Below are 111579 nucleotides of genomic sequence, written 5' to 3'. Positions count from 1 at the left end.
CTTCGCCGATATGAAGAAGCGCTATCTCCACCATATCGAAGAGGAAGAGGAGGAGATGTTCCCCGATGCGGCGAAGGAATTGAGCGCGGAGGAAGAGGAGAAGCTGGCGTCCCTGTTCGCCCGGCGCAAACCGGCGGAAATCCAGAGAGCGGAGGGGGCTGATTAACGCCGCCGCACCCGCTGCCCGCTCTATCGGAACATGGCGCAACGGGGCTCACAACAACCCCAGCCGCGACAATTTCCCCAGCAATTCAGGCGACATCGCGTCCAGATCATTGGCCTCGCCCGAGTCCAGATCGGGCGGCGCATCCTTGTCTTCCAGATAGCGCCAGCCCTGATGCGCGCGCTTGGGCAGTGCGCGGACCGGGATCAGGCGCGGCTCCAGCCTGATCCAGTAACGGCCCTGCCCCGTTTCCTCAAAGCCCCATATCGGGCTGCGTCCGACCAGTTGATGGCCGTGAATCCAGAAGAGCGAACCGCCCGCCAGTTCCTCCAGCCGCTTGGGCAGATAGCGGGTGGTGAGGCGCGCCTCCTCCGCATGGCTTTCCAGCCAGGCGCGGAGCGTGGCGGGGCTTTCGCTTCGGAAAGCGATCTTGGTGAGGTGGAGCGGCATGGTTTGAAGATGGGCCGTGACCGGCGGAGGTCAAGACCCGCTACAGGCCCCAGACCGTGGCCAGGCCCAGGAAGGAGAAGAAACCCATCACGTCCGTCATCGTCGTCACGAACACGGCGGAGGACACGGCCGGATCGACATTCATCCGGTCCAGCGTCACCGGCACCAATATGCCCGCCAGCCCCGCCACCAGATTGTTGATCAGCATGGCGAGCGCGATGACGATGCCAAGGTCGTGATTGCCGTAGATCAGCCCGACAGCGACGCCAATCAATATGCCCAGCGCCGTACCGTTGGCGCTGGCGATGCGGAATTCGCGGACGATCTGGCGGATGGTGTTGGAACTGGTGAGCTGGTTGGTGGCAAGGGCGCGCACGGCGACCGCCATGGTCTGCGTCCCCGCATTGCCGCCCATGCCCGACACGATCGGCATCAGGACGGCAAGCACCACATATTTGGAGATGGTCGCCTGGAACAGCCCGACCACCGACGCCGCCAGGATCGCCGTGCCCAGATTGACCACCAGCCACTGGAGGCGCGTGCGCACCGTTTCCAGGATCGGCTGGTTGATGTCGCCCTCGCCCGCGCCGGACAGGCGGAGTATGTCCTCGCCCGCTTCCTCGGAGATGATGTGGACGATGTCGTCGACCGTGATCATGCCGACCAGCCGTCCGCTGGCGTCCACCACGGCGGCGGAGATCAGCGCATATTTCTGGAAGCGCAATGCGACCTCTTCCTGATCCATGTCGACCGGGATCAGCGTCTGTTCGCGCTTCATCAGGTCCGCCATGGCGACGCTGCGCGGGCAGGTCAGCACCCAGCTTAGCTGGCAGGTGCCGATCGGCTTGTGCGCTTCGTCGACGACGAAGATTTCCCAGAAATCCGTCGTCAGGTCGGACATGTCGCGCAGATAGTCGATCACCTGCCCGACCGTCATATGTTCCGGCACCGCGACCAGATCGCGCTGCATCAGGCGGCCGGCGGATTCCTCCGGGTAGGAGAGCGCGCTTTGGATGGCGGCGCGGTCTTCCGGCTCCATCGCGTCGAGGACGGCCTGCTGGTCGGCCTCCTCCATATCCTCGATGATGGCGACGGCGTCGTCGGTGTCGAGTTCGGCGGCGAATTCGGCCACCTGTTCGGGCAGCAGCGCGTCGAGCAGGTCGTCGCGGACATAGTCGTTGAGTTCGGACAGAACCTCCGCGCCGACCAGGTCGCCCAGCGCGGCCGCCACCTCGCCGCGCCGTTCGGACGGGGTGAGTTCCAGAAGATCGGCAATGTCGGCGGGGTGCAGCGGCGAGACCAGTTCGCGCGCCCGGTCGCGGTCGTCCGCCTCCACCGCGTCCAGCACGGCGGAGACGAATTCGCCCTTCAGCCGGTCATCCTCGTCATGGCGGGATTCGGCCTGTTCAGCGGCGATATCGCCCAGTTCGTCCGGCCGGGGTTCGGCCGTATCGGCTCGTTCGCTCATCGCGTCCCCTACTGTCCGGTTCCTGTAACATCTGCCCGCTTTTGCCGATGCCCGTCATAATTGCAATGCCCCAAGGCGCTTCCATCCCGGCCTTAACGCTTTATATGGTCGATCATTCCCATTTTCCCCCAAGAGAGGATTTTTCATGGCCGACGACACCCTGACCCTTACCCTCGACAGCGGCGGCGACGTCGTCATCAAGCTGCGCGCGGACCTGGCCCCCGGCCATGTCGAGCGGATCACCGCACTGGCCAAGGACGGCTTCTATGACGGCGTCGTGTTCCACCGCGTCATCCCCGGCTTCATGGCCCAGGGCGGCGACCCGACCGGCACCGGCATGGGCGGATCGAAGCTGCCCGACCTGAAGGCCGAATTCAGCCGCGAACCGCATGTCCGGGGCGTCTGCTCCATGGCCCGCGCGATGAACCCCAACAGCGCGAACAGCCAGTTCTTCATCTGCTTCGACGACGCCACCTTCCTGGACGGCCAGTACACCGTCTGGGGCGAAGTCACGTCCGGCATGGAGCATGTCGACGCCCTGCCCAAGGGCGAGCCGCCCAAGACCCCCGGCAAGATCGTCAAGGCGACTATTTCTTAAGAAGCCCGTCGGTGGCTGAGATGGCGTTGCCCGTCTCCGCCGCTTCGTCCGCCGGCGGTTCATAGGGACCGATGCTTTCGATATGCCAGCGGCGATCCGCCTCGCCGGAGCCGGGCACGTCGTTGACCCGGCGCAGCGTCACCTGGCGCAACCGGTACCAGGGTTTGCCGTTCGCGGCGAGCCGGCCATAGACCTGCACCGGCACGGTCACGAACAGCGACCCCGCCGCGCCCTCCAGCTCCCCCGGCGCGCCGACATGGGCGTGCACTTCGCTGAAATTGCGGAAGCGGGCGGCGAAACGGACATCGTCCTCCGCGCCGATGGCGCTGTTGTCGTTCCACAGATCCTGCGCATCGCCATAGCGCTTCTCCTCCAGCAGGCCGTAATAGCCCTGCACCACCTGGGCGGCGCCCTGCGCGCCCTTGGGATCGATGGAATCCTCCTCCCCCACCGGATCGGGATCGACCGGCAGGCCGCCGGGCGTGCCGGGCGCGGGCGGGTCGAGCGGCTCCATCACCGCCATCGCTTCCGCCCGGACATTATTTTCGACCTGCGCGGCATTCGCGCCATTGGCCAGATTGTCGATCGCGCTCTCCTCCCGGCCGTCGCAGGCCGCGAGCAGGAGCAGGGCAAAAACTGCGCTATGCCGAACCCGCATCAGTCGCGCCGGCCACGCCAGCCGTCGCGCCGGGACCGGTTGCCGCCGTCGGACCGCGCGCCGTTTTCGGAACGCGCAGCACCATCTGAACGGACTCTGGGTGCATTGCCCCAATTTCGTTCAGCCCGTGATGTGGTCATATCCCCTTGCCCTCTTCCTGGTTGCGGCGCCTGCGCGCTTGCGGCGGGATTGCCCTGACGGGCGTTCCGCCAATTTCCGTTCCACCGATTGCCATCGCCGCCGGACCGTTCCCGCCAGCTTTGGCGCGGCGCGCCATTGTTCCAGTCGCCGCGCCTGCCGTCGTCCCGGCGGGCTTCGCGGCGGCCCTCCCAATAGCGGCGCTGGCCTTCGTTCCAGCGTTGGCGGTGGCCGCTGCGATTATAGACATAATAGCCGCTGCCGGGATAATAATAGCCGTTATACCAACCGCTATAATAGCCCGGCCGGTAATAGCCGGAGTTCCAATAATCGTCATAATAGCCGCCGCCATAATAGCCGGTGCCGACGCTGACGCCGCCATAATAGCCGTCGTCATAGCCGCACCCGCCCAGGGCCAGCACGCCGGCAAGACCGATCGCGGCGAGGAAACTCTGTCCGGTCCAGGCCATCGCCCTTCTCCTTCATCCTGCATATCCACCATGCATAGGGCGGGCTGTTTGAATTGGTGGTGAATGGCGGGATTTGGAGAGAGAAGCGGGCTGTTCATGGGCATTTTTGGCCGAAGTTCACAGTGTATGCGCGCGCGTGCCTGGGCGCGCGTATGCGAGAGGGTGTTGCAGGGGCCGTTTCGAAGAGGGATGCGGGATAGGGCGGTGGGCGCGGAATAGGACAGGAGGAAATAAGCGGCTGTAGGGGAAATAGGATGGTTTTTTAGGGGGTGTGGCCGTTGGGTTACGGTGTCCGCCGTGTGAACTGGGTTTGGGAACAGGGAGCGTTTAAGGGCTGAGGATGGCCAATCCAGGACATTCCTTCTCCCTTGAGGGAGAAGGATACGAAGCCTTGGCGACGAAGGAGCCTAGGCGCAGTTGGATGAGGGGGAGCGGGCCTGCGGCCCGCGCGATCCTGTGGATCGAGCGAACAGGTAAGGGCTGCCCCGCAGCCCTTAGATCATGCCGGGGGCATAATCGACCTGTTCGCTCCCCTCACCCAGCTACGACTAAGGCAGCAAGCTGCCAAGTCTTCGCAGCCCTCTCCCTCAAGGGAGAGGGATTTGGACTGTCCGCTCTCCAACCTCAGCCGCTATTCCTCAGGGCCGTGGCGATGGCGTTGATGGAGAGTTCTATGCCTTCCTTGATGCGCGGGTCGTCCTCTCCGCCGCGGTGGCGCTTCATCAGTTCGACCTGGAGCAGGTTCAACGGCTCGATATAGGGCAAGCGCAGGCGGATCGAGCTGTCCAGCTTCGGATTCTTCTCCAGCAGGCGCGACTGGCCGGTGGCGGCGAGCAGGCCGTCATGCGTCTTGTCCCAGCCGTCCCGGATGCGGTCGAAAATCCCGGCCCCCTGCGCCTGATCCTCCACCAGCGGCAGATAATGGGCGGCGATGCCAAGGTCGGACTTGGCCAGCACCATCTCCAGATTGGCCAGCGCGGATTGCAGGAAGGACCAGTGCTGCGCCATGTCCGCCAGCAGCGCCTTGTCCTCGAACGCGCTCAACGCATGGCCGACGCCGTACCAGCCGGGCAGCATCACCCGCGCCTGCGCCCAACTGAACACCCAGGGGATGGCGCGCAGATCCTCTATCCGGGTGCTCTTCGTGCGGCTGGCCGGGCGGGAACCGATCTTGAGGCCCGATATCTCCTGGATCGGGGTTAGTTGGCGGAAGAATTCCTTGAACCCTTCGGTGCCGTAGACAAGGTCGCGATAGGCGGCGAAGGCGGTCTTCGACAGTTGGTCCATAGCGGCGGCGAAGCGGGCGGCGTCGCGGTCCGAAATGGCTTCGGGTTCGAGCGAGGCGAGCAGGGTCGCGCTGGTCATCGCCTCCAAATTGGTCATGGCGACGTCGCGGGTGCCGAATTTGGCGGCGATCACCTCACCCTGTTCGGTGATGCGGATGCGGCCCTGCACCGTGCCCTTGGGCTGGGCCTGGATCGCCGCGAAGGAGGAGCCGCCGCCGCGCCCGACCGCGCCGCCGCGACCGTGGAATAGCTGCATCGCCGTGTTGGCGTCGGCGAAGACGGGGGCCAGCGCCTTGCTCGCCTGGAACAGCCCCCAGGTGGAGGTGAGGTAGCCGCCATCCTTGTTGCTGTCGGAGTAGCCGATCATCACTTCCTGATGGCCGCGTCCCCGCGCCACGCCCGCTATTTCGGACAGGCCGAAATAAGCGGTCATGATCGAAGGCGCGGCCTCCAGGTCGGCGATGGTTTCGAACAGCGGCACGGCCATGATCGCGGCCTGCGGGGCGCCGTCTTCGCCGATGCGCCAGAGGCCCGCTTCCTTGAGGATGATGTTGACTTCGAGCAGGTCGGAAACGCTCTCCGCCTTCGAGATGATATAATGGGTGATGCATTGCGGGCCGTAGACGCGGTGCGCCTCCGCAGCGGCGTGGATGATAGCGAGTTCGGACGCGGTCTGCTCCGAATATTCGGAGAAGCGCGTGCCGAGCGGCCGGTTGTTCGCCAGTTCGCGGCGCAGCAGGGCGATGCGCGCATATTCGTCGAGCGCGACATAATCCGCCTCCACCCCCGCGACCTTCAGCAGTTCGGCGACGACGCTCTGGTGGACGTCGCTATTCTGCCGCATGTCGAGCGTGGCGAGGTGGAAGCCGAACGTCTCGACCGCCCGGATCAGGCGGCCCAGCGCGCCTCCGGATGCCAGCGCGCCGCCGCCTTCGCTGGCGAGGCCCTGCGCCACCGTCACCAGATCGCGGCGCAGGTCCGACGGGCTGGCATAGGCTTCGCCCTTGAGGGTGGAGGGGCGCGACGGATTCTTGCCGATCAGCGCCTGATAGGTGGCGGCCAGCCGGGCGTAGATGCCGGAAATGGCGCGGCGATAGGGTTCGTCCTGACGGCTGGGCGAAACGTCGCCGCTGGCGTCGGCCAGGTCCAGCACCGATTGGGGCACATGGGCGAGTTCGGTGGAGAGGGAGAGTTCCGCGCCCAGGGCGTGGAGCGCCTCCATATAGAAGGTCAGCGCCGCCTCGCACCCCTTGGCGAGGGCGAGGCGAAGCTGCGGCGCCTGGACGAAGGGGTTGCCGTCGCGGTCGCCGCCGATCCAGTTGCCGACGCGCAGGAAGCTGTGCGGGCGCGCGCCCAGGACGCGCTCCCAACGGGCGTAGAGGGCAGGCAGCACCGGCAGGAAAACGTCGCGGAAATAAGCGAGGACATTTTCGATCTCGTCCGCGACGAACAGCTTTTCGCGGCGCAGGGGGCGGGTCTGCCACAGCAGCGCGATCTGGCGGAAGATCGCCTCGTCGAGATTTTCGCCATCGTCGGTTTCCGTCCGGCCGCCGTCCTTGAGCAGCATCAGGTCGGCGATGCGGTTCTTGTGGTCGATCATGCTCTTGCGCCGCACCTCGGTCGGGTGGGCGGTGAGGACCGGGACGATCAGGGCGTGGGAGAGGAGGTCAAGCACCGCCTGACGGTCGATGCCGTGGGAATCGAGCTTTTCCACGGCGGAGGCGACGTCGGCGCCCGGCTCCGCGGCGACGCCCTGCCGGTCCTCGGCCAGGTTGGCGAGCATGGAGAAGAGCATGAAGCCGCGCACGAAGGACAGCGTGTCGTCCAGGCTGAGCGCGTCGAGGCCGGTGTCGACAACATCCGCGCCGTGCAGGCCACGTGCCCGATCAACCGAGGCGGAGCGGATATATTCGGTCTGCTTGTATATCTTCTCCCCGCCATAGGCGCGAATGACGTCGCCCAGCAACCGGCCAAGGTAACGGATATCGGGGTTCTGCGTGATCGCAGGCGCGGATGAGGGTGCAGGATTCGCCATGATGGATCTATGCTGCATTGCAACAATCGAATGGTCAAGGGAATCCGGTTCCTGCCCCGAATGACAGCAGGGTTGCGCGAGGGGCCTGCCCTGGGCCAAAGGAAAGCCGTGACCGCCAGCATCAGCATAGGAAATGACAGCAACGGCAATGCCGTTCTGGTCGACGTGGAGGAATTGCTCGCCACCCGGCTGCTCGTCCAGGGCAATTCGGGATCGGGCAAATCGCATCTGCTGCGCCGCCTGCTGGAGGAAAGCGCCGCATTGGTCCAGCAGGTGGTGATCGATCCCGAGGGCGATTTCGTCACGCTGGCCGATGAATATGGCCATGTGGTGATCGACGCGGGCGACTATAATGAGCGCGAGATCGTCAAGATGGCGGCGCGGATTCGCGAACACCGCGCTTCGGTGGTGCTGAGCCTGGAATCGCTGGAACTGGAGGCGCAGATGAAATGCGCCGCGACGTTCCTGTCGACGCTGTTCGATGCGCCGCGGGACCATTGGTATCCGGCGCTGGTGGTGGTCGATGAGGCGCAGATGTTCGCCCCGGTGGCGGCGGGCGACGTGTCGGACGAGGCGCGGCGGCTGTCTCTGGCGGCCATGACGAACCTGATGTGCCGGGGGCGCAAGCGCGGGCTGGCGGGGGTGATCGCGACGCAGCGGCTGGCGAAGCTGGCGAAGAATGTCGCGGCGGAGGCTTCGAACTTCCTGATGGGGCGGACCTTCCTGGACATCGACATGGCGCGGGCGGCGGACCTGCTGGGCATGGAGCGGCGGCAGGCGGAGCAGATCCGCGATCTGGAGCGGGGGCGGTTTCTGGCGTTGGGGCCTGCCATCTGCCGGCGGCCGGTGGCGGTGAAGATCGGGCCGGTGAAGACCAGCACGCGGGGCGGCACGCACAAGCTGATGCCGCCGCCCGTGACCGCGACCGGGGATTTGCAGGAGTTGCTGTTTGCCGGTGCGGGCGAGGAAGAGGCCTTGCCCCCTCCTCCGGCGCGCGCGGAGTCGCCGCCTTTGCCTGCCGAGGAATTGATGCGGGCGCTGGCCGCCGCGCCTTCGGCCAAAGCTGCCGCGCCGGAACTGGACTTCGGGCAGAATGAGCCGGTGGTGATCGCCGTGCTGGAGGAAATCGTCGCCGATCTGGGCGATGCGCAGCCGAGCGTTTCGACGCTCTATCAGGATTTCGGGGTGCGGTGCCGGATGAAGGGGGTGAAGACCCCGCCGCTCGACCTGCCCGCCTTCCGCAAGCGTTTCGCCATGGCGCAGGCGGGGATGTTCGATGCCGCCGATCCGCGCTGGGCCGATGCGATGAAGGCGGCGGAGCCGGTGCCGGAGGATATGCTGGCCCCCTTCCTGCTGATCGCGCGGGCGGCGATGCAGGGATTGCCCTGCCCTGACGATGCGGCTTTGGCGCGGGCCTATGGCACCAGTTCGCCGGGGCGCGTGCGGCGGCTGATCGACTATATGGAAAAGCTGGGCGTGGTCGTGGCGCGGACCGATTTCGGCGGGCGGCGGTCGATCGGCGTGCCGCAACTGGGCCTCAGCACGGCGGCGGCGGAGGGATGAGCGCTTCGGTCCTGTTCGTGTGCCTGGGAAATATCTGCCGGTCGCCGCTGGCGGAAGCGGCGCTGCGGGCGGAGGCGGAGCGGGTGGGGCTGGAGATCGTCGTGGATTCGGCCGGGACCGGGGATTGGCATGTCGGATCGCCGCCGGACCGGCGCGCGCAGGCGGTGGCGCTGCGGCACGGGATCGACATTTCGGGCTATCGCGGGCGGCAGGTGACGGCGGCGGATTTCCGGCGCTTTACGCATGTCTTCGCGCTGGATGCGGAAAATTTGGGGAATTTGCGCCGGGTGCGCCCGTCGGATGGGACGGCGGAACTGCGTCTGCTGATGGACATGGTGCCGGGGCGCGAGGGGAGCGGCGTGACCGATCCCTATTTCGGCGATGACGCCGGGTTCGATGTTACCTGGGCCGATGTGACGCGGGCCGCGGAGGCGATATTGGAACGGTTGCGGGAATAGCCCCCTCCGTTCGGGCGAGAGGGGTTGGATGGGCCGGGCGTCATCCAACATCCGCTGCAGGTGGAGGTGACCTGCCCGGCAATCGCCGAGCAAGATCACCCCCGGAAGTCAGCCAGCTTTTCAATCATGCTCCCGGTCGCCGGCGCCCATATAAAGCTCGCTGCCGGTCTGCCGGAAGATTTCGCTCATCTCCGCCATGCCCTTTTCGGCATCTTCCGCCGCGATGAAGCTATTGGCGGGCTGGTTCTGTTTCGCCGCGAAATCGCGCACCTCCTGCGTGATCTTCATCGAGCAGAATTTCGGCCCGCACATGGAACAGAAATGCGCGCTCTTGGCGCCCTCCGCCGGGAGGGTCTGGTCGTGATATTTCTCCGCCGTGTCGGGGTCGAGCGACAGGTTGAACTGGTCGCGCCAGCGGAATTCGAACCTTGCGCGGCTGAGCGCGTCGTCGCGGACCTTGGCGGCGGGGTGCCCCTTGGCCAGGTCGGCGGCGTGGGCGGCGAGCTTGTAGGTCACCACGCCCACCTTCACGTCGTCGCGGTCGGGCAGGCCCAGATGCTCCTTGGGCGTGACGTAGCAGAGCATCGCCGTGCCGTACCAGCCGATCATCGCCGCGCCGATGCCGCTGGTGATATGGTCGTAACCCGGCGCGATGTCGGTGGTGAGCGGCCCCAGCGTGTAGAAGGGCGCCTCTCCGCAGGCCTCAAGCTGCTTGTCCATATTCTGCTTGATCTTGTGCATCGGCACATGGCCGGGGCCTTCGATCATCACCTGCACATCCTGTTCCCAGGCGCGCTTGGTCAGTTCGCCCAGCGTGTAGAGTTCGGCGAACTGCGCCTCGTCATTGGCGTCCGCGATCGATCCGGGGCGCAGGCCGTCGCCCAGCGAATAGGCGATGTCATAGGCCTTCATGATTTCCGTGATCTCATCGAAATGTTCGTAAAGGAACGATTCCTTGTGATGGGCGAGGCACCATTTCGCCATGATCGATCCACCCCGGCTGACGATGCCGGTGACCCGCTTCGCCGTCATCGGGATATAGGGCAGCCGCACGCCCGCATGGATGGTGAAATAGTCGACGCCCTGCTCGGCCTGTTCGATCAGCGTGTCGCGGAAGATTTCCCAGGTCAGTTCCTCGGCAATGCCGCCGACCTTCTCCAGCGCCTGGTAGATGGGCACGGTGCCGATCGGGACCGGCGAGTTGCGCATGATCCATTCGCGGGTGTCGTGGATGTTGCGGCCGGTCGACAGGTCCATCACCGTGTCCGCGCCCCAGCGGATCGACCAGACCAGCTTGTCGACTTCGCTCGCCACGTCGGAGGCGACGGCGCTGTTGCCGATATTGGCGTTGATCTTCACCAGGAAGTTGCGGCCGATGGCCATCGGTTCGGATTCGGGGTGGTTGATGTTGTTGGGGATGATGGCGCGACCACGGGCGACCTCGTCACGGACGAATTCCGGCGTCACATAGTCGGGGATTTCCGCGCCCCAGTCATGGCCGTCGCGCACATATTCGGCCAGCCGGGCGCGGCCGAGATTCTCGCGTTCGGCCACATATTCCATCTCCGGCGTGATGATGCCGCGGCGGGCATAGTGCATCTGGCTGACATTGGCCCCGGCCCTGGCGCGCAGGGGCCGCTTGATGGTGTTGGGAAAGGGCTGGACGCCGCCGCTGCGGTCGGGGCCTTTCAGGCCGTTATCCTCCGGCTGGATGGCGCGGGCGTCATATTCCTCGACATCGCCGCGACCGACGATCCAGTCCCGGCGCAGCGCGGGAAGCCCGGCCATGATGTCGATGCGGGCGTTGGGATCGGTATAGGGGCCGGACGTGTCATAGACGCGAACGGGCTGCTCGCCGCTGCCGGGTTCCAGGTCGATCTCTCGCATGGCGACCTTCAAGGGGCCGACATGGATTTTGCGCGAGCCGCGAATAGGCCCGGTGGTGACGCGCATTTCGGTGCGGGCGGGGACGTCGGCCATGGATTTTCCTTTCAGGCGATGACGGTGGCGCGGCCAGTCAGGCCGGCGAGGAAGAGGAGGATGCCGAGGACGATGCTGACGATCGCCCAGGCGCGGGTGAAGTTGAGGGACTTGGCGCCGATCCTGATGAGTGGACCGGGAACGGCGAGCAGCAGCGCGCCTTCGATCAGCGCCACATATCCGATCAGGCTGACGATGATGGACAGCGGGTCGCGCCAGATGCTGTGGATCAGCACCAGCGCCGCCCCGACCGCGAAGACCGTAAAACCCAGCGCCATGACGAGGCCGGGCGAGCGTTCCAGATCGTCCATCATCTGCCGCCAGCGTTGGGGCGCGGTGAGGCCGCCTATGCCGACCACGATCATGTAGAGGCCGATGGCTTCGGCCAGGCGCAGGGTCAGAACGGAAATGGTGTCCATGGGCGTGCCGTCCTCCTCTTGCGCTCTGGGGCGAAGGGCGGGCGCGGGCTGCTTTTGCGAACAAGCCGTTCCCTCCCTACGCCGGTCTTATCCGGATCAGGTTCAGCGGGTCGCGGCCACGTCAGCCGCCTCTCAACCGTCTGTGGACGGTCCCCCGGGGATGGCTTGCGTGTAGCCGATACGGGACGCCAACGGAAGCCCTGTTGTGGCGCTGGACAGCCAAGGGGCTTTTCCGCTTTAGTTGCCCGCGATGAGGCATCCCGATCTGTCCACGAAGGAAGGGCGCAAGGCGCACCGGCATGAGATGCGCATGGTGGCGGTGAGGCCGCGCCGTTGGGGGTTGTGGCTGTTGACGGCGGGATTCCTGCTGGTGCTGACGCCTTCCGCGCTGAATGTGCACAGCCTGTTCGGGCTTTGGCCGCCGATGCTGGGGGCGGCGTGCATCATCGTGGGCGTGCCGCTGCTGGTGACGAGCGTGGTGCTGAAGCGGCGCTATCTGCGGCAGCGGGTGGCGGGGCAGGCCATGGTGGGGCGGATCAAGGGGTGAGCGGCCGCAAATGGCCATGAGCGGAAATTAGAAACCCGTTCGGGCTGAGCCCTTCGTCTGCCTGCCAGGGCAGGCGCTCAGGATAAACTTGCCTCCGGCAAGTCGAAGCCCTTAGCCGAGCGAAGCGAGGCTCCTTTTGCTTCGCCTTCGCTCAGCAAGACCCTTCGACAGGCTCAGGGCGAACGGAAATTGAATGTCTGCCTTCCGCCCCTTCACCCCACCGCCTCGAACATCAGTTTCATTCCCGTCCTTGGCCGGATCGTCAGGCGGCTGATCGGTTCCGGCTTGAACCCTTCCGGCACCGACAGGCGATAGCGGCGCACCACGCTTGCGATCACGGTCATCACCTCCTGCTGGGCGAAGCCTGCACCCACGCAGACGCGGGGACCGCGGCCGAAGGGGAACCAGGCCTGCTTCACCATTTCCGCATTGGCGGGGTCTTCGAAGCGGGCGGGGTCGAAGCTGTGGGGGCAGGCCCAATTATCCTTGTTCCGCTGGGTGAGCCAGGGGGCGACCACCAGCATCGCGCCTTCCTCCAACTGCTTGTCGCGCATCGGCATCGGGCAGGTGACTTCGCGGGGGAAGAAGGCGACCGGCGGATAGAGGCGCAGCGTTTCGCGGAAGATGTTGCGGATGGCGCTCATATCCTTGAGCATTGGGGCCGTGAGCGGGGCGTTTCCTGCGAATTGCGCCACCTCGGCGCGGGCGGCGGTCTGGATATGGGCGCATTCCGCCAGCATGTAGAGCGCCCAGGTCATGGTGCTGGCCGAAGTTTCATGCCCGGCGAGGAACACCGTCGAAACCTGATCCATCACCTGTTGCAGGGTGAAGGGTTCGCCGCTCTCCGGATGTTTCGCCTCGATCAGCGACTGGAGGATGTCGCGATGGGGCGCTTCGCCGCGTCGATGGAAAGCTTCGTAGCGGGCTTCGACGATTGGGCGGAAGACGTCGTGGATCGCCCCGGCGGGTTTGAGCGACCGCTGCTCGAACCAGCGCGCCGGGAAGCCGTAGAGGCGCAGCATCGAGGCGCTGTGGGCGAGGCGCTGGAAACGCCCGAAGGCGGTGTGGATGATGTTGGAGCGCCGCTCGTCCAGCGCTTCGGAAAAGAGCGTGCGGAAGATGATGTCGGCGGCGACATGGGTCATCATCGGGTCGATGTCGACCGGTCTGGCTTTGTCCGCCGCGTCCAGGCGGGCGAGCAGATCGTCGGCGGCCGCGACCATCAGCGGCATGGAGCGATGGAGCGCCGTGTGCGCGAAGGCCGGGTTCACCATGGCGCGCTGGCTTTCCCAATCCTCGCCATTGGCGGAGAAGACCGAATTGCCGATCAGCGGGGAGAGGTTGCGCACCAGTTCGCGATGCTTCGGGTAGGCCGTGCCGCCGCGCAGGATCCGGTCCACCAGCGGCAGTTCATTGGCGATGTACATGGTCTGGCCGGGCATGCGGATTTCGCCCAGCTTCATCGTGTAGCTTTTTTCGAACAGCACGTGGATCCAGCTATGCCAGCCGCGCAGGAAGCGCTTCATCAGGCCGCGCTTGGTGCGGGGCGGTTCGGGATAGGGAGGGGTGAAGAGGTCGGTCACTGGAGCGTCCTGAACTGCGCTATCGCTTCGTCGATGGTGCGGCGGCCAGCGGTCAGGCTAACGTAATCGACCGGCGAGAGACGGTCGCCCACGCGCAGATAGTCGAAATGCGCCTCATATTTGTTCGACCAGCCGCTATGGTAATTTTCCGGGTCGTAGAAGAGGTGGAAGCGCGGCGAAAGCAGGTCCACGCGGGCGGCGCATCGGTCCGAGACGAGGCGGATCGGGTGCACGTCATAATAGGCCGCGCCGTCCGGCGGGGCGGAGAAGTCGACCAGGCGGAAATGCTTGTCGTCCAGCGCCTTCAGGTCGGCATGATACCAGCGCGCGTCCTTGCGCAGCGCGATGACGGGCACGACCTGCCCCAGGGTGAGGACCGTGAAATTGTCGGGCAGCGGCCTGTCCCCGCGCAGTTCCAGGATGCGGCGCAGGACGCTCATCGCATAGATGGTGCCGTTGCTGTGGGAGGCGAAGACGACCTCGTCATAAGGGCCGTCCATTTCCTCCACGATGCGCGCGGCGAACTGGTCGAGGCGGGCTTCCATCTCCGCGCCGGGGCCTTCGGCGGCGACCGAGTGGTTGTAATACATGAAGCGCAGCAGCCAGGGCACGATCAGCTTGTTGAGCAGGCGGCCCGACAGCGCCGCGCTGATGCCGATGCCGATGAGCGCGGCGGCCCAGAAGGGCAACAGCAACGTCAGCAGCAGGGCGGGAACCAGCGCGAGGGCGAGCGGGACCAGCACGGCCAGCAGCGGCGGGTAGAGGATGGTGACGACCGGTCCCGGACGCAATTTCCGCATGCGCAGGAACTGCATGTGGCGGGCATGGGCGCTGTAGGTGGCGATGGAGCGCCACGCCAGCAGCAGCGGATTGCGAATCCAGACCTTGCCGACCAGATCCTCCCAGCGGAGGAATTCATAGTCGGTCTCGACCCCGGCGCTGTGGTTGGTGACGGTCCAGCGGGCGGAGGAGGCCGGGCCGGAGCGGCGGGCGCTGACCTCCACCCGTTCGCCCGACAGACGGGTGTAAGTTTCCGCCTGCTCGCGATACATCTGGTGGTAGAAACGCACCCCGCGCGGATCGAAACCGCCAAGGTAGAAGAGTTTACGCTTGAACTTTTCCATGGCCCCTGTTCCACATCGGGCCATGACGACACCCGAACGCGACTACTGCTATTTCATAGACCACCGCAAATACAACCGAAACATCGGCTGTCGGCGCCATGACAATGCCTATGGCATCAACGGCGGCGGCAGCGAGCGGGACCGGTGGCGGGCGGACTTCGCCTTTTACCGGCATATGAAGGGGGAAGGCGATCCGATGGCGCTGCCGTCGCTGCTGGCCTGTCTGGTCTTCGGCTGGTTCTGCTGGAATTATCACCCCGGCAAAGGGTTGTGGCGGGGGCAGCTCTTGCGCCATTTCGTGAAAGCGCCGAAGTGAGCGGCATGACAAGACATGTTTCCATCGGACCGGTGACGGTCGGCAACGACCTGCCCTTCGTCCTGATTTCCGGCCCCTGCCAGATCGAAAGCCGCGATCATGCGATGATGATGGCGGAAAGGCTGTCGGGCGTGGCGGCGAAGGCGGGGGTGCCGTTCGTCTTCAAATCCTCCTTCGACAAGGCGAACCGGACTTCGGTGGCGGGGCAGCGGGGCGTGGGCATCGACGCGGGGCTGGCGATCCTGGCCGAGGTGAAGGCGAATTTCGGCTGCCCGGTGCTGACCGACGTGCATGAGGCCGGACAGGTCGGGGCAGCGGCAGAGGTTGTGGATATTCTCCAGATTCCGGCCTTTTTGTGCCGTCAGACCGATCTGCTGCTGGCGGCGGGGCGCACGGGCGCGGTCGTCAATGTGAAGAAGGGGCAGTTCCTGGCCCCCTGGGACATGGCGGCTGTGGCTCAGAAGGTCGCTTCGACCGGCAATGAGCGGATATTGCTGACCGAGCGCGGGGCCAGCTTCGGCTACAACACGCTGGTCAGCGACATGCGATCGCTGCCGGTGATGGCGCAGACGGGCTATCCGGTGGTGTTCGACGCCACCCATTCGGTGCAGCAGCCGGGCGGGCTGGGTTCAGCCTCGGGCGGGCAGCGGGAATTTGCGCCGGTGCTGGCGCGCAGTGCCGTGGCGGCGGGGGTAGCGGCGGTCTTTGCGGAGGCGCATGACGATCCTGACCGTGCGCCGTCCGATGGGCCGGTGATGCTGCCGGTGGAGTGGGTCGGGCCGATGCTGGAGACGCTGAAGGCGATCGATGGGGCGGTGAAGGCTCCCCGTTCGGGCTGAGCGAAGCCGAAGCCCTTGCCTGAGCGCAGCGAAGGCTTCGACTTCGCTCAGCCTTGCCCTTCAACAAGCTCAGGGCAAACGGGGAGGGGGTAGTCCGGTTAAGGCCGCGCCTGGCCCGTTCCGCGCACCAGCCATTTATAGGTGGTGAGGCCTTCCAGAGCCACCGGTCCCCGCGCATGAAGGCGGCCGGTCGAGATGCCGATCTCCGCGCCCAGCCCGAACTCGCCGCCGTCCGCGAACTGGGTGGAGGCGTTCCACATCACGATCGCGCTGTCGACCGCGTTCAGGAAACGCTCGGCCTTCTCGGCGTCCTCGGTGATGATGGCGTCGGTATGGTGGCTGGCATGGGCGGCGATATGGGCGAGCGCCTCGTCCAGCCCGTCCACGATCCGGACCGAGACGATGGCGTCGAGATATTCCGTATCCCAATCCTCGTCCGACGCGGCGACCACGCGGCTGTCCAGCGCCTGCACGGCTTCGTCGCCGCGCACTTCGCATTTGGCCTCGAGCAGCGCCTTCACGATGGCGAGCGCCTGGGGATAGGCCTTGTCGATCAGCACCGTTTCGGTCGCGCCGCAAATGCCGGTGCGGCGCATCTTGGCGTTCACCACCAGCTTTTGCGCCATATCGGGGTCGGCGGCGCCGTCGACATAGCTATGGTTGATGCCGTCCAGATGCGCGAGCACGGGCACCCGCGCCTCTTCCTGCACGCGGGCGACCAGGCTCTTGCCGCCGCGGGGGACGATCAGGTCGATGAACTCCGCCGCTTTCAGCAGCGCGCCCACGGCGGCGCGGTCGGTGGTGGGGACAAGCTGCACCGCGTCGGCGGGCAGGCCGGCGGCGGCAATCCCCTCAACCATGGCGGCGTGGATGGCGCGGTTGCTTTCCTTCGCCTCGCTGCCGCCGCGCAGGATCACGGCGTTGCCCGCCCGCAGGCAGAGCGCGGCCGCGTCGGCGGTCACATTGGGGCGGCTTTCATAGATGATGCCGATCACGCCCAGCGGCACGCGGACGCGGCTCAACTCCATGCCGTTGGGGCGGACCAGCCTGTCGATCACACTGCCCAGCGGATTGTCGAGGGTCGCCACCTGATCCACGCCCGCCGCCGTCGCGAGAACGCGGTCCTCATCCAGTTTCAGCCGGTCGAGCAGCGCGGGCGAAAGGCCATTGGCGGCGGCATTTTCCATGTCGCGGGCATTGGCGGCGATGATCTGCGGCACCTGATCCCGCAGCGCCTGCGCGGCGCGGCGCAGCGCGTCGATCTTCTGCGCGTCGCTGGCGGTGGAAAGCTGCGCCGCCGCTGCGCGCGCGCGCGCGCCCATGGTCGCGATCAGCATTTCGGGGGTCTGGGTCAGGTCGTTCATCAACTATCTCGCCGTGTTTCGCGCCGGGGCTTATCATGAAGCGCGCCAAAGCGAAACCGTCGTTGCCGATGCGGCGGGACCGAAGCCGACAACCGGGCCATGGGTCGCAATATGGCCCGGCTGCCGGCAGGCAGAGGGAACTGCCTGTTCGGCACGCCTAACGATCCGGTCAGGCCAACGCATACCCTGAATTGGGTATAGGCCTATGGAAAAGCCGAAAAATCCGCTCAAAATGCAGCGAATTCAATGGCAAGGCGAAACGATCACGCCGCTTGGGCCAGGATTTGCCGCTTCATCGCGACGAACATCCGGCAGGGCGGGATGTTGCGCCATTCGACCCGTTCCCGAATCTCCTCGAACAGGGGAGAGAGAAGGCGGCGCATATAGCCGGAATATTGATAGACCAGGAAAGCCCCGCCATCCTTCAGAACCGACTGGGTTTCGGCGCAGATCGCCTCCCCCACGCCGTCGGGCAGGGTCGAGAAGGGAATGCCGGACAGGACATGATCCGCCTGGGCATAACCGGATTCCTTGATGAAGCGGCGGACATCGGCGGCGGAGCCATGGACGATGCGCAGCCGGGGATCGTCGATCTCCGCCTCCAGATAGGCGACGAAATCGAGGTTGAGGTCGATGGCGAGCAGGGTCGCGTCCGGGTGCAGCCTGTCGAGGATGGGCCGCGTGAACGTACCGACGCCCGGTCCATATTCCACGAACAGCCGGGTCCGCTGCCAGTCCACGCCCTCCAGCATGCTGTCGACCAGCATTTGGGAGGAAGGAATGACCGACCCGATCATGCCCGGATGCTTGATGAACTGCCGGAGGAACATGCTCCATTGACCCAGGAAGGTGGAGGATCGTTTTCCGGGCTGGACCCGGTTTTTCTTCTTCAAAGGAATGGAGGCCATTCATTCTCGCCTGTCTGCCTTGCCCGTCGACTCGCAAAAATCGCACGGGCATGCAAGCGCCTTCGCGGTGGAGGGGTGAAATCCATAGGAGTTAAGCACCATATGTTCCCGCGAAGGCAGGAACATGGTGTGGTGGGGGAGCCGTCAGGTCATTCCTTGCCGCGCCCCCGCAGCATGCCGGGCGCGACGAAGCCGATGGGATCGACCTGCATCACACTCTGCTTGAGCGTCGCCTGGATCTGCTCATATTCGCGCTCCATTTCCGGCGTGACGGAGGCGCGGGTATCCTCCAGCGCCGCTTCGAAATGGGCCTGCGTCACCTTGTCGACCGAGAGCGACTGGCGCAGCGCGACCAGCCCCGCCCGGCGGACCAGATCCTCCAGATCGGCGCCGGTGAAGCGTTCGGTGCGCTCGGCCAGCATGTCCAGATCGACGTCGTCGGCCAGCGGCATCTTGCCCGTATGGATGGACAATATGCGCTTGCGCCCGGCCTGGTCCGGCACGGGGACATAGATCAACTCATCGAACCGCCCCGGTCGCAGCAGCGCCGGATCAATCAGCGTCGGCCGGTTGGTGGCGCCTATGACCACAACCGATTGCAGTTCCTCCAGCCCGTCCATCTCGGCCAGGATGGTGTTCACCACCCGCTCCGTCACCTGCGGTTCGCCCAGGCCGCCGCCGCGAGCGGGGACGAGACTGTCCAGTTCGTCGATGAAGATGACCGTCGGCGCGACCTGCCTGGCGCGGGCGAAGAGGCGGGCGATCTGCTGTTCGCTTTCCCCATACCATTTGCTGAGCAGGTCGGAGGATTTGGTGGCGATGAAATTGGCCTGCGCCTCCCGCGCCACGGCCTTCGCCAGCAGCGTCTTGCCGGTGCCGGGCGGGCCGTAGAGCAGGAAGCCCTTGGCCGGGCGGATGCCGATGCGGCGGAAGGCGTCCGGATCCTTGAGCGGCAGTTCCACCCCTTCCTTGAGGCGCATCTGGGCATCGTCCAGCCCGCCGATGTCGGCCCAGCCGATGTTCGGCGCCTGCACCATCACCTCCCGCATGGCGGAGGGTTGGACGCGCTTGATCGCGGCCATGAAATCCTCCCGCGTGACGGAGAGTTCCTCCAGCACGTCGGGCGGGATCGTCCCTTCCTCCAGATTGAGGCGCGGCATGAACCGGCGGACCGTCTCGATCGCCGCCTCGCGGGTCAGCGCGGCCAGATCCGCGCCGACGAAGCCATAGGTCATGCGGGCGAGTTCGCTGAGGTCGACCTTGTCGCCCAGCGGCATGCCGCGGGTGTGGATGCCCAGAATTTCCCGCCGCCCGCGCTCGTCCGGGACGCCGACGATGATCTCGCGGTCAAACCGGCCGGGACGGCGCAGCGCCTCGTCTATCGCTTCCGGCCGGTTGGTCGCGGCGATGACGACCAGGTTGGTGCGCGGCTCCAGCCCGTCCATCAGCGTCAGCAATTGCGCGACCAGGCGCTTTTCCGTCTCGCCGGTCACGCTGCCGCGCTTGGGCGCGATCGAATCGATCTCATCGATGAAGAGGATCGACGGGACGGACTTGGCGGCGGCCTCGAAAATCTCGCGAAGCTGCTTTTCCGACTCGCCATAGGCCGAACCCATGATCTCCGGCCCGTTGATCAGGAAGAATTCGGCTTCCGATTCATTGGCGACGGCGCGGGCCAGCCGCGTCTTGCCGGTGCCCGGCGGGCCATGGAGCAGCACGCCCTTGGGCGGATCGACGCCCAGCCGTTCGAACAGTTCGGGATAGCGCAGCGGCAGCTCCACCATCTCGCGCAACTGGTCGATGGCATCGGCCATGCCGCCGACATCGTCATAGGTGACGTCGGCGCGGCGGGATTCGCGCGGCTCCTCATATTCGGCGCGCAGTTCGACTTCGGTTTCGGCGTCGATATGGACGACGCCCTTGGGCACGGTGGACACCACCACCAGCCGGATTTCCTGCAGGGCATAGGCTGGGGCGGCCAGCATCTGCCGCAATTGGGGCGGCATGTCGCCGGGCGGCACCTGCTGCTGTCCCGCCGTGGCGACGACGTCGCCGGCGGCGAGCGGGCGCTGGAAGAAAACACGCTTCAGCGCTTCGGGATTGCCCTGCAACCGCAAATTATTTTGTGCAGGTGCGAAGACGACACGCTGGGCGGGGCGCGGCTCGACCTTGCCGATCACGACGAAGTCGCCCGATCCCACCCCGGCATTGGCCCGCTGAAGCCCGTCGAGGCGCAGGACGTCCAGCCCCTCATCCTCCTTATAGGGCCGCACCACCCGGGCAGGGGTGGAGCGCTTGCCCACTATCTCGATCACGTCGCCTTCGGCCAGATGGAGTTCCGCCATCACCGCCAATGGAAGGCGAGCGAGGCCGCGCCCCGCATCTTCCGGCCGGGCGTTGGCCACCTGTATCCTGCGTCCTGCGATTTCCTCTTCGGCCACGTCGGCTTCCCCGTTCCTGTCGCTGCGTAACGAGATAGGGAACGTCGCGACCGAACGGAAGGGGCCATGGGGAGCCCCGGACCGAATAAAAAAAGGGCCGGCCCGAAGGCCAGCCCGGAAAGTTTATAGGAGAGGATGCCTGAAAGGCCTTTTCCATGTGCAGTGCGGCATGTATTTTCGCAAGTGCGAAAAGAATCGAGGAGTTGCAATTTTTGCATCTTGCCAACTACCCCTTTTTCCTGCTCAGTGGAGCAAGGATGCTTGAGAGCCGGTTTGGGCGCCGTTTGAGAAGAAGCAATGATGCGTCGCAACGGATCGGCCAAATGAACATGACGGTTTATGCGTAGATTGCCGCCCCTTACGGCCCTGGAGGCCTTTGTGCAGGTCGCCCGCCTTGGATCGGTCAAGGCGGCGGCGGAGGAGCTTGCGCTCTCGACTCCGGCGCTCAGCCGCCGGGTGCAGGCGCTGGAGCGGTTCATCGGCCGCCCCCTGTTCGACCGCAAGCACCAGGCGCTGGAAATCAATGCCGACGGCCAGCGATTGCTGGACGACATCGCACCCGCGCTGGATTCGCTGAGCCAGGCGCTGGAGAATATCCAGAGCGGCGGCAACCAGTTGCGCCTGCGGCTGGCGGTCATGCCGCTGTTCGCGACGCAGCGGCTGTTCCCGCATCTGGGCGCGCTGCGGCAGCGGCATCCACAGCTTCACATCGATATCGAGACCACCCCCTATGCCGTCGCCCGGCTGGGCGAAGGGCTGGACGCCGCCATCGTTCTGGCGAAGGACATCGATCCGGCGCTCTACGCCCATGAACTGGACCGTGACGAGGTCTATCTGATCGGGCGCAAGGCGTTGCTGGAGTCGCCGAACGCGCTGACGTCGCCGCAGGAACTGGCCAATCACACCATCCTGCTCCATCGCGACATGGCGCTCGCTTTCGAGGCGTGGAAGGAGGCGGCGGGCCTGCCCGACCTGCAACCGCTGGCCATCGACAATTATGATTCGGGGCAATTGATGCTGGAGGCGGCGGCCCAGGGGCTGGGCGTCGCCATATTGCACGCCAGCCATTATAATGAGGCGCAGGATTCGCGTCTGGTCCGGCTGTTTCCGGAAAGCCGGGTCGAAAGCCCCTATCGCTATTATTTCGTTTGCCGCCCGCGCGCGCTGCAGACCCGTTCGGTGCGCATCTTCCGCGACTGGCTGATCGGCGCGGACATATAATAGTGGCCGATCAAGGCCTTGGCGGTTTTCCCCCGGCGCGCTCTTAACCTTGTTTCGCATCCGTCGTTATAGCGGACATGACTGGGGCATCATCTTCCGCAAACGCGCAACATGGTCTGACCGACCGCCTGGCCCGCTGGGCTCGCGGCTTTTCGGGCAAGGCCGACGACATGGACATGGACGGGCCGGAGGCGCCGCAACGCGCCCGGCCGGGCAGCGCCGCCAGCCGGGAAGCCACCCGGCGGCGCAAGCTGTACGAGGATATTGGCGATTTCCTGTTCGCCCATGATCTGGACCTGACGCCGCTCAATTTCGGCGTGGCCCACGATTATCTGACCGGATCGCATATCGGCGTGGAAAAGGCCGTGAAGGCGGTGCTGGCGGAGCGGGGCAAGATCACCAATGGCTGGGTCGAAAATGTCGTCGCCGACCAGCGCAATGACGAGGTGACGCCAGACGCGTTGGCTTCCATGCTCGACAAGGTCGAGGAGAATCTGTCGCAATTCACCGGCCTGATGACCGAATCGCGCAATTCCGCCAAGGATTATGGCGCGGCGTTGCAGGAAGAGGTGAAAGGCCTGTCCGCCAGCGCGGAAAATCAGCCGGTGCTGGCGCGCCTGGTGGCGCTGACCCGATCGATGGTGGAAAAGACCCGGCAGGTCGAAGGCCAGCTACGCGACAACCAGAAACAGACGCAGCTTCTGAAATCGAATCTGGAAAGCGCGCGCCGCGCAGCCGAGCATGACCATCTGACCGGCCTGCCCAACCGCCGCGCCTTCGAAGGCACGCTGCGCGAGGAACTGGCGCAGGCGCAGAAGGAAGGGCAGCCGCTGGCCGTCGCCTTTTGCGACATCGATCATTTCAAGCTGATCAACGATACCCATGGCCATGACACCGGCGACCGGGTGCTGAAATTCGTGGCGGGATTGCTGTCCAAGGCGAGCAACGATCAATGCCATGTCGCGCGCCATGGCGGGGAGGAATTCGTCATGCTGTTCCGCGGCAAGACGGCGGCGGAGGCCTGCGAGGCGGTGGACAGCGTGCGGCAGGATCTGTCCACCCGCAGCCTGGTCAACCGGGCGAACGGCGAACGGATGGAGCGGGTGAGCTTTTCCGCCGGGGTCGCCAACGTGCTGGCCTATGAAGACCCCCGCGCCGCGTTGAAGGCGGCGGACCGGGCGCTCTATCTGGCCAAGGAACATGGCCGCAACCGGGTGTATCTGGCGGCGGAGCTGGATTGAACCCCTCCCCCTGGGGAGGAGGATCGGTCCTTAAAAATCCGGCTTTTCATAATGGGGCGGCGGGGTGATCACCTCCATCCGCTCGGACAGCAGCGGGCGGAAGGACGGGCGCGACTTGAAGCCCGCATACCAGCGCTTCACCGTCTCATGCCCGGCCCAGTCGATGCCGCCCAGATAATCCGCGACGGACAGATGCGCGGCGGCGGCGATGTCCGCCAGGCTGAGCGTCGGACCCGCCATCCAGCTACGGTGATCGAGCAGATAGTCCATATAATCCATATGGACATTGGCCCGCTTCATCGCCTCCCGCAGCACGCGGGCGTCGGGCGGCGCGCGCTCGATCAGCCGCTTCTTCATCCGCTCGTGCAGCAGCGGGCCGACGACGTCGCCATAGAAATTCTGGTCGAAGAAGGCGGTCAGCCGCCGCACCTCCGCCCGGCCCGCCGCCGTGCCGGAGATCAGCGGGAATTTCTCGACCGTTTCCTCGAAATATTCGCAGATCGCCTGACTGTCGATCAGGGTCATGCCCTTTTCCTCATCCACCATCACCGGCGTCGTGCCGGCGGGGTTGAGGTCCAGAAATTCGTCCCGCGCCTCCCACGGCGATTCGCGCATCAAGTCGTAGCCCACGCCCTTTTCGCCGAGCAGCAGGCGAACCTTGCGCGAAAATGGACAGAGCGGAAATTGGAAAAGTTGCCACATATTGCTTCCCTGTTAGGCCCAGCAAGCCCATGCGAAAAGCGGCAAATGGCATCGTCCCGCTTAATTCCGGACCGATAATGGCGGAAAGCGTGAGGGAGCAGGAACGATCCCGTCTTCCGGTCGCCGCCCCTTGGTTCTAGGACAGCGGGCAGGCGAGGATTTCGCAAAGGAAAGGATGCCGCATGTCTGACGATTTTTTCCCGGTTCCCGCAGAATGGGCGGCATCCGCCCTGTTCGACCGGGGTGGGCGCGCAGCGGACTATGCGCGGTCGATCCAGGATGCCGACGCCTATTGGCTGGAACAGGCGAAGCGGCTCGACTGGGTGAATTTTCCGAGCCTGACCAATGAAAGCAGCTTCCACGAAGCCGATTTCGGGGTGAAATGGTTTGCCGACGGCGTGCTGAACGTCAGCGCCAACTGCATCGACCGGCATCTGGCGGCCAGGGGCGACCAGACCGCCATCATCTGGGAACCCGATGCGCCGGAGGAAGAACCGCGCCGCTATAGCTATGCTGAGGTGCATGAGCGGGTCTGCCGCTTCGCCAATGTGCTGAAGGGCGCGGGCGCGAAGAAGGGCGACCGCATCACCATCTATATGCCGATGATCCCGGAGGCGGCCTTCGCCCTGCTCGCCTGCGCCCGGATCGGGGCGATCCACAGCGTCGTGTTCGGCGGCTTTTCGCCCGAAGCGCTGGCGGGGCGGATCACCGATTGTGATTCGACGCTGGTGATCACCGCCGATGAGGGCCGCCGGGCGGGGAAGAAGGTGCCGCTGAAGGCCAATGTCGACGCCGCGCTGAAATTATGCTCGAGCGTCCGCAAGGTCATCGTCGTGCAAGCGACCGGCGGCGCCATCCCGATGGAAGAGGGCCGCGACCTCTGGCTGCATGAGGAAGCGGCCAGGGTTTCCGCCGACTGCCCGGCTGAGCCGATGCAGGCGGAAGATCCGCTTTTCATCCTCTACACATCAGGTTCTACGGGAAAGCCCAAGGGCGTGCTGCACACGACCGGCGGCTATCTGCTCTGGGCCAGCCTGACGCATGAGCTGTGCTTCGACTATCGCCCGGACGACATTTATTGGTGCGCCGCCGACATCGGCTGGGTCACGGGGCACAGCTATATCGTCTATGGCCCGCTGGCGAACGGGGCGACGACGCTGATGTATGAAGGCGTGCCCAATTACCCGACGCCCAGCCGTATCTGGGAAGTGGTCGACCGGCATCAGGTGCGGACCATCTTCACCGCCCCCACGGCGCTGCGCGCGCTGATGAAGGAAGGCGACGATTTCGTGACCCGCACCAGCCGCCAGTCACTGCGCCTGCTGGGCACGGTGGGCGAGCCGATCAATCCGGAGGCCTGGCGCTGGTACCATCATGTCGTGGGCGAGGATCGCTGCCCGATCATCGACACCTGGTGGCAGACCGAGACCGGCGCGGCGATGATCGCGCCCATGCCGGGCGCGACCGACCTCAAGCCCGGCTCCGCCACCCTGCCGATGCCCGGCGTGGTGCCGCAGATCGTGGACGCGGAGGGCAAGGTGCTGGAAGGGGCGGCGGAAGGAAACCTCGTCATCGCGCAGAGCTGGCCGGGGCAGATGCGCACCGTCTGGGGCGATCATGAGCGTTTCTTCCAGACCTATTTCACTACCTTTCCCGGCAAATATACGACTGGCGACGGGGCGCGGCGCGACAAGGACGGCTATTACTGGATCACCGGGCGCGTCGATGACGTGATCAACGTGTCGGGCCACCGCATGGGCACGGCGGAGGTCGAAAGCGCGCTGGTGCTGCATGAGGCGGTGGCGGAGGCGGCGGTGGTCGGCTTCCCCCACGACATCAAGGGACAGGGCATCTACGCCTATGTGACGCTGAACAGCGGCGAGGAGGCGACCGACGATCTGCGCAAGGCGCTGGTCGCCTGGGTGCGGGGCGAGATCGGGCCGATCGCCACGCCCGACGTGATCCAGTTCGCGCCGGGCCTGCCCAAGACGCGATCAGGCAAGATCATGCGCCGCATCCTGCGCAAGATCGCGGAGGGCGAGGTGTCGGCCCAGGCGCTGGGGGACATTAGTACACTTGCCGATCCGTCGGTTGTGGATAATCTGGTCGCCAATCGTCAGGGGTAGAAAATCAAGCAGGAGTATTTGATGGATCGCTACAGTTCCATTGCCCGCGCGCTGCACTGGATCCTGGCGATCCTCATTATCTTCAACCTCTTCCTGGGCTTTGCGCATGATGCGCTGCCCAGGGAGTGGAAGGTGATGCCCATCCACAAGTCAATCGGGCTGAGCGTGCTGGCTCTGACGGTCGCGCGCATCCTGTGGCGCTTCACCCGCGAGACGCCGCCCCTGCCCGCCGCGATGCCGGTCTGGGAAAAGAGAGCCGCGCATGTCACGCATTTCACCTTTTACGCGTTCATGCTGGTCATGCCGCTAACCGGATGGATCATGTCCTCCGCCGGGGATCGGCCCTTGAACTGGTTCTTCCTGTTCGACGTGCCCAAATTCGCCGTGTCGAAGGGCGATGCGATCGTCGGGATTTCAGGCGAGAGTCATGAGATCATGGGCTTTGCCTGGGCGGTGTTGATCATCGTGCATGTGCTGGCGGCGCTGCGACATCATTTCATCCTGAAGGACGGCGTGCTGCGGCGGATGATTTGATCTGGGAATGCCGCTCGCCAATTCGTCATCCCAGCGAAAGCCGGGATGACGATTGTTGATGACGGCAATAGCCGAAACCCTTCCTAAATCATCTCGCCGGTCAGCAGCCGGGGAAGCGCGCCGGATTGTCCCCGCGCTTCGGCCATGAAGCGGTTCTTGAGCAGGGACGTGCGCTGCACCGCCGCCAGCCCGGCGCGGCGAACGAGCGAGGGAAGCCGCCCCGGCACATCGAACAGCCGGACCAGCCCGTCCATCGCCACGCTGGTCATCATCGCGTCCAGCCCGCGCCAGCGCTGATAGCGCGCCAGCAATTGCGCATCGCCCGGATCGAGGCCGAGCCGCATGCCCTCCACAAGCACCTCCACCAGCGCGGCGACATCGCGGAAGCCCAGGTTCAGGCCCTGCCCCGCAATCGGGTGGATCGCATGGGCGCTGTCCCCAACCAGCGCGAGCCGCGTGTCGGTGATCCGCGCCGCATGGTGGAAGCCGAGCGGATAGCTGGAACGCGGCCCGGCCAGCGCGATCTCGCCCAGGAAGCCGCCCATGCGCTTCTGCGCCTCCGCCAGCCAGGCGCGTTCGGACAGTTTGAGCATCGCCGGGGCCTGATCCGTGGGCACCGTCCAGACGATGGCGGAGCGGGTGCCCGGCAGCATCGGCAGCAGCGCGAAGGGGCCGCCGGGGTAGAATATCTCATAGGCCGTGTTGGCGTGCGGCACTTCATGGTCGATGGCGGTCACCATCGCGACATGCTTGTAATTCCAGCGCGTGGTGCGGATGCCCGCGGCTTCGCGGGTCGGGCTGTTGCGGCCCTCCGCCGCGATCAGCAGCGCGCCGTGGATCGTCTCGCCGCTGGCGAGGGTGAGCGTCACGCCGTCGGCATCGCGGTTCACATGCAGCGCCCGGTCGGGCTGGAAGCGGGTGAGGTTTTCCGCCCTTTCCGCCGTCCGCGCCAAAGCGACGCGCAGGTCGCGATTGGGGAACATGATCCCCATCACCCCGTCATCCTCATCCGGCGCGAAGTCGAGCGCGCCCGGTTCCAGCCCGTCGCTGACCCAGATGCGGTCGATCGGGCAACCCTTGCCCTCAAGATATTCGGCCACGCCGATGGCCGACAGCATGGCGTAGCTGGTCGAACTGATGGCCGACACGCGGCCGTCGAAACCGGCGGCGGTAGTCTCCACGGGATTGGCCGGATCGATCACGGCGCAGCGCACGCCATGGCCGGAAAGCGCGATGCCAAGGGTCAGGCCGACCAGGCCACCACCCAATATGACGACGTCGAAGCGTTGCATGAAGGGCGTTCTAGGCGGCTAGGAGGGAATTGGGAAGGGCGGCAATTTCCCTTCCCCCTCCTCCGTTCGGGCTGAACATAGCGAAGTGCTTCGCTCCGCTCAGCATTGCCCTTCGACTTCGCTCAGGGCGAACGGACCTCGGTTACAGTTTCCGCACCCAGTTCGCCGGATCGGCCACCGTGCCGCGCTGGATGCCGGTGAGGTCGGCGCGCAGCCCTTCAGTCACGATGCCGCCGTCGCCATTGCCGATGGTGAAGTCGCCATTGACGCTCTTCACCGTGCCGATGGCGGTGACGACCGCCGCCGTGCCGCAGGCGAACGCCTCGCGCAGCTTGCCGCTGGCGGCGTCGGCGCGCCACTGGGCGAAGCTGTAGGGTTCCTCGCGCACTTCATGCCCCTTGGCGCGGGCGAGCGAGATGATGCTGTTGCGGGTGATGCCCGGCAGGATCGTGCCGGACAGCGGCGGGGTGACGATCGACCCGTCGTCCATCACGAAGAAGACGTTCATGCCGCCCAGTTCCTCGACCCACTTATTTTCGGCGGCGTCGAGGAAGACGACCTGGTCGCAGCCATGGCTGATCGCTTCCTTCTGCGCCACCAGCGATGCGGCATAGTTGCCGCCGCACTTGGCAGCGCCGGTGCCGCCCCGCGCCGCGCGGGTGAAATGTTCCGACACCCAGAGCGTGACCGCCTTCTTGCCGCCCTTGAAATAAGCGCCCGCGGGCGAGGCGATGACGCAGAAAATATACTCATTCGCCGGACGCACGCCCAGGAAGGTCTCGCTGGCGAACATGAAGGGGCGCAGGTACAGGCTGCCCTCCCCGCCCGGAATCCAGTCGGCATCGGTCTTCACCAGCAATTCGACCGCTTCCAGGAACAGGTCTTCGGGCAGGACCGGCATGGCCATGCGTTCGGCCGATTCGGCGAAGCGGCGGGCATTTTCCTCCGGCCGGAACATGGCGATGCTGCCATCCTCCAGGCGATAGGCCTTCATCCCTTCGAAGATTTCCTGCGCATAATGCAGCACGGCGCAGGCCGGATCGAGCTGGAACGGTTCACGCGGGCCGATGGCGTGGCTGTGCCAGCCCTGCCCCTCCGTATAGCGAATCGTCACCATATGGTCGGTGAAGAGTTTTCCGAAACCGGGGTCCGCCAGCAAGTCGGCGCGCCGGTCAGCCGGTACGGCCTTGCCGCTGCGGGTGACGGTGAAGCGCGAAGTCTGCTGGACGTCCATGACGAAAAACTCCTTTGGGTTGGACGGGGCCGCCTATGTCACAGTTGGCGGCGCGAAACAATCGGTCAATATTACTGACCCATGTGGCGGCCCATAGCCGATCCGATCCCGGTGGCATCTTGGCGCTGGAATGCGGCGCGGCTATCCCTGCCCCATGCACTTTTTTTCCGACAATGCGACGCCGGTCTGCCCGGAGGTGATGGCCGCGATCATGGCCGCCGACCGTGCCGATCACGGCTATGACGGCGATGCGTGGAGCGGGCGGCTGAACGGCGCCTTTTCCGAACTGTTCGGCACGAAGGCGGTGGCGCTGTGGATCGCGACCGGCACGGCGGCGAACAGCATCGCGCTGGCGTGCCTCAGCCCGCCCTATGGCGGGGTGCTGTGCCATGAGGAGGCGCATATCGTCGTCGACGAATGCGGCGCGCCGGGCTTCTACACCCATGGGGCCAGCCTGATGGCGCTGCCCGGCGAGGGCGCGAAACTGTCGCCCGACATCGTGACCGAGCGGCTGAAGGCGATCCGCCCGGACGTGCATCAGGTGCCAGCGCGGGCGATCAGCATTACCCAGGCGACCGAATATGGGCTGGCCTATACGCCCGATGAGGTCGCGGTGCTGGGCGATTTGGCGCGGGACCATGGGCTGGGCTTCCATATGGACGGGGCCCGCTTCGCCAATGCGGTGGCGCATCTGGGCTGCCATCCCGGCGACGTGACCTGGCGGGCGGGGGTCGACATCCTCTCCTTCGGCTGCGTCAAGAATGGCGGGATGATCGGGGAGGCTCTGGTCTTTTTCGGGGAGCGGGCGGAGGCGCGGGCGGCGGAGGCGGCGCGACGGCGCAAGCGGGCCGGGCATCTCTTCTCCAAGGGACGCTATCTGGCGGCGCAATTGCTGGCGATGGTCGAGGACGACCTTTGGCTGCGCAATGCGCGGGCGGCCAATGCGGCGGCGCAAGCGCTGGCGGAAGGCGCGCCGGGGCGGCTGATGCATCCGGTCGAGGCGAATGAGCTGTTCGTGCGGCTCTCTCCAGCGGAAAAGGCGCGTTTGCGGGCGCAGGGCTTCGATTTCTACGACTGGGGCGAGGATGCGGCGCGGCTCGTCACCAACTGGTCGCAGGATGCCGGGAACGTGAAGCCTTTGGCCGACGCGATCGGAGCCTTGCAGGGATGATCGAGGGCAAAGGCGTCGCCCTGCCCTTCATCCTGGTCACGCTGATCTGGAGTTCGACCTGGATCGTGATCCGCGACCAGTTGGGCAGCGTGCCGGCGAGCTGGTCGGTCTGCTACCGTTTCCTGCTGGCCGGTGTGGCGATGGCGATCTTCGCCAGGGCGCGGCGCGTGCCGCTGAATATCGGCGGCAGGGGACTGGTCTTCGCCGGGTTGCTGGGCACGGCGCAGTTCGTGATGAATTTCAACTTCGTCTATCGGGCCGAGCATTTTCTGACGTCCGGCGTGGTGGCGGTGGTCTATGCCATGCTGCTGATCCCCAACAGCATCCTTGCCTTCCTCTTCTTTCGCCAGCCGGTGAGCCGAGCCTTCGTCGCGGGATCGGTGGTGGCGGTCGCGGGGATCGCGCTGATGCTGGCGCATGAAGCGGCGAGCCTGCGGTCGGACAGGGTGCTGCTGGGCGCGGCCTTCGCGGTCGCCGGGCTGATGAGCGCTTCGGTCGCCAATGTGATGCAGGGGATGCAGATTGCCCGGCGGCTGCCGATGGTGGCGGTACTGGCCTGGGCGATGCTGATCGGCGCGGCGGTGGATGCGCTGTTCGCCTGGGTCACGGTGGGGCCGCCGGTGATCGAGACGCGGCCGAGCTATCTGGCCGGGATCGCGTGGCTGGGGCTGGCGGGGTCGGTGGTGACCTTCCCGCTTTATTTCCGGCTGATCCAGCGCGTGGGCGCGGGGCGCGCGGCCTATACCAGCGTGCTGATCCCGGTGATCGCCATGCTGATCTCCACGCTGGCGGAGGGTTATCGATGGACGGGGCTGGCGGGTGCGGGCGCGCTGCTGGCGATTGCCGGGATGGTCGTGGCGCTGCGGACCAAGCAGGCTTAGAGCGATTTCCAGTCAGATGGCATCATCTGACGTTTAAGAAATCGCGGTAAAACAAAGGAATAGAGCGGCCGATCTGATTCAATCAGATCGAAAACCGCTTGTCTTATGACATTGCCATCCGTTTGGGTCATGCTGGATTGCCCGGGCCGGGGTGGCCACTCCGGCCCGGGCGGAAGGGGACGGATCGCAAAACCGCGGGTCGTTCAGGGACCGGGTTAGAGTAGGATCGCCCCTTTCTTTTCCATCAGGCCCGAACGGATACCAGGGTTTTGGACCCGGATGACAAGCATGGGCCAGCGGAAAAGATGAGCGACAATCTACCACAGACGATCGGCATCGACATCTCCAAAGCGAGCCTTGATTGCCATGCCTACCCCGCCGGCTTCGAGCGCCAGTTCGCCAACACGGCCAGGGGCCACAAGGCGCTGATCGCCTGGCTACGACAATGGCCGGTCGAACGGATCGCCTATGAGGCAACCGGCACCTATCATCGCGCACTGGAGGCGGCGCTGACCAACTGGCCCTGTGTGAAGCTCAACCCTGAACGGGCCCGGCGCTTCGCCCAGGCGACTGGCACGCTGGCCAAGACCGATCGCATTGACGCCATCCTGCTGGCTCGTATGGCCGCAACCTTGCAACCACCGGTCAGACCCGCTCGAAGCGCACAGCAGGCCCACATGGCGGAGCTCATCAATGCCCGCGACGGCCTGGTTCGTGACCGCACGGCGCTCAAGAATCGCGAGAAAAATCTCACCATCGCCTTTCTCAAGCGCCAGTGTCGCCAGCGGCTCGAACAAATCGATCGGCATATCGAGGCTCTCGACACCGAGATCTCCAACCTGATCGCCGCCGATGCCGTACTTACGCGCCGGCACCAGATCCTGACCAGCATTGCGGGTGTGGGAACGCTGACCGCCAACCAGCTCATCGCCACCATGCCCGAACTCGGCAGCCTTGAGAACAAACAGGCCGCATCGCTTGCTGGTCTCGCCCCCGTCGCGCGACAGTCCGGACAATGGAAAGGCAAAAGCTTCATCCGTGGCGGACGCGCCAACGTGAGGCAGGCTCTCTATATGCCGGCACTCGTCGCCGCCCGATACAACCCTGACCTCAAGGCCAAGTATCAACAACTCGTCGACGCTGGGAAGCCCGCCAAAATCGCGATCACCGCCGTCATGCGAAAGCTCGTCGTCACCGCAAACGCATTGCTCAAGGCCAATAGGTGCTGGGCACAATCTCAGGGTTGACCATCACGGATACTCTAGCCTTCGAAGAAGCGGGCCGCGACGTCCGGGGGGACGCGGAGGATGCGGCCCGTTTTCAGGTCGATGATCGCCCAGGTGGATTTGGCCGACACCTTCACCTTGCCGTCGGGACCGGTGAATTCCATGTGCCGGTCGAAGCGCGCGCCGCGCGGTCCATGCGGAATCCAGGTGCGGGCGGAGACGGTTTCGCCCTGCTTCACATTGCCGCGATAGTCGATCTCATGCCGGGTCACGACCCAGGCATAGGCGTCCAGATGATCCGGCGCGGCGTCGCGGCCCCAATGTTCGGTGGCGACCTGCTCCATCCATTGCACCCAGACGGCGTTGTTCACATGGCCGAGTATGTCGATATGCTCAGGCCCGGCGGTAAATTGGGTGGTGTAGGTGGAGGACATTCTTCCGTGGTTCCCATTGACGCTCGCTGCGCTCGCCCCTCCCCCGACCCCTCCCGCAAGCGGGAGGGGAGCTTCTTTATTGAGCGATGTTGAGTTGCCAGAGGATGAAGGCGAATTCCTCCGCCGTTTCGTGGAGGCTTTCGAAGCGGCCCGACTTGCCGCCATGGCCCGCGCCCATATTGGTCTTGAGCAGCAGGATATTGTCGTCCGTCTTCGTAGCGCGCAGCTTCGCCACCCATTTGGCCGGTTCCCAATAGGTGACGCGGGGGTCGTTGAGACCCGCCGTCACCATCAGCGGCGGATAGGCCTGGGCGCTGACATTGCTGTAGGGGTCGTAGGACAGGATCGTCTCGAACGCCGCCTTGTCCTCTAACGGATTGCCCCATTCGGGCCATTCGCCGGGCGTCAGCGGCAAGCTTCCGTCCAGCATGGTGTTGAGTACGTCCACGAAGGGCACATGCGCCACCACCGCGCCCCAGAGGTCCGGATCGCTGTTGATGACCGCGCCCATCAGTTCGCCGCCCGCCGATCCGCCGGAGATGCTGATGCGGCCCTTCGCCGTATAGCCGCGCTCGATCAGGCCCTTCGCGACGTCCACGAAATCGGTGAAGGTGTTGGTGCGCTTGTCGAGCTTCCCGTCCAGATACCATTGCTGGCCCAGATCGTCGCCGCCCCGGATATGGGCGAGCGCGAAGGCGAAGCCCCGGTCCAGCAGGGACAGGCGGCTGGTGGAGAAGCCCGGCTCCATCGCGATGCCATAAGCGCCATAGCCGTAGAGATGCAGCGGCGCGCTGCCGTCGCGGGGCAGGTCTTTGGGATAGACGATGGAAACGGGAATCTGAGTGCCGTCGCGGGCCGGGATCGTCAGACGCTCCGTGGTGTAGCGGGCCGCGTCATAGCCGGACGGGATTTCCTGGACCTTCAGCACTTCGAGCGCGCCGGTATCGAGATGATAGTCGTAGATGGTATCCGGCGTGACCATCGATTCATAGCCGATGCGCAGCTTCGTCACGTCATATTCGGGATTGTCGTCCAGCGACGCGGAATAGCTGGCTTCCGGGAAGGGAATGCGCCTGGGGCTATGGGTGGCGTAGTCGCGCAATTCGATCTGGTCGAGGCCGTCCTGCCGCCCCTCGGTGACGTAGAAGCCTTTGAACAGCGTGAAATCGGTCAGGTAGAAATGCGGGTCCGCGCCGATGACCTCTTCCCACTGGCCCGGCGTTTCCAGCGACGCCTTCACCAGCCGGAAATTGGGGTGGGTGTCGTTGGTGCGGATGTAGAGCGTGCCCTCATGTTCATCGACATCATATTCGCGGCCGGGCTTGCGCGGGGCGACGAGCAGCGGCTTTGCGGTGGGGTTGTCGGCGGGGAGCAGCCATGCCTCGGTCGTCACATGGTCGCCGGTCGCGATCACGATCCACTTTTCCGAGGAGGTGAGGCCGATCGAGACGCGGAAACCCTCATCATCCTCGTGAAACAGTTCCACGTCACTTTCCACCGGCTGGCCCAGCCAGTGGAGGCGGGCATTGTCGGTGCGCCATTGGTCGTTGGCGATGCCGTAGAGCAGGCCCCTGCTGTCGCTGGTCCACACCAGCGACGACAATGTGTCGGGGATGATTTCGGGCAGGATTTCCCCGGTGAAGAGATCCTTGATCCGCGCCTCGAACCGTTCCGATCCGTCATCGTCGATGGCATAGGCGAGGTAGCGGCCGTCCGGGCTGACCGACAGGGCGCCCAGGCGGAAATAGTCATGCCCCTCCGCCAGAGCGGGTTCGTCCAGGATCAACTGATCGTCGCCGCCTGCGACGGGTTTGCGGTACCATTTGCGATATTGCGCGCCGGTTTCGAAGGCGCGCCAGTAGATATTGTCGCCGTCCTTCTGCGGGACGGAGCTGTCATCCTCCTTGATGCGGCCCTTCATCTCCTGGAACAGTGTGTCGGTCAGCGCCTTGCGCGGCTGCATCGCGGCTTCGAACCAGGCATTCTCCTCCTCCAGATAGGACAGGACGTCCTTGTCCTTCACCTCCGGATAGCCGGGATCGCGCAGCCAGGCATAGGGATCCTCCACCATGATCCCATGATGTGAGAAGCTGTGCGGGCGGCGGGCGGCGACGGGGGCTTTGGGGGATGCGGTCATTCAATGTCCTGATCTGGCGAAACGATGCTGCTTTGCTTATGTTGGCGGCCATAGGCCCTGCGCAAGAGGGCCGACAAGTCCAAGGGAAATTTGATGTCCACTTATGAAGATCGCCTGAAAGCCCTGCGCGCCCAATTGGTGCGCGCGGCGCTGGACGGCTTTGTCGTGCCGCTGACCGACGAGCATATGAGCGAATATGTCGGCGCCTATGCGCAGCGGCTGGCCTGGCTGACCGGCTTTCAGGGATCGGCGGGCAGCGCGGTGGTGTTGCCGGAGGAAGCGGCGATCTTCGTGGACGGCCGCTATACGCTCCAGGTGCGCGAGCAGGTGGACGGGGCCCACTGGCAATATGAGAGCGTGCCGCAGACATCCGTCGCGGCCTGGCTGGGCGAGCATGTCCCGGCGGGCGGGCGCATCGGTTACGACCCGTGGCTGCACACGCGGGCATGGGTGAAGGCGGCGAGCGAGGCGCTGGCCGAGCGCGGCGCGGAACTGGTGGCGGTGGACACCAATCCGGTCGACGCCGTGTGGCCGGACCGCCCCGCCCCCAGCGACGCCAAGCTGGTGGTGCATGAGGACCGCTATGCCGGGCAGTCGGCGGCGGAAAAGCGGCAGGCGATGGCGGATTGGCTGGTGTCGAAACAGGCCGATGCGGCGGTGCTGTCGGCGCTCGATTCGCTGGCATGGACCTTCAACATCCGGGGCAAGGATGTGGAGCGGACGCCGGTCGCGCTGGCCTATGCCATCGTCCATGCCGATGCGACGGCGGACCTTTATGTCGCGCCGGAGAAGATTGACGAGGCGGTGGTGAAGCATCTGGGCAATGCCGTCAGGGTGCATGACCGGGCCGATTTCGCCGGGGCGCTGGCCGGTTTCGCGGGCAAGACGGTGGTGGCCGATCCCGAACGGGCGGTGGCGGCGATCTTCGAGGCGCTGGACGCGGGCGGCGCGAACATATTGGCGCTGCGCGATCCGGCGGTGCTGCCCAAGGCGGTGAAGAACCCGGTCGAGATCGCCGGGCACAAGGCGGCGCAGGCGCGGGACGGCGCTGCGCTGAGCCGGTTCCTGCACTGGATATCGGTCGCCGCGCCCCAGGGCGGCGTCGACGAACTGGGCGCAGCGGCGAAGCTGGAGGCGTTCCGGAAGGAGACCGGGCTGCTGGAGGATCTGTCCTTCGACACGATTTCCGGCGCAGGGCCGAACGGCGCGGTGGTGCATTACCGGGTCGAGGAAAAGACCAACCGCCCGATCGAGACCGGCAGCTTCTATCTGGTCGATTCGGGCGGGCAATATCGCGACGGCACGACCGACGTGACGCGCACCATCGCCATCGGCACGCCGACGCAGGAGATGAAGCGGCGCTTCACCCTGGTGTTGAAGGGTCATATCGCGCTGGGCCGCGCCCAGTTTCCGAAGGGGACGCGGGGCGGGCAGCTCGACGTGCTGGCGCGGCAGTTCCTGTGGGCCGATGGGCTGGATTACGCCCATGGCACGGGCCATGGCGTGGGCAGCTTCCTGTCGGTGCATGAGGGGCCTCAGCGGATCGCGACCTTCGGCGGCGGGGATGAACCCTTGCAGGAGGGGATGATCCTTTCCAACGAGCCGGGTTATTACAAGACCGGCGAATATGGCATCCGCATCGAAAATCTGGTGCTGGTCGAACCGCGCGAAGTGCCCGGCGCCGAGCGGGAGATGCTGGGTTTCGAAACGCTGACCTTCGCGCCGATCGACCGCAACGCGATCGCGGTGGAATTGCTGACCGGCGAGGAACGCGCCTGGCTGGACGCCTATCATGCCAGGGTGGTGGACGTTGTGGGGCCGCAGTTGGAGGGCGAAGCGCTGGAATGGCTGAAGGCGGCCTGCGCGCCTTTGTGAGAGGGTTATGGCCGAACGACGGCAAGGGGTGGAGAGCGGACGTTCAGTTTTCCGTTCGCCCTGAGCCCTTCGTCTACCTGCCAGGGCAGGCGCTCAGGATAAACTTGCCTTCCGCAAGTCGAAGCCTTCAGCCGAGCGGAGCGAGGCTTCCATGCTTCGCCTCCGCTCAGCAGAGCCCTTCGACTTCGCTCAGGGCGAACGGATATCTAATGTCCGCAACTGGCCATTTCCAGACCTTGCACTGGCATGAAAAACGGCCCCCGCAGCAGAGCGGGAGCCGTTTTCTTTTTCCTCAATGCCCGAAGGCAGGATCAGGCGGCGAGCGCCTTCACCTTATGGCTGGTCAAGCCGCAAGCGCCTTCACCTTGTCCGTCACCACGGTCACGCGGGCAGTCAGCGGCGAGGCTACGTCGCCGGCCAGCTTGATCAGCGCTTCGCTGCTCTTGGCCGCTTCCTTGGTGAATTCGTCGAAGCTGCTGGAGAACAACTGGCTCTGAAGCTGGAAGAATTCGGTCGGGGTCTTCACGGTCGAGAAGCTCTTGAACGAGGCGGTCGCCTTTTCGAAGCTCTTCTTGCTGTAATCGACGGCTTCCTGGCCCAGGGTTTCGAAGCCCTTGGCCGCGATCTTGCCGGATTCGACCAGCGCTTCGACATTGCCCTTGGCGATGTCGCTGAATTCCTCGATCGCCTTGGTCGACTTCTCGACGCTCACCTTGGCCTTCTCGTTCAGGTCGGCATAGACCGTTTCCAGCTTGGCCTTGGTTTCTTCAGCGAATTTCTTTCCGGTTTCGATCACGTCGTTCATCATCTTCGTTCCTTCTATGGCGGGCAGCGATTTGGGCTCTGGCGGCCCGGCCTTGGACGACAGGCTCTTCGATTCCTTCGGTTCCGGCGGCGCTACCCTGGCCACCGGATCGATCCTGGGCGTTTCCACCTTCGGCGCCGCAGCGACGGGGGCGGGTTCCGGCGCCGCATCGACGGCAGTTGTCGCCGCGATCACCGCCACCGGATCGGCCTTGGCCGCGGGGACCGCCTTCCTGGCGGGTGGCGCGGCGGGCGTCTTGGGCGGCGCGGGCTTTTTCACGGTCGGCTTGGCTGGCGTCTTGATCGCCGCCTCGGCAGCTTTCAGCGCCTCGGCAGCGGACAGCGTCGAAGAACTCTTCTTCGCGACGGGCTTCTTACGCACTGGCTTTGGGGTAACGGCCACGGACCATCCTCCATTTGTTGCAGTGCACAATATAGAGTCCGCAGGCCCGTTGCAAGCGTTTTGTGCGCTGCAACAAAATTGTCTTATACGCCCCGCCGCAGGGCGAAGGCGGACTATCGCAAATTCAGGGCAGGCCAGGGATTCAGCGCGTTTTCACGTAACGGCCCGGCGCATCCTCAATCGTCTTGAGTCGGCCCTTCCCCGGTTGGCGCCCGCCCTTCACGGGGACGGTCGCGGGGTTGAGGGCGCGAATCCACTCGATCCAGTCGGGCCACCAACTGCCCTTCGTCTCCTTCGCATGCGCGAGAAAGGCGTCCAGGGTCGGCTGCGCTTCGTCGCAGGCCCAATATTGATATTTGCCGGCGGCGGGCGGATTGACCACGCCCGCGATATGCCCCGACCCCGCGAGCAGGAAGCGGGTCGGCCCCGAAAAATGCTCGGTCAGTTTCCACACGCTTTCCAGCGGGGCGATATGATCCTCCCGCCCCGCCTGCACATAGGCGGGGGTTTCGATGCGGCGCAGGTCGATGGGCGTTCCCGCGATGCTGATCGCGCCCGGCTGCACCAGCAGATTGTCCCGATAAAGCTGGGTCAGATAATCCCTGTGCCAGCGCGCCGGAAGGTTGGTGGTGTCGCCGTTCCAGTAGAGCAGGTCGAACGGCGGATAATCCTGCCCCAGCAGGTAATTATTGACCACATAATTCCAGATCAGGTCGCGCCCGCGCAGCAGGTTGAAGGTCGCGGCCATATAGCGCCCGTCCAGGAAACCGCCGGAGGAAAGCTGCTCCACCATCTTCATCTGATCGTCGTCGACGAACAGGCTGAGGTCGCCCGCCTTGCTGAAATCCACCTGGGCGGTGAAGAAGGTGGCGCTGGCGACCTTGTCCGCCTGCCCCCGCGCCGCCAGCAGCGCCAGCGTGGCGGCCAGAGTGGTGCCCGCAACGCAATAGCCGATGGCATGGACGCTGGGCACCTTGAGCAGGTCGCGCACCGTGTCGATCGCGTCGATCTGGCCGTCCAGGATATAATCGTCCCAGACCAGATCCTTCATCGAGGCGTCCGCCGACTTCCATGACACCAGGAAGACGCTGATCCCCTGGTCCACCGCCCATTTGACGAAGCTTTTTTCGGGCGACAGGTCGAGAATGTAGAAGCGGTTGATCCAGGGCGGGAAGATGATCAGCGGCGTTTCCAGCACCGTTGCCGTCGACGGGGCATAGTGGATCAACTGGTAGAGCGGGGTTTCCTTGATCACCTTGCCGGGGGTGGAGGCGATGTTGCGTCCCACTTCGAACGCGGTGCCGTCCGTATGGGAGAGCTGGCCCTTTTCCAGATCGGCCAGCATGTGCTGCAGGCCCTTGACCAGATTCTCGCCGCCGCTCTGTATCGTCTTTTGCATGACGATGGGGTTGGTCAGCGGGAAATTGCTGGGGGCGATGGCGTCCAGCATGCCGCTGGTGGCGAAACGCAGCTTCGCCTTCTGCCTGGGATCGACGCCGTCGACCGCATCGGCCAGCTTCATCAGATAGTCGGAGAGCAGCAGATAGCTCTGCCGGATCAGGTCGTAAAAGGGATGCTCCGTCCACGCCGGGTCGGCGAAGCGCCGGTCCTTGACGGCGGCGGGGCTGCCGGAAGGCGCCGGTTCGGGCCGGTCGCGCAGCAGCCCGCCGGAATCCAGGAAACGCTGCCACAGCGCCAGCCCTTCATCGGCGAAGCTGCTCTGGATGCGCGACACCGCCTCCGGATCGAAGGGCAGGGTCCTGCCGGTCGCGCCCGCCGCCTGTTCCAGCAGCAATTGCTGCGCGCGGCCCAGAACCTGCGTCCATTGCTGCATTTCCGCGAGCGTGGGCAGATGGGGTTCCATGGCATCCTGTACCTTCATGGCCACCTTCATCCTCCTGTTATGGTCCGGTTCGCCGCTTTCGCTGGAATGTCGCAGGCCGGCGGGTTATAGCCGGATTGTGACAAGCCGAAGGCGCGTCACGCACTATCCCTTACCGAGAGCTTTCAGGAAAGCCCCAATGTCCGAAGAATTCTACCGCATGAAGCGTCTGCCGCCCTATGTCATCGCTGAAGTGAACGCGATGCGGGCCGCCGCGCGAGCCGCGGGGGAGGACATTATCGACTTAGGCATGGGCAATCCCGACCTGCCGCCGCCCGACCATGTGATCGCCAAGCTGTGCGAAGTCGCGCAAAAGCCGAGCGCGCACGGCTATTCCCAGTCGATGGGCATTCCAGGGCTGCGCAAGGCGCAGGCCAATTATTATGGCCGCCGCTTCGGCGTCGATCTGGACCCGGAAACCGAAGTCGTCGTGACCATGGGGTCGAAGGAAGGGCTGGCCAGCCTGGCCACCGCGATCACAGCGCCGGGCGATGTCGTGCTGGCGCCCAACCCCAGCTACCCGATCCACATGTTCGGCTTCATCATCGCGGGCGCGACCATCCGGTCCGTGCCGACCACGCCGGACGAGCATTATTGGCAGGCGCTGGACCGGGCGATGGCCTTCACCGTGCCGCGTCCATCGATCCTGGTGGTCGGTTATCCCAGCAACCCGACGGCGGAGACGGTCGACCTCGCCTTTTACGAGCGGCTGGTCGCCTGGGCGAAGGAGAACAAGGTCTGGGTGCTGTCCGACCTCGCCTATTCAGAGCTTTATTATGACGGCAATCCGACGCCCTCCATCCTTCAGGTGCCGGGTGCCAAGGATGTGGCGGTGGAGTTCACCTCCCTGTCCAAGACCTATTCCATGGCGGGCTGGCGCATCGGCTTCGCGGTGGGCAACACGCAGTTGATCGCGGCGTTGAAGCGGGTGAAATCCTATCTGGACTATGGCGCGTTCACGCCGATCCAGGCGGCGGCCTGTGCGGCGCTCAACGGCCCGCAGGACATCGTACAGAAGAACCGCGAGCTTTATCACAAGCGCCGCGACGTGATGGTGGAGGCCTTTGGCCGGGCGGGATGGGACATTCCCGCGCCCAGGGCGTCGATGTTCGCATGGGCGCCGCTGCCCCCTGCCCTCAAGGATATGGGGAGCCTGGAATTTTCCAAGCAGTTGCTGACCCATGCCAAGGTCGCGGTCGCGCCCGGTGTCGGCTATGGCGAGGATGGCGAGGGCTATGTCCGCATCGCCATGGTGGAAAATGAGCAGCGTCTGCGTCAGGCGGCGCGCAACATCCGTCAATATCTGAAGTCGATGGGTGTCAACACGCCCGCCAAGGGCGCGGCCTGAACGGCGATTGGCGGCTATCGGCCCGATATCAGCGGAAATGATCCCACTTCCCCAGGTCTCCCAGGTCGCGCAGACCATCCAGCTTGCATTGGCCCCCGTGTTCCTGCTGGCGGGCATCGGCGCGTTCCTGAACGTCTGCGTCGGGCGGCTGGCGCGCATCATCGACCGGGCGCGGAAGGTGGAGGAGAAGATCCTCGCCTCCCGCGGCAAGGAACATGACCGCATGGTCAGCGAGATCCGCATGCTGGACCGGCGGATGAGCGTGGTCAACGGCGCGATCTTCCTGACGGTGGCGTCGGCGTGCGCGATCTGTCTGGTGGTCATCCTGCTGTTCGCGGCGAACCTGCTGGGTTCGCATCTGGGCACCCCCATCGCGATCCTGTTCAGCCTGGCCATGACGTTGCAGGCGGCGGGCTTCGCCACCTTCATCCAGGAAATCCGGCTGGCGTCGCGCACCATCCACATCCGCAACGAAGTCCTCTATCACAAGGTCGAGGAAGAGAGCGCGGAATGACGAAATTCACGGTCAACGACCGGCCCGTCCAATATCGCATGGACCCGGCGACGCCGCTGCTGTGGGCCTTGCGGGATGCGTCCAACCTGACCGGGACCAAATATGGCTGCGGAACGGGGGATTGCGGCGCCTGCACGGTCGATATCGACGGGGAAGCGGTGCGATCCTGCCAGGTGACCATCGCCGCCACCGAGGGAAAGTTCGTCACCACCATAGAGGGGCTGTCGCCCGATCGCGGCCATCCGCTGCAACAGGTGTTCGCGGCCGACAATGTCTCCCAATGCGGCTATTGCATCCCCGGCGTCATCATGACGGCTTCCGCGCTGCTGCGGCGGACCAGCGATCCCAGCGATGAGGAAATCGACGCCGCGCTCACCAATATCTGCCGCTGCGGCATCTATCCCCGGTTGCGGGGAGCGATCCAGCATGCCGGGCGCGTGATGCGCGGCGAGGAGGTGGTGGACGCCGTGCCGCCTTCCGGGATCCCGCCCGATGAAGCGGCCAAGGCGGTTCCGGCGTTGCGGAGACCCTAGAGCGATTTCCAGTCAGATGGCATCATCTGACGTTTAAGAAATCGCGGTAAAACAAAGGAATAGAGCGGTCGATCTGATTCAATCAGATCGAAAACCGCTCTAGATTCAGCCGAAGCGATAGCCGGACACGGTCCAGCCCAGCACGGTGCTGGCATGGTCGCGCACCGCCGCATCCTCACCCCCTGCGCCCAATGCGACCATGAGCGGCAGGAGATGCTCTTCGCGCGGATGGGCGAAACGGGCGTGGGGAAGATCGGCCCAGGCTGCGACGCGCCCGGCGCGGATGGCCGGGTCGGGTTCGGTGACGGCGGCGTTCAGGGCGTCGTCCCACAGCTTTGACGGGGCGGTGGCCTGAAAGCCGCGGACACGCAAATTATGGAAGCTCATGCCCGAACCGACGATCAGCACGCCTTCATCGCGCAGCGGCGCCAGCGCCCGGCCGGCGGCGATGTGCGCCTCTGGGTCCAGATCGTGGCGGAGCGAGAGTTGGGCCAGCGGGATGTCGGCCTGCGGCAGCGCCACCTTCATAGGAATGAAGACGCCATGGTCCCAGCCCCGATCCTCCTCCGTGCCAGCGGGAAATCCGGCCTGTTCCAGCAAACCGGCAGCCCGGCGGGCAAGTGCGGGAGCGCCGGGCGCGTCCCAGCGGAGCGTGTAGCTGTGCGGCGGGAAGCCGTAATAGTCGAACAACAGGCCGGGACGTTCGCCGGTGTGGACGGTGAAGCGGCTTTCCTCCCAATGGCCGGAAACCAGCAGGATCGCCTTCGGCCGTTCGGGCAGGGCGGCGATGAGGTTCGCCAGATGGGCCTGCATGGCATGCCATATCGGGTCGCTATGCGGGCGGTCCGGGTCGCTGGGGTCCATGAAAAAGCATGGACCGCCGCCATGCGGAATGAAGAAGGTCGCTTGTCTCATGCGGGATTAGATCGGGGGCATGGAAACCCTGTGCAAGCGGGCCGGAGGAAACGGATTGTTTCGAATGGGAATGCCCGTTGTCAGCCCTTCGAACCCTCCGGTGATAGAGGCGTGTCCCCATCCCGCGATTCGCGCGACTGCGCCTTGCGGCGGCGCAGATTGTCCCGCAACGCCTGCGCCAAACGCTCTTTCCGTTCGTCCTGACCATTTGCCATGGCCACCCCATAAGCAATTTACATCTTCTGCCGCAAGCCGCCTTGACATGGGGCGAGGAGGCGGCCATAGGCCCGGCTCCGCTGGCGCGAGACGCCGGATGGAGCTGAAAATAGTGCTGCCGTAGCTCAGTGGTAGAGCGCATCCTTGGTAAGGCTGAGGTCGTGAGTTCAATCCTCACCGGCAGCACCATTTTCCTCCCGCGACCGGATAGGCGCCTGATTTTCCAATAGCTTGCTTCTTCGGACAGCGCTCATGGCATGTCGCTGGCGGGCACCGCTGAATCGAAAATGGCGTTCAGATAGGCGGCGATGCGCACGCCGCCGCGCCGCAGCCGGTCGTCCAGTTCGGCACGATGCCGATAGACATAGTCCCAGGACAGGTTGGGGTCCGCCGGATAGATCGTCTTGCGCAGGGCGATGCTTTCGCGAACCCATGTCGCCGGGCCGCTGGCGCTCCAGTCGATCGTCTGGTTCGGGGTGATGGAGCGCGACAGCCAGTCCGCATATTCGGAATAGGACAGGGCGCGCTGTCCGATCAGGCCGGAATCCCAGACGGAATGCAGGTTGGTCGCCTCCCCGAAGAAGGTCACTTTCACATCGTTGCCGCCGCGATCGCCGCCGCCGCCCGCGTGCAGCGGCTGATGCAGGTCGCCCATTATGTGGACGATGAAACGCAGCGCCAGGCGGCGGTCCTCCAGCGATGCTTTGGCGTCGCGCAACGTGGCGGTGAAGCGCTTGAGCGCGGTGATCGCATCGCCCTCCTTCGGGGCGTCGGCCGGGCTGTAACGGTCCCCTTCCCTGACCGTGACATAATGCCAGGGGCTGGCGGTCTTGCGCCAGAAGTCGGCGGGGTCGGACTTCATGTCGTCCGGCCAGGTCGCCGCCTCCGCCAGATCCTCGACGCCCAGTAGCAGATGAACCTGCGCACGCGCCGCGCCGCTCAGATTCCGGTCGGCTATGGCGCCGGTGATCCGGTGGCCGACAGGCCCCCAGGCATTGGCGGGCGTGGCGGCAAGGAGCGGCAGGGCGAACAGCAATGAGAAGCGCATGGCGTCTTCATCGCAGCTTTGCCCTGCCTCAACCAGTGCGCTTTTGCGGGACGCCGGGGTTAACCCGCGAAACGCAGGCCGATCCACAATGTCCGGGGCGTGCCGAGGTCGATCGATCCCCCGGCATTGCGCGTGGTCACCTCTTCATCGAAGAGATTTTCGCCGCGCGCGATCAGGGTCACGCCATGGCCGAGGGGCAGGCGCGCCACCGCATCGACCGTCAATGCATGGGGCAGCACGTCAAGCTGCTGGTCGTCCTCATATTGCTTGCTGACATAGCGCAGCGTGGCGGAGACAGCGGGGCCTTGCTTCGGTTCCCAGGCCAGAGTGGCGCTGGCGGAATGGGCGGGGGTCTGCGCAGGGCGAAGGCCGTCAAAGTCCCGGCCTGGCGCACGGACCCGGCTGCGGCTGTACGCATAGGAGGCCGAGAGCAGGACATTCCCGGCGCGGCCGTTGGCGGTCAGTTCGACGCCCTTGGCGGTGATGCGGTCGACATTCTGCCGTTCGCGGTAAATGCCCGCCACGGCGCCCACCAGCGGGAAAGTGCCGCCGGTCCGGGAGATGGTGACGTTGGCGACGGCATTGTCCAGCATGTTGCGGAACAGCGTCACGCCGAGATGGACCGGCCCCAGCGTCATATCGACCCCGCTTTCATAGCCTTTCAGCTTTTCCGGGCGCAGCGCCGCATTGGGACCGGTCGCGTCGGCTCCTACCCGGAACGGCCGGTAAAGCTCGTTGAGCGTTGGCAGGCGGAAGCCGCTATAGGCCGCGCCACGCAGGGCAAAACCGTCGCCGATGCGATAGAGCACCCCGCCCCGCCCCGAAAATTGCCAGTCGGAACGGTCAGCGAAGGCAGCGGCCAGCGTCGACACGCCCGCGCCATTGGCCTGCCGGAAGAAGCCGTTGTCGATGGTCCAACGGTCCGCCCGCACCCCGCCGGTCAGCACCAGCGATCCGATGGTCCAGTCATCCTCGGCAAAGAGGCCGGTCGTCATCTGATCGCCGCCCGCATGGCGGCGAGCGGTCACCGCGCCAGCCGCGCTATAGGCGTCCTCGAACATGTCGCCGGTGGCGAAGCGGGTGTCGGCGCCGATGCGCAGCACATGATCGGGGCCGACCGGCGGGCGCAGCTCGATCTTGCCGCCGATGCCGGTCGAGGGCGTGTTCCGCTGGTCGAGCGACTTGCGGAAGGTGGCGGACGAAACCACGATGTTGGCGAAGTTGCGCGCCTGGATATAGGCCAGCGCATCGACCTGCCACGCCCCGCGGGAAATGAAGCGGATGCTGGCGTCCTGTCCCTCGCTCATGCTGTCCGCGCCCTTGAAGCGCAGGGTGCGCTCATCGTGAAAGATGGTGCCGCGAAACTGGATTTCCGATGTGGCGGACAGCGGCGCGACGGCGCGCACATTGGTCGACCAGCCGTCATAGGCGGCGGGTGCGGTGGCGGCGACGCGCTGGTCCTTCGGCGTGGTCTGGAAACCGTCGCCCCGGTCCCACCGGCCCGAAAGCGAGACATGGCCATGGCCCAGGTCCGGGGTCAGGCCAACGGACAGTTCGGTCGCGTCCCTGCTGCCGTAGAAGGCGCTGGCCGCGAAGGTGGGAAGCTGGTCACGGGTGGCGCTGGCGAGTTCGATGGTCCCGGCCACCGCGCCCGCGCCGAACGCCCCTATCCCGCCGCCGCGCGTCACCCGCACCACCGACAGGCGGTCGGGCACCAGCGCGCTGAACGGGATATAGCCGAAAAAGGGATCGGCCATGGGCACGCCGTCCAGCAGCACCAGCGTCCGGCTGGACGCATTGCCGCCCAGGGCGCGCAATGTCGCCCCCTGCGCGGAAGGATTGGCCGAACGGCTGTCGGAACGGCGGAACTGCTGGAAACCGGCGACATCGCCCAGCGTGCTTTCGATCCGGCCGGAAGCGCTGTTGGTCAGGCGATCCCGGTCGATGATCACCGATCCATAGGCCGGCGTCCCCGGCGGCAGGGAAAGCCCCTCCCCCGTCACGACGATGCGGGCCGGATCGGGCGCTTCCGCCTCTGCGGCGGCGACCGTGGGCAGCGCGGCCAGAGCCAGCGACAGCGGAAGATATTTCATGGCGGCCTTTCCCCTCTTTGGGAGAGGGACTAGGGGCGCCGCCGTGGAAGTTCAAGCAACCCTTTGGCCGGAGGATGCGGCCAATATCTTGTCGATGGTCAGCGGATAGTCGCGCAGGCGGACGCCCGTGGCGTTGTAGATCGCGTTGGCGACCGCCGCCCCTGCCCCGCAAATGCCCAGTTCGCCGACGCCCTTCGCCTTCATGGGCGAGCTTTTGTCGTCCAGTTCATCGATGAACAGCACGTCCTGATCCGGGATGTCGGCATGCACCGGCACCAGATATTCGGCCATGTCGTGATTGACGAAAAAGCCGAAACGGGTGTCGACGCTCAGTTCCTCCATGATCGCCGCGCCGACGCCCATGGTCATCGCGCCGATCACCTGGCTGCGCGCCGATTTGGGGTTGAGGATGCGCCCGGCGGCAAAGGCCCCGCCCATGCGGCGGACGCGAACCTCGGCAGTGTCGATGTCGACCCCCACCTCGCAGAAATGCGCGCCGAAAGTGGCCTGCGCATAGCGCTTGTCGAGATCGCCATATTCCATGCTGTCTTCCGCCCACAGCCCTTCGCGCCCCGCCAGCGTGCCCAGCGGCTGGGACTGGTTGCCCAGGCGCACCAACCCATCCTCGAACTGCGCCTTGTCCGCCGGGAAGCCCGCCTTTTCCGCCAGCTTCGCGCGCAGGGCCATGGCGGCGGCATAGACGCCCGCCGTGGCGCTGTTGGCGCCCCATTGCCCGCCCGACCCGGCCGAGACGGGAAAGCGGCTGTCGCCCAGCCGCACCGTCACCGCCTCCAGCGGCACGCCCAGCATTTCCGCCGCCGTCTGGGCGATGATGGTGTAGCTGCCGGTGCCGATGTCGGTCATGTCGGTTTCGACGACGACATGCCCCTTGGCGTCGACGCCGATGCGCGCGCCCGATTTGCCGACCAGATTGTTGCGGAAGGCGGAGGCGACGCCCATGCCGACCATCCAGCGCCCGTCGCGCACCTGCCCCGGCCTGGGGTTGCGGCGGTTCCAGCCGAAGCGTTCCGCGCCCTGGCGGAGGCATTCGACCAGCTTGCGGCTGGAAAAGGGGCGTTGCGGTCCGGCTTCGGGATCATATTGCACATCGTTGCGGATGCGCAGTTCCACCGGATCGACCCCGCAGGCCTCCGCCAGTTCGTCCATCGCGACTTCCAGCGCGAGCAGGCCCACAGCCTCGCCAGGGGCGCGCATGGCGTTGCCCTCCGGCAGGTCCAGCGTCGACAGGCGATGCGTCGTCAACCGGTTGGCGCCGCGATAGAGCAGGCGCGTCTGCTGTGCCGCCGTCTCCGCGTCGCCGCCGGGCAGGTCGCCGGACCAGACCTCATGGGCGATGGCGTCGATCACGCCATGCTTGTCGGCGCCGATGCGTATGCGCTGAATGGTGGCGGGGCGATGGGTGGTGTTGTTGGGGATTTGCGGCCGGGCGATCGCGACCTTGACCGGACGGCCGACCATGCGTGCGCCGAGCGCCGCCAACAGCGCATCCGCCCGCAGGAACAACTTCGCGCCGAAGCCGCCGCCGATATAGGGCGAGACGAGGCGGATATTCGCCTGCGGGATCTTCAGCGTCTGCGCCATTTCGCCCACGCTCCAGGCGATCATCTGGTTCGCGGTCCAGAGCGTGAGCTTGTCGCCGTTCCAGGCGGCGGTGGTCGCATGCGGCTCCATCATCGCATGGCTCTGGTCGGGGGTGGTATAGCTCCGGTCGATCTTCACCGCCGCTTTTGCGAAGCCGGCGTCGAAATCGCCCGCCTTGGTATCCGCCGGTCCGCCGAAGCCGGGCTTGGGCGCAACCCCCTTGTCGCGCTCCGCCGCCAGGTCGAACCGGCCCTGTTCCGGCGCATAGTCGATGCGGACCAGCCGGGCGGCGTCCCGCGCATTTTCCAGCGTGTCGGCGATCACCAGCGCCACCGCCTGCTCATAATGTTCGACCTGCGGCCCGCCGAGCAGATGGGCGGTGTTGAAATTGCCCTTGCCGAGCGGTCCCGCATTCTGGTGCGTGACGATGCCCAGCACGCCGGGGGCGGTTTCGGCGGCGCGCAGGTCGATGGCGTTGATCCGCCCCTTGGCGATGGCCGAACCGACGATCCAGCCATAGGCGGCGTTGGGCGCGGCATCGTGCCGTTCATAGGCATAGGGCGCGGTGCCGGTGACCTTCGCGGCGCCGTCTATCCGGTCATGGGGTTTGCCGATGACGCGGCCCCGGTCGATCGGGTTGGTGGTGGCTGGCGTGTCGAACTTCATGGCTCAGGCCCCCTTCTGACGGTAGAGCGAGGCAAGGGCGCGGGCGGTCAGTTGCTGCTTGAACGCATTGTGCGCGGTGGGGCGTGCGCCGCTGAGCGCAGCCTCGGAGACGGCTGCCGCGCCGGAGGGTGCCGCGGCGTCGGCGGCGTCGGTGCGCCAGGGCTTGGCCCCTATGCCGCCGAAAGCGAAGCGCGCCCGGCCATCCTTCCCGAACACCGCCGCGACGGACACCAGCGCGAAGGCATAGGAAGCGCGGTCGCGCACCTTGCGATAGACATGGGTGCCGCCCAACGGCTTGGGCAGGGTGACGGAGGTGATGAGTTCGCCGGGCCTCAGGGCATTTTCGATATGCGGCGTCTCGCCGGGCAGCAGGTGGAAATCGGCCATCGGGATGGACCGGCGACCGCCATCGGCGCCCACCGTGTCGACCTGCGCGTCCAGCAGGCGAAGCGCCACCGCCATGTCCGACGGGTGCTGCGCGATGCAGGCTTCGCTGGTGCCCAGGATCGCCAGACTGCGGCTCATGCCCTTGAGCGCGCCGCAGCCGCTGCCGGGCTGGCGCTTGTTGCAGGGCATATGCGTGTCGTAGAAATAGGGACAGCGGGTGCGCTGGAGCAGGTTGCCGCCCGTCGTCGCCTTGTTGCGGAGCTGCCCCGAAGCGCCCGCCAGCAGGGCGCGGCTCAACACCGCATAATCGCGGCGGACCAGTTTGTCGGCGGCCAGATCGGTATTGCGGACCATCGCCCCGATCCGCAGGCCACCCTCCGCCGTCGGCTCGATCCGGTCGAGGCCGAGATGATTGACGTCGATCAGATGGGTCGGCGTCTCGATCTGGAGCTTCATCAGGTCGAGCAGATTGGTGCCGCCCGCGATGAAACGCGCGCCCTGGGTGCTGGCGGCTGCCTTCGCCGCTTCCTCGACGGTGGCGGCGCGGCTGTAGGTGAAGGGCCTCATGCCTTTTCCTCCCCGGCGACGTCGCGGATTGCCGCGACGATGTTGGGATAGGCGGCGCAGCGGCAGATATTGCCGCTCATCCGCTCGCGCACTTCGCTGTCGGAAAAGGCGACGCGGTCGAGATCTTCGGTGGCGTGGCTGGGGATGCCCGCCTCGATCTCCTCCAGCACCGCCACCGCCGAGCAGATCTGGCCGGGCGTGCAATAGCCGCATTGATAGCCGTCATGGGTGATGAAGGCGCGCTGCATCGGGTGGAGCTTTTCGGGCGTGCCAAGCCCTTCGATGGTCGTCACATGATCGCCCTCATGCATGACGGCGAGGGTAAGGCAGCTATTGATCCGCCGCCCTTCGACGATCACGGTGCAGGCGCCGCACTGGCCATGATCGCAGCCCTTCTTCGTGCCGGTCAGGTGCAGATGTTCCCGCAACGCATCGAGCAGGGTCGTGCGCGGATCGAGCTGAAGATGCACTTCCCGGCCGTTCACGCTCAATCCCACGGCACTTATCGGGGCTTTGTCCTTCCGGCGTTGCGGCCGGCCGGGGGGGGCGGCCTGCGCTTCATCCAGCAGGGGAAGGACGGCGGCGGCGGCGCCGCCGGCCTGCAAAAGGCCGCGACGGGTCAACGGTTCCGGCATGCGATGCTCTACTCCTCTACCCCTCCGAACGAAGCGTGGGGCGATCCTATCCGTCGTTGCATTGATCAGGTTGGCGAAAGAGTAGCAGATGGCCACGCCACGCCAAGATGCAAGATTGCGCCCCGTCTTTTGTGCAAAAGGGTTCGGTCGGGAAAAAAATGATTTTGTGCAGATTCTCCCTTGCCGAGGTAGGAAGCCGCTGCTAGTTGCCCCCCACCCGCCGAGAGGACACTTCCTCCGGCCGCCAGAGCGGGCGTAGCTCAGGGGTAGAGCACAACCTTGCCAAGGTTGGGGTCGAGGGTTCGAATCCCTTCGCCCGCTCCAAGTTTTTCAAGGGTTTAGAGGCAATTAGGCCACCCTTCCGGAAAACGCCCCACCATATCCCCACTCGACAGCTTTGAAATCCCCACGAGTTTCCCCACTCGCGCGATTTGTAGCCTGCTGCCTTCGGGGTGGGGGTGCCTGCCCATTTTTCGTTGATCAGTTGCAGGGGGTGCCCCCCCGTGGGGGGGAGGGGTAAATTCCCCACTTTCATTCTGGCTTCGAAATCCGCCTCTCGCGCTAGCTAAAAAATTCAGATTTAACCCACCTCATTGTCGATCAGGCTTGCCATAGACAAAGCGGGAGCAACTGCTTGCGCTAATTTCTCGGACATTCCCGCAATGATCATCAGTGAGTCCCGATAGGCGTCAACCCTCTGTCTTTCAGGATAAATTCTAGCAAACGATGTCGTTATCACACGCAACTTCTCTAGCCATTTTTCCTCCGAATCCTCGCAGGCGCAAGCCAACAAGATTTGACGGGTAAGAGAGCTTTTGGAATCAATATCGTTATCTTTGAAGCGCCTGAAAACGATGTTGATTAGATCATCTGACAGGCCTGAGTCGCGCCATCTTGCGGCAATGTGCAAATTCATCTCGACTGCATGGATGAACTGTTCTCCGTTTAGAGATTCGACAATCTCAGCTACCCTGTTGCGATAGTCGCAGCGCCTCGACTCCGGGATTTCGAAAGAAACTTGCAGCTTCAACATACGGTCTAACCAGGCGGCGGGGTCACTACCGTTCAGCATTTCAAATAGGTTATCAACATTCTCCTCGTCGAGTTCGGTCAGGCCGTTCCAGCTCTCTAGAAATGGCGAAAACTGAGTGGCCGCCCAAAGCATCAGATTGGCTTGCCTCTCATCCAGATATTTCATCATTCCCGTCCCTAAATCGGTCCAATTTGAGGGTCTAAGGTCGTCTGGAATTGATTGCACAGCCTCAACCGAGCGCCGAAAAATTTCGGCAGTGAGCGTCGACGCCTGGAGATAAATTGCTTGCCAGTATGGCTCGATTTGCAAATCTCGATAGTCCGACAACCTAGCTCGATATTGAAATGCCCCTAAGACCCTATCATGGAGGTCCGGGCGCTGAACATTGTGCTGATCTAGAATGCGGGCAATGTGGGCCGCGTGAAGGAGCTTCGCTAACCGCTGGGCATATAATGGCCAGTCATGCAAGGTGCGCTCTTTGCTCCAACAAGCTGTCGCAGCTACATAGGTGATGTGAACATCGCCGACCCCTTGCCTGAAGATTTTGCTGTCTGGCTTCCAAAGAAGCGACAAGGCCTTTGTGGCTCTGGTGATGGCCTTGCCATTTGCATGGCTGCAACAAGCAATTTCAAGTGCTGCCAAAACTGAGAGCGGGTCAGGCGAGGAAACTAGATATTCAAACAGCGCCCAACGTTCTTTGGCAGGCAGGCCTAGCCCGCCTTATTCACCAAAAGTGTCCTGAAGGGTTGGCGGGAGTGGCGTAAGCCTCTGATCTGAATTAGGAACTGGGTGTCTAAGCCGAACCTGCCGCAGGGCAGAAAATGCCACGGGCCACACCCGCCATGAACGATGATATCGCAAGCTCATTTGGATTCCCAGCAGTCGGCCGCAAGAAAATCACAGCTGCGTTCGACGGTGGCCGGCTTACCTCGGATGGCGGTGTTCTACTGCTTGCACAGGCCGAGCGCGCGATGGGGATTTGCCAGCGCCTGGCGGCTTGTATTGCCGATCCGCGCGATCCAGCGCGGGTGATCCATCGCCTGGATGACATTCTGCGTGCCCGTGTGTTCGCGATTGCGTGCGGCTATGAGGATGCCGATGATCTCGATGCTCTGCGCGACGATCCAGGCTTCCGCCTGGCGCTCGGCAAGCTGCCGGAATCGGGCGCGGGGCTGGCCAGCCAACCGACGATGAGCCGGTGGGAAAATGCACCGACTACGCGCGAACTGGCCAGCATGATGGCCGCGATGATCGACATCTACTGCGCCAGCTATCCCGCCCCTCCGACAGCGGTCACGCTGGATATCGACGACACGTGCGACGTCGTGCATGGCTATCAACAGCTCTCGTTCTGGAACGGGCATCATGGGGAGCGCTGCTTCCTACCGATCCATATCTACGACACCGCGACCGGCAGGCCGGTGGCCATGCTGCTGCGCACAGGCAAGACGCCTTCTGGAAAGGAGGCGGCGGGGCACATCCGACGCCTGGTGCGTCACCTGCGCCGTAATTGGCCCGATACCCACATCACTATCCGCGGCGACGGGCACTATGGTCGACCCGAGGTCATGGCCTACTGCGATGCGGCCCGCGTCGATTACGTGTTCGGCCTGCCCACCAATTCAGCGCTGCGCGCCGATCCCGCCATTGTTGCGGTCGCCGATGCCTGCGCGGTCAAGCGCGCCCAGCGTCAGTGTCCCGTCCTGCGCAACTATGCCGAGACCCGCTATGGGGCAAAGACCTGGAAGTGCCAGCGTCGCGTCGTTGCACGGATCGAGGCCAGCACGCTGGGCATGGACATCCGCTATGTCGTCACCTCGTTGGCAACAGGATCGGCCGAGCACATCTACGACACGCTCTACTGCGCGCGTGGTCAGGCCGAGAACCTGATCAAGCGCCACAAGTCCCAGCTCGCCAGCGACCGAACCTCGTGCCGCTCGGCCAATGCCAATCAGATGCGCCTGATACTGCACACTGCCGCATACTGGCTGCTATGGCGCATCCAGCAGGCGATGCCCAGGACCGCTGCTCTGGCAAGCGCGGAGTTTACCACCTTGCGCCTGCGGCTGCTCAAGGTCGCTGCGCGCGTCGTAGAAAGTGCTAGCCGCATCCGCATTGCCTTCGCTTCCGCCTGTCCGGATGCCGACCTGTTCCGCGCCCTCGTTCTCCGGCTGAAGCCTGCGCCGACGTAGCCCATGCGGCAGCGCCGCAGAACTCCGAGCCCAGCCCTTCAACCCGAAAAGCCCATCAATCCGAATGCGGTGAAACAAACGCCAGCGATGCCGGTCGTCCGCGCAATACAGCCAGCCGCAGCAAATGCCCAGAGCGGGCCCGAAACCGAGCGTCGTGAATAAGAGAGGCTAGTGCAGCCTCACCGATAAGGTTACCTCCCAAAATGGCGATTGGCGCTGCCAGCCTCAAACGGCGAGCAAGGTGCCGCCCCTTAAGCTGTTTGGCCTCATCCAGCCATGATTTTTGAAAATTGGGAAGGCTGTCGGGAAGTTTGGTTAAGCCAACTAAATCCATCAGGTAAGCGGGCGTTGCCCGCGCCAGAATGTCAATCGTTGCGCTTTCCTCAACAAGATCGTTTGAGATTTCTGATAGATCGACTTCAGCGTGATTCTGAAGCTCCGTTTCCAAGGCCAGATACTCGGCTTGGGTCACTGGCCTTTTATTAATGATCCTTCGCCAGTGGGCCTCTCGGTGCGCTTCAAATCTTCCGTCCGCGAAAAGCTGAGTTAGGCACTTTTGCCGTGCGGGCTTATCCTTCCCAAGCAATGCGACGTTTGAGAATCTCGCTCCCTTGTTACCTTTGATGATTTCCGCAGAGCCATCTGAATTTAGTCTGACAGCATCACTGACCTTCAACCCCTTATGTGAGGAAAGGTCTGGCGTTTCGCCGTCTGCGATTGCCTGAAGCGTCTCAAGCAAGTGATCCCGCAAAACGCGGGTGTCGAATATGCGGACAGTGTCGTCCGTCGCTAGGCCGATCTTGTTTAGCAAATCGGGAATTCTGAGGAGCGGCTGGGACAGGCTTTGCGGCAACTTTTGAAGCGTTTCCGTGAGGAAGTATCGTGTGATCTCCTCTTGGGTAGGTTCGATTGAGCTACCCATCGGCTTCCACCTCGCTCAAATCGACGGGCTTGGAAAGGCTTTCGAACAATGCCTTTGCTACAGCCTCCATCACTCCAGGATCACGCCTTTCCTCTCTTGGGCCAACGTAATTATCGAACCAGTTTTGATACTTCTCGACATGGCTTTCGGGCAGCATGAACGCACTTCCGAACATATAAACCGAACTGCGCGTGACTTCCTGCACCCACACATCTCGATCAGTGGAGTTGTCCTTAGCTGACCAAGCGCGAACATCGGGGATCATGTCATAGAGATAAGTCGCGGCCCGCATCGCATGATCGACTTCCCCAATCTCCGACCACACGTGGCGAATAGCGATAGCGATAGAAAGCACGGAAGATCGAAACCAGTGCCTTTCTTCGGGCAGCTTTATCAGCCCTCTTATAAGCGGGAGGTGGATCGAATTTCGAATTTGGCGCAATTTTGCGTTCGGACCGACATTCCAGTTGCTGGCGCAAGCAGCCTTTACCAACTCTTGAAAGTCCACTGGCACCAGCGCGAAGCCGCCCTCATATAACTTCTCAATCGCGCGTTGAAACTCGGCGTTAGTGATCGCACCTTTCGCCTCCAGGTGTCTCAAAACGTCAAGGGAAATAGCTGTGTTTACAGAGGTTTCCGCTCTGTCAGTGAATGTGCCGTTCTTGTTCAGTGCTCGGTCGTCGCAGACAAAAAGGGTTGCTCCGCTGATATCTTGGAGCGCATTGAAAAGCGGCCCTATCTCGCGCCGGGTGTCTTCGTCCTCGGATTGCGTAGTATCCTCAGAAGTAAGTTTTCCGATCCTAATCGTGCCATTTTCTATGGCCGCCGCCACTGAAGCCCTTAGCTGCTCAATTTGATCTCGAACCGCCGCAGCCCGTGTGCTGTTTGCAATTTCACGGTTCGCCAACTCCTCAACGTCAGGAAGGATAACCAGTTGCCCAAACGCGCTCTTCAGTCGGGGCAAGATTTCAGCATCCGCCAGATAATGCGAAGCGGTCATGGACAAATATAAAGGCTTACCGGGTGCCAAACTTGGTTCGCTAGGCCATTCCTCACCACTGCCAAAGATCGCCGCTAAAGCCTCGTTGGCCACTGCGTCGCTCAGATCGCCGGTCTCATTCAGCTTCGCAATTAGCCCTTTGGGACTCACTAGCCTGTCTGCAAACCGACTAGGATCGATGGTTTCTTTGAGCTTGCCGGGCGGGTGTAGAGGGGCCGTATCAATTACATAACCATCTGTTCTCATTGCAGTCTGATAGAGCCTTGCAAACTCTGCTCCGACTTCACCTTCCAACTCCTCGCCCGCATGGTCGCATTTTTCGATGGTTAGTGTTTGTGCTGCAATAAGCCTTTTGATCTCTTGCGCCTGCTGGACTCTGCTTGGCTGGGTATGTCGCGCCTCTGAGTAGTCCTGAAAAATCTGAGACATCGTGCCTGCGGGGAGAACAACCTGACTAATCGCGCTGAGTGTCTTGTCTAGAATCCCGATTGATTGAAGGGTGAGCAATGAGGTGACATCAAACGAAATGACCGGATCATCGGGCAGTTTCCAGAAAAGCCGATTTCCTGCATAGGCAGGAATGAGGTTGTGTTTTCGTGGGTCTGTATTCTGGCGATTTTCCCAAGACTGCCCGAGATAAATCGAACTCAATGTCACGTTCAAAGGCTTCGCAGCTAAGGAAAGTGGAAGCTCAGCCGCCATGATCATAGCGCTTAGCTTTTCACCGCGTTCTTGGCTTTCACGCATTAGCTCAACGGCGTCGTCGATATCCTTCGTCCAAACAGGTCCATCTTCTTCGGACCCGTCAATGGCGGCCTTGAGCCAGCCGCTTACCTCAGCATTGCCCTCAGCACCCATGTTTAGTGCAGCATGATATGCAGCCAGGAATAGCTGCGGGCTATGATCCTCTTTATCCAGCGCTGCCCTTACCAGCGGAAGCGCCGATGGGCTTTCCAACGCGGTTGCAAGCTGAGCCGCGCTCATCAACGTCCTTGAACTGCGATTCTCTCTCGCGGAAAGCTCTGATTGTAAAAACGGCTCAAGCTCGCTCCATCGCCCGAGTTCGAGCAATATGCTCACTCGAAGCTGTCGGATGTTGTGATTGTCGGCTCCTTCAGCGTTAAGCCTGTCCAATACGGCCAAGGCTTTCGACAATTCGCCCTGCCTTTGAAATTTCCAAGCCTGATGAATGCCTAGGTGATGATGCTGGGGAATGTAATCAGCCAACGTATCCAGAAACTCATCTAGCTCCTCGGTTTGGCCATTCCACAGGAAAGCATCGCAAGCCTTCGCCGCATCGCCCAGCTGGTGCTTCCTCTGCCAAAGCAACGCAAGAAAGTGCCCTAATCGCGAGTCCTTCTTCGCGGAGAGGGAAGATATCAGGATTTCCAGATCATGCGTTTTGTCACTTTGTTCAAAGAGAGTCAGTCTGGCAGAGATCGAATTAGCACCTTGATGCTCGTCTATCGTCGCTTTCAAAAAGTCATAAAAATCGGGTTCAACAGATGACTGGCTTTGCTCCAAAAGCTCAAGAGCCTCATTGACACGATCGGATTTTGCCAGTGCCTCGATCCGAATTCCGATAACCTCCTCGGTCTTCATGAAGGCAGTGAGGCCAACTTCATGTCGTCCGACAAATTCCGCCACCTTTGCAGGGTCATTGCTTCGCATAACGAATGCAAAGGCCGTTCGAAGTTGCCTTGTATCCAGCCCACCGAAACTCTCAGCATGAGCGAGCTGCGCCTTGAGGTCAGACCAATCGAAATCGATATTGTAAAGTAGGGCTAGGGGGGCGATGTCGACGGCCCTATTGGGATCAGAAAGTCTAGCTCTCAAATCTGCCTCAGCACTTTGTCGCTCAGGGGCATCCCGAAGGGAGAGTCTTAGGCCTAATATCTGCTGATCGAGAATCGCCAACAAATCGTCTGCGTTGAGATCGATACATAATCTCAACAACTCTTGAAAATTTGAGATTGCTTCTGAAAGGAGTTGTTGGCCAGTTTGATCATTTCGATAATCATCGGGTCGGGGGATTAAACCGTGTGTCTTTAGAAAACGAGCAGCTACATCGGGAGCCATCGCCAACGCCATGCAGAGCCGCCCGTGCTCGAACAGGATAAGGGGATTTTCATCTATCTGATCGGGAGTGGCACTATGCAGAAGGTCTTTGGCTTCGGTATGCTGCGCTAACTCAGACATTCGCATTGAAAGCCAAAGCAGAGCATGTCCGGTCAGTTCGTTCGCGCTATGATGCTCAGTATAGTATGCAATTGCCTTTTCGCTGCCATCGCGCAGACATATAGCTTGGATGAACATGCTGATCGACGCGGGATCGACTCTACCGCGCAACAGCTTTAGGGCTGAGTCGAAGTCCTTCTGCAACATAAGCAGCCGGGCACGCTCAGCCGTCACGTCGATGTCGCAAATCGAAGTGGCACTTTCAAGTGCAGCGCTAGCTTCATCAATCAATTCATCTCTGGCGAATATGATTGCCAGTTCCCTGAAGGCTTCCGCCCTAATTGTGGGCGTGCCGAAGCTAAGGCCTTTCCGAAGGCGGCCTGCAAATGATCGCCCATCATCTATCAGCTTATCATCTTGAATGAATCGGCGTCGTTTGAAGCGCTTGGTTTCCTCCAATATCGCATTGTCGATAGCGACTTCATCAACCTGACTGCGTATGTCTAGGCTATCGGATGCAAATCCTTTCTGGGAAATCTCCGCAATCTTGCTGCTTAAGTCTGCAAAACCGGCAGATATGTTCTGCACTAACTCAGTCTTGGCATCTGAAATCTGGCTAGTCAGCGTCTCAAGCAGAATTCTGTCGCCGGGGGTGAGATAGGCCACCAGAGTTGCGAACGTGAAGGCAACCGCATCTTCCAGCAATCTCTCACCAAAAGGTGCTGTGCCTTCATAAAGCTCTGCATCGTCAAACAGACTTGCATAAAGCACGCGTGCCGATTGGCATTCTTCCGAGATGTCTTCGTTCGCAAATGTCTTGCGGGTTGCGCCTTTGACGAGTTCAACTACGCGATCATCTGAAATGAAATGACTGGCGTTTTCTGTGTCAAAGCTCGCTGGGCGATCCGAGAAATACCCTTTCAGCTTAACCCAAATCGTTTGAGGCAGCTTTTCCGCATCGCCCTTCAAGACAGCAAGAGCTTCATCCATTTCTCTGTCTGCGGTGCCCAATGTGCTTAGATCGGCACAGGCCGCCCCGCGTCTTACCCATTGGGTGCGGAAAAACTCCAGCGTAGGCTTTATGCCCGCTGAAACTCCCGCCTTCGCTACAGCTACCCCAGTTGACACAGGGTCCAAACAGCACCTCTCAAGCTAATCTAGTAGGTCGGCTCAAGTTTTGCCGATGCCTTTGCGATTAGCAGCGACTGACATGTTGTTGAACAAGCAATTATTCGCTTGGCGGAAGCCCTTTGGTTAGCAGGGCTACATCGCATCGGAGCGCTGTGCATAAACGGCAAAGAACGGTGAAAGTCACGTTGCGTTCGCCACGTTCAACCGCGCCGTAATAGGAACGATCAACGTCCGCCACCAATGCAAGAGCCTCCTGCGTCAGGCCGATGCTCTTTCGTTGCGCCCTGATCCTGTTGCCCAGTTCGTGAAGGATCGCCTTCTCGTTCATCCGGCAGCATAGGCGACAAATGGGGACTATTGGTCCACGGTCTATTGTATATCATTCTTGACCTTTTGGCCTTTCCAAGCAATCTTACGGAGCCGTAACATAGGAGGAAATGGCATGCTTTTGCAAATGGGCTCGAAGTGCGCAATCAGCGCTGCTCTGCTTGCTGTTGCACTGTTTCCTATTGGGAATGGCGAGGCCAAAACCTTCTATCAAATACAAGCTAAGCCGACGCAAAAAGATTCTGAGAAATGGCTGAACGGCAATCAATATGTTGATGATGTTATGCCCAATTCCATAGTCAGAATAGTCAGTATCAGAGACACCCTTCCTGATAAGCAATCCACATTCCGCGTCTATATCAAACATACCTTCGCGGATAATGTGATCTTTGGTCCTGACGATATCAAGATTTCATTTTCCGGTGGAAGTCAGATTTCGATGATACCTTATGAAGAGTTAGAGGGGCGGCTGAGAAGGGACATTAAACGCAGAAGCTTTCTTGCAGCGATGGGCGGCGCCTTGTCGGCTGGCGGGGCTAACGGATATACATCAGGAACATTCGGGTACAGCGGCACGACCAGCACCGGGACGCAGTATAACGGCACTGGCATGTACTCCGGCTATGATCCGGCGCTCGCTCAACAGCAGCGGCAAGCCGCACAACGCCAACAGAACTCCACCGATGCCGCAATCCGTGCTCGTGATGCCTCCGGGGGCGCTGCTTTAGCTGGCCTCATACGGAAGAGCACAGTTAGGCCCGGTGAAGGCTTTGGTGGCACCGTCGCTTATGAGATTCCTGCTTCGATCAAAAAACCGGCAGAAGTGCCTGTGAGCATCATCGTCCAAGTTGGAACTGATGAACACAAAATCCCCGCCGGCATTTTTCCCATCCGGTGAAATTTTTCTGCACAAATCAAATTTCAGAAGGCTGCCCTTTGCCCGTTTAGAGGCGCAGGAGGTGCAATGTGCGGCTGGCAGGCGGGGGAAACGTCCGATCAGTCAAAACTAACGCTGAGCGGCCTTCTGAGGCGCTTCTGCGCCACATTGAGCCAACGTTCTGAGGATTGAGGTTGAAAAGGCTCCTACGGCATGGACGAAGGCGATATCCACGAGGCTTCCTCGAACAATTCCAAATCGATAATGTGGATTTCTCTTCTCTTCCTTGGGTTAGGCTACCTGATTGGCGGTTTGATCGAAGGGGATCGAAAAGAGCAAGCCGCCCTCAACTGGACTGTCCGAACAACGGCCGATTGTGAGAGTTCGTATAAAGCGGAGGAATTCGATAACGTCACGGATTGCGTCAAGGAAACGATCGCAGCGTTGAAGGAGGAAAAGCGCGACGAGGCGCGTACGGAAGATCATGACCCAAGAAGATGAGTTTCACCGATTTCTATCGGTTTTGCCCATCATCCCTGACAGGTTAAGAGGGAGGCCGATCTTCCGGTTCTTATGAGTTCCTATAAATGGAATAGGGGCCTCCCCGAGAGGTTCGTTATTGTTTAATATTCCTTACTCTTCTCCCTTCATTAACCTTTCAATGCTGGCTCCTTCTCCAATCTCCGGACATAGGCATCAATCATCATCGTTTTTAATCGATCTCGTTTGTCGTTTGTTGTGATGAAGGAATCATGGACCGAAAGAACCATAAAGCCTTCATGCATCGCGCTTGATATTATCTCCAAGGCAATATCGGATTCCAACCGCATCAATCGAAGGCCCGCCCCCGTCCTGAAAGAACTGGCAATCGGCTCGTGCCGTGCCTCGATCAAGGCTACAAGCTTAGTAATCGAGATATCCGGGGGAAAGACCATATCCGCAGGCCGTTCAACAGCTTCCGGTCTACCTCTACCGTTTATCAAGATTTGCATCAGCCATTTGATGCAAGGACGGTATGTAGCGGCCCTTACTCCTGTCGCCGCTTCATAGGTCGAGATTTCGGAAATCGAATAGAGTTCGCCGTCACCGTCTAGCCCCCTTTCATGGTACAACATGCGTGGGTGACAATTCTTGTAGTCTACTTCGACCGTTGGCTCCCCATTTATCGTGATCGCTTGTCGCAAACTTTCGGGAATGTTCATCCACCAGCCGCCAAATAGCCTTCCTCCTTCATCGAATTTAGGATGGTCCGCATCGCCATTGTTGAAAACTCTGTAGATGTCCGTCGAAAACAACTCCGGCAGGCGGTAAGGTGCTCCTTTCATTCCAGATTCCGCATTGCGATCAGCTAGCCACAACTCCAACTCGGCGGCAGACAAACCAAGCGCAATTTCCTGCTGTCGATAGAAGGCGTTGATCGCCTCCAATGTGTCGGTCCATTCCTGCGTTTCCGCGGTTGGAGAAAAATTGATCCGCTCGCCTTTGCGGACATAGACCAATCCACCTTTGTACCACTTGAATTCGGGTCCTGGCTTTGGAGCAAAAAGCTGAACGAGCCCATTAACTGGCATTCGTCGTTCGATTGAATCAGTTGATATGCCGTAATCCAATGCCATATGGATGAAATCATCGGTGATCCAATAGGATGATGCCCACGACTTCTTATCCGAATTCCAAGGCATCTTTTTGCCCTTGATAGCCCTAACCAATCCCGCATCGGACAGGGCCTTTACGACATCGCCAAGCGCTCCATGCTTCATCCAAGTCGGTTTGTCTTTATACTGTTCAGCATCGGCCTTGGTGAAATAGAGGACCGCAGGGGGAAGGCGAAAGAAGTGGCCCCGTAATCCATTTGCCACAAGCTTTCGGATACGAACCGCCAGTGCCTTACGTCCCCGTTTCCGTCGCCTTGGCCGTACCGCGTCGTAAATTTCGAGAATGCGAGCCGTTAAGGCGGAGCCTTCGGGATCGCGCAGGTCTATGTTTTCATCAAAGAAGGTGCCCGTGCCGGAAGCGATGGGCATCATTTGGTCCACTAGGCTTGCACGATCGACGGAATATTCCTGAGCGATTTCGCCAAGGGTTGGCCGGGCAAGAGAACCCGACCCCGGTTGAGGTAGTTCGTGGTTAAATTTCATGGCTGGCCTCAAGCGACCAGAGCAGCAATAAAGGTCTCCACCTCGTCTGCGACATAGCGGGCACACGACCCTATGTAGCGAGGCTCCAAATCGAAAATATGGGGGAGATTGTGTTTGCGCTTGTAGCGCTGGCCACGGACCCAAGAGGGCGACAGGTTTAGGCGACGAGCGACATCTTTATCGCTGTAGAAAGCAGGATTCATCGATATGATCACGCTGAAAGCAAGGAAACACCGACCGAGATTAATTTCTCGTATCGGGCCTTGGGATTCAGACGTCCTTGATAAAGAAGACGGTTGAGGATTGTCTTCCTATGCCAACATTATACATCGAAAATCGCAAAAAATCAATAGGCGGCTGCACAGGTGGCAATATCTTCTTTTTCACCTCCGCTCGCCCCTCTGCCAGACTAGTCAAAACCAGCAACTTCAGAAGCGCCGCCGTCCACTCCTAAGTCATCTGAATCCGCTGACTTGTTCCCATTCTGACTGCGAGGAGTTCCGAAAATTCGGGCTGCCTCAATATCCCCCAGGTTGACGGCATAATGCCTCGCCAGCATCGCGGTGCCTGAATGTCCGAGCCGTCCCGCAATCGTTCGCGCGTCTATGTTCCTTTTCATGAGGATAGTTGCGTGGCTCCGGCGCAAATCATGCAATCGCACGTCTTCCAAGCCAGATTCCTTCCATAGGCGCGTGAGAGATCGCTTCAAGGTCGTCATCGAAATGGGAAACAGCCGCTTATCACCCTCAGCCCGCTCCAGTTTCTCGAGAGCGGCAAGAATCTCCAACATCTCCTGCGTGCATGTCACAAACCGTGGTTTGTTCGTCTTGGTATTCTTGACCTCGATAACGATGATCTCCTCATCCACCTTCCTCACCTGATCCCAAGTCAGACAGAGAATTTCGGCCCGCCGCATTCCTGAGTTGTATGCCCATGCGACATAGTGCCGTAGCCAACCCCGGATTTGCTGGGGCGTCTGCTCCTTCTTTTCCTCCTGCTCCGCCTCAATCTTGTCCGCAGCTTTCAATATTCCTTCCCATTCGTCATCGGTCACGAAACGCTGCCTTGGCTCGATTCCCTTAATCCGGTCGGTCCGATCCGTGGGGTTCTTCTCAATGATCCCGCTACGAACCGCGTCGTTCATGATGGCGTTGAATGTTGCTAATTGCCGCTGGACGGTGGCCGGTTTCAGGTTTGCACTCTGCTTCCCTATCCAACGATTGACGTCCGATACGGTAATGGCGTTCAATGCCTTTTTGCCAAAAGCTGGGCCGAGGGCCGATTTGATATGCCCGTTCGTGACCCCATAGCCCTTCATGGTTGGCTTCTTCCGCTCAAGCCATTCTGAGGCATATTTCGCAAAAGTGTCGACCTCTACCGCTTCCAATGGCTCGCCACGGTCAGCCAAGCCTTGCAGGCGATCACGCTCAATCACGAGTTGCTGCCAGTCCCACGATGACCGCTTGCCCAGCTTATGCTCGACAGCGCCGCGAGCCGTGATTGTTCTTCCGTTATAGAAGCCCCCACGCGGCATCCTGATTTTGACCCAGACGGTAGCGCCATTGGCTCCCTTGAATATGCCGATACCGTCGCAGTAGCTGGGGCGTTTCGCCATTTTCGGAGGAAGCCCAGCCTCAAACTGCTCAAACTTGGCGAACCGGCTGGGACGGCCAACAGGACGCTTAACATCTCTCGTCATTGCAATTCCCTTCCCCTGCTGGCGCAAGATAGCTAGTGGGGAATTTAGTGGGGTGATCGCAAAATGCTAGCCAGATCGAGAGATTTGTTACCCCACTCGATCCCCACCCGGAACGCTGTTAAATAGCTAGGTTGCCATATAACACCAGAAACAACGTGGTTTTATAAACATCCCGTTTCCGGTAACAGCAATAACGCCAATGATCGTAGGTAACATCAGCTGCCTACCTTGCCAAGGTTGGGGTCGAGGGTTCGAATCCCTTCGCCCGCTCCAAAAATCGCAGAAATCTGCGATTTTCCAAATCTTCGGTTTTCCCGAATACCAAAAATCCCGATATACGGATCGCATACGGATATCCGGATTTGGGGACGGAATTTTGGAAAAATCGGGTCTTAACGATTCTGCATCGGACGCAAACGATCACACTGGTCGCAAAGGTCGTCAGGGAAATAACATCCTAGAATCAAAGTCTTTTCGGAATGGAGGAATCTACCTCTTCCATCGAGGGGACTAAAAAAAACCGCATTCACAGAGTCGTCGGTCGTGAAAGCGACGGCGTGACCCGCCAGCAAGCAGAAGACATGATTGCCACCCTCAGGACGAGGGCTAGGGAAGAACGGCTGGACCTGCCCAAAGGCCGTAAGATAGCCATGGCGTTCAAGGAAGCTGCGGACGGCTACATCAAGCGCCTCAAGGAAGAAGGCGGGAAAACAATCGACCGCAAAGAGCGAATGCTGGAACTCTATCTTACGCCCGCGCTCGGCAACAAGCCCCTGTCCAAAATCACTTCATCGGACCTTGCTGTTTACCGCGCCCAGCGCAAAAAATTACATACGGGAATGAACACCACTCACTCGGCGAATATAAAATCGTTATTTTTCAGTATGTTAATGGTGCCCGGGGACGGAGTCGAACCGCCGACACTGCGATTTTCAGTCGCATGCTCTACCAACTGAGCTACCCGGGCACGGGCGACGGTGAGGACCACCTGTCGTTTGGTGAGGCGTGCCTATAGGCATCAGTCCCGGGTGCTGTCTACCCCATCATCGTCACTTTTTTTCATCTCGTCCGAAGCGGGTGCGCCAGGGACGCGATAGCCCTCGCCCAGCCATTGCAGCAGGTCGCGGTCGCGGCAGGCCTTTCCGCAGAAAGGGCGGGTTTCGGGGTGTGACGGCTGGCCGCAGACCGGGCAGGAGGAGGCTTTAGGCGACATGGCCCGCCGATATGGTCAATGCCGCGTCCGCCTTCAAGCTGATCGCGCCGCCGCGGCGGCGGGCGAGTTGTTCGATCCAGTCCGTCGCCTTGTGCAGGCGGTCGATGATCGCAGGGGCTGCGGTGATCGTCGCGGGACCGCCATTGCCGTGGCGTTCGGCACGGCGGAGGAGGGCCAGGGCAGCCGTCTCGACCGGATCGGCGCGGAGCAGTTCCATAAGGTTCATCCGTTCCCGGCGGCGGATGACCTGGACGAAGCCGAAGCCGTTGACCGCCGTGCGCTCGAACGGGAGAGGCAGATATTTGTCGATCTGGGCCGAAGCGACGGCGCGCTCGTCCTTGTTGTTCATCGTCGGCAAGTCGATGCCGATCGATCCGGTCAGGCTCATGCGGCGGATCGCCTGCGCCGCCAGTTTCGCGCCCTTGGGGCCAAGCTTGGCGGGCGGGAGCGAGCCGTCGACATCGATCAGGATCATCGCGGGCGTCGGGAAGATGCGTAGCGCCGCTTCCTCGGTGCCGATCTCGCCGGAGATCGCCTCTTCCATCAATTCGCTCCAGCCATGGGCCTCGAAGCGGTCTTCCTCATGCGCGGGGCAAGGCACGACGGGGATGCCGGTGGCGCGGATGCGCTGAAGCAGGCTGGGGGCGGGATGCGCTTTCGAGCCGGGCTGGGCGATGCGCGCCTTGGCGAGCTTGGCGCGGCCTTCCTCCGCTATGGCTTCGCGCAGGATTTCGAGGAGGACGGTGGCGCCCTCCGCGATTTTCGGCGGGATCGGTTCGACCAGCGCTTCCTCGCCGGAAGTCAGGCGGGCGATGCCGCGCTTTTTCGGGATGACGGTGCGGATCAGCTTGCCCTGCACGACCGCGCCTGCGCGGGCGGCGTCGCTTTCCCGTTCGACCTGCGCTTCGACCAGGCGGCCCTTTTCGATCAGCGCGGCGCGGGCCTCGCCAATGCCTTCTTCATAGAGCCATTCGGCCATAGCTGTTCAGTCCTGTTGGTCGCGATTGCCGAGCCGGGAAATGTGCCATTCCCCTTGCAATCACTCTAGTCCAATGGGTAGCCCGCTGCCTTCAGCAGCGCGCGGGTTTCGTAAAGGGGCAGGCCCATGATCGCGCTATGGCTGCCCTGGATGGCGCGGATCAGGCCCGCGGCGCGGCCCTGGATCGCATAGCCTCCTGCCTTGCCGTGCCATTCCTCCGACGCGATATAGGCTTCGATTTCGGTGCGATCGAGGCGTTTGAAGATGACGATATTGGTCGAGAGGCGATGGCGCGCCTTGCCCTCCGCATCGATCAGGGTGATCGCGCTCAGGACGCGGTGGCGGCGGCCTGACAGGAGTTCGAGGCATTTGCGCGCTTCGGCCTCGCTCTCCGCCTTGGGCAGGATGCGGCGGCCTGCCGCGACCACCGTGTCGCCGGAGAGGACCAGCGCGCCGGGGTGGCGAGCTGCGACCAACGCGCCCTTTTCGGCAGCGACGCGGGCCGCGTAGGCGGCGGGAAGTTCGCCCTTCAGGGGTGTTTCGTCGAGGTCAGCCGGGTCCACCGCGTCCGGAGACGCGCCGATCTGACCCAGAAGTTCACACCGTCTGGGAGAAGCCGAAGCAAGGATGAGCCGCATCGAAAAAGCGGCTTATTTGAAGCGGTAAGTGATCCGACCCTTGGTCAGGTCGTAGGGGGTCAGTTCGACCAGCACTTCGTCGCCCACCAGCACGCGGATGCGGTTCTTGCGCATCTTGCCGGCGGTGTGGCCGAGGATCTCGTGATCATTTTCAAGCCGAACGCGGAACATGGCGTTGGGGAGAAGCTCCACAACCTGTCCGCGCATTTCAAGCAGTTCTTCTTTTGCCATAATATCCTGGAAGTCGAAAAATCGCGCCGCCATAGCGCCAAAATGCTGAAAAAGAAAGTCAGGCTGAAGCGCCAAATGCATCGCCGGCTTTTTGGAGCACCGCAAAGACGTGATCGAGCTGATCCGCGTCAAGGCAATAGGGCGGCATGAGATAGATGGTGTTGCCGAGCGGGCGCAGCAAGAGGCCCTGTTCTCCGGCGAAAGCGCGGAGGCGCGGGGCGAGGTCGGAGAGATAGCCCGCATCGGGGGCAATCAGGTCGATGGCGGCTATCACACCCAGTTGGCGGGGGTTGGCAAAGGCAGGATGCGCGCTGAGCTTTTCGAGTCGCTCCGCCATGGCTTTGCCCAGAATCGCGATGCGGCCCAGCACATCCTCTTCCCGCCAGATGGCGAGATTGGCGGCAGCGGCGGCGCAGGCGATGGCGTTCGCGGTGTAGCTGCTGGAATGATAGAAAAGGCGGGCGCGGTCGCTGGATCTGTGCGCCTCGAAGATGCGGGGCGTGGCGAGCGTGGCGGCGAGAGGGATGGCGCCGCCGGTGATGCCCTTGGCCACCGCCATGATATCCGGGACGACGCCCGCCTGCTCGCAGGCGAAGAGCGTGCCGGTGCGGCCCCAGCCGGTCATCACCTCGTCCGCGATGAAGAGGACGTCGTGACGGGCGCAGATCGCGGCCATGTCGCGCAGGACGGAGGGCGGGTAGATCAGCATTCCCCCTGCCCCCAGGATCAGCGGCTCGACGATGAAGGCGGCGGGCCTTTGCGCGCAGGCCGCTTCAAGGGCGTCCAGGGTCGCCTGTTCCGCGCCGGGGGCAGGAAAGGGGATGGTCTCCACATCGAACAGCAACGGCGACCAGGCGGCGTTGTAAACGCCGCGCTCGCCCACCGACATGGTGCCGATGGTGTCGCCATGATAGCTGTGCTGGAGCACGAGGATGCGGTGGCGCGGTTCGGACAGGCCATCCAGCGCCAGATTGTGCCAATAGCCGAGCGCCATTTTGAGCGCGACCTCGACCGCGGTGGAGCCGCTGTCGGAGAAAAAGACATGGGCGAGCGAATCGCGGCCCGCAGCCCGGGGCGCGATATCGACCAGCCCGCGCGCCACTTCCTCCGCCGGGCCGTGGGTGTAGCCGGCGAAGATGAGTTGATCCAGCTTGCCCGCCTGATCGGCGATGGCCGCCGCGATCCGGGGATGGCAATGGCCGTGGGTCGCCACCCACCAGCTTGAAATGGCGTCGATCAGCGTGCCGCCATCGGCCAGATGCAGCAAGGCCCCCTCCGCCCGTTCGACGTGGGGGATCGGCTCATTCAGGCCGTGCTGGAAAAAAGGATGCCAGACAGGGGAGGTCATGGCCGCTGCTTAGGCCCATGACCTCCCTCTGTGCAATGCCGCGCTTACTGCGCGGGCGGGGTGGCCGGTGACGCGGGGGCGGCCGGAGCAGCGCCAGCATCCGGAGCCGCCGGGGCGGCCGACGCCGGAGCGGCTGCCTGGATCTTCTGCTGGAGCGCAGGATCAGCGGCGGCGGCCTGACCGATCTGGTTGAACTTTTCCGGCGGGATGCCCGACGCCTGGAGCGCCGCGAGCATCTTGGGCTGCTTGTCGGCGGCGGCGATCGAGCTGTCCTGCTGGATCTTCGTCACCTCGACGGCGGCCGCGGCGAACTGCTTGATATCGGCGTCCGAAAAAGTGCTGGCGCCTGCGGCCGGGGCGGCGGGCGCAGCCTGCGCTGGCGCGGCCGGGGCGGCAGCATCCTGGGCCAGAACCGGAGCGGCGGCGGCCAGTGCGATCGATGCGACACCGGCCTTCAGAAGAATGTTATTCAAACCCGACAAATTGCTTCTCCTCAACTTTAACCAATGTTTGAACGCCAAGCTGTGGAAGAGGTTGTCGGGATAAAAGGGCGATCCGATAAAATGTTGCATTTAAGAGACGGTCAACAAGGAAAATGCAGTTTATCGCGTGACCAAAACGTTTCGCCGTTGCGGAATATCGTTGCTTTGCCGGAACGGAAAAGGGGCCGGATTCGCGCTGATCCGGCCCCCTTCGATTCTTACCAGATCTTCACGCGATCCTGCGGTGCCAGATATATCTTGCCGCCCGCCTCCGGCTTGAACGCCGAATACCATTGGTCGAAATTGCGCACGGTGTCGGCGCGATATTGCGACGGGGAATGCGGATCGGTGACGAGCCGCTGGCGCAGATTGGGTTCGCGATAGTTGCGCCGCCACACCTGCGCCCAGCCCAGGAAGAAGCGTTCGTCGCCGGTCGTGCCGTCGATCACCGGGGCGGGCTTGCCGCCCAGCGAGGCGTGATAGGCGTCCAGCGCCACCGCGACTCCGGCCAGGTCGCCGATATTCTCGCCCAGGGTGAAGGCGCCCTTCACATGCGCGCCGGGGAAGGGTTCATAGGCGTCATATTGCTTGACCAGTTTATCGGTCAGCGCCTTGAAATTGGCGACGTCCCGGTCGCTCCACCATTGGTTGAGCTTGCCCGTCTCGTCATATTTCGCGCCCTGATCGTCGAAATGATGGCTGAGTTCATGGCCGATCACCGCGCCAATGCCGCCATAATTGACCGCCGGATCGGCATGGGGATCGAAGAAGGGCGGTTGCAGGATGGCGGCGGGGAAGACGATCTCCACCATGCCGAAATTGGCGTAGGCGTTGATCTCCATCGGGGTCATGCCCCATTCCCAGCGGTAGATGGGCTTGCCGAGCTTGCCGACCTGATAGTCGAATTCATACTGGTTCGACCGCAGCGCATTGCCGAACAGGTCGTCGCGCTTCATCGTCAGGCCGGTATAGTCGCGCCACTTGTCGGGATAGCCGATCTTGGGCGTGAAGGCGGCCAGCTTCTTGTGGGCGCGGGCCTTGGCGGCGTCGCTCATCCATGGGAGGCCGTCGATGCGGCGGCCCATGGCGGCGATCACATTCCTGACGAGCTGGTCCATCGCCGCCTTGGTTTCGGGCGGGAAATATTGGGCGACATAGGCCTTGCCCACTTCCTCGCCCATGGAGGATTTCAGGAAGTCCACCGCCCGTTTCCAGCGGGCTTCGCGTTCCGGCGTGCCTGACAGGGTGGTGCCGTAAAAGGCGAAATTCTCATTGGCCACCGCGTCCGGCAACTGGTCGGCAAAGCTGTGCAGCGTGCGCAGCAGCAGCGCATCCTTCAGCACGCCGACAGGAGCCTTGGCGATCAGCGCGGCTTCTCCGCTGACGGCGCTCGGCTGCGACACCAGCAGATCCTTGGGGGCGAGCTTGTTGGCGGCGAAATAAGCGGTGAAGTCGAAGCCCGGCGCGGCCTTTTGCAGGTCGGCCAGCGTCATCTTGTTATAGGTCTTGTCGGCGTCGCGACTGTCGACCTGGGTCCAGTGGACCTTGGCCACTTCCGTTTCGAACGCCATCAGCGCGGCGGCGCGGGCCTTGGCGTCGGGTTCCCCGGCGAGCGTCAGCATCTTTTCCAGATGCGCGACATAGGCGGTGCGGATCGCCGCCATCTTCGCGTCGGGTTCCAGGTAGAAATCGCGGTCGGGCAGGCCCAGGCCGGACTGGTGCAGGACCAGTATGTAGGTTTCCGGGTCTTTGTCGTCCTGATTGACGTAGAAACCGAAGGGGCCGTCGATTCCGGCGCGGGCGGCTTCGGCGGCGAGTTTGGCATAGGCGGCCTTGTCCTTCACCGCCGCGATCTTCGCGAGCCACGGTTTGGCGGGGGTCAGGCCCTGCTTCTCCACCGTGGCGGCGTCGAGATAGCTGGCATAAGCGTTGCCGATCTTGCTGTTCGGGTCGCCCTGCGCGGCGTCGAGAATGGCCTTGGTCCGCTCGCGGGACAGGTCGTCCAGCGTGTTGAAGGCGCCATAACTGGATTTGTCGGCCGGAATCGGCGTGTTTTTCGCCCATGTGCCATTGGCATGATCGTAGAAATCGTCGCCGGGCTTGACCGACTTGTCCATGCCGGCGCTGTCGAAGCCATAGCTGCCGTAAGTGGGTTTCGCCGGATCGGATTTTGCCGGACTGGTTTGGGCGACGGACGCGCCGGTGGCCAGCGCAACTGCCGCCGCGCCGAGGAGGAGATATTTCATCAAAGCTTCCCTTGCTTCATCTGGTCAGGGCACGCGGACGCACCCATGATGGCCGGGAGTTGAGCGTCCCGCGGCAGCGATGTCCATGTCGTTGGTCGAAAAATGGGCGACGCTTGCGGCTTTGGGGAGGAGAATGAACGCGCCCAAATCATCCGACTCCGTTCGCACTGAGCTTGTCGAAATGCTGTTCTTTTTTGAAGAAGGAGAGGCTTCGACTTCGCTCAGCCCGAACGGGGAGAGGGAATGAACGGTCAGGACAGGTAGATCGATGCGGTGAAGGCCGCACCCAATGTCTGCGCATCCAGCGGATCGAGATAGGGCAACCGCCCAAGGCTGCGGACCTTGCCCAGCTTCGGAATGATCCGCTCATTCTCCTCATGCGGTTCGCCGATGAAGGCGATCCCCGCGATGGGAATATTCCGCGCCCGCAGCGCCTCTATGCTGAGCAGGCTATGGTTGATCGTACCCAGCCCCGTCCGGGCGCAGAGGATGACAGGCGCGCCCCAATAAGCGAACAGGTCGATCATCAGCAGCGTCTCGCTGACCGGGACCATCAGGCCGCCCGCGCCCTCCACCACCAGCGGGCCGTCGACCTGCGGCAGGGCCAGCCGGTCGAGGGCGATCTCCACCCCGTCGATCCGCGCCGCCAGATGGGGCGAGGCGGGCGTGGTCAGGCGATAGGCTTCGGGCAGGATGTGCGAGGCGGGCAGGCCCGACAGCGCCGCCACCCGTTCCTTGTCGCCCTGCGGATCGACGCCCGCCTGCACCGGCTTCCAATAATAAGCGCCCAGCGCTCCGGCGAGGCCCGCCGCGAACACCGTCTTGCCGATGTCGGTATCCGTGCCGGTGACGACGAAGACGCTCACGCCGCCGCCCGGCCCACTATCCGGACGAGTTCCTCGCCCAGCGCGGCGATGTCGGCGCGGCCGACATTCAGGGTCAGCGAAATCCGCAGGCGGCTGGTGCCCGGCGGCACGGTTGGGGGACGGATGCCGCGCACATCGAACCCCGCCTCCTGCAAGGCGGCGGCGGCGGCCATGGCGCGGCGGTCCTCGCCCAATATGACCGGGATGATCTGGCTGCGCGGGGCGGGCAGGCCGAGCGGCGCGCAAATCGCTTCGCCCGCATCGACCCGCAGCGTTTTCAACCGGTCGCGCAGGTCGCTCGCCTGTTCGATCCGGTCGAGCGCCGCCGATACCGCGACCGCCATCAGCGGCGAGGGCGCGGTGGAGAAGATGAAGGCCCGCGCCCGGTTGATCAGATAGTCGATCAGCAGGCGCGGCCCGCAGATCAGCGCGCCCTCCACCCCCATCGCCTTGCCGCAGGTGTGCAGCGTCACGACATTGTGCAGCCCGTCCAGCCCCGCCGAGAGGCCGCGTCCCGATGGACCGAAAACGCCCGTACCATGGGCTTCGTCCAGAATCAGCATCGCCTCATGCCGGGCCGCCAATGTCGCGAGGTCGCTGAGCGGCGCCATGTCGCCATCCATGGAATAGAGCGTCTCCACCGCGATCCAGACCCTGCCCTTGCCGCCTTCCTGCCGCCAGGCGGCGATCAGGTCGGCGAAGCTCTGCACATCGTTATGGCGGGCGAAGACCGTCGTCCCCTTCGACATGCGGATGCCGTCATGGACGCTGGCGTGGATCAGCTCGTCCGCGACGATCAGGTCGCCCCGCTGGGGCAAGGTGGAAAACAGCGCCAGATTGGCGGCGAAGCCGTTCGCCATGAACAGCGCGCCCTGGGTCTTGAAGAAATCGGCGGCCTTCGCCTCCAGCCCTTCATGTTCGGGGGCGTTGCCGCGCAGCAGCCGCGAACCGCCCGACCCCACCGGCACGCCCCGCGCCACCGCATCGGCCACGGCCTGCGCGACGATGGGGTCGGAGGCGAGGCCGAGATAGTCGTTGGAGGCGAAATCCCGGCCGGAACGGGGGATCAGACGACGCAGGCGGCCGCGCCTTTCAAGCGCGGCCAGTTGCGAGCGGAAGGGTTCGCTGGTCATGGCGCGGCATATAGGGGTGTGGGGTGGGAGCGGGCAAGTGTGGATGCCCCGCTTCATCGGGCCGGTGGCGTGGATAGGGGCGCGACCTTCGAAACTTCCCCTCCACCATGCTGCGCATGGTCCCCCTCCCCACGCTTCGCGCAGGGAGGATTTCATGTTTATTCAGAAACTGAATCCCAGGGAAAAGGACGCCACATTGTCGTTGCTGTCGTCGGCATTCGGCCGGAAGCCATGCTGGTGCAGATAGCCGATCTCCGCATTCACATTCTTCGCGAGCGGGGTGGTGATGGCGATCAGGTTGCGCATCCGCTCCTCGCCCTGGACGCGCTGGAAATTGGTGGTGTTGAAATCGATGAAGCTTTCATGGCTCAGCAGCAGCGCGGTCTTGCCGCCTTCCCTGAACGGCAGCACATATTTGACATAGGGGCGCAGGCGCCAGGCGGTGCCGTCCACCCCTTCGCGCCAGCGCTCCTCCAGCCGCAGGCGGGCGCTGAGCTGGCCGGGACCGATCTTCACGATATTGTCGAAGGTCACCTGCTGGCGGCCGCGATGCTCCATCACCGCGAAATGACCAGCATTGTAATTGGGGTCATGGGTATAGCCCGCCCAGACGGTGATTTTCTTGCTGACCTTGTAGCCGATCAACGAATTCATCTCGACCTCGTACAGCCCATCGCGATCGTCGCTGAAGCGGGCGACGACCTCCTGCGAGAAGCGCCAATGATCGCTCAGCTTCACCGTTGCGCTGGCGGTGGTCCAAAGCTGTTCGTCCTCGCTGGCATGGGCCACGGCCGGAACGGCCAACAGGGCAAGTATGGGCAGCAGCTTAGAGGTCAGTCGCATGGTGATATTCTCCCCTCGCCCATCCTGGCGAACGGCTGGCCCACTATGACTTTTTCGTTACAATAATGTGACTGGTGCGTTTCCGATTTGTGACGACGATCGCGGCCCGTCCGTAAAAAAGGCTCCGCCCGGCTGCGGGCGGAGCCATTTCCCTGTCATTCCCTTTCGATCGGGAATTTACGCGCCGTGCGCTAGCGCGGCCAGCAGCAGCAGCGCGACGATATTGGTGATCTTGATCATCGGATTCACCGCCGGGCCAGCCGTGTCCTTGTAAGGATCGCCTACCGTGTCGCCGGTCACCGCGGCCTTGTGGGCTTCGCTGCCCTTGCCGCCATGATGGCCATCCTCGATATATTTCTTGGCATTGTCCCACGCCCCGCCGCCCGACGTCATGGAAAGCGCCACGAACAGGCCGGAGACGATCACGCCCAGCAGCAACGCGCCAAGCGCGGCGAAGCCGTTGGGCGTCCCCGCCACCGCCGAGATCGCGAAATAGACGACGATCGGCGCCAGCACCGGAAGCAGGCTGGGCACGATCATCTCCTTGATCGCGGCGCGGGTGACAAGGTCCACCGTGCGGGCATAGTTGGGCCGCGACGTGCCCTCCATGATGCCCTTGTTGGTGGCGAACTGGTCGCGCACGTCCTTGACCACGTCACCGGCTGCGCGGCCCACGGCGGTCATGCCCATGGCCCCGAACAGATAGGGCAGCAGCGCGCCCAGCAGCAGGCCGACGATGACATAGGGGTTGGAGAGGCTGAAATCGACAGGCTCGGTAAGGCCGAGCGCGCTGTTGTAGAATTTCAGATCCTCCGTATAGGCGCCGAACAGCACCAGCGCGGCAAGGCCCGCCGAACCGATGGCATAGCCCTTCGTCACCGCCTTGGTGGTGTTGCCCACCGCGTCGAGCGCGTCGGTCCTGACGCGGACGCTATCCTCCATATGCGCCATTTCCGCGATGCCGCCCGCATTGTCGGTCACGGGGCCATAGGCGTCCAGCGCCACGACCATGCCCGCCAGCGCCAGCATGGCGGTCGCGGCGAAGGCGATGCCGATCAGGCCCGCCAGTTGATGGGCGACGATGATGCCCGCCACGATCACCAGCGTCGGCAGGGCGGTCGCCTCCAGGCTGACGGCCAGCCCCTGGATGACATTGGTGCCATGGCCGGTTTCCGAAGCGCGGGCGATGCTGCGCACCGGGCGGTAGTTGGTTCCGGTATAATATTCGGTGATCCAGACGATCAGCCCCGTCACGACCAGCCCGACCATCATCGACCAGAACAACGCCATGCCGGTATAGCCGCCCGCCCCGTCCAGATCGGTGCCGAAGCGGGCATCGAGGCCGCCCAGCGTATAATGGGTGACCGCGTAGAGCGCCGGGATCGACAGGATCGCTGTCGTCCAGAAACCCTTGTAGAGCGCGCCCATGATCGACTGGCTCGACCCCAGCCGCACCATATAGGTGCCGATGATGGAGGTGATGATGCACACGCCGCCGACAATCAGCGGCAGCGACATGAGCTGCATCAGGAAGGCGTTGTCGACGCCCTTCACCAGCAAAGCGGTCAGCACCATGGTCGCGCCGACCGTCACCACATAGGTTTCGAACAGGTCGGCGGCCATGCCCGCGCAGTCGCCGACATTGTCGCCGACATTGTCCGCGATCACGGCGGGGTTGCGCGGATCGTCCTCCGGAATGCCTGCCTCGACCTTGCCGACCAGGTCCGCGCCGACGTCCGCCGCCTTGGTGAAGATGCCGCCGCCCAGGCGCGCGAAGATGGAGATGAGGCTGGCGCCGAAGGCCAGGGCCACCAGGGAATCGATCACCAGCCGATCATCGGGCGCGTGGCCCGCCGGTCCGGTCAGATACCAGAAGAAGACGCTGATCGCGAGCAGGGCCAGCCCCGCCACCAGCATGCCGGTGATGGCGCCCGCCCGGAAAGCGACGGTGAGGCCGCTCTGCAAGCTATTCCGCGCGGCCTCGGCGGTGCGGACATTGGCGCGCACCGAGATGTTCATGCCGATGAAGCCCGCCGCGCCCGACAGGATGGCCCCGATCAGGAACCCGATGGTCGACGTCGCGCCAAGGAAGAAGAAGACCAGCGCCGCGACGACGATGCCGACCATGCCGATGGTCGTATATTGGCGGCCGAGATAGGCCTTCGCCCCTTCCTGAATCGCGCCCGCAATCTGTTGCATGGTTTCATTGCCGGCGGGGGCCGCCAGCACCTGTCGACTGGTGAACAGGCCGTAGAGCACGGCCAGCAGGCCGCACCCTATGGCAATCGTGACAATCTGCATGGATGTTCCTCTCCCCCTGTTATGGCTGTCATCGGCCGCTCCGCAGGGAATGACGGGCGGGCGAAGGGCGTAAAGGCGGGCCGCCGGAACATGCGCTTCCGGCATCGGGCACCGCGTCAATCAGCAACAGGCTCACGCACATCATGCGGTCCTACCGGGCTGAGAAAGGTCGGCGGTGAAGCTACAGGGCCGACGGCGTGCGTCAACCCGTTACGATATTAAGGCAAATCAGCCATGTTCCCAGCCGAGCCGGTCGGGCAACGGCATGGCCACCCCGTCGATCATCAGCGTCAGCCCGGCTCCGCGTGAAAAGCGTCCGACCGGAATGGCGCGCACGGGCGGCTTCATTGCGGCGGGCAAGGCGAAGAGCAGCTCATAATCGTCCCCGGCGCGCGCGGCGGCGATCTGCACCGCATTGCTGGCGCCCCTTGTGCTTTCAAGCGCGGGCGACAGGGGAATATGATCGATGGCGACGGCAAGGCCGCTGGCCGCCGCCATGCGCGAAGCGTCGATCAGCAGGCCGTCGGACACATCCATCATGGCGTGGACATGGGGCGCCAGCAGCGCTCCTTCGGCCAGGCGCGGACGTGGACGGCGATAGGCGTCGACCAGTGGGCCGGACGCGCCGGGCATGGTTCGCAGCAGTTCAAGGCCGATGCCCGCATCCCCCACCGGGCCGGTGAGATACAGCCTGTCCCCTGCCTTCGCGCCGCCGCGCAGGGGGACGCGGCCAGTCGCTTCGCCCAGCGCGGTCAGGCTGTAGCTGCGCGGCGCGCCGTTGGGCATCCGCACCGTGTCTCCGCCCAGCAGCGGCATGGCGTGACGCGCCAGCGCCTCGCCCAGTCCCTCAAGGAAGGCGGCGTCCCATGCATCGTCGCCCGACAGCGCATAGTTGAGCAGGCAGCCGAGCGGCCTCGCGCCCTTGGCGGCGAGGTCGGAGAGGTTCACGGCGGCGAGTTTCCAGCCGATGTCGGCGGGCGGATCGGCGGGGAGGTAATGCACCCCCTCCACCATCGTATCGCTGGTGAGGATCAGGCGGGCGCCGCCGATTTCCAGGATCGCCACATCGTCCTGAAGGCCCTGGGCGGCGGGGTCGTTCGCCAGCAGGCGGAGCAGGGTCAGGAAGCGGGATTCAGCGGACATGGACCCGAACCTTCTGGCGCGCCGTGCTATTCTGTCGAGGCAAGGATCGAACAGACTTACTTCCGCACATCCTTGGCCACCGCATCGAGCAGGCCGTTCACGAAACCCGCCTCGCGCTTGTCGTAGAAGGCGTGCGCCACATCGACATATTCGCTGATCGCCGTGGCGGTCGCGACATCCTGCCGGGCGAGCAGTTCATAGGCGCCTGCGCGCAAAATCTGCCGCATCGGCTTGTCGAGCCGCTCCAGGCTCCAGCCCTTGGAAAGGCGCGCCACGATCAGGCCGTCAATTTCCTCGCGACGGCGGTCGACGCCCTGCACGACATCGTCGAAGAAGCTTTCTTCCGCCTGCGCATAGGTCACATCCTCTATGGTCGCGCCCAGGCGGTGCTGGTGGAATTCATGCAGCAGCACGTGGATGGGCGTGCCCTCCATCTCAAGCTGGTACAGCGCCTGGACCGCGGCAAGGCGCGCGGCGGAGCGGGATTTGGAGCGGTCGTTCATAGTCTTTCCATAACCGTTCGGGCCGAGCCTGTCGAAGCCCTTTGCCGAACGCAGTGAGGTGAAGCCTTCGCCAAAGCGCCGGGCGAAGGGAAGCTTATTTCAATCTCAAGGCCACCGAAGCCGCATGCGCCGGAAGCCCCTCCGCCTGCGCAAGAGCGACGGCGGCGGGGCCGATGGCGTCGATGCCGCGCTGGTCGAGGCTGAGGAAGCTGGTGCGCTTCATGAAGTCCAGCACCGACAGTCCCGAAGAAAAGCGCGCCCGGCGGCCGGTCGGCAGGACGTGGTTCGGCCCGGCGACATAATCGCCCACGGCCTCCGGCGTCATCCGGCCAAGGAAGACCGACCCGGCATGGCGCACTTTCGCGAAAAGGGCGTCGGGGTCGTCGACGGCAAGTTCCAGATGCTCGGCGGCGAGCCGGTCGACCAGCGGCATGGCTTCCTCAAGGTCGCGCACGACGATGATCGCCCCATTGGCGTTCCAACTGGCGGTCGCCACCGCCTGCGTCGACAGCAGCGGCAGGCGCTTGTCCACCGCCGCCGCCACCGCATCGGCGAAAGCCGCATCGTCGGTGAAGAGGATGGACTGGCTGGTCGGGTCATGTTCCGACTGGCTGAGCAGGTCGGCGGCGATCCAGTCGGGATCGTTCTTCCCATCCGCGACCACGACGATTTCGGAAGGTCCGGCGACCATGTCGATGCCCACCACGCCGTAAAGCTGGCGCTTCGCCTCCGCCACCCAGGCGTTGCCGGGGCCAGTGATGACGTCGACCGGCCTGATCCGGTCCGTGCCATAGGCGAGCGCGGCCACCGCCTGCGCCCCGCCGACACGCCAGATTTCCTCGATCCCCGCGATTGCGGCGGCGGCGAGGACCAGCGGGTTGATCTCTCCATTGGGGGTCGGCGTGACCATGGCGATGCGCCGGACGCCCGCCACCTTGGCCGGGATGACGTTCATCAGCAGCGAACTGGGATAGGCGGCGCGCCCGCCGGGCACGTAAAGCCCCGCCGCGTCGACCGCGTTCCAGCGCGCGCCCAGACGCACGCCCGCCGCGTCGACGCTGTCGCTGTCCTGCGGCTTCTGCTTTTCATGATAGGCCGCGATCCGCGCCGCCGCGAGTTCGAGCGCGTCGCGCAATTCGGTCGAAAGTCCGTCCAGCGCCTTGCGGCATTCGGCAGGCTCCACCGCCCAGCCGCTGACGTTCAGGTCGTGCCGGTCGAAGCGGCTGGTATAGTCGGCCAGCGCGGCATCGCCCTCTGCGCGCACGCGCTTGAGGATGGCGATGACGTCGCGGGACACATCCTCATCGGCTTCGCGCCGGGCGTCGACCAGGGCGGTGAAGGCGGCGGCGAAATCCGCCCCGCTGCTGTCCAGCCTAAGCGGCATCCTTCGCCCCCACGGCCTTGCGGAAAGCCTCCACCAGCGGCACCAGTTCGGCCGAGCGCATCTTGTAAGCGGCGCGATTGACGATGAGCCGCGCCGACACCTGCATGATGACGTTGGTTTCGACCAGCCCGTTGGCCTTCAGCGTCGCACCCGATGAAACCAGATCCACGATCCGCCGCGACAGACCCAGCGACGGCGCCAGCTCCATCGCGCCGTTCAGCTTGACGCATTCGGCCTGGATGCCCCGCGCCTCATAATATTTGCGGGTGAGATAAGGATATTTGGTCGCGACGCGGACATGGCTCATCGCCGCCTCATCCTCCTGCGACAGGCCTTCGGGTTCCGCCACCGACAGGCGGCAATGGCCCATGTCGAGGTCGACGGGCGCGTAGATTTCCGAATAGTCGAATTCTTCCAGCACGTCCGACCCGACGATGCCGATCTGCGCCGCGCCATGCGCCACAAAGGTCGCCACGTCGAAGGCGCGCACGCGGATGATCGAAACATCCGGCCGGTTGGTGGCGAAGCGAAGGGCGCGGCTCTTCTTGTCATGAAACTCCGCCTCCGGCTCTATTCCGGCCTGGGCGAGCAGGGGCAGCGCCTCATCGAGGATGCGCCCCTTGGGGATGGCGAAGGTGAGCGGACGAGTCATGACCCGCGCGCCTTACTTTGAGGGGCGGGAAAGGGCAAGGTCGGCCGTTTTCTGGCTTGGCTTTCGGGGAGGCTCGCTTCGCCCGCCCCCACCCCCGGCCCCTCCCTTGAAAGGGAGGGGAGTATTTAAGCTGCTTCGGCCAAAGCCGCCTCGGTCGCCGCGATCCAGCCGCCGCCCAGCACCCGGTCGCCTGCATAGAGAACCGCCGCCTGTCCCGGCGCCACGCCATATTCGGGCGCGTCGAAGACCAGCCGGTCGCCCTCCAGCCGGGCCGGAACCGGCTTCGCCATGGAGCGTACCTTGGCGGTCAAAGGTCCGGAAAAATCGCCGCCCAGCCAGTTGATGTCGCTCAGCCGCGCCGCCGACACCGCCAGCGCCGCCTTCGGGCCGACGATCACGCGCCGCCCTTCCGCATCCAGCCGCACGACATAGAGAGGTTCGGCCTGGCCGCCGATCTCCAGTCCTTTGCGCTGGCCCACTGTGTAGTGGATCATCCCCTTGTGCGTGCCCATCAGGCGGCCGTCGATATGGACGATGTCGCCGCCTTCATCGGCGTCGGGCCGCAACTTGCGCACGATCTTCGCATAATCGCCGTCGGGGACGAAGCAGATGTCCTGGCTGTCGGGCTTCATCGCCACCGACAGGCCGAGTTCCGCCGCGATTTCGCGCACCTGCGGCTTGGGCAGGCCGCCCAGGGGGAAGCGCAGATAATCGAGCTGCGCCTGAGTCGTGGCGAAGAGGAAATAGCTCTGGTCCCGCGCCGGATCGGCGGCGCGGTGCAGTTCCGCGCCCTGCGGCCCTTCCACCCGGCGGACATAATGGCCGGTGGCCAGGCAGTCGGCGCCCAGGTCGCGGGCGATCTGGAACAAGTCGGTGAACTTCACCCCCATATTGCATTTCACGCAGGGGATGGGGGTGCGACCGGCCATATATTCATCGGCAAAGTCGGCGATCACCGAATCCCGGAACCGGCTTTCATAATCAAAGACATAATGGGCGATGCCGATGCGGTCGGCGACGGCGCGGGCGTCACGTATGTCCTGCCCGGCGCAGCAACTGCCGGTGCGGCCCACCGCCGCGCCATGATCGTAAAGCTGGAGCGTGACGCCGATGGTTTCCGCCCCCGTGCGCGCCGCCAGCGCGGCGACGACGCTGGAATCCACGCCGCCTGACATCGCGACGACGATCCGCCGCGCATTCAGCGGCTCGCTTAGCTGGAACTCGGGCTGCATGGGCGCGCATATAGTCGTCCTCATCGCGGCCTGCCAGACCGATTCAACGCTTCGTCGCATCCAGTCGCATTCCATGCCCCATTTCGGGGGTCACATTTACCGGACCTTATCCTTTGCTCCGTAAACCGCTCTCCCATGGATTTGGGATTCCTTCGGACAGGCGGGCTTAAGCCCAGCTTCGTCAAGCCTTCGGGCCGACGGCGCGTGCCGGTCTGGCCGTCCTTGCGAGCCGCTTCGGCGGCGGAGCAGGCGGCCAGCCCGACAGCGCAGGCGGTCGCAGGCGTCCTGCGGGGGCAGGATATCGAAGGGGACTGGGTCCAGGAACTGGCCGATATCCTCGCGCCACGTTCCGACGGCAACATCGAGGCCGTAGGACTCGCGGGCAGCTTTAACCCGTTGATCGCGAACCGATTAAGGGTGGGGCAAGGATGATGAAGGGGGCGTTTACCGTGGCGCTTTAGGGCCTGTTCAGGGCTTGAGGCGCAAAAAGGCAAGCACTGCTGAAATCGGCAACGCCAGTGCCGCTTATTGAGGTGATAATGATCGAAAACCAGAAAATCAGACCTGCCCAGGTCGTCGGGCCGCTCGGAGAACCCCTGACTCTGGAAAGCCTGCCTCCCGTCGACACGACTCGCTGGGTCGTGCGCCGCAAGGCTGAGGTCGTCGCCGCCGTCAATGGCGGCCTGCTGACCGTGGATGAAGCCTGCGCCCGCTATTCGCTGACGCTGGAGGAATTTGCGAGCTGGCAGCGCGCCGTCGACCGTTCGGGCATGCATGGCCTGCGCGTGACGCGCATCCAATATTACAAGTCCCTCTACGAACGGCAGCAGAAATACTGATTTTCTGTTCCCATAGATATAGGGTCGCATGGAAGGCCGCCGGATCTGGCATCCGGCGGCCTTCTGCTTTGCAATCGTGAAATGGAACGTAAAGCCGACTTCTCCGTTGAACAGATCAGCCACCCGAAAGGGGCTGTGGACCAAGGAGAGTGAGAAATGGGCATCATCTTATGGCTGGTCGTCGGCGGCGTCATCGGCTGGCTTGCCAGCATGGTCATGCGGACCGACGCGCAACAGGGCATCCTTCTGAACATCGTGGTCGGCATCGTCGGCGCGTTCATCGGCGGCCTGATCTTCAGCGGCGGTTCCATCAACGACGGCTTGACGCTCTACAGCTTCCTCGTGTCGCTGGTCGGCGCCATCGTCCTGCTAGCCATCGTCAATCTGGTACGGCGCGGCTCCGTCCGCTAAAATTTTCGTACAGGATCGAGGAGGCCGTGCCCGGATGGCGCGGCCTCTTTCCTTGCGCCTCAATCCCGTCCGGAGAAGAAACGGTAGAGGGCCAGCACGCCGATCGCCCCCAGCACCGCCGCGATGAAGCTCGCCTGCTCGCCGGGTTGGTATACGCCCAGCAGGCGCCCGACATAGGCCGCCAGCAGCGCGCCCGCGATGCCCAGCAATATGGTGAGGATGCAGCCACCCGGCTGGCGGCCGGGCATGACCAGCCGGGCGATGGCGCCCGCGAACAGCCCGACAATGATCCACCCCAGCAATTCCATCGTCATTCTCCCGCCGCGATGCGGCCTATAGCGCCATAGTCAGGCGCCCTTGGCAAGGCCCGCCAAATGGCTTTGCGGTCCGCCCCGCACCCATAATATGGGGGCTTGAGCCGGGTGATTTATTCATATAATACAGCAACCCGAACGGCGTGCCATGCCGAAAGATGGATTCAGGATGAATTACGAAACCCCGTTGGTCGGCGATGCGCCGGTAAATGTCCTTGACGATCAGGACGAGCGCTCCATCTGGCGCCGCAGGCTGGTGATCGGCGCGGTCGTCGCGATCATCCTGATCGCCGTCGCCACCTGGATCAGCATGCATCGCAAGGGCGCGGAAGTCCCCGCCGGCGCGGCGCAGGCCCCGGTCGTGACGGTCATCAGCCCCGGCATGTCCACGGTGTCGCACACCATCAGCGCCACGGGATCGCTCGCGGCGCGGGTGGAAATGCCGGTCGGCGTGGTGGGCGAAGGCGGCGCAGTGACGCGGGTGCTGGTGCAACCGGGCGACTGGGTGCGCGCCGGTCAGGTGCTGGCGACCGTCGAACGCTCCGTCCAGACCGAGCAGATCCGCTCGCTGGCCGCGCAGGTGGAGGTTGCCCGTGCCGACGCCAAGCTGGCGCAGGCGCAGCTCGACCGCGCCAAGGCGCTCGTTTCCCGCGGCTTCATCAGCCAGGCCGACATCGACCAGCGGACCGCGACCCGCGACGCCGCCAATGCCCGCGTCAATGTGGCCATCGCGCAACTGGCCGAACAGCGCGCCCGCACCGGCCGCCTGGACATCCGCGCTCCTGCCGCCGGGCTGGTGCTGACCCGTGCGGTGGAACCCGGCCAGATCGTCGGATCGGGCAGCGCCGTGCTGTTCCGCATGGCGAAGGGCGGGGAGATGGAAATGCTGGCCCAGGTCAGCGAGGGCGATCTGGCCGCGCTGCGCACCGGCAACAGCGCCACCGTCACCCCGGTCGGCGGCACGGCGCAATTCGCCGGGCGGGTCTGGCAGGTGTCGCCGGTGGTCGACAATCAGAACCGCCAGGGCATCGCCCGCATCGCCATCGCCTATAATCCGGCGATCCGCCCGGGCGGCTTCGCCTCCGCCGCGATCGTCAGCGGCACCGGATCCGCGCCGATGCTGCCGGAATCGGCAGTGCAGAGCGATGAAAAGGGCAATTATGTCTATGTCGTCAACGGCCGCGACGAAGTGCAGCGGCGCGACGTCAAGATCGGCCAGGTGACGGATGCGGGCGTGTCGATCCTGAACGGCCTGAACGGCGACGAACGCATCGTGGCTTCGGCCGGCGCCTTCCTGACGCCGGGGCAGAAGGTGAAGCCGGAAGCCGGCAAGTCCAAATGACGCGGCAGGCGAGGAAACCGTCATGAGTTTTCGCAATATTTCCGCCTGGGCCATTCGCAACCCGGTGTCGCCGCTGGTGCTGTTCGCGGCGCTGCTGCTGGCGGGCCTGGTCAGCTTCAGCCGGATGGACGTCAACCAGAATCCGGACATCAGCTTCCCGATGGCGCAGGTCGTCGTGTCGCAGCCGGGCGCCGCGCCGACCGAACTGGAAACGCAGGTGACGCAGCGGATCGAGGCCGCCGCGCGCGGCATCAGCGGCGTCGATGAAATCACATCCTTCGTGTCCGAAGGCCGGTCGCAGACCAATGTGCAGTTCCAGATCGGCACGCCGGTCGACCGCGCCGTCAACGATGTGAAGAATGCCGTCGACCAGATCCGCAGCGACCTGCCCGAAGGGATTTTGGAACCGCAGGTCAGCCGCGTCGACATCGATGGCGGCCCGATCGCCTATTTCAGCGCCGAAGCGACCGACATGACGCTGGAGGAACTGTCCTGGTATGTCGACAACACCGTGGCCAAGCGGCTGCTGGCGGTGCCCGGCATGGCCGCGGTCACGCGCGGCGGCGGCGTGTCCCGCGAAATCCGCGTCATCCTGGACCCCGCCAAGCTGCAATCGCACGGCATCACCGCCAGTCAGGTCAACCAGCAGCTTCAGCAGGTGAATATGAACGCGGCGGGCGGCCGCACCGAAATCGCGGGCGCCGAACAGGCGATCCGCGTGTTGGGCAACGCCCGCGACGCCTATGCGCTGGGCCAGACCCAGATCGCCATTTCCGGCGGGCGCACGGTCAAGCTGGCGGACCTGGCGGACGTGCGCGACATGTATGCCGAACAGCGGTCGCTGTCCCTGATGAACGGGCGGCAGGTCACCAGCTTCAGGATGGAAAAGGCCAAGGGGTCGTCCGACGTCACCGTGTTCGATGAAGCGATGAAGGTGCTGGACCAACTGAAAGAGGAAAATCCCAAGGTCCAGTACAAGCAGCTTTACACCAGCGTCGAATATACCAAGGGCCAGTATCACAGCGCCATGCAGGCGATGATCGAGGGCGCGGTGCTGGCCGTGGTCATCGTCTTCCTGTTCCTGCGCGACTGGCGCGCCACCATGATATCCGCTCTGGCCATTCCGCTGTCCGCGATTCCGGCCTTCTGGTTCATGGACATGATGGGATTCACCCTGAACGGCATTTCGCTGCTGGCGTTGAGCCTGGTCGCGGGCGTGCTGGTGGACGACGCCATCGTGGAGATCGAGAATATCGTGCGCCACATGCGCATGGGCAAAAGCGCCTATCAGGCCTCCATCGACGCCGCCGACGAAATCGGCCTGGCGGTGCTGGCGACGACCATGGCGATCGTCGCGGTGTTCCTGCCTGTGGCGTTGATGCCCGGCGTTTCCGGCCAGTTCTTCATCCAGTTCGGCATGACCGTTGTGGTCGCCGTGCTGCTCAGCCTGGCGGTCGCGCGCCTGATCACGCCGATGATCGCCGCCTATTTCCTGAAGGCCCACGGCCAGGAAAGCCATGGCGAAGGCTGGATGATGGACGCCTATATGGCGGTGCTGCGCTGGTCGCTGGACGAACGGCGGGCCATCGCCCACCGCGCCCGCGGCGGCGCGGCGCGCTTCACCGCCTGGATTCGCGACCATCGCATCTGGACGATGGGCCTCGGCTTTCTGTCGTTCGTCGCGACCATCGCGGCCTTCGGCACGCTGCCCATGTCGTTCCAACCGACGATCGACACGGATTTCAGTCAGGTGAAGATCGAAACCGTGCCCGGCAGCACACTGCAACAGACCACGGCGATCACCCGCAAAGTGGCGGACATGCTGGCCGCCGACAAGGACATGGTCGAGGCCGCCTTCGCCGATATCCAGACGACCGGGGCCGACATCTATCTAACGCTCAGGAAGGACCGGCCGATGTCCTCGGTCGAATGGGAACGCAAGGCCGCACCCGCATTCCAGCAGGTCGCCGACGCCCGCGTCAATTTCCAGTCGCAATCGGGCGGCGGCTTCGGCCGGGACGTCGTCATCATGTTCGGCAGCGACGATCCGGCGAAGCTGGAGCAGACCGCCAACAAGCTGGTGGCGGAAATGGCGGGCATCCATGAAATCCGCGCGCCACGGGTGGCGGGCGACATGAACCGGCCCGAAATCGTCATCAAGCCGCGCTTCGACCTGGCCGCCAGCCTGGGCGTGACCACCGCCGCCCTCAGCCAGACGATCCGCGTCGCGACGATCGGCGACATCGATCAGAACAGCGCCAAATTCTCCCTGTCCGACCGGCAGATCCCGATCCGCGTGGCGGTCGCGGAAAACAGCCGGCGCGACCTCGCGACGATAGAGAATATGCCGGTGCCGACGGTCAGCGGCGGTTCCGTGCCGCTGAAGGTCGTGGCCGACGTAGAATTCGGCGCGGGTCCGACGCAGATTCGCCGCTACAACCAGATTCGCCGCATCGTCGTGGGCGCCGACCTGGCGCCGGGCGTCGTCATCAGCCGGGCCATGGAAAAGATCGATGCCCTGCCGACCATGAAGGCGATCACCGACGGCAAGATCCGGGGCGTGCAGAAGCTGAACATCGGCGACAGCAAGTGGCAGGCCGAACTGATCCAGAATTTCGTCATCGCCGTCATTTCCGGCATCCTGCTGGTGCTGGCGGTGCTGACGCTGCTGTACAAGCGGCTGATGCCGCCCTTCGTCAATCTGGGGTCGCTGCTGCTGGCGCCGCTGGGCGGGGCGCTGGCGCTGCACCTGACCGGCAATCCGGTGTCCATGCCGGTGCTGATCGGGCTGCTGATGCTGCTGGGCATCGTCGCCAAGAATTCGATCCTGGTCATCGACTTCGCGCTGGAGGAGATGGGCAAGGGCGTGCCCAAGCGGGAGGCGATCATCGACGCCGGTCACAAGCGCGCCCAGCCCATCGTCATGACCACGGTGGCGATGGTGGCCGGCATGGTGCCGACCGCCCTGTCGCTGGGCGGCGACGGCGCGTGGCGCGCCCCGATGGGCATCACCGTGATCGGCGGCCTGATCCTGTCGACCGCGCTGACGCTGGTGATCGTGCCCGCGACCTTCAGCCTGGCGCTGGGGATAGAGGAATGGGTCGGCCCGCGCCTGGGCCGCCGCCTGCTGACCTACAAGCCGGGGGATGACCGCGCAGGGGCGGCGCAACCGGCGGAGTAGAGTGGAAGGCGGATATAATCGCCGTTTGCCCTGAGCGAAGTCGAAGGGTTCTGCTGAGCGGAGCGAAGCATGGAAACCTCGCTCCGCTCGGGAGAAGGCTTCGACAAGCTCGACCCGAACCCATTCCTGGCCCCCTGCCGCCGTCCCGCTCCCCTCCTCCCCGGAAAAGAAGCGCTTGCCTGAACGAAACGGCGGCGTAACCGTTAGCTGGCCATGAAGATGCTCGCCCCGCCCCGCCCTATCGTCGCCAGCCCTGTTCATCCGGCGCGGCGCATGCGGCTGGTGGCGACGGGCATGCTGCTCTTCATGGCGGCACTGTTCCTGGCGGCGCGGGCGACGGTCCACCTTCACCCCGCCATAGGCTTCGTCCAGGCCTTTGCCGAGGCGGCGATGGTCGGCGGCCTGGCCGACTGGTTCGCGGTCACCGCCCTGTTCCGCCATCCGCTGGGCCTGCCCATCCCCCACACCGCGATCATCCCGCGCAACAAGGATCGGATCGGGGACACGCTCGCCCTGTTCCTGCGCGACAATTTCCTGACCCCCGCCGTGGTGGCGCGGCGGATGCAGCGGCTGGACATGGCGGGTGCGGCGGGACGCTTCCTCGCCAGCCCGTCCAGCGGCGACGGACGGTTGCGCGAGGGGGCGTCCCGCCTGGCCGCCGACATATTGGAGGCGCTGGACCAGGAACGGCTGGGCGGCATGGTGAAGGGCGCCATCGCCCAGCGGCTGCGCGCCATGAACCTGGCTCCGCTGATCGGCCAGGCGCTGGAGGCGGCGATGCGCGACGGCCGCCATGCTCCGGTGATGGACGGCATCATCCTGTGGGCGGACCGCACTCTGGAGGCGAACGACCATCTGATCCGGCAGATGGTGCACGACCGGTCGGGCAAGATATTGCGGTGGACGGGCCTTGATGAAAATCTGTCCAACGCGATCATCGACGGCCTGCGCAAGCTGCTGGCCGACATGGCGCATGACCCCGGCCACAGCCTGCGCCTGAAGGCGGAGGAAGGCCTGACCACGCTGGCCGCCGACCTGCAATTCGACCTGGAGATGCAGGCCCGCGTCGCGCGCATCCGCGACGAGATCGTCGACAATCCGGCGATGCAGCGCTGGATCGACGGCCTGTGGGAGCAGGCGCGCGGCGGCCTGCTGCGCGCCGTGCGCGATCCCGGCAAGGCGATGGCGGGGCGCCTGGGCGAAGCGCTCCATCAGCTTGGCACCACCTTGCAGCAGGACGCCCGGCTGCGCCTGCTGATCAACCGCTTCATGCGCCGGGCGGCGGTGGGCGCGACGGCGGCCTATGGCGATTCCATCGTGAAGCTGGTCAGCGAAACCGTGCGCGGCTGGGACGCAGGCACCGTCACCAGCCGGCTGGAACATGCGGTCGGGCGCGACCTGCAATATATCCGGGTCAACGGCACGCTGGTGGGCGGGCTGGTCGGCCTCGCCATCCACGCCTTCGACACGCTGTTGTAAATTGTAGCGACGAAGCCTTCCGGATCGCCACCCAGCGCCACGCCCTTCGCAAAAGGCGTTCCGTCCGGCGACTCGCGATGGCGTCGCGATCAGCTCGACCAAGCTGCTGACCGTCCATTTCCGCCTGGCAGACGTCTGAAATCAAAGAAAAGGGACCGGAAGCCATCGCATCGGGCAACAGCGCTTTTGCATCCGGCCCCGCCTTCCCCTATATCGGCGCCATGGCGATCTTACCCCGTCCGGTGTCTCCCAAGAGCGCGATGAGCGACCTGTGGAGCTATTTTCGTGAGAACCGGCCTCATAAATGGCCGTTGCTCGGCCTGTCCGTCGCGATTACCTGGGTCATCATCTGGACCTTCATCGTCGACGCCAACACCAACACCATGCCGACGCGCAACCAGATCTTCTATGTGCAGAGCTGGGACACCAACCGGACCGACGCGGCGATCATCCTCCAGCAGAAGATCGACCTGGCCAAGCGCGAGGCGGCGATCCAGAAGAGGCAGAGGGAAATGCAGGGCGTGGCCGATATTTTCGGCATCGACTGGAAGAAAGACGAAGCCCGCAACACCGCCCGCCGCAAGGAAGCGCTGAAGCAGATCAACGCGCAGCTCGACCAGCGCCTGGCCAAGGCCGAAGCCACGGAAAAATCCGCCCCCACCCAGAGCGGAGCGGCCCAGCCCTGAGCGTCCGATCCAAACCCATTCTGCCTCCCGTCGATCCCGCGCAGGACCGGCGGTTCATGGCGGCCGCCATCGCCCTGTCGGAACGCGGGCGCGGGCTTTCCACGCCCAACCCCAATGTCGGCTGCCTGATCGTGCGCGACGGCCATGTCGTGGGACGCGGCTGGACGCAGAGGGGCGGCCGCCCCCATGCGGAAGCGCGGGCGCTGGACGAGGCGATGGAGCGCGCCCGCGGCGCCACCGCCTATGTGACGCTGGAGCCATGTTTCCACCTTTCCCCACGTGGCCCGCGCTGCGCCGACCTGATGGCCCGCGCCGGGGTACAGCGTGTGGTGATCGCCCTGCGCGATCCCGATCCGCGCACCGATGGGCAGGGCGCCGCCTGGCTGCGCAAACGCGGCATCGCCATCGAAATGGGGGTGATGGCGCAGGAAGCCGCCGCCGCGATGCGCGGTTTCGTGCTGCGCCAGACGCTGGGCCGCCCCGCCGTGACGCTGAAGCTCGGCCTGTCGCTGGACGGCCGGATCGCGCTGGGCGACGGGTCCAGCCGCTGGATCACCGGCCCGGAAGCCCGCGCCCACGCGCATATGGAACGCGCGCGGCATGACGCCATATTGGTGGGCGGCGGCACGCTGCGCGCCGATGCGCCCCGGCTGGACGTGCGCCTGCCGGGTCTGGAGGACCGGTCCCCCCGGCGCGTGCTGCTCAGCCATGGCGATGCGCCCGACGGCTGGGAAAGCATCGCCGCGCCGGAGGACATCGCCGCCCTGCCGCAAGTCGATCATCTGCTGGTAGAGGGCGGCGCGCAAACCGCCGCCGCTTTCCTGCGCGGCGATCTGGTCGACCGGCTGCTGCTCTATCGGGCGCCGATCCTGATCGGGGACGGGCTGGCGGGCATAGGCGATATCGGCCTGACCGACCTTGCCGACGCGCATGGCCGGTGGCGGATCGACGACGAACGGCGGCTGGGCAATGATCGGCTGGAGGTTTACCTCCGCAACCGCAACGCCTAGGACAAGCCGCGAAAGAGGATTTCCAGCATCATGTTCACCGGCATCATCACCGACATCGGCACCATCCGCACCCATGAACAGCGCGGCGACCTGCGCCTGGTGATCGGCTGTTCCTACGACATGGAAACGGTCGCCATCGGGGCGTCCATCGCCTGTTCCGGCGCCTGCCTGACGGTGGTGGAAAAGGGCGCGGACTGGTTCGCGGTCGACCTGTCGGCCGAAACCCTCGCCCGCACCGCGCAAGGGCTGTGGGAACTGGGCGCGCGCCTCAACCTGGAACGCGCGCTCAAGGTCGGGGACGAACTGGGCGGCCATATCGTCACCGGCCATGTCGACGGCATCGGCACTTTGGTGTCCGCCACCAGCGAAGGCGATTCGACCCGCCTGCTCATCGCCGCCCCGGCGGCGCTCGCCCCTGCGCTGGCGGCCAAGGGTTCGATCACGGTCGACGGCATCTCACTGACCGTCAACACGGTGGAGGATCAGGCGGACGGCTCCGTCCATTTCGGCCTGAACATCATCCCGCATACCGCCGCCGCGACTACGTTGGACAGCTTGACGCCGGGCCGCGCCTTCAACCTGGAGATCGACGTGCTGGCCCGCTATCTGGACCGCATGCAGAGCCTTCGCATGAGCGCGCCTTGATCCGGGATTGAACGAATCAATAAGGCGAATGTGATTATCGCTTGCCATGATCACATGCTGATGTGATATGCCATGCCGTCCCGTTTCGGGGAAGGAGTCGTTCTCATGTCGTCAGCCCTTATCGATACCGTCCGTTCGCTCGTCACCGGCGGCGGCATGTCCCGGTCCGGCCTTGCCCGCGCGGCGGGTCTTCACGCCAATTCCCTGCGCAAGCTGGGCGAAGCGGACTGGAACCCCACCGCCGAAACGCTGGGCAAGCTGGAAAGCTATCTCGCCAAGCGTGAAGGCGGCACCGCCCTCGCCTCTCCGGAGGAGATCATCAACGAGGCGCGCAACGGCCGCATGTTCATCCTGGTGGATGACGAGGACCGGGAAAATGAGGGCGATCTGGTGATCCCCGCGCAGATGGCGACGCCCGACGCGATCAATTTCATGGCGACCCATGGCCGCGGCCTCATCTGCCTGGCGCTCAGCAAGGAGCGGATCGATTATCTGGGCCTGGACCTGATGAGCCGCAACAACGGCACCCGGCACGAAACCGCCTTCACCGTGTCGATCGAGGCGCGCGAAGGCGTCACCACCGGCATCAGCGCCGCCGACCGCGCCCGCACCATTTCCGTCGCGATCGACGGATCGAAGGGCCGGGACGACATCGTAACGCCGGGCCATGTCTTTCCGCTGGTGGCAAAGGACGGCGGCGTACTGGTCCGCACCGGTCATACGGAGGCGGCGGTGGACGTCGCCCGCCTGGCCGGTCTCAACCCCTCCGGCGTCATCTGCGAGGTGATGAAGGATGACGGCACCATGGCGCGGCTGGACGACCTGATCCCCTTCGCCCAGAAGCACAAGATGAAGATCGGCACGATCCGCGACCTCATCGCCTATCGCCGCCGCCATGACCATATGGTCGAACGCCGCGCCGAGACCAGCTTCAACAGCCAGTGGGGCGGCGACTGGAAGGCGATCAGCTTCTTCAACAAGGCGACCCAGACCGAACAGCTCGTGCTGCAAAAGGGCCATGTCTGCCCCGACGAACCGACGCTGGTCCGCATGCATCAGCTTTCGCCGCTGGACGACATCTATGGGGCGACCGGGCCGCGCAACGGCCTGCTCGCCAAGTCGATGCAGAGCATCGCCCAGGAAGGGGCGGGCATCATCGTCGTGCTCGTTTCCCAGACGCCGGGCGATTTCGTGAGCCGCGTCCTGCGCCATCATGCGGGCCAGATCGACGCGGGTATGGACGAATTGCGCGATTATGGCGTGGGCGCGCAAATCCTGGCCGAACTGGGCGTGCACGACATGATCCTGATCAGCAACAGCCATCACAGCCTGATCGCGCTTGACGGCTATGACCTGGCCGTGGTTGGGCAGCGGTCGATCGAGCTTTAAGGAACTATCCATGGCAAAATTCCTGATCGTCGAAGCGCGCTTCTACGAGCATCTGAACGACCTGCTGATCGAAGGCGCGGTCGCCGCGCTGGAGGATGAGGGGCATAAATATGAGGTGGTGACGGTGCCCGGCGCGCTGGAAATCCCCGGCGCGGTAGCTCTGGCGGCGGAATCCGGCCGCTATGACGGCTTCATCGCCATCGGCGTGGTGATCCGCGGCGAAACCTATCATTTCGAAGTGGTGTCGAACGAAAGCGCGCGCGGCCTGATGGCGCTCAGCATGGACGGCATCCCCATCGGCAACGGCATCCTGACCGTCGAGAATGAGGCCCAGGCGCTGACCCGCGCCAAGAAGGACGAGAAGGACAAGGGCGGCGAAGCGGCCAAGGCGGCCATCGCCATGCTCGCCCTGCGGGAGAAATTCAGCGCCTGAGACAGGGCGCCGGGATCAGGACTGTGGCAGGGTTTGGCCAATGGCGGACATTAGATATCCGTTCGCCCTGAGCGAAGTCGAAGGGCTCTGCTGAGCGGAGGCGAAGCATGGAAGCCTCGCTCCGCTCGGCTGAAGGCTTCGACTTGCGGAAGGCAAGTTTATCCTGAGCGCCTGCCCTGGCAGGTAGACGAAGGGCTCAGGGCGAACGGAAAACTGAACGTCCGCTCTCCACCCAAAGCCGCCATGACTGGCAATCTGTCGCGCCAACAAGGAAAGGCCCGTTCCCCCAGGGGGACGGGCCTCTTCGTTCGGGCATGACGCCGCGAACCCAAATGTCGTCAGGCGGCCGCAGCCGCCCTCAGGTCACTTGATCTTGGCTTCCTTGAACTCGACATGCTTGCGCACGACGGGGTCGTACTTCCGGAAGCTCAGCTTCTCGGTCTTGGTGCGCGGATTCTTCTTGGTGACGTAGAAGAAGCCGGTGTCAGCCGAGCTGACGAGGCGAATCTTGACGGTTGCTGGCTTGGCCATGGCCTTAGTCCCTGGTCGTGAATATCGTGAAAAAGAAGAGCGGCCCCAAATCTCTTGCGAGGAAGGGACCGCCCCGTTTCAGCGGCGGCTCATGATGGAGATTCGGTTCGATGTCAAGGCTCGTGACCGAAAGGGGAGGGCCATGCTACACTTTACGCGGCCTTAACCGGCCAGCCTTATAGTGGAGTCGGAGCCAAAGGACGGGGGAAGCACATCATGCGACATGATCCGAAGTTGGTCATTCTTTCCGACCTGCTGCGCCGGGTCGACGGGCTGGCGGGCGAACGCGGCCATGTGTCCGTGGCGCGCCTGCGCGACGAGATCGACCAGATCCGCCATATCGCGCGGGCCTTTCACCTGGACACGGTGGAATGTCTGGCCAGCACGCTGCAATCGGCGCTGTCGCTGCAGGGGGCAGGACCGGTGGTGATGTCCTATCTCGACCTGATGCGCGATGCGATCGCTGTGGAAATGCCGGAGGCGGACGTCATCCCGATGCCCATGGCCGCCACGCCCGCGACCGGAACCGGCGCGCATCTGACCGCCTGAATCGCATTGAAAGACGGCCGCTGAATGGACGCATTGCTGATCGCGCTGCTCGGCTGCCTGTTGGGAGAGATGGGGGACAAGGGGCAATGGCTGGCCCTTGCCCTGGCGGCGCGGTTCCGGAAAGACGGCGCGGTGATCGCGGGAATCGTGGTGGCCGCCATCGCCAATGCCGCCGTGGGCGCGGCGGCGGGTGCGTTTATGGCGCCGATGCTGGGGTCCGATGCGCGGCTGCTCTTCCTGGCGCTGGCGCTGATCTTCCTGGCCATCGGCATGTTCTGGCCGGTCCGGCAGCCCGATCCGCTGGCAAGCTGGCGGACGGGGCCGTTTCTGACCACCGCGATCGGCCTTTTCATCCTGGGTTTCGGCGATGGCGCGCAATTCCTGATCCTGGGCACCGCCGTCCGCACCGCCGATCCTCTGCTGGCCGCGACCGGCGGCGCCATCGGCATCGTCGCCGCGACGGTGCCGGTGGTTCTGTGGCGCGATCATCTGTTCAAGGCGCTCCCATTAGCGGCCATTCGCCGAGGGGGCGGCATTTTGGTGCTGCTGGCCGGTCTTGCCGCGGCGGCTTCGGCGCTGCACCTCGCCTGATCGAGCATATCCATCAGACTGACCGGAATTTTCGCGGAAGATTCATCATTTAGGATGGCACCTTATCGGCGGCAGATCATTATATCTGCGAAACCAAATAGCAGCAGGAGCCAAGCATGACCGCCCCCGACCTCAAGACCCCGACGGACCTGCGCAGCAATGCGACCAAGTCAGTCGCGCAGGCGCTGAACGGCGTGCTCGCGGACAGCTATGCGCTGTATTTCAAGACCAAGAATTTCCACTGGCACGTTTCCGGTCCGCATTTCCGCGACTATCATCTGATGTTCGACGAGCAGGCCACGCAAATCCTGGCCACCACCGACCTGATCGCGGAGCGGGTGCGCAAGACCGGCAACACCACGCTGCGTTCCATCGGCGACATTTCGCGCCATCAGTCGGTGGTCGACAATGATGCCGACTATGTCAGCCCCGGCGACATGCTGAACGAACTGCGCGAGGATAATCTGAAGCTGGTCGAAGCGCTGCGCGCCGCGAAGGCCGCCGCCACCGAGGCAGGAGACAACGCGACCGAAGGCATTATCGACGACTGGACCGACCAGGCCGAGGAGCGCGCATGGTTCCTCTTCGAGGCCGGTCGCAACGGCTGACATGAGGAAGCCCTCCCGTCGAAACTGGAGGGCTTCCTCAATCCAACTGGGGCACGGTCTACTGTTCCACGATCGCCTCGATCGCGACGACCGTGACTACGCCCGGCTTGCCCGCAAAATCCACGCTTTCGCCCTGCTCCGCATCCATCATGGCGCGGGCCAGCGGCGCGGAAAAGGCGATGCGTCCTTCCGCCGGTTCAGCCTCGTCATCTCCAACGAGATCGATCCGCTTCTCCTTGCCGTTCAGCCGGTAGGTTACGCGGCTGCCGAACGCCACGGCCTCCGCATCCGGCACGGGCCGCAATTCCGCCGTCGCCAGACGAGTGCGCCAGTAGCGCAATTCGCGCTTCAGCTTCTTGGCCTCCTCCTCGGCCATGGCTTCGGTTTCGACCGCCTCCAGCGCTTCCACCTTCTCCCGCGTCAGCCGCAGGCCGCGTGCCGTCACCCAATTGGGGCCGGGCGGCAACGGAATCTCGAAAGTGGGTTCCAGATGCTCCTCGTCGCTCTCGCGACGAAAGGCGACACTCATTGCACTCTCCTGTCGAAACGCCTGTCTGCGTTCACACTGAGGTCGAAATTTCCGGGCTTTTTTTCAAGGGAAGGCCGTCAATCTTCGTCGAACAGCCCGGCTAGCTGCTCCACCATGGTTCCGCCGAGCTGTTCGGCATCCATGATGGTCACCGCGCGGCGATAATAGCGCGTGACGTCATGGCCGATGCCGATGGCGACAAGCTGCACGGGCGAGCGATTCTCGATCCACTCGATCACCTGCCGCAAATGGCGTTCCAGATAGGTGCCGCTGTTCACCGACAGGGTGCTGTCATCGACCGGCGCGCCGTCGGAGATCACCATCAGGATGCGGCGTTCTTCATTACGCGCCAGCAGCCGGCTGTGCGCCCAGAGCAGCGCCTCCCCGTCGATATTCTCCTTGAGCAGCCCCTCGCGCATCATCAGGCCCAGATTCTTGCGCGCCCGGCGCCAGGGTTCGTCGGCCTTCTTGTAGACGATGTGCCGCAGGTCGTTCAAACGCCCCGGCATCGGCGGACGCCCGGCGGCCAGCCAGTCCTCGCGGCTCTGCCCGCCCTTCCATGCGCGGGTGGTGAAGCCCAATATCTCGGTCTTCACCCCGCAGCGTTCCAGCGTGCGCGCCATGATGTCGGCGCTGATCGCCGCGATGGAGATGGGCCGCCCGCGCATCGAGCCTGAATTGTCGATCAGCAGCGTGACGACGGTATCGCGGAATTCGGTATCCCGCTCGATCTTGTAGGACAGCGAGCGCGTCGGATCGATCACGATCCGCGCCAGCCGCGCCGCGTCCAGCAGCCCTTCTTCCTGGTCGAAGTCCCACGACCGCGACTGCTGCGCCATCAGCCGCCGCTGGAGTCGGTTGGCAAGCTTCGTCACCGCGCCCTGCAAGCTTACCAACTGCTGGTCGAGGAAGCCGCGCAGGCGCAGCAACTCATCCTCGTCGCACAAATCTTCGGCCGTCACGATCTCATCATGCAGCAGCGTATAGGGCTTGTAATCGAAACCGGGCGGCACGTCGCCCATCGGCCGGTTCGGGCGGACCGGCATCATGCCTTCCTCGCCCATATCCTCCGCGCCTTCTTCGCTGTCGGCGTCGAATTCGTCGCTATATTCGGTTTCGCCGTCCTCGGTGTCGCCGCCCTGATCCTCGGCCCGCGCCTCGGCAAAGGCGTCGCTGTCGCCGGCTTGATCTTCGCCGCTGTCGCCGTCCTCCTGTTGCTGTTCCTCGTCCTCGCCCTCTTCCTCCGGTTCGGAGTCATCGGTTTCCGGCGGCATGTCGGCGTCGATCAACTGGAGATGCTCCAGCATGGCGGAGGTCAGCTTCTGGAAGGCGCGCTGGTCGTCGATCGCCATGGCCAGGGCGTCGAGATCGGCCCCGGCCTTGTCCTCGATCCACTGGTCGACCCTGGCCAGGCCCGAAGCGACATCCCTGGGCGCGGCCTGCCCGGTCAGCCGCTCGCGCACCTTGAGCGCCAGCGCCGTCGACAAGGGCACCTCATCGGCGGAACGCGCCCGGCGGATGGGATCGGACTTTAATTTCAGGTCCAGCGCATGGTTGAGGTTCGCGCGAACCCCCTCCATCGCCCGCGACCCGATCGCCTCTACCCGCGCCTGCTCCACCGCGTCATAGACCGCCCGCGCCGTCGCATCGGCGGGCGCGGCGGCGTTGTGGATCTTCGCATTATGGTGCCGCAGCCGCAGCGCATTGGCATCGGCAAAGCCCCGCGCCAGCGCCACCTGATCGGCAGGCAGGTTGCGCCCCGGCGTCGGCACCTTGATCGCCTTGCCCGCCATATGCGGCGTGTCGGCGGTGAAGCCCACCTCCACCTCCGCATCGCGCGCGATCGATCGCGCCGCGCCGGACAGCACGTCCTTGAAGGCATCCAGGGGCGAACGGTCGGCCATCAGTCCAGCAACATCCCGCGCATCGCATCCCGCGCCGCGGCGTCCACGCCCAGCACGTCGTTCAGATAGCCGTCCACGCCGCCATGCTTTTCATCCAGCGTGGAGAATAAGGCATCCAGATAGACGGCTTCCGCCTTCAACAAAGGTTCGAGCCTGTCGGTATTCGTCGACCGCATCCGCGCCACCAGCGTGTCGCGCTGCGCCAGCAGCCAGTCCCAATCGGCATGGGCGTTGGTCGCCAGATAATCCTGAACGATTGTCTGGCGCGGCACGCCCAGCGCCGCCAGGATCAGCGCCGCGCCGACCCCGGTGCGGTCCTTGCCCGCCGAACAGTTGATCAGCAACGGCACGCGCCCGTCCACGATCCGCGCGAACATGGCGCGGTAGGATTCGGCATGATCGACCGGAATGACGCGATAGAGGGCGATCATCGTCTGGCGCATGTCTTCGGCCGTCGCGCCGTCGCGCTTCAGCATCTCGCCCAGCAGGCCGCTGCTTTCGCTATAGTCGCGGCAGAAATAATCGACCTCCGCCCCATGCCAGAGCGTCGGTTCGGCGGTCCGCTCATTGCCCCGGCGAAAATCGCAGATCGCCCGGATGCCGAGCGAGCGGAGATGATCCGCATCCCCCTCCGTCAGCAGCGCCATCGTTCCCGACCGATAGAGCATGCCGCGCCTCACGCAGCGCCCGTCCGCGGTCGCATAGCCGCCGAAGTCGCGCAGATTGAACGCGCTTTCCAGCGGCAGGCGGCTGTCTTCCGGCGTCAGGGCGGCAGTCTCGCTCACGGCCGCTCCCCCTCACCGACAGTGGGGACGGCGATGGTTTCGATCTGCGTCTCGACCTCGCTCATCAGCTTGTGCACCGGGCATTTCGCGGCGACGGCGATCAGCTTGTCATGCTGCTCCGCGCTCAGCGGGCCGGAGAGCGCGATGTGGGTGGTCAGTTTATAGACGCCCTGCCGCTCCCGGCTCGCATCGCGCACCACGCCGACATGGATGCCCTCCACCGGAATGCCGTTGCGCTGCGCATACCAGAGCATGGTCATCGCCTTGCACGCGCCCAGAGCCGAATCATACAGGTCATGCGGGTCCGGCCCGGCATCATGCCCGTCCGGCGCGGACATGTCCGCGATCAGTTCATGCCCTCTTATGCTGATCCGGTGGGCGGTGCCGCCCTCCGAATCGATCCGTTCGACGACGATCATGTCACGAAGCCCGGTGCGCGACGCTTTCGGGCAGGTCCTTGCCGAAGACGCGCTGATAATATTCGGCCACCAGCGGCCGCTCCGCCTCATCGCATTTGTTGAGGAAGCTGAGGCGGAAGGCGAAGCCGACATTCTTGAAGATCAGCGCGTTCTGCGCCCAGCTTATCACCGTGCGCGGCGACATGACGGTCGAGATGTCGCCATTGACGAAGCCCTGGCGGGTCAGTTCCGCCACCTTGATCATATTCTCGACTTCCTTGCGGCCGCCCTCATGATCATATTCGCCCGACTTGGCCAGCACCACCTGCGCCTCGGTCGCGGCGGGCAGGTAATTCAGCGCCACCACCAGGTTCCAGCGGTCCATCTGGCCCTGGTTGATCTGCTGCGTGCCGTGATAGAGGCCGGTCGTGTCGCCCAGGCCCACGGTGTTGGCGGTGGCGAACAGGCGGAACCAGGGATTGGGCCGGATGACCCGGTTCTGGTCGAGCAGCGTCATCTTGCCGTCGGTTTCCAGCACGCGCTGGATCACGAACATCACGTCCGGGCGCCCCGCGTCATATTCGTCGAACACCAGCGCGACCGGCCGCTGCAACGCCCAGGGGAGCAGGCCTTCGCGGAATTCCGTCACCTGCTGCCCGTCCTTCAGGACGATTGCGTCGCGCCCGACCAGGTCGATGCGGCTGATATGCGCGTCCAGGTTGATGCGGATGCACGGCCAGCGCAGGCGGGCGGCGACCTGTTCGATATGGCTCGACTTGCCGGTGCCGTGATAGCCCTGCACCATCACGCGGCGATTATAGGCGAAACCCGCCAGGATCGCGAGGGTGGTGTCCGGATCGAACACATAGGCGGGGTCAAGGTCCGGCACCCGCTCATCGGCTTCCGAAAAGGCCGGAATCTTCATGTCGACATCGATGCCGAACACATCGCGCGCATCCACCTCGCGGTCGGGCGACGCCAACAGCGTGTCGGCGCGGGTATCGGGCTGGACGTTCGGGATGTCGGTCATTTTCTCTTGTCTCTTTGAGCGGTCTGGTCGGCACTGCCCTAACCATCAGGGACAGGCATGTCGATAGAGTGGGGCCTTAACGCGCCGGGATCAAGCAGCCCATTCGGCCAAATTGGCCTCCTGCCCGATCAGCGCCAGCCCATGGGCGATGGAGGTCAGTTCGCCGCCGGTCGCAATATGGTCTTTCCCGAAGCGCCGGTCGAAAATGCGCCGGATCGCCGGGATCAGCGACGTTCCGCCTGTCAGGAACACCCGATCGATGGCGTCGGGTCCAACCCCGGCCCTGGCGAGCGCCTTGTCCACCGTCGCCTCGATCCGGGCGATGTCGGGCGCGATCCAGCCTTCGAAATCGGCCCGCGTCACTTGTTTTTCGATGGCGAGACCGCCGCCTTCGAAACGGAATGTCGCACTTTCCGCCTCCGACAATTGCCGCTTGAGCGATCCTACCGCATCGTAGAGCGGATAGCCCAATTCCTTCTCTATCACCGTGATCATCCGCCCGATGGCGTCGGGATCATGGGCCGCCTTTCGCAAGCGCGCCAGTTCGTCCATGGTCCGCCGGTTCCGCATCAGCGCCAGCCGCGACCAGTCGGCAAAGTCCGCGAAATAGCTGCGCGGGATCTCCAGTTCCTTGTCGAAGCTTCGATAGCTGCCGCCCTTGCCCAGCATCGGCAGCACCAGATGGTCGACGATCCGATAGTCGAACCGGTCGCCCGCAAGGCCGATACCCGCCGATCCAAGGGGCACGCAGCGCCGTGCGGCGCCGGGCGCTTCGACCCGCACGATGGAAAAGTCGCTGGTGCCGCCGCCAAAGTCCGCCACCAGGATCGTCGCCGCCCCAGTCAGGCGGCTGGCATAGCTGAACGCGGCCCCCAGCGGTTCATAGACATAGTGAATCTCGTCCCCGAAACCCGCGAACATGGCGTCATAACGCCGTCGGGCGAGCGCTTCGTCGGGCCGCGCCCCCGCATATTCCACGGGCCGCCCGACCACGATCCGTTCCGGCCGCCGGTCCAGCTTTCCGCCCGCATGGGCGATCATGCGCGAGAGGAATATCTGCCCCAACTCCTCGAAGTGGAAGCGCTTTTCGAACACGCTGGCGCTTTCGAAGATCGAGCTGGCCGCCACCGACTTGAAGCTTTGCAGGAAGCGGCTGTCTTCGGGAAATTCCAGATATTCCGCGATGGCCCAGGGTCCGGCCTCATGGGCCATGCCGCCCCTGGCCGCGCTGTCGTGCCAGAAGCACAGCGCCGACCGGAACACCGCGCCGGTCGCTTCCCTGCCGGCAAATTCCACCAGTGCCGATCCGCCCTCGCCCGCGAGCGCAGCCACGCTGTTGGTCGTGCCGAAATCGAGGCCCAAGGCGCGGCTTGTCATAAATATCTCCGGGAGGAAGGGGCCGGGCCTATGGCAGCGACCGCCGCCGGGGACAAGCCCCCAGTCGGCAATGGAAAATTAAGCGTGCGTTCGCTACGACAGCGTCATGAAATTGGCGGTTCTCTCTCTTTTCCTCCTCTTTCTGAATGGCTGGACGATCTTGTGCTTCCGGCAGGACAAGGGGGCCGCCATCGCCGGTCGCCGCCGCATTCCAGAGAAAGACCTGCTCGGTCTGGCGCTGATCGGCGGATCGCCCGGCGCCCTGCTGGCACGCCACCTCTTCCGTCACAAGACGCGGAAGCAGCCCTTTTCCACGCTGTTGCAACTCATCGCCGTGACGCAAATGGGGATGGGCATCGGCTGGTTCCTGATCTGACCGATCAGGCGAAAGCCTCCGCCTTGCGCAGACGCTGATAGGCCTCGATCACCCCTTGCAGCGATTTCTCATGGCTCCGGTCGCCGCCATTATGGTCAGGATGGAAACGCCGCAACAGCTCCGTATAGCGTTGCCTGAGCGCCTTGCGGTCCGCGTCGATGGACAATCCCATCACGTCGAGCGCGCGGCGGTCGTCCCGTGACAGGAATTTGCCGTCCTGCCGCATCTGGCTGTCGGCCCGCGCCTTGGCCACCCGTTCCTTGAACCTGGCGCCGATGGCGTCCAGCGGGTCCTGGAAATCCGACCATTTGGGCGGCGGACTGGCCGCGTTGGAGGAAAAGGCCCGCGTCTCCCGCTCCCATCCCGCATAGGGGCGCTGGGCGGCGGCGATTTCCTCCGGACTCATGCCGGTGAAGAAATTATAGCCCTGATTGAATTCCCGCACATGGTCCAGGCACAGCCAGCGCCAGCGCGGCCCCTCCTGACCGGACCCGCTTTCATCCAGTGGCGGCGCGCGGAATTCGCCCGACTCCAGACAGCCGGGAACCGCGCAGGGGCGTTCGCCTTCCACCCGGCCATGGAAACGGTTGAAACGGCGTGTCGAGAAGGGATCGCTGGCCAAGATTGTCCTGATGCAACTGCGGGCAAAGCGCCTATATAGGGGCGATGACCGAGATTCTTAAAGCCCCCCTCCAAGGACCAGTCGCCACCGAAATCGAAGCCCGGCTGCGCACCGCCCTGACCCCCGAACGGCTCGCCGTGATCGACGACAGCGAAAAGCATCGCGGCCATGCGGGGCATGACGGTTCGGGCGAAAGCCACTTCACCGTGGACATCGTTTCCGACCGGTTCACCGGCCAGAACCGGGTCGCCCGGCAGCGCCTGGTCAACGCCGCGCTGGCCGACCTGCTGCGCGACAAGGTCCACGCCCTGGCGATCAAGGCCCGCGCGCCCGGCGAAGCATGACACCATAGCGCCTTTCCATGCGTTGTCCCGCCGTCCAAGGAGGCGCAACCCATGGCCTATGATTTCTGGTACTGGTCCAATATTCCCGGCCGGGGCGAATTCGTCCGGCTGACGCTGGAGGCATGCGGCATCGCCTATCGCGACCGTGCCCGCGCCGACGGCGACGAAGCGCTGATGGCGGACATGGAACGCCATGACGGCGGCCCTGCCTTCGCCCCGCCCTATCTGGTGACGCACGACCGGACCGTGGCGCAGACCGCCAATATCCTGTTCTACCTTGCCGAACGGCATGAATGCGGGCCGACGGGCATGAAACCCCGCTATTGGCTGGCACAGGTCCAGCTCACCGTCATGGACATGGTGGCGGAGGCGCATGATGTGCACCATCCGCTCGGCCCAGACCTCTATTATGAGGATCAGAAGGCCGAGGCGCTGCGCGCCGCACAGGGCTTTCGCGCCAGCCGCATCCCCAAATTCCTCACCTATTTCGAACATGCGCTGAGCGCGGAAACGGACGACTGGCTGGCGGGCCGAAGCTGGAGCTATGCCGATCTCTCGCTCTTTCACCTGATCGCCGGGTTGCGCTATGCCTTTCCGCTGCGCATGGCGACGCTGACCCCTTCCTTCCCGCGGCTGGCCGACCTGCACGACCGGGTTGCGGCGCTGCCCGAATTGCAGGATTATCTGGCGAGCGACCGGCGGCTGCCCTTCACCGCCGAAGACATATTCCGCCACTATCCCGAACTGGACGCAGCATGACTCCGACCGACCCGATCATCCAGACCATCACGCCGACCACCCATAATCTGGGCGATTTCCGGGTCTATCGCTCGCTGCCGGCCAGGGAACGGACCATGGTTGGCCCCTTCATCTTCTTCGACCAGGCCGGACCCGCCCGCATCGCGCCGGGACAGGGGGTGGACGTGCGCCCGCACCCCCACATCAACCTCGCCACCGTCACCTATATGTATGAGGGCAGTTTCCTCCACCGCGATTCCCTGGGCACGGAGCAGTTGATCGAACCGGGCGCGGTGAACCTGATGACGGCGGGCAAGGGCATCGTCCATAGCGAGCGTTCGCCGGACGAGGACCGCGTGAAATTGTCGAAGCTCTCCGCCATCCAGACCTGGCTGGCCCTGCCCGACCGCCATGAGGAAATGGACCCGGCCTTCGAACATGTCAGCGAGGGCGGGCTGCCGATCATCGACGGCGGCCATGCAAGGGCGCGCGTGATCATGGGCAGCCTTTGGGGTCAGACATCGCCCGTCACCACCTATGCCAACACCATCTATGCCGACATCCAGCTTTCCCCCGGCGGTTCCGTCCCCATCGATGCGGATGCGGAGGAGCGGGCGATCTACGTCTCCGGCGGCGACGCGGCGCTGGACGGGGCGATGCTCCAGCCGCAGACGCTCTACGTCCTGCGTCCCGGCATTCGGGCGACGTTGATGAGCGTGGACGGCGGGCGCGTGATACTCTGCGGGGGCGAGGCGTTCAAAAGCCACCGTCATGTCTGGTGGAATTTCGTCTCATCCTCGACCGACCGCCTCATGCAGGCCCGCGAGGATTGGGAAGCCATGCGCTTTCCCCTGATTCCCGGCGACGATCAGGAATTCATCCCGATCCCCCTGGGGAGGCCGAAGACGGTGAGCTATCCCTGAAATCCGTCATTCATCACTGCACGAAAGTCAGCGACAGATTCTCCGCATTTTTCGGGATGTCGATCCGGCTTTCATTGATCGACGCTTCCTCGCCCGGTTTCAGGCTGGTCCGGTCGGCCTTGGTCGTCCAACTGAACACCAGCCGGTTCTGCCGGTCGCGCAGTTGCACCAGCACGGGCGGCACCGGCAGCGTCTGTTTCCCGCTGTTCACGATCCGCGCGCCAAAGGCGAAATATTCCTCCCCGGTCGGCAGCTTGCGCCGTTCGGCGGGCTTGGAGAGATAGAATAGCAGGTCCGGATCGCCTTCCTCCGGCACCAGCCCCAGGTTGATCGCCCAACTGGGCGTCCCGAAATACCAGAGCGCCCCGCCCGCGCCCCCCACCGCAAGGCAGAAGGCCAATGCGGCATAGGTCCAGATTTTCAGCCGGTTGCGGCGCGGCTTCACAGGTGCTGGGGCCGTTTCCGCCCAGCCGTCACGCGCCGCCGCTTCGGCGCGTCCGTAGATATCGTCGAACCGATGATCGGACGTGGCCGCGACCGGCTCTTCCACCTGCGCCGCCACGGGTTCCGCTTCTTCCTGCTCGGCGGGCGCCACGATTTCCTCGACAGGCGGCGGCGGCGGTGGAGCAGGCGGAGGTGGAGGTGGAGGAGGCGCGGCCACTTCGGGCGCGCCCGCCGTCGCCAGCGCTTCCTCGCGTGGGGCAAGGGTGGCGCCTTCCTGGAACCAGCTATGTTTGCAGGCGGCGCAGCGAACCTGGCGGCCATTCGGGCCGACGGCGCTGTCCGGCACGATATAGCGCGTGGCGCAGTTGGGACACACCAGGATCATGACGCTTCATAGCCATGAGTTGGATTCCAGGGCAAGCGGCTTCGACATATCGCGACTCGCGGGAAGAGCGCGGGCTTTACGTCCGCCCGTCCGCTGTGCCATGGCTATCGCTCGGGGAAGCAGGGAGCGCGCAGGCGCTGAAATTGACGCATGTCGGCCATCGTCCAGTTCGAAAATGTCGGCCTGCGCTATGGTCTGGATAGCGAGACGCTGTCCGACGTCAGCTTTTCGCTCGCCAGCGGCGGCTTTTATTTCCTGACCGGCGCGTCGGGCGCGGGCAAGACGTCGCTGTTGAAGCTCCTCTACCTCGCCCAGCGGCCCAGCCGGGGCGTGATCCGCCTGTTCGGGGAGGATGTGGTGACGCTGCCCCGCAAGCGCCTGCCCGGATTCCGCCGCCGCATCGGCGTGGTGTTCCAGGATTTCCGGCTGGTTCCGCACCTGTCGGTCTATGACAATATCGCCCTGCCGCTGCGGGTCGCGGGCATGGAGGAAGCGGAGATCGACGCCCCGGTCAGCGAAATGCTGAACTGGGTCGGCCTGGGCGATCGCGGCCGGGCCCGTCCCGCCACCCTGTCGGGCGGGGAACAGCAGCGCGTCGCCATCGCCCGCGCCGTCATCGGCCGCCCGGAGATATTGGTGGCGGACGAACCGACCGGCAACGTCGACGCCGACATGGCCCGCCGCCTGCTGACCCTGTTCGAGGCGCTCAATCGCCTGGGAACGACCATCGTCGTCGCCACCCACGACCTGCCGCTGATCGCGCAGGTTTCCAGCGCCCAGATGATGAAATTGGACAAGGGCCGCCTGTCCGACCCCACCGGGTCGCTGCGCTACCCGCCCAGACCTAAGGCGGCGGGCTGATGGCGGGTTCGGATCGCCGCGCCGCCGCCGCAGCGCGCCATCGGCTGCTGCCGGAAGGACGGGTGGCGGGGCCGATGCCGTGGATCATCGCGATCATGATGTTCCTGACGGTGCTGTCCGCCGCCGCCGGGCTGGGCCTGGGCGCGGCGGTGAAGGCGATGGGCGCGGACCTGGCCGGACGCGCCACGGTGCAGATCGTCGAGGCCAATGCGCAGCAGCGCGACCGCCTGAGCGCCAGCGTGGCTGAGGCCCTGCGCAAGGTCGGCATGGTCCGCGCCGTCCACCCCGTCCCCGCCGCCACGCTGGCCGACCAGATCCGCCCCTGGCTGGGGCAGGATGCGGCGAGCGGCGACCTGCCGATCCCGGCGCTGATCGACATCGAACTCACCCCCGGCCAGACCGACGCGAAGGTCGACAGCCTGCGCCGCCAGTTGAGCGCCGTCTCGCCCAAAATCCGCATCGAGCCCCATGCCGCCTTCCTGGCGCCGCTCGCTGGACTGCTCTCCGCGCTTGGCTGGCTGGCGGCGGGGATCGTGCTGCTGATGACGCTGGCGACCGGGGCGGTGGTCGTCCTCGCCGCCCGCGCCGCCCATGACAGCCATCGCGGCACCATCGACGTGCTGCACCTGATGGGCGCGACCGACGTGCAGATCGCTCGGCTGTTCCAGCGCCGCATCGGCCTGGACGCGCTGTTCGGCGGCGCGCTGGGTTTCACCGTGGCGCTGCTGGTGATCCTGCTGCTGGGCGCAAGGCTGCTGGCGACCGGCTCCGAATTGCTGAGCGCCATCCATCTGCCATGGACAAGCTGGGCGATACTGGCCGCCATTCCGGTCGGTTGCGTGCTGCTGGCGACGCTGGCGGCGCGCTGGACCGTGCTGCGGTCGCTGGGGCGGCTGCTATGATCGTCCGCCTTATCGCCGTCACGCTGCTGGGGTGGATGCTGGGCTTCGCCTGGTTCGCGATGCTTCTGCCGCAGCCGCTGGACGGGCGCCAGACCGACGCCATCGTCGTGCTGACCGGCGGGGCGGGGCGCATCGACCGGGGCCTGTCCCTGCTTCGGGACGGCGCGGCCAAGCGGATGCTGATTTCCGGCGTCGACCGGTCGGTCCGCCCGGTGGAACTGGCCGCGCAATATCAGGCGCCCGAACGGCTCTTCACCTGCTGCATCACGCTGGGCCGCGAAGCCATCGACACCCGCTCCAACGCCATAGAGACCGCGCATTGGCTGGAGCGGCGCGACTTCAAGACGGTGCGCCTCATCACCACCGACTGGCATATGCGCCGATCCGCGCTGGAGCTGCGTCAGGCCTTGCCGGGCCGGGTCACGCTGGTCTACGACGCCGTGCCCAGCCGCCCCAGCCTGATGATCCTGGTGCGGGAATATAATAAATATCTGCTGCGCCGGGCCGCGGCGCTGATCGGTATCTGACGGTTTCCGCGATGCTTACCGCCCTGCGATCTTTGGCCTTCATGCTGATTTTCTATGTCGGCTCGCTGCTGTTCGTGCTGGCGGCGATGGCCAGCAATCTGGTCGTGCCCCGATCGGTCCCGGCGGTCGCCACCCAATGGAGCCGCTTTCACCGCGCCTGCGTCCGCTGGCTGCTGGGGCAGAAGATCAGGGTGGTCGGCCCACTGCCAAAAGGCCCCTATCTCTACATCCTCAAGCATGAATCGATGTTCGAGACCATCGACCTGCTCTGCCTGCTGGATCGCCCAGCCATCGCCGCCAAGCGGGAATTGTTCGACATTCCGCTGTGGGGCGGCATCGCCCGCCACTACGGCCTGATCCCGATCGAGCGCACCGCCGGGGCCAGCGCCCTGCGCGCCTTGCGCGCCGCCGCCAGGGCCACGACGGCGCAAGGCCGCGCCGTCTGCCTCTTTCCGGAAGGCACCCGCGTCCCCCATGGCGAAAGCCCGCCCTTGCGCGCCGGTTTCGCGGGCCTCTATGCGTTGCTGGGCCTGCCGGTCGTGCCCATCGCGGTCGACAGCGGCCGCGTCTCTCCACGCGGCAAGTTCATGAAGCGCAGCGGCACCATCACCTATAAGGTTGGGGAGATCATTCCCCCCGGCCTGGACCGGAACGAGGCCGAAACGCGGGTCCATGCCGCCATCAACGCGCTGAACCTTACAAAACCCCGTTCGCCCGAACGGAGTTAGAGAATTCAATGACTCCGCCCGAAATCGGGCTTGGGATCGTCCTGCCCCTGTTCGATGATCGACCGCCGGATCGCCCGCGTCCGGGTGAACAGGTTGAACAGCGCATCCCCGTCATTCCAGCGGATCGCCCGCTGCAACGCCGACAGATCCTCCGAAAAGCGCTGGAGCATCTCCAGCACGGCGTCCTTGTTCGCCAGGAACACGTCGCGCCACATGGTCGGATCGGACGCCGCGATGCGGGTGAAGTCGCGGAAACCACCGGCGGAATATTTGATCACCTCCGACTGGGTCACATCCTCCAGATCGCTGGCCGTGCCGACGATGGTATAGGCGATGAGGTGCGGCAAATGGCTCGTCACCGCCAGCACCAGATCATGATGCGCCGGATCCATCGTCTCGACATCGGCGCCCACGCGCCGCCATAGCTCGGCCACGCGCTCCACCGCTGCCGGATCGGCCTCCGCGGGCGGGGTCACGATGCACCAGCGTCCCTGGAACAGCGAGGCGAAGCCCGCCTCCGGCCCGCTATTCTCCGTCCCCGCGACAGGATGCGCCGGGATGATCGTCCGCCCCGGCAGCGCGGCGCTCAATTGCGCCAGCACGTCGCCCTTGCAGGAACCCACGTCGCTGACGATCGCCTCGGCCGGCAGGTCGGCGGCGATCTCCGCCGCCGCCGCGCCCATCGCCCGCACCGGCACGCACAGCACGACCAGATCGGCGTCCGTCACCGAAGCGCCCGCCGTATCGGTCACATCGTCGGTAAGGTCGATGGCCCGCGCGGTTTCCCGCACGCCCGCATCGGCATCATAGCCCGTCACCCGCACGGTCGGCATATATTCCCGGATCGCCCGCGCCAGCGAAGACCCGATCAGGCCCAGCCCGATGATCGTGACCCGTGAAAAGCCTGTCCTCAGTTCCGTCGAAGGGGGCAGCATCAGACCGCTTCCGCCATGGCGCGCAGCCTGGCCGCGACCTTGCGCACCTGATCTTCGGTGCCGATGGTGATGCGCAGTCCGTTGGGCAGGCCCTGCCCCGGCAGCCAGCGCGTGGCGAAACCTTCGTCCCACAGCCCCTTCATGGCGTCCTCCGCGGTCAGCTTGCCGTCGAACAGGATCAGCAGGAAATTCGCCTTGCTCGGCACGACGCGCAGGCCGTGGTTGGACAGCGAAGCCACCTCGCCCGCCAGCCATTCGCGCCATTGCCGGTTATGCGTCCGGCTCGCCTCGACCCAGGCGGTGTCGTTGATCGCCGCCGCGGCCGCCGCCTGCCCCGCCGCCGTCACGTTGAACGGCGCGCGGATGCGATGCAGCACGTCGATCACCTCCGCGCTGGCATAGCCCCAGCCGATCCGTTCCGCCGCCAGCCCGTAAATCTTCGAAAAGGTCCGCGTCACGAACATATTCGCGGCGTTCCTGGCCAGTTCCAGCCCGCCATCATCCTCACCGGCATCCAGATATTCGGCATAGGCCTGATCCAGCACGAACAATATGTCGGGCCTGAGGCCCGCATGCAACCGGGCGATTTCCTCCCGCGACGTCATGGTGCCGGTCGGATTGTTGGGATTGGCGAGGAAGACGACCTTGGTCTTCTCCGTCACGCAGGCAAGCAGCGCATCCACATCGGTCGCATAGTCGGCATCCGGCGCGACGACCGGCGTCGCCCCCACGCGACGCGCCGCGATGTCGTACACCGAAAAGCCGTAGCGGACGTAGAGAATCTCATCGCCCGGCCCGGCATAGGCGCTGGCCGCGATATGCAGCAGTTCGTCCGACCCGGTCCCATAGATCACCCGCGCCGGGTCCAGCCCATGCGCCGCCGCGATCGCCTCTCGCAGCTTGGCCGCGCCGGGATCGGGATAGGTGGCCAGATCCGCCGTCGCCGCCACCAGAGCGGCCCGTGCCGCTTCGCCGGTGCCCAGCGGATTTTCATTGGCAGACAGCTTCACCAGCGGTCGCCCGTCATCGGCGGCCGACTTGCCCGGCACATAGGGCGAAATACCGAGAATCCAGTCTTTGGGAGCAGGCTTTGTCATGCGCCGCGCTTTAGCGTCATCGAAGCGAAACGCAAAGCCGCCTCTCCCCAAAACTCATCCTTCTCCTGCAAAAGCAGGCGCGCGACTCATGGCAAAGGCCAGCCGATTGACAGACTCCGGCCCCGGTCCTAGCCCGGACATATATGGCCAGCGCGTCCTTTTCCGATGACATCCGTTTCGGCCTGCGCCGCCAGGCCCGCCTGACCGGCCCGCTGCGGCTGGACAGCGGCGCGGCGCTAGGACCGGTCGACATCGCCTATGAGACCTATGGGCGGATGAATGCGGACCGGTCGAACGTCATCCTGATCTGCCATGCGCTGACCGGGGACCAATATGTCGCGTCGGAGCATCCCGTCACCGGCAAGCCCGGCTGGTGGTGGCGCCTGGTGGGCGAGGGAAAGCCGGTCGACCCCGCCCGACATTTCATCGTCTGCGCCAATGTGATCGGCAGTTGCATGGGCTCCAGCGGCCCGGCCAGCATCGATCCCGCGACCGGCGAACCGCATGCGATGCGCTTTCCGGTGATCACCATCGCCGACATGGTCCGCGCCCAGGCGATGCTGCTCGACCATCTGGGCGTGGACCGGCTGCATGCCGTCATCGGCGGCTCCATGGGCGGGATGCAGGCGCTGAGCTGGCCGACCCTCTATCCGCAGCGCGTGGAAAGCTGCATCGTCATCGCGTCGACCGCCCGCCACAGCGCCCAGAACATCGCCTTCCACGAAGTGGGGCGGCAGGCGATCATGGCCGACCCCAACTGGCGCGGCGGCGATTATTATGCCGACGGGGCGATCCCCAGCGCCGGGCTGGCGGTGGCGCGCATGGCCGCGCACATCACCTATCTGTCCGAAGCGGGCCTGACCGAGAAATTCGGGCGGCGGTTGCAGGGGCGTGACGCAAAGACCTTCGGCTTCGACGCCGATTTCCAGGTGGAAAGCTATCTGCGCCACCAGGGGCTGAGTTTTGTCGAGCGGTTCGACGCGAACAGCTATCTCTACATCACCCGCGCCATGGACTATTATGACATAGCGGAGGATCATGACGGCAGCCTCGCCAAGGCCTTCGCAGCCTCCAGGGCGCGCTTCTGCCTCGTCAGCTTCGATACGGACTGGCTTTATCCCACGGCGGAATCCCGCCTGATCGTCCACGCCCTCAACGCCAGCGGCGCGCATGCCAGCTTTGTCGAACTTTCCAGCCCGTTCGGCCATGACGCCTTCCTGCTGGAATGCCCGGAATTGAACCGCGTGGTCGACGGCTTCCTGAAGGGCGGCCGGGCATGAGCCTGCGCCCCGATCTGGCCCTGATCGCCCGTACCGTCACCCCCGGCGCCCGCGTCCTGGATGTCGGCTGCGGCGACGGCGCGCTGATGGCGGCCTTGCGCGACACGAAACAAGTCGATGCCCGAGGGCTGGAAATCGACCCGCAAAATGTCGCCGCCGCCGTGGGACGGGGCCTTTCAGTCGTGCAAGGCGACGCCGAC

105 protein-coding genes, 3 tRNA genes, 2 pseudogenes and 1 riboswitch (2 of these 111 cut by a window edge) are annotated in these 111579 nt (G+C 64.0%); of the genes and pseudogenes, 49 read left to right on the top strand and 61 right to left on the bottom strand.

Translation table 11 applies throughout. The annotated features are described in order from the left end of the window. Positions 1-166: the end of a hemerythrin domain-containing protein gene (locus NUH86_RS15115; protein WP_267250257.1), read on the top strand. The gene continues 299 nt to the left of window position 1, outside the view; 166 of the gene's 465 nt are visible here — the last part of the coding sequence; its start codon lies beyond the left edge, outside the window; the stop codon is at positions 164-166. A gap of 48 nt (positions 167-214) precedes the next feature. On the opposite strand, the gene NUH86_RS15110 is transcribed toward NUH86_RS15115, so the two are convergent. Both NUH86_RS15110 and mgtE read right to left on the bottom strand, forming a co-directional pair. Next, entirely contained in the window at positions 215-613 is a 399-nt protein-coding gene (locus tag NUH86_RS15110) for a DUF1489 family protein (protein ID WP_267250256.1), read from the bottom strand. 40 nt (positions 614-653) lie between these two features. Further along, positions 654-2081 carry a magnesium transporter gene (mgtE, locus tag NUH86_RS15105; RefSeq protein WP_267250255.1) on the bottom strand — a complete coding sequence of 476 codons (1428 nt, stop codon included), beginning with the start codon at positions 2079-2081 and terminating at the stop codon, positions 654-656. Positions 2082-2226: 145 nt separating this feature from the next. On the opposite strand from mgtE, the gene NUH86_RS15100 reads away from it, so the two are divergent. Continuing rightward, on the top strand, positions 2227-2679 hold the full coding sequence (locus NUH86_RS15100; RefSeq protein ID WP_267250254.1) for a peptidylprolyl isomerase: 453 nt from the start codon (positions 2227-2229) through the stop codon (positions 2677-2679). Here NUH86_RS15100 and NUH86_RS15095 read toward each other — a convergent pair. The 3 genes from NUH86_RS15095 to ppc all read right to left on the bottom strand — a co-directional run bounded on the left by NUH86_RS15095 (position 2669) and on the right by ppc (position 7266). Beyond that, entirely contained in the window at positions 2669-3337 is a 669-nt protein-coding gene (locus NUH86_RS15095) for a hypothetical protein (RefSeq protein ID WP_267250253.1), read from the bottom strand. The genes NUH86_RS15100 and NUH86_RS15095 overlap by 11 nt on opposite strands. Further along, a complete protein-coding gene (locus NUH86_RS15090; RefSeq protein WP_267250252.1) occupies positions 3337-3945 on the bottom strand; it encodes a hypothetical protein in 609 nt (202 codons plus the stop codon). The genes NUH86_RS15095 and NUH86_RS15090 overlap by 1 nt, the downstream gene beginning before the upstream one ends. A gap of 624 nt (positions 3946-4569) precedes the next feature. Next, a complete protein-coding gene (gene ppc, locus NUH86_RS15085; protein ID WP_267250251.1) occupies positions 4570-7266 on the bottom strand; it encodes a phosphoenolpyruvate carboxylase in 2697 nt (898 codons plus the stop codon). A 108-nt stretch (positions 7267-7374) separates the two neighbouring features. On the opposite strand from ppc, the gene NUH86_RS15080 reads away from it, so the two are divergent. Both NUH86_RS15080 and NUH86_RS15075 read left to right on the top strand, forming a co-directional pair. After that, on the top strand, positions 7375-8829 hold the full coding sequence (locus NUH86_RS15080; protein ID WP_267250250.1) for an ATP-binding protein: 1455 nt from the start codon (positions 7375-7377) through the stop codon (positions 8827-8829). Continuing rightward, a complete protein-coding gene (locus tag NUH86_RS15075) occupies positions 8826-9287 on the top strand; it encodes a low molecular weight protein-tyrosine-phosphatase (RefSeq protein WP_267250249.1) in 462 nt (153 codons plus the stop codon). Before NUH86_RS15080 ends, NUH86_RS15075 begins: the two co-directional genes overlap by 4 nt. 120 nt (positions 9288-9407) lie before the next feature. Here NUH86_RS15075 and thiC read toward each other — a convergent pair whose 3' ends face one another. After that, positions 9408-11267: a phosphomethylpyrimidine synthase ThiC gene (thiC, locus tag NUH86_RS15070; RefSeq protein ID WP_267250248.1), complete on the bottom strand. Its 1860-nt coding sequence runs from the start codon at positions 11265-11267 to the stop codon at positions 9408-9410. A gap of 11 nt (positions 11268-11278) precedes the next feature. Beyond that, complete coding sequence (locus NUH86_RS15065; RefSeq protein WP_013847927.1) at positions 11279-11686, bottom strand: DUF2065 domain-containing protein; 408 nt, start codon at positions 11684-11686, stop codon at positions 11279-11281. Between the two features lie 57 nt (positions 11687-11743). After that, positions 11744-11852, bottom strand: a riboswitch (TPP riboswitch). An 84-nt stretch (positions 11853-11936) separates the two neighbouring features. Here NUH86_RS15065 and NUH86_RS15060 point away from each other — a divergent pair. Then, positions 11937-12233 (top strand): hypothetical protein, encoded by a 297-nt coding sequence (locus NUH86_RS15060; protein ID WP_267252158.1) that lies wholly within the window; start codon positions 11937-11939, stop codon positions 12231-12233. A 212-nt stretch (positions 12234-12445) separates the two neighbouring features. On the opposite strand, the gene NUH86_RS15055 is transcribed toward NUH86_RS15060, so the two are convergent. After that, complete coding sequence (locus NUH86_RS15055) at positions 12446-13816, bottom strand: cytochrome P450 (protein WP_267250247.1); 1371 nt, start codon at positions 13814-13816, stop codon at positions 12446-12448. Further along, positions 13813-14940, bottom strand: a complete 1128-nt coding sequence (locus tag NUH86_RS15050; RefSeq protein WP_267250246.1) for a hypothetical protein — start codon at positions 14938-14940, stop codon at positions 13813-13815. Before NUH86_RS15050 ends, NUH86_RS15055 begins: the two co-directional genes overlap by 4 nt. A gap of 22 nt (positions 14941-14962) precedes the next feature. Between NUH86_RS15050 and NUH86_RS15045 the strand changes: the two genes are divergently transcribed. Together NUH86_RS15045 and kdsA are read left to right on the top strand one after the other, a co-directional pair. Beyond that, on the top strand, positions 14963-15256 hold the full coding sequence (locus NUH86_RS15045; RefSeq protein ID WP_323749023.1) for a hypothetical protein: 294 nt from the start codon (positions 14963-14965) through the stop codon (positions 15254-15256). A 5-nt stretch (positions 15257-15261) separates the two neighbouring features. After that, complete coding sequence (kdsA, locus tag NUH86_RS15040; RefSeq protein WP_267250244.1) at positions 15262-16095, top strand: 3-deoxy-8-phosphooctulonate synthase; 834 nt, start codon at positions 15262-15264, stop codon at positions 16093-16095. A gap of 98 nt (positions 16096-16193) precedes the next feature. On the opposite strand, the gene NUH86_RS15035 is transcribed toward kdsA, so the two are convergent. The 3 genes from NUH86_RS15035 to NUH86_RS15025 form a co-directional block, all read right to left on the bottom strand. After that, complete coding sequence (locus NUH86_RS15035) at positions 16194-17459, bottom strand: glutamate-5-semialdehyde dehydrogenase (protein WP_267250243.1); 1266 nt, start codon at positions 17457-17459, stop codon at positions 16194-16196. Positions 17460-17722: 263 nt separating this feature from the next. After that, complete coding sequence (locus NUH86_RS15030) at positions 17723-18367, bottom strand: class I SAM-dependent methyltransferase (protein WP_267250242.1); 645 nt, start codon at positions 18365-18367, stop codon at positions 17723-17725. Positions 18368-18516: 149 nt separating this feature from the next. Beyond that, positions 18517-20808, bottom strand: coding sequence for a CDC48 family AAA ATPase (locus NUH86_RS15025; RefSeq protein WP_267250240.1), 2292 nt, complete (start codon positions 20806-20808; stop codon positions 18517-18519). Positions 20809-21147: 339 nt separating this feature from the next. Between NUH86_RS15025 and NUH86_RS15020 the strand changes: the two genes are divergently transcribed. After that, the gene (locus NUH86_RS15020) at positions 21148-22029 is read left to right on the top strand and encodes a LysR substrate-binding domain-containing protein (RefSeq protein ID WP_267250239.1); all 882 of its coding nucleotides are present in this window, start codon (positions 21148-21150) and stop codon (positions 22027-22029) included. 77 nt (positions 22030-22106) lie between these two features. Continuing rightward, positions 22107-23270 (top strand): sensor domain-containing diguanylate cyclase, encoded by a 1164-nt coding sequence (locus tag NUH86_RS15015; RefSeq protein ID WP_267250238.1) that lies wholly within the window; start codon positions 22107-22109, stop codon positions 23268-23270. A gap of 30 nt (positions 23271-23300) precedes the next feature. Here the strand turns inward: NUH86_RS15015 and NUH86_RS15010 are convergent, their stop codons facing one another. Further along, positions 23301-23972, bottom strand: coding sequence for a glutathione S-transferase family protein (locus tag NUH86_RS15010; RefSeq protein ID WP_013847938.1), 672 nt, complete (start codon positions 23970-23972; stop codon positions 23301-23303). A gap of 182 nt (positions 23973-24154) precedes the next feature. Between NUH86_RS15010 and acs the strand changes: the two genes are divergently transcribed. Together acs and NUH86_RS15000 are read left to right on the top strand one after the other, a co-directional pair. After that, entirely contained in the window at positions 24155-26098 is a 1944-nt protein-coding gene (gene acs / locus NUH86_RS15005) for an acetate--CoA ligase (protein WP_267250237.1), read from the top strand. Between the two features lie 21 nt (positions 26099-26119). Then, positions 26120-26632: a cytochrome b gene (locus NUH86_RS15000; RefSeq protein WP_267250236.1), complete on the top strand. Its 513-nt coding sequence runs from the start codon at positions 26120-26122 to the stop codon at positions 26630-26632. A gap of 83 nt (positions 26633-26715) precedes the next feature. Here the strand turns inward: NUH86_RS15000 and NUH86_RS14995 are convergent, their stop codons facing one another. Next, complete coding sequence (locus tag NUH86_RS14995) at positions 26716-27924, bottom strand: UbiH/UbiF/VisC/COQ6 family ubiquinone biosynthesis hydroxylase (protein ID WP_267250234.1); 1209 nt, start codon at positions 27922-27924, stop codon at positions 26716-26718. A 142-nt stretch (positions 27925-28066) separates the two neighbouring features. Beyond that, entirely contained in the window at positions 28067-29158 is a 1092-nt protein-coding gene (locus NUH86_RS14990) for a branched-chain amino acid aminotransferase (RefSeq protein ID WP_267250233.1), read from the bottom strand. A 154-nt stretch (positions 29159-29312) separates the two neighbouring features. On the opposite strand from NUH86_RS14990, the gene NUH86_RS14985 reads away from it, so the two are divergent. The 3 genes from NUH86_RS14985 to NUH86_RS14975 all read left to right on the top strand — a co-directional run bounded on the left by NUH86_RS14985 (position 29313) and on the right by NUH86_RS14975 (position 32457). After that, a complete protein-coding gene (locus tag NUH86_RS14985) occupies positions 29313-30329 on the top strand; it encodes a threonine aldolase family protein (protein ID WP_267250232.1) in 1017 nt (338 codons plus the stop codon). Further along, positions 30326-31210 carry a DMT family transporter gene (locus tag NUH86_RS14980; RefSeq protein ID WP_267250231.1) on the top strand — a complete coding sequence of 295 codons (885 nt, stop codon included), beginning with the start codon at positions 30326-30328 and terminating at the stop codon, positions 31208-31210. Before NUH86_RS14985 ends, NUH86_RS14980 begins: the two co-directional genes overlap by 4 nt. Positions 31211-31515: 305 nt before the next feature. After that, positions 31516-32457 carry an IS110 family transposase gene (locus NUH86_RS14975; protein ID WP_267250230.1) on the top strand — a complete coding sequence of 314 codons (942 nt, stop codon included), beginning with the start codon at positions 31516-31518 and terminating at the stop codon, positions 32455-32457. Positions 32458-32471: 14 nt separating this feature from the next. Here NUH86_RS14975 and NUH86_RS14970 read toward each other — a convergent pair whose 3' ends face one another. Both NUH86_RS14970 and NUH86_RS14965 read right to left on the bottom strand, forming a co-directional pair. Continuing rightward, positions 32472-32870 carry an acyl-CoA thioesterase gene (locus NUH86_RS14970; RefSeq protein ID WP_267250229.1) on the bottom strand — a complete coding sequence of 133 codons (399 nt, stop codon included), beginning with the start codon at positions 32868-32870 and terminating at the stop codon, positions 32472-32474. Between the two features lie 76 nt (positions 32871-32946). Then, positions 32947-35007 (bottom strand): S9 family peptidase, encoded by a 2061-nt coding sequence (locus NUH86_RS14965; RefSeq protein ID WP_267250228.1) that lies wholly within the window; start codon positions 35005-35007, stop codon positions 32947-32949. Positions 35008-35100: 93 nt separating this feature from the next. Here NUH86_RS14965 and NUH86_RS14960 point away from each other — a divergent pair, with 93 nt between their 5' ends. Beyond that, positions 35101-36882 carry an aminopeptidase P family protein gene (locus NUH86_RS14960; RefSeq protein ID WP_267250227.1) on the top strand — a complete coding sequence of 594 codons (1782 nt, stop codon included), beginning with the start codon at positions 35101-35103 and terminating at the stop codon, positions 36880-36882. Positions 36883-37225: 343 nt separating this feature from the next. Here NUH86_RS14960 and NUH86_RS14955 read toward each other — a convergent pair whose 3' ends face one another. After that, positions 37226-38089 carry a phasin family protein gene (locus NUH86_RS14955; RefSeq protein ID WP_267250226.1) on the bottom strand — a complete coding sequence of 288 codons (864 nt, stop codon included), beginning with the start codon at positions 38087-38089 and terminating at the stop codon, positions 37226-37228. A 142-nt stretch (positions 38090-38231) separates the two neighbouring features. Further along, a complete protein-coding gene (locus NUH86_RS14950; protein WP_267252157.1) occupies positions 38232-39971 on the bottom strand; it encodes a PHA/PHB synthase family protein in 1740 nt (579 codons plus the stop codon). Positions 39972-40110: 139 nt separating this feature from the next. Here NUH86_RS14950 and NUH86_RS14945 point away from each other — a divergent pair, with 139 nt between their 5' ends. The 3 genes from NUH86_RS14945 to NUH86_RS14935 are packed head-to-tail and all read left to right on the top strand — an operon-like array spanning position 40111 to position 42366. Beyond that, the gene (locus tag NUH86_RS14945; RefSeq protein WP_267250225.1) at positions 40111-41319 is read left to right on the top strand and encodes an LL-diaminopimelate aminotransferase; all 1209 of its coding nucleotides are present in this window, start codon (positions 40111-40113) and stop codon (positions 41317-41319) included. Between the two features lie 37 nt (positions 41320-41356). Next, positions 41357-41833, top strand: coding sequence for a DUF2721 domain-containing protein (locus tag NUH86_RS14940; RefSeq protein ID WP_267250224.1), 477 nt, complete (start codon positions 41357-41359; stop codon positions 41831-41833). Next, positions 41830-42366, top strand: coding sequence for a (2Fe-2S)-binding protein (locus NUH86_RS14935; RefSeq protein WP_267250223.1), 537 nt, complete (start codon positions 41830-41832; stop codon positions 42364-42366). Before NUH86_RS14940 ends, NUH86_RS14935 begins: the two co-directional genes overlap by 4 nt. Before the next feature lie 105 nt (positions 42367-42471). On the opposite strand, the gene NUH86_RS14930 is transcribed toward NUH86_RS14935, so the two are convergent. Both NUH86_RS14930 and NUH86_RS14925 read right to left on the bottom strand, forming a co-directional pair. After that, positions 42472-43281: a DODA-type extradiol aromatic ring-opening family dioxygenase gene (locus tag NUH86_RS14930; RefSeq protein ID WP_267250222.1), complete on the bottom strand. Its 810-nt coding sequence runs from the start codon at positions 43279-43281 to the stop codon at positions 42472-42474. Positions 43282-43361: 80 nt separating this feature from the next. Beyond that, positions 43362-43496, bottom strand: a complete 135-nt coding sequence (locus NUH86_RS14925) for a hypothetical protein (protein WP_267250221.1) — start codon at positions 43494-43496, stop codon at positions 43362-43364. A 115-nt stretch (positions 43497-43611) separates the two neighbouring features. Here NUH86_RS14925 and NUH86_RS14920 point away from each other — a divergent pair. Beyond that, positions 43612-43686, top strand: a tRNA-Thr gene (locus NUH86_RS14920). A 61-nt stretch (positions 43687-43747) separates the two neighbouring features. On the opposite strand, the gene NUH86_RS14915 is transcribed toward NUH86_RS14920, so the two are convergent. From NUH86_RS14915 to paoA, 5 genes are read right to left on the bottom strand one after another with little or no spacing between them, the layout of a single operon-like run. Next, positions 43748-44545, bottom strand: coding sequence for a S1/P1 nuclease (locus tag NUH86_RS14915; protein ID WP_267250220.1), 798 nt, complete (start codon positions 44543-44545; stop codon positions 43748-43750). A 59-nt stretch (positions 44546-44604) separates the two neighbouring features. Further along, complete coding sequence (locus NUH86_RS14910) at positions 44605-46638, bottom strand: TonB-dependent receptor (protein WP_267250219.1); 2034 nt, start codon at positions 46636-46638, stop codon at positions 44605-44607. A 51-nt stretch (positions 46639-46689) separates the two neighbouring features. After that, positions 46690-48906 carry an aldehyde oxidoreductase molybdenum-binding subunit PaoC gene (paoC, locus tag NUH86_RS14905; RefSeq protein ID WP_267250218.1) on the bottom strand — a complete coding sequence of 739 codons (2217 nt, stop codon included), beginning with the start codon at positions 48904-48906 and terminating at the stop codon, positions 46690-46692. Positions 48907-48909: 3 nt separating this feature from the next. After that, positions 48910-49860 carry an FAD binding domain-containing protein gene (locus NUH86_RS14900; protein ID WP_267250217.1) on the bottom strand — a complete coding sequence of 317 codons (951 nt, stop codon included), beginning with the start codon at positions 49858-49860 and terminating at the stop codon, positions 48910-48912. Beyond that, entirely contained in the window at positions 49857-50495 is a 639-nt protein-coding gene (gene paoA / locus NUH86_RS14895) for an aldehyde dehydrogenase iron-sulfur subunit PaoA (protein WP_267250216.1), read from the bottom strand. Before paoA ends, NUH86_RS14900 begins: the two co-directional genes overlap by 4 nt. 249 nt (positions 50496-50744) lie before the next feature. On the opposite strand from paoA, the gene NUH86_RS14890 reads away from it, so the two are divergent. After that, positions 50745-50819: transfer RNA gene (locus NUH86_RS14890), tRNA-Gly, on the top strand. 256 nt (positions 50820-51075) lie between these two features. Here the strand turns inward: NUH86_RS14890 and NUH86_RS14885 are convergent. Then, positions 51076-52170 (bottom strand): hypothetical protein, encoded by a 1095-nt coding sequence (locus tag NUH86_RS14885; RefSeq protein ID WP_267250215.1) that lies wholly within the window; start codon positions 52168-52170, stop codon positions 51076-51078. A 200-nt stretch (positions 52171-52370) separates the two neighbouring features. Here NUH86_RS14885 and NUH86_RS14880 point away from each other — a divergent pair, with 200 nt between their 5' ends. Beyond that, positions 52371-53720 carry an IS1380-like element ISSp1 family transposase gene (locus tag NUH86_RS14880; protein ID WP_013039775.1) on the top strand — a complete coding sequence of 450 codons (1350 nt, stop codon included), beginning with the start codon at positions 52371-52373 and terminating at the stop codon, positions 53718-53720. Positions 53721-53775: 55 nt separating this feature from the next. Here NUH86_RS14880 and NUH86_RS14875 read toward each other — a convergent pair whose 3' ends face one another. The 3 genes from NUH86_RS14875 to NUH86_RS14865 form a co-directional block, all read right to left on the bottom strand. Further along, a complete protein-coding gene (locus NUH86_RS14875; protein ID WP_267250214.1) occupies positions 53776-54642 on the bottom strand; it encodes a hypothetical protein in 867 nt (288 codons plus the stop codon). Beyond that, positions 54635-58810 (bottom strand): hypothetical protein, encoded by a 4176-nt coding sequence (locus NUH86_RS14870; RefSeq protein WP_267250213.1) that lies wholly within the window; start codon positions 58808-58810, stop codon positions 54635-54637. Before NUH86_RS14870 ends, NUH86_RS14875 begins: the two co-directional genes overlap by 8 nt. Positions 58811-59048: 238 nt before the next feature. Then, positions 59049-59279, bottom strand: coding sequence for a helix-turn-helix domain-containing protein (locus NUH86_RS14865; protein WP_267250212.1), 231 nt, complete (start codon positions 59277-59279; stop codon positions 59049-59051). A gap of 114 nt (positions 59280-59393) precedes the next feature. On the opposite strand from NUH86_RS14865, the gene NUH86_RS14860 reads away from it, so the two are divergent. Both NUH86_RS14860 and NUH86_RS14855 read left to right on the top strand, forming a co-directional pair. Next, complete coding sequence (locus tag NUH86_RS14860) at positions 59394-60176, top strand: hypothetical protein (RefSeq protein WP_267250211.1); 783 nt, start codon at positions 59394-59396, stop codon at positions 60174-60176. A gap of 192 nt (positions 60177-60368) precedes the next feature. Beyond that, entirely contained in the window at positions 60369-60656 is a 288-nt protein-coding gene (locus NUH86_RS14855) for a hypothetical protein (protein ID WP_267250210.1), read from the top strand. Positions 60657-60805: 149 nt separating this feature from the next. Here the strand turns inward: NUH86_RS14855 and NUH86_RS14850 are convergent, their stop codons facing one another. Together NUH86_RS14850 and NUH86_RS14845 are read right to left on the bottom strand one after the other, a co-directional pair. Continuing rightward, complete coding sequence (locus NUH86_RS14850; protein ID WP_267250208.1) at positions 60806-62293, bottom strand: hypothetical protein; 1488 nt, start codon at positions 62291-62293, stop codon at positions 60806-60808. 409 nt (positions 62294-62702) lie between these two features. After that, complete coding sequence (locus NUH86_RS14845; protein ID WP_267250207.1) at positions 62703-63992, bottom strand: tyrosine-type recombinase/integrase; 1290 nt, start codon at positions 63990-63992, stop codon at positions 62703-62705. 479 nt (positions 63993-64471) lie between these two features. Here NUH86_RS14845 and NUH86_RS24750 point away from each other — a divergent pair. Next, positions 64472-64780 (top strand): annotated as a pseudogene (locus tag NUH86_RS24750) (hypothetical protein); the annotation flags it as partial. A gap of 103 nt (positions 64781-64883) precedes the next feature. Here NUH86_RS24750 and NUH86_RS14835 read toward each other — a convergent pair. From NUH86_RS14835 to mnmA, 17 genes are all read right to left on the bottom strand, one after another. Further along, positions 64884-64959 (bottom strand) — tRNA-Phe (locus NUH86_RS14835). Between the two features lie 51 nt (positions 64960-65010). After that, entirely contained in the window at positions 65011-65205 is a 195-nt protein-coding gene (locus NUH86_RS14830; RefSeq protein WP_267250206.1) for a DNA gyrase inhibitor YacG, read from the bottom strand. Then, positions 65195-66184: a ribonuclease gene (locus NUH86_RS14825; protein ID WP_267250205.1), complete on the bottom strand. Its 990-nt coding sequence runs from the start codon at positions 66182-66184 to the stop codon at positions 65195-65197. The genes NUH86_RS14830 and NUH86_RS14825 overlap by 11 nt, the downstream gene beginning before the upstream one ends. A 65-nt stretch (positions 66185-66249) precedes the next feature. After that, positions 66250-66822, bottom strand: a complete 573-nt coding sequence (locus tag NUH86_RS14820) for a Maf family protein (protein WP_267250204.1) — start codon at positions 66820-66822, stop codon at positions 66250-66252. A 12-nt stretch (positions 66823-66834) separates the two neighbouring features. After that, the gene (gene infA / locus NUH86_RS14815) at positions 66835-67053 is read right to left on the bottom strand and encodes a translation initiation factor IF-1 (protein WP_003049127.1); all 219 of its coding nucleotides are present in this window, start codon (positions 67051-67053) and stop codon (positions 66835-66837) included. Positions 67054-67111: 58 nt separating this feature from the next. Continuing rightward, positions 67112-68401 carry an adenosylmethionine--8-amino-7-oxononanoate transaminase gene (locus tag NUH86_RS14810; protein WP_267250203.1) on the bottom strand — a complete coding sequence of 430 codons (1290 nt, stop codon included), beginning with the start codon at positions 68399-68401 and terminating at the stop codon, positions 67112-67114. Positions 68402-68445: 44 nt separating this feature from the next. Beyond that, positions 68446-68883, bottom strand: a complete 438-nt coding sequence (locus NUH86_RS14805; protein WP_267250202.1) for a DUF4168 domain-containing protein — start codon at positions 68881-68883, stop codon at positions 68446-68448. Between the two features lie 218 nt (positions 68884-69101). Beyond that, positions 69102-71129: a M13 family metallopeptidase gene (locus NUH86_RS14800; protein WP_267250201.1), complete on the bottom strand. Its 2028-nt coding sequence runs from the start codon at positions 71127-71129 to the stop codon at positions 69102-69104. A 251-nt stretch (positions 71130-71380) separates the two neighbouring features. After that, a complete protein-coding gene (gene bioD, locus NUH86_RS14795; RefSeq protein WP_267250200.1) occupies positions 71381-71995 on the bottom strand; it encodes a dethiobiotin synthase in 615 nt (204 codons plus the stop codon). After that, a complete protein-coding gene (locus NUH86_RS14790; protein ID WP_267250199.1) occupies positions 71992-73128 on the bottom strand; it encodes an 8-amino-7-oxononanoate synthase in 1137 nt (378 codons plus the stop codon). The genes bioD and NUH86_RS14790 overlap by 4 nt, the downstream gene beginning before the upstream one ends. Before the next feature lie 162 nt (positions 73129-73290). Continuing rightward, positions 73291-73971, bottom strand: a complete 681-nt coding sequence (locus NUH86_RS14785; RefSeq protein ID WP_267250198.1) for a DUF2490 domain-containing protein — start codon at positions 73969-73971, stop codon at positions 73291-73293. Positions 73972-74148: 177 nt separating this feature from the next. Beyond that, positions 74149-76272, bottom strand: coding sequence for a sodium-translocating pyrophosphatase (locus NUH86_RS14780; RefSeq protein WP_267250197.1), 2124 nt, complete (start codon positions 76270-76272; stop codon positions 74149-74151). A 228-nt stretch (positions 76273-76500) separates the two neighbouring features. Beyond that, positions 76501-77415: a thiamine-phosphate kinase gene (gene thiL / locus NUH86_RS14775; RefSeq protein ID WP_267250196.1), complete on the bottom strand. Its 915-nt coding sequence runs from the start codon at positions 77413-77415 to the stop codon at positions 76501-76503. 56 nt (positions 77416-77471) lie between these two features. Further along, positions 77472-77918, bottom strand: coding sequence for a transcription antitermination factor NusB (nusB, locus tag NUH86_RS14770; protein ID WP_267250195.1), 447 nt, complete (start codon positions 77916-77918; stop codon positions 77472-77474). Between the two features lie 94 nt (positions 77919-78012). Next, on the bottom strand, positions 78013-79302 hold the full coding sequence (hisD, locus tag NUH86_RS14765) for a histidinol dehydrogenase (RefSeq protein ID WP_267250194.1): 1290 nt from the start codon (positions 79300-79302) through the stop codon (positions 78013-78015). Next, positions 79292-79954: an ATP phosphoribosyltransferase gene (gene hisG, locus NUH86_RS14760; protein ID WP_267250193.1), complete on the bottom strand. Its 663-nt coding sequence runs from the start codon at positions 79952-79954 to the stop codon at positions 79292-79294. The genes hisD and hisG overlap by 11 nt, the downstream gene beginning before the upstream one ends. Before the next feature lie 125 nt (positions 79955-80079). After that, positions 80080-81186, bottom strand: coding sequence for a tRNA 2-thiouridine(34) synthase MnmA (mnmA, locus tag NUH86_RS14755; RefSeq protein WP_267250192.1), 1107 nt, complete (start codon positions 81184-81186; stop codon positions 80080-80082). Positions 81187-81321: 135 nt separating this feature from the next. On the opposite strand from mnmA, the gene NUH86_RS14750 reads away from it, so the two are divergent. The 3 genes from NUH86_RS14750 to NUH86_RS14740 all read left to right on the top strand — a co-directional run bounded on the left by NUH86_RS14750 (position 81322) and on the right by NUH86_RS14740 (position 82436). After that, positions 81322-81618, top strand: coding sequence for a hypothetical protein (locus tag NUH86_RS14750; RefSeq protein WP_267250191.1), 297 nt, complete (start codon positions 81322-81324; stop codon positions 81616-81618). Between the two features lie 107 nt (positions 81619-81725). After that, positions 81726-82025, top strand: a complete 300-nt coding sequence (locus NUH86_RS14745) for a DUF1153 domain-containing protein (protein ID WP_007687284.1) — start codon at positions 81726-81728, stop codon at positions 82023-82025. Between the two features lie 156 nt (positions 82026-82181). Next, a complete protein-coding gene (locus tag NUH86_RS14740; RefSeq protein WP_267250190.1) occupies positions 82182-82436 on the top strand; it encodes a GlsB/YeaQ/YmgE family stress response membrane protein in 255 nt (84 codons plus the stop codon). Between the two features lie 59 nt (positions 82437-82495). Here NUH86_RS14740 and NUH86_RS14735 read toward each other — a convergent pair whose 3' ends face one another. Continuing rightward, a complete protein-coding gene (locus NUH86_RS14735) occupies positions 82496-82744 on the bottom strand; it encodes a GlsB/YeaQ/YmgE family stress response membrane protein (protein ID WP_267250189.1) in 249 nt (82 codons plus the stop codon). Between the two features lie 175 nt (positions 82745-82919). On the opposite strand from NUH86_RS14735, the gene NUH86_RS14730 reads away from it, so the two are divergent. The 9 genes and pseudogenes from NUH86_RS14730 (at position 82920) to ribH (ending at position 92915) form a co-directional block, all read left to right on the top strand. Further along, positions 82920-84092 (top strand): efflux RND transporter periplasmic adaptor subunit, encoded by a 1173-nt coding sequence (locus NUH86_RS14730; protein ID WP_267250188.1) that lies wholly within the window; start codon positions 82920-82922, stop codon positions 84090-84092. 22 nt (positions 84093-84114) lie between these two features. Beyond that, positions 84115-87273: an efflux RND transporter permease subunit gene (locus NUH86_RS14725; protein WP_267250187.1), complete on the top strand. Its 3159-nt coding sequence runs from the start codon at positions 84115-84117 to the stop codon at positions 87271-87273. A gap of 213 nt (positions 87274-87486) precedes the next feature. Continuing rightward, entirely contained in the window at positions 87487-88752 is a 1266-nt protein-coding gene (locus NUH86_RS14720; RefSeq protein ID WP_267250186.1) for a DUF445 domain-containing protein, read from the top strand. Beyond that, a pseudogene (locus tag NUH86_RS24745) lies at positions 88749-88891 on the top strand (energy transducer TonB); the annotation flags it as partial. The gene NUH86_RS14720 and the pseudogene NUH86_RS24745, both read left to right, overlap by 4 nt. 25 nt (positions 88892-88916) lie before the next feature. Beyond that, positions 88917-89438 carry a hypothetical protein gene (locus NUH86_RS14715; RefSeq protein ID WP_267252156.1) on the top strand — a complete coding sequence of 174 codons (522 nt, stop codon included), beginning with the start codon at positions 88917-88919 and terminating at the stop codon, positions 89436-89438. 20 nt (positions 89439-89458) lie between these two features. Next, on the top strand, positions 89459-90448 hold the full coding sequence (ribD, locus tag NUH86_RS14710; protein ID WP_267252155.1) for a bifunctional diaminohydroxyphosphoribosylaminopyrimidine deaminase/5-amino-6-(5-phosphoribosylamino)uracil reductase RibD: 990 nt from the start codon (positions 89459-89461) through the stop codon (positions 90446-90448). A gap of 30 nt (positions 90449-90478) precedes the next feature. Beyond that, entirely contained in the window at positions 90479-91093 is a 615-nt protein-coding gene (locus tag NUH86_RS14705) for a riboflavin synthase (RefSeq protein WP_267250185.1), read from the top strand. 105 nt (positions 91094-91198) lie between these two features. Further along, complete coding sequence (gene ribB, locus NUH86_RS14700) at positions 91199-92482, top strand: 3,4-dihydroxy-2-butanone-4-phosphate synthase (RefSeq protein WP_267250184.1); 1284 nt, start codon at positions 91199-91201, stop codon at positions 92480-92482. Between the two features lie 10 nt (positions 92483-92492). After that, positions 92493-92915: a 6,7-dimethyl-8-ribityllumazine synthase gene (gene ribH, locus NUH86_RS14695; protein WP_267250183.1), complete on the top strand. Its 423-nt coding sequence runs from the start codon at positions 92493-92495 to the stop codon at positions 92913-92915. Between the two features lie 363 nt (positions 92916-93278). Here ribH and rpmG read toward each other — a convergent pair whose 3' ends face one another. Then, positions 93279-93446, bottom strand: a complete 168-nt coding sequence (gene rpmG, locus NUH86_RS14690; RefSeq protein WP_007687342.1) for a 50S ribosomal protein L33 — start codon at positions 93444-93446, stop codon at positions 93279-93281. A gap of 216 nt (positions 93447-93662) precedes the next feature. Between rpmG and NUH86_RS14685 the strand changes: the two genes are divergently transcribed. The 3 genes from NUH86_RS14685 to NUH86_RS14675 all read left to right on the top strand — a co-directional run bounded on the left by NUH86_RS14685 (position 93663) and on the right by NUH86_RS14675 (position 95194). Then, a complete protein-coding gene (locus NUH86_RS14685) occupies positions 93663-93995 on the top strand; it encodes a hypothetical protein (protein WP_267250182.1) in 333 nt (110 codons plus the stop codon). 24 nt (positions 93996-94019) lie between these two features. Then, a complete protein-coding gene (locus tag NUH86_RS14680; RefSeq protein WP_267250181.1) occupies positions 94020-94586 on the top strand; it encodes a TMEM165/GDT1 family protein in 567 nt (188 codons plus the stop codon). A gap of 116 nt (positions 94587-94702) precedes the next feature. Beyond that, on the top strand, positions 94703-95194 hold the full coding sequence (locus NUH86_RS14675; RefSeq protein WP_267250180.1) for a Dps family protein: 492 nt from the start codon (positions 94703-94705) through the stop codon (positions 95192-95194). Between the two features lie 58 nt (positions 95195-95252). Here NUH86_RS14675 and NUH86_RS14670 read toward each other — a convergent pair whose 3' ends face one another. The 6 genes from NUH86_RS14670 to NUH86_RS14645 all read right to left on the bottom strand — a co-directional run bounded on the left by NUH86_RS14670 (position 95253) and on the right by NUH86_RS14645 (position 101217). Beyond that, complete coding sequence (locus NUH86_RS14670; RefSeq protein WP_267250179.1) at positions 95253-95723, bottom strand: GreA/GreB family elongation factor; 471 nt, start codon at positions 95721-95723, stop codon at positions 95253-95255. A 77-nt stretch (positions 95724-95800) separates the two neighbouring features. Beyond that, on the bottom strand, positions 95801-97627 hold the full coding sequence (gene cobT, locus NUH86_RS14665; protein WP_267250178.1) for a cobaltochelatase subunit CobT: 1827 nt from the start codon (positions 97625-97627) through the stop codon (positions 95801-95803). Further along, positions 97627-98412: a tyrosine-protein phosphatase gene (locus NUH86_RS14660; protein WP_267250177.1), complete on the bottom strand. Its 786-nt coding sequence runs from the start codon at positions 98410-98412 to the stop codon at positions 97627-97629. The genes cobT and NUH86_RS14660 overlap by 1 nt, the downstream gene beginning before the upstream one ends. Continuing rightward, positions 98409-98831, bottom strand: coding sequence for an OsmC family protein (locus NUH86_RS14655; RefSeq protein WP_267250176.1), 423 nt, complete (start codon positions 98829-98831; stop codon positions 98409-98411). Before NUH86_RS14655 ends, NUH86_RS14660 begins: the two co-directional genes overlap by 4 nt. Position 98832: 1 nt before the next feature. Further along, positions 98833-99840 carry a cobaltochelatase subunit CobS gene (gene cobS, locus NUH86_RS14650; protein WP_267250175.1) on the bottom strand — a complete coding sequence of 336 codons (1008 nt, stop codon included), beginning with the start codon at positions 99838-99840 and terminating at the stop codon, positions 98833-98835. Between the two features lie 90 nt (positions 99841-99930). Continuing rightward, positions 99931-101217, bottom strand: a complete 1287-nt coding sequence (locus tag NUH86_RS14645; RefSeq protein ID WP_267250174.1) for an Hsp70 family protein — start codon at positions 101215-101217, stop codon at positions 99931-99933. A 106-nt stretch (positions 101218-101323) separates the two neighbouring features. Here NUH86_RS14645 and NUH86_RS14640 point away from each other — a divergent pair, with 106 nt between their 5' ends. Next, positions 101324-101593, top strand: a complete 270-nt coding sequence (locus NUH86_RS14640) for a DUF1294 domain-containing protein (RefSeq protein WP_267250173.1) — start codon at positions 101324-101326, stop codon at positions 101591-101593. Positions 101594-101597: 4 nt separating this feature from the next. Here NUH86_RS14640 and NUH86_RS14635 read toward each other — a convergent pair whose 3' ends face one another. Further along, positions 101598-102215 carry a J domain-containing protein gene (locus NUH86_RS14635; protein WP_267250172.1) on the bottom strand — a complete coding sequence of 206 codons (618 nt, stop codon included), beginning with the start codon at positions 102213-102215 and terminating at the stop codon, positions 101598-101600. A 44-nt stretch (positions 102216-102259) separates the two neighbouring features. Here NUH86_RS14635 and NUH86_RS14630 point away from each other — a divergent pair, with 44 nt between their 5' ends. The 3 genes from NUH86_RS14630 to NUH86_RS14620 are packed head-to-tail and all read left to right on the top strand — an operon-like array spanning position 102260 to position 104220. Next, positions 102260-102559 (top strand): BolA family protein, encoded by a 300-nt coding sequence (locus tag NUH86_RS14630; RefSeq protein ID WP_267250171.1) that lies wholly within the window; start codon positions 102260-102262, stop codon positions 102557-102559. A 51-nt stretch (positions 102560-102610) separates the two neighbouring features. Next, positions 102611-103318, top strand: coding sequence for a glutathione S-transferase (locus NUH86_RS14625; RefSeq protein WP_267250170.1), 708 nt, complete (start codon positions 102611-102613; stop codon positions 103316-103318). After that, positions 103315-104220 (top strand): pirin family protein, encoded by a 906-nt coding sequence (locus NUH86_RS14620; protein ID WP_267250169.1) that lies wholly within the window; start codon positions 103315-103317, stop codon positions 104218-104220. The genes NUH86_RS14625 and NUH86_RS14620 overlap by 4 nt, the downstream gene beginning before the upstream one ends. A gap of 13 nt (positions 104221-104233) precedes the next feature. Here NUH86_RS14620 and NUH86_RS14615 read toward each other — a convergent pair whose 3' ends face one another. Then, positions 104234-105049, bottom strand: a complete 816-nt coding sequence (locus NUH86_RS14615; protein ID WP_267250168.1) for an MJ0042-type zinc finger domain-containing protein — start codon at positions 105047-105049, stop codon at positions 104234-104236. A 150-nt stretch (positions 105050-105199) separates the two neighbouring features. On the opposite strand from NUH86_RS14615, the gene ftsE reads away from it, so the two are divergent. From ftsE to NUH86_RS14595, 4 genes are read left to right on the top strand one after another with little or no spacing between them, the layout of a single operon-like run. Continuing rightward, positions 105200-105910 (top strand): cell division ATP-binding protein FtsE, encoded by a 711-nt coding sequence (gene ftsE / locus NUH86_RS14610; protein ID WP_267250167.1) that lies wholly within the window; start codon positions 105200-105202, stop codon positions 105908-105910. Beyond that, complete coding sequence (locus tag NUH86_RS14605) at positions 105910-106812, top strand: cell division protein FtsX (protein WP_267250166.1); 903 nt, start codon at positions 105910-105912, stop codon at positions 106810-106812. Before ftsE ends, NUH86_RS14605 begins: the two co-directional genes overlap by 1 nt. Next, complete coding sequence (locus NUH86_RS14600) at positions 106809-107339, top strand: YdcF family protein (protein ID WP_267250165.1); 531 nt, start codon at positions 106809-106811, stop codon at positions 107337-107339. The genes NUH86_RS14605 and NUH86_RS14600 overlap by 4 nt, the downstream gene beginning before the upstream one ends. 11 nt (positions 107340-107350) lie before the next feature. Then, positions 107351-108067, top strand: a complete 717-nt coding sequence (locus NUH86_RS14595) for a lysophospholipid acyltransferase family protein (protein WP_267250164.1) — start codon at positions 107351-107353, stop codon at positions 108065-108067. A 5-nt stretch (positions 108068-108072) separates the two neighbouring features. Here NUH86_RS14595 and NUH86_RS14590 read toward each other — a convergent pair whose 3' ends face one another. Together NUH86_RS14590 and hisC are read right to left on the bottom strand one after the other, a co-directional pair. Then, entirely contained in the window at positions 108073-109002 is a 930-nt protein-coding gene (locus NUH86_RS14590; protein ID WP_267250163.1) for a prephenate/arogenate dehydrogenase family protein, read from the bottom strand. Then, positions 109002-110099, bottom strand: a complete 1098-nt coding sequence (gene hisC / locus NUH86_RS14585; protein ID WP_267250162.1) for a histidinol-phosphate transaminase — start codon at positions 110097-110099, stop codon at positions 109002-109004. The genes NUH86_RS14590 and hisC overlap by 1 nt, the downstream gene beginning before the upstream one ends. Before the next feature lie 143 nt (positions 110100-110242). Between hisC and metX the strand changes: the two genes are divergently transcribed. Both metX and metW read left to right on the top strand, forming a co-directional pair. Then, positions 110243-111379, top strand: coding sequence for a homoserine O-acetyltransferase MetX (gene metX, locus NUH86_RS14580; RefSeq protein WP_267250161.1), 1137 nt, complete (start codon positions 110243-110245; stop codon positions 111377-111379). Then, a protein-coding gene (gene metW / locus NUH86_RS14575; protein ID WP_267250160.1) for a methionine biosynthesis protein MetW crosses the window boundary here: on the top strand, positions 111376-111579 show its 5' end (the start). It continues 384 nt past the right edge of the window; 204 of the gene's 588 nt are visible here — the first part of the coding sequence; it begins with the start codon at positions 111376-111378; its stop codon lies off the right edge, out of view. The genes metX and metW overlap by 4 nt, the downstream gene beginning before the upstream one ends.

The sequence above is a fragment of the Sphingobium sp. JS3065 genome (assembly GCF_026427355.1).
Classification (GTDB): domain Bacteria; phylum Pseudomonadota; class Alphaproteobacteria; order Sphingomonadales; family Sphingomonadaceae; genus Sphingobium.
This window is presented reverse-complemented; position numbering and strand designations above follow the sequence as displayed.

What these genes read in the sequence shown, in the direction of transcription:
- NUH86_RS14745 (WP_007687284.1), top strand. Translation starts at nt 81,726, where the DNA reads ATGATCGAAAACCAGAAAATCAGACCTGCCCAGGTCGTCGGGCCGCTC.
- NUH86_RS14875 (WP_267250214.1), bottom strand. Translation starts at nt 54,642, where the DNA reads ATGGGTAGCTCAATCGAACCTACCCAAGAGGAGATCACACGATACTTC.
- NUH86_RS15065 (WP_013847927.1), bottom strand. Translation starts at nt 11,686, where the DNA reads ATGGACACCATTTCCGTTCTGACCCTGCGCCTGGCCGAAGCCATCGGC.
- infA (WP_003049127.1), bottom strand. Translation starts at nt 67,053, where the DNA reads ATGGCAAAAGAAGAACTGCTTGAAATGCGCGGACAGGTTGTGGAGCTT.
- NUH86_RS14825 (WP_267250205.1), bottom strand. Translation starts at nt 66,184, where the DNA reads ATGGCCGAATGGCTCTATGAAGAAGGCATTGGCGAGGCCCGCGCCGCG.
- NUH86_RS14935 (WP_267250223.1), top strand. Translation starts at nt 41,830, where the DNA reads ATGACGAAATTCACGGTCAACGACCGGCCCGTCCAATATCGCATGGAC.
- NUH86_RS14925 (WP_267250221.1), bottom strand. Translation starts at nt 43,496, where the DNA reads ATGGCAAATGGTCAGGACGAACGGAAAGAGCGTTTGGCGCAGGCGTTG.
- paoC (WP_267250218.1), bottom strand. Translation starts at nt 48,906, where the DNA reads ATGAAGTTCGACACGCCAGCCACCACCAACCCGATCGACCGGGGCCGC.
- cobT (WP_267250178.1), bottom strand. Translation starts at nt 97,627, where the DNA reads ATGGCCGACCGTTCGCCCCTGGATGCCTTCAAGGACGTGCTGTCCGGC.
- NUH86_RS14845 (WP_267250207.1), bottom strand. Translation starts at nt 63,992, where the DNA reads ATGACGAGAGATGTTAAGCGTCCTGTTGGCCGTCCCAGCCGGTTCGCC.
- NUH86_RS14985 (WP_267250232.1), top strand. Translation starts at nt 29,313, where the DNA reads ATGCACTTTTTTTCCGACAATGCGACGCCGGTCTGCCCGGAGGTGATG.
- NUH86_RS14790 (WP_267250199.1), bottom strand. Translation starts at nt 73,128, where the DNA reads ATGACCAGCGAACCCTTCCGCTCGCAACTGGCCGCGCTTGAAAGGCGC.
- cobS (WP_267250175.1), bottom strand. Translation starts at nt 99,840, where the DNA reads ATGACCGACATCCCGAACGTCCAGCCCGATACCCGCGCCGACACGCTG.
- NUH86_RS14615 (WP_267250168.1), bottom strand. Translation starts at nt 105,049, where the DNA reads ATGATCCTGGTGTGTCCCAACTGCGCCACGCGCTATATCGTGCCGGAC.
- NUH86_RS15020 (WP_267250239.1), top strand. Translation starts at nt 21,148, where the DNA reads ATGCGTAGATTGCCGCCCCTTACGGCCCTGGAGGCCTTTGTGCAGGTC.
- NUH86_RS15060 (WP_267252158.1), top strand. Translation starts at nt 11,937, where the DNA reads ATGAGGCATCCCGATCTGTCCACGAAGGAAGGGCGCAAGGCGCACCGG.
- thiC (WP_267250248.1), bottom strand. Translation starts at nt 11,267, where the DNA reads ATGGCCGACGTCCCCGCCCGCACCGAAATGCGCGTCACCACCGGGCCT.
- NUH86_RS15095 (WP_267250253.1), bottom strand. Translation starts at nt 3,337, where the DNA reads ATGCGGGTTCGGCATAGCGCAGTTTTTGCCCTGCTCCTGCTCGCGGCC.
- NUH86_RS14620 (WP_267250169.1), top strand. Translation starts at nt 103,315, where the DNA reads ATGACTCCGACCGACCCGATCATCCAGACCATCACGCCGACCACCCAT.
- NUH86_RS14590 (WP_267250163.1), bottom strand. Translation starts at nt 109,002, where the DNA reads ATGCTGCCCCCTTCGACGGAACTGAGGACAGGCTTTTCACGGGTCACG.
- NUH86_RS14730 (WP_267250188.1), top strand. Translation starts at nt 82,920, where the DNA reads ATGAATTACGAAACCCCGTTGGTCGGCGATGCGCCGGTAAATGTCCTT.
- NUH86_RS14655 (WP_267250176.1), bottom strand. Translation starts at nt 98,831, where the DNA reads ATGATCGTCGTCGAACGGATCGATTCGGAGGGCGGCACCGCCCACCGG.
- NUH86_RS14810 (WP_267250203.1), bottom strand. Translation starts at nt 68,401, where the DNA reads ATGACCTCCCCTGTCTGGCATCCTTTTTTCCAGCACGGCCTGAATGAG.
- NUH86_RS14850 (WP_267250208.1), bottom strand. Translation starts at nt 62,293, where the DNA reads ATGAAATTTAACCACGAACTACCTCAACCGGGGTCGGGTTCTCTTGCC.
- mnmA (WP_267250192.1), bottom strand. Translation starts at nt 81,186, where the DNA reads ATGCAGCCCGAGTTCCAGCTAAGCGAGCCGCTGAATGCGCGGCGGATC.
- NUH86_RS14625 (WP_267250170.1), top strand. Translation starts at nt 102,611, where the DNA reads ATGGCCTATGATTTCTGGTACTGGTCCAATATTCCCGGCCGGGGCGAA.
- NUH86_RS14830 (WP_267250206.1), bottom strand. Translation starts at nt 65,205, where the DNA reads ATGTCGCCTAAAGCCTCCTCCTGCCCGGTCTGCGGCCAGCCGTCACAC.
- NUH86_RS14960 (WP_267250227.1), top strand. Translation starts at nt 35,101, where the DNA reads ATGTCCACTTATGAAGATCGCCTGAAAGCCCTGCGCGCCCAATTGGTG.
- NUH86_RS14735 (WP_267250189.1), bottom strand. Translation starts at nt 82,744, where the DNA reads ATGGAATTGCTGGGGTGGATCATTGTCGGGCTGTTCGCGGGCGCCATC.
- NUH86_RS14630 (WP_267250171.1), top strand. Translation starts at nt 102,260, where the DNA reads ATGACCGAGATTCTTAAAGCCCCCCTCCAAGGACCAGTCGCCACCGAA.
- NUH86_RS14860 (WP_267250211.1), top strand. Translation starts at nt 59,394, where the DNA reads ATGCTTTTGCAAATGGGCTCGAAGTGCGCAATCAGCGCTGCTCTGCTT.
- NUH86_RS14870 (WP_267250213.1), bottom strand. Translation starts at nt 58,810, where the DNA reads ATGGATGAAGCTCTTGCTGTCTTGAAGGGCGATGCGGAAAAGCTGCCT.
- mgtE (WP_267250255.1), bottom strand. Translation starts at nt 2,081, where the DNA reads ATGAGCGAACGAGCCGATACGGCCGAACCCCGGCCGGACGAACTGGGC.
- NUH86_RS14685 (WP_267250182.1), top strand. Translation starts at nt 93,663, where the DNA reads ATGCGACATGATCCGAAGTTGGTCATTCTTTCCGACCTGCTGCGCCGG.
- NUH86_RS14915 (WP_267250220.1), bottom strand. Translation starts at nt 44,545, where the DNA reads ATGCGCTTCTCATTGCTGTTCGCCCTGCCGCTCCTTGCCGCCACGCCC.
- NUH86_RS14910 (WP_267250219.1), bottom strand. Translation starts at nt 46,638, where the DNA reads ATGAAATATCTTCCGCTGTCGCTGGCTCTGGCCGCGCTGCCCACGGTC.
- hisG (WP_267250193.1), bottom strand. Translation starts at nt 79,954, where the DNA reads ATGACTCGTCCGCTCACCTTCGCCATCCCCAAGGGGCGCATCCTCGAT.
- NUH86_RS14675 (WP_267250180.1), top strand. Translation starts at nt 94,703, where the DNA reads ATGACCGCCCCCGACCTCAAGACCCCGACGGACCTGCGCAGCAATGCG.
- NUH86_RS14800 (WP_267250201.1), bottom strand. Translation starts at nt 71,129, where the DNA reads ATGAAATATCTCCTCCTCGGCGCGGCGGCAGTTGCGCTGGCCACCGGC.
- ribB (WP_267250184.1), top strand. Translation starts at nt 91,199, where the DNA reads ATGTCGTCAGCCCTTATCGATACCGTCCGTTCGCTCGTCACCGGCGGC.
- NUH86_RS14940 (WP_267250224.1), top strand. Translation starts at nt 41,357, where the DNA reads ATGATCCCACTTCCCCAGGTCTCCCAGGTCGCGCAGACCATCCAGCTT.
- NUH86_RS14785 (WP_267250198.1), bottom strand. Translation starts at nt 73,971, where the DNA reads ATGCGACTGACCTCTAAGCTGCTGCCCATACTTGCCCTGTTGGCCGTT.
- NUH86_RS14605 (WP_267250166.1), top strand. Translation starts at nt 105,910, where the DNA reads ATGGCGGGTTCGGATCGCCGCGCCGCCGCCGCAGCGCGCCATCGGCTG.
- NUH86_RS14640 (WP_267250173.1), top strand. Translation starts at nt 101,324, where the DNA reads ATGAAATTGGCGGTTCTCTCTCTTTTCCTCCTCTTTCTGAATGGCTGG.
- NUH86_RS14750 (WP_267250191.1), top strand. Translation starts at nt 81,322, where the DNA reads ATGGATTTGGGATTCCTTCGGACAGGCGGGCTTAAGCCCAGCTTCGTC.
- NUH86_RS14970 (WP_267250229.1), bottom strand. Translation starts at nt 32,870, where the DNA reads ATGTCCTCCACCTACACCACCCAATTTACCGCCGGGCCTGAGCATATC.
- NUH86_RS14950 (WP_267252157.1), bottom strand. Translation starts at nt 39,971, where the DNA reads ATGAAGGTACAGGATGCCATGGAACCCCATCTGCCCACGCTCGCGGAA.
- NUH86_RS14600 (WP_267250165.1), top strand. Translation starts at nt 106,809, where the DNA reads ATGATCGTCCGCCTTATCGCCGTCACGCTGCTGGGGTGGATGCTGGGC.
- NUH86_RS15090 (WP_267250252.1), bottom strand. Translation starts at nt 3,945, where the DNA reads ATGGCCTGGACCGGACAGAGTTTCCTCGCCGCGATCGGTCTTGCCGGC.
- NUH86_RS14880 (WP_013039775.1), top strand. Translation starts at nt 52,371, where the DNA reads ATGAACGATGATATCGCAAGCTCATTTGGATTCCCAGCAGTCGGCCGC.
- NUH86_RS14705 (WP_267250185.1), top strand. Translation starts at nt 90,479, where the DNA reads ATGTTCACCGGCATCATCACCGACATCGGCACCATCCGCACCCATGAA.
- ftsE (WP_267250167.1), top strand. Translation starts at nt 105,200, where the DNA reads ATGTCGGCCATCGTCCAGTTCGAAAATGTCGGCCTGCGCTATGGTCTG.
- NUH86_RS14670 (WP_267250179.1), bottom strand. Translation starts at nt 95,723, where the DNA reads ATGAGTGTCGCCTTTCGTCGCGAGAGCGACGAGGAGCATCTGGAACCC.
- rpmG (WP_007687342.1), bottom strand. Translation starts at nt 93,446, where the DNA reads ATGGCCAAGCCAGCAACCGTCAAGATTCGCCTCGTCAGCTCGGCTGAC.
- NUH86_RS14930 (WP_267250222.1), bottom strand. Translation starts at nt 43,281, where the DNA reads ATGAGACAAGCGACCTTCTTCATTCCGCATGGCGGCGGTCCATGCTTT.
- NUH86_RS14900 (WP_267250217.1), bottom strand. Translation starts at nt 49,860, where the DNA reads ATGAGGCCCTTCACCTACAGCCGCGCCGCCACCGTCGAGGAAGCGGCG.
- thiL (WP_267250196.1), bottom strand. Translation starts at nt 77,415, where the DNA reads ATGTCCGCTGAATCCCGCTTCCTGACCCTGCTCCGCCTGCTGGCGAAC.
- hisC (WP_267250162.1), bottom strand. Translation starts at nt 110,099, where the DNA reads ATGACAAAGCCTGCTCCCAAAGACTGGATTCTCGGTATTTCGCCCTAT.
- NUH86_RS14855 (WP_267250210.1), top strand. Translation starts at nt 60,369, where the DNA reads ATGGACGAAGGCGATATCCACGAGGCTTCCTCGAACAATTCCAAATCG.
- NUH86_RS14720 (WP_267250186.1), top strand. Translation starts at nt 87,487, where the DNA reads ATGAAGATGCTCGCCCCGCCCCGCCCTATCGTCGCCAGCCCTGTTCAT.
- NUH86_RS14820 (WP_267250204.1), bottom strand. Translation starts at nt 66,822, where the DNA reads ATGCGGCTCATCCTTGCTTCGGCTTCTCCCAGACGGTGTGAACTTCTG.
- NUH86_RS15045 (WP_323749023.1), top strand. Translation starts at nt 14,963, where the DNA reads ATGACGACACCCGAACGCGACTACTGCTATTTCATAGACCACCGCAAA.
- nusB (WP_267250195.1), bottom strand. Translation starts at nt 77,918, where the DNA reads ATGAACGACCGCTCCAAATCCCGCTCCGCCGCGCGCCTTGCCGCGGTC.
- NUH86_RS14740 (WP_267250190.1), top strand. Translation starts at nt 82,182, where the DNA reads ATGGGCATCATCTTATGGCTGGTCGTCGGCGGCGTCATCGGCTGGCTT.
- hisD (WP_267250194.1), bottom strand. Translation starts at nt 79,302, where the DNA reads ATGCCGCTTAGGCTGGACAGCAGCGGGGCGGATTTCGCCGCCGCCTTC.
- NUH86_RS14595 (WP_267250164.1), top strand. Translation starts at nt 107,351, where the DNA reads ATGCTTACCGCCCTGCGATCTTTGGCCTTCATGCTGATTTTCTATGTC.
- NUH86_RS15000 (WP_267250236.1), top strand. Translation starts at nt 26,120, where the DNA reads ATGGATCGCTACAGTTCCATTGCCCGCGCGCTGCACTGGATCCTGGCG.
- NUH86_RS14780 (WP_267250197.1), bottom strand. Translation starts at nt 76,272, where the DNA reads ATGCAGATTGTCACGATTGCCATAGGGTGCGGCCTGCTGGCCGTGCTC.
- NUH86_RS14980 (WP_267250231.1), top strand. Translation starts at nt 30,326, where the DNA reads ATGATCGAGGGCAAAGGCGTCGCCCTGCCCTTCATCCTGGTCACGCTG.
- NUH86_RS15010 (WP_013847938.1), bottom strand. Translation starts at nt 23,972, where the DNA reads ATGTGGCAACTTTTCCAATTTCCGCTCTGTCCATTTTCGCGCAAGGTT.
- NUH86_RS14995 (WP_267250234.1), bottom strand. Translation starts at nt 27,924, where the DNA reads ATGCAACGCTTCGACGTCGTCATATTGGGTGGTGGCCTGGTCGGCCTG.
- NUH86_RS15015 (WP_267250238.1), top strand. Translation starts at nt 22,107, where the DNA reads ATGACTGGGGCATCATCTTCCGCAAACGCGCAACATGGTCTGACCGAC.
- NUH86_RS15035 (WP_267250243.1), bottom strand. Translation starts at nt 17,459, where the DNA reads ATGAACGACCTGACCCAGACCCCCGAAATGCTGATCGCGACCATGGGC.
- ribH (WP_267250183.1), top strand. Translation starts at nt 92,493, where the DNA reads ATGGCAAAATTCCTGATCGTCGAAGCGCGCTTCTACGAGCATCTGAAC.
- NUH86_RS15100 (WP_267250254.1), top strand. Translation starts at nt 2,227, where the DNA reads ATGGCCGACGACACCCTGACCCTTACCCTCGACAGCGGCGGCGACGTC.
- NUH86_RS15075 (WP_267250249.1), top strand. Translation starts at nt 8,826, where the DNA reads ATGAGCGCTTCGGTCCTGTTCGTGTGCCTGGGAAATATCTGCCGGTCG.
- ppc (WP_267250251.1), bottom strand. Translation starts at nt 7,266, where the DNA reads ATGGCGAATCCTGCACCCTCATCCGCGCCTGCGATCACGCAGAACCCC.
- NUH86_RS14680 (WP_267250181.1), top strand. Translation starts at nt 94,020, where the DNA reads ATGGACGCATTGCTGATCGCGCTGCTCGGCTGCCTGTTGGGAGAGATG.
- metX (WP_267250161.1), top strand. Translation starts at nt 110,243, where the DNA reads ATGGCCAGCGCGTCCTTTTCCGATGACATCCGTTTCGGCCTGCGCCGC.
- paoA (WP_267250216.1), bottom strand. Translation starts at nt 50,495, where the DNA reads ATGCCGGAACCGTTGACCCGTCGCGGCCTTTTGCAGGCCGGCGGCGCC.
- NUH86_RS15050 (WP_267250246.1), bottom strand. Translation starts at nt 14,940, where the DNA reads ATGGAAAAGTTCAAGCGTAAACTCTTCTACCTTGGCGGTTTCGATCCG.
- NUH86_RS14975 (WP_267250230.1), top strand. Translation starts at nt 31,516, where the DNA reads ATGAGCGACAATCTACCACAGACGATCGGCATCGACATCTCCAAAGCG.
- kdsA (WP_267250244.1), top strand. Translation starts at nt 15,262, where the DNA reads ATGACAAGACATGTTTCCATCGGACCGGTGACGGTCGGCAACGACCTG.
- acs (WP_267250237.1), top strand. Translation starts at nt 24,155, where the DNA reads ATGTCTGACGATTTTTTCCCGGTTCCCGCAGAATGGGCGGCATCCGCC.
- NUH86_RS14645 (WP_267250174.1), bottom strand. Translation starts at nt 101,217, where the DNA reads ATGACAAGCCGCGCCTTGGGCCTCGATTTCGGCACGACCAACAGCGTG.
- NUH86_RS15030 (WP_267250242.1), bottom strand. Translation starts at nt 18,367, where the DNA reads ATGGCCTCCATTCCTTTGAAGAAGAAAAACCGGGTCCAGCCCGGAAAA.
- NUH86_RS14945 (WP_267250225.1), top strand. Translation starts at nt 40,111, where the DNA reads ATGTCCGAAGAATTCTACCGCATGAAGCGTCTGCCGCCCTATGTCATC.
- NUH86_RS14965 (WP_267250228.1), bottom strand. Translation starts at nt 35,007, where the DNA reads ATGACCGCATCCCCCAAAGCCCCCGTCGCCGCCCGCCGCCCGCACAGC.
- NUH86_RS15110 (WP_267250256.1), bottom strand. Translation starts at nt 613, where the DNA reads ATGCCGCTCCACCTCACCAAGATCGCTTTCCGAAGCGAAAGCCCCGCC.
- NUH86_RS14990 (WP_267250233.1), bottom strand. Translation starts at nt 29,158, where the DNA reads ATGGACGTCCAGCAGACTTCGCGCTTCACCGTCACCCGCAGCGGCAAG.
- NUH86_RS14725 (WP_267250187.1), top strand. Translation starts at nt 84,115, where the DNA reads ATGAGTTTTCGCAATATTTCCGCCTGGGCCATTCGCAACCCGGTGTCG.
- NUH86_RS14865 (WP_267250212.1), bottom strand. Translation starts at nt 59,279, where the DNA reads ATGAACGAGAAGGCGATCCTTCACGAACTGGGCAACAGGATCAGGGCG.